Origin of the sequence: Streptomyces sp. WG7 (genome assembly GCF_049975785.1) — a bacterium.
Lineage (GTDB): Bacteria > Actinomycetota > Actinomycetes > Streptomycetales > Streptomycetaceae > Streptomyces.
Window position 1 is genome coordinate 221674 of the sequence record NZ_JBNGGE010000004.1, and the last position, 102430, is coordinate 324103.

Consider the following 102430-nt stretch of genomic DNA (forward strand, 5'->3'; position numbering starts at 1 on the left):
GCTCCGGACCGCGCGGCCCCGGGACGGCCTGTGACACCGCCCGGCCCGACACGAGGGGTGGGCTATGTTGACCTCCGTGGGAGACAAAGGAGGCGCACCCTTGCCATCGCCGCAGCAGGCACGCGCGCAGGCATCGGCGATCACCTCGGGACGGGTGACCCCGGGAACGGAGGCCTCCCCCACGTCCCTGCTCAGGACGCTGTTCGACCGGCCCCGCCTCTCCCCCGGACAGCGGCGCATCGCGCAGTACCTCATCGAACACCTCACCGAGGCGGCGTTCCTGTCGATCACCGACCTCGCGGACCGGGTGGGCGTGAGCCAGCCGTCGGTGACGCGGTTCGCCGCGGCGGTCGGCTTCAGCGGCTACCCGGCGCTGCGGGAGAGGCTCCAGTCGATCGCGCTGGGGACGCGCGGCACAGCCCCCGCCGAGGAGAACCGGGGCAACGAACTCCAGGCCGCCGTCGACGCCGAGATCGAGAACCTGGAGAACCTGCGGCGCGACTTCGCCGACGCCGACCGGGTGATCGACGTCGGCCGCGAACTGGCCGCGTCGGCGCCGCTGACCGTCCTCGGGCTGCGCATCTCCGTCTCCCTCGCCGAGTACTTCGCCTACGCCGCCCGCCGCGTCCACCCCGACGTGCGGCTGGTGACCCGGGGCGGCAGCGTCGCCTACGACGCCCTGCTCCAGTCCCGGGAGGCCGGCGGCACCTGGGTGCTGGCCTTCTCCATGCCCCGGCACGCCCACGAGACCCTGGGCGCGGTGCGGGTGGCACGCGGTGCCGGACTTAAAGTGGCACTGATCACCGACCTGGCGCTCGGTCCCGTCGTCGACGAGGCCGACGTCACCTTCGCGACCGGCACGGGGTCTCGGCTGGTCTTCGACTCCTACGCGGCGCCGGGCGTGATGTGCGCGGCGCTGCTCCAGGCCATGACCGACGCCGATCCCGAGCGGACGCAGGCCCGGCTGGAGGAGTACGAGCAGGTCGCCGACCAGCACCAGTTCTTCCTCCGGGACTGACCCGGCGCCGCTTTCCGGGGGCGGGCGGGGGCGACCGGCCGCGCGGAGGGGAATCATTCACGACGAAGCAGGCATGAATGTTTTCATACGGCTTGCAAAGCAGATGGCATATATAAATACTGCTCACGGAGCGCGACCCGGCCGCCCCGGAGCGCGTCCGCACCTGTTGCGAACATCCCCGGCCGTCGCCTCCTGCCCGTCCGGCCCACCGGGGGTGTTCCGTCGGGCATCGCCTGCTCGGGCGCCCGCGGCGGTCCCGGTCGGCCCTGGACCGCCCGCCCCTCGCCCCACCCCCACGACGCCGCACACCCGGAGGCGATGATCATGCCCCTGACGACCACGCGCATCAGCCCGGACTGGCCCTGCCAGGTCAAGACCCCCGGCAGCTACGACTGGGAGCGCTCGGCGGCCAAGTGGCTGCGCGAACTGGTGCCGGCTCGCTACGCCGGCTATCCGGCGCTGATCCGTCACCCCGTGCTGCTCGCCCGCCACGCGCAGCTCCAGGTCCAGCAGGAGATCCGGGTGGCGCGCACCGCTCTGCAGACCGCCCGGGCGGACCTGCCCCGGCTCGGCCTGCCCGAGTCGGTCATCGAGCACACCATCAAGCTGTACGCGGCGGAGGTCCTGCAGTTGCAGCACATCGCGCGCAGCGTGCGGGCGGTCACCGACGCGCTGGTCGAGCGGAGCCCCGCGGGGCGCTGAGTCCGCCCGCGCGGCCGGGGCCCAGGTCGGTGGCGACGGTTCACGCCGCCGACCGCCCGAGGCCGGGACTCTGTTCGTGGCCGGCGACACGGTCGGGCACGGTGTGGACGCCGTCGCGGCACGCCGAGCCGACGAAGCCGGCTTTCCGGAACCGCCGGCACCGACCTGGGAACCGGAGGCAGAGGAACACCGGGACGACGTGCGTCTCGGCATCCGGGCGCCGGCCGATCCGGCCGGGTCGTCGTGTGCGCGGGTCACTCCACCGGATGCCCGGGCCGGATGGTGAGGGCGTCGGCGAGCCGCAGCAGCGGTCCGCCGGACGCCTCGCGCCCGCCCCACTCGACGGGTTCGAGGACGTGGCCGACGTGGTCGCCCCCGACGACCCGGTCCACGACGCGGCCGACGAACCACGCCTCGGCGTCCTCCAGGACGGCCGCCCCGCCATGCCCCTCACGCCAGCGGACCTGCTGGAACTTGTCGGCCCGGTCGCCGGTCTGCCCGCCGAAGACCTCGGCCGTCCGGCGCCGGTCGCGGGCGAGCAGATGGACGGCCAGTACGTCGGCGGCCCGCGCCACCCGGAAGGTCCGGTTGACCTCGGAGAGCCACACGACGAACCGCACGGGTTCGATGGAGCACTGCGAGGAGAAGCCGACCAGGCAGCCCGCCCGTTCCCCGTCCGCCGCGGCCGTCACCACGCACATGTCCGGGTCGAGCCGCTCGAGAAACACGTTCATGCCGTCCAGGCTAGGCCTGCCCTCCGGGCGGGGTCATGCCGCGAGCAGACGCCGCAGGGCCGTCCGCAGGGCGGAGACGAAGGAGTTCCGGACCGCCTCGTCGAGGGCGTCCAGCGACAGGTAGGGGTTGAGGTCCTCCAGCTCGACCAGGAGCAGCTCACCGCCGGGCGCGCGGCAGGCGTCGACGCGCTGGATGCCGTGGTCGATGCCGTTCCACTCGATGAACCGCCGCGCGAACGCGAGGTCCTCCGGGGTGGCGTCGTACGGCTCCAGCCGCCAGCGCCGGTCGGGGTCCGGCGCGTACAGGGCGTACTGGAAGCCGTGGTCGACGAAGTAGAAGGAGACCTCGTAGGCGAAGTCGACGCGTGGCTGTACGAGGACGTCCCCGGCGTCGCCGAGCACCGTTTCCCGCAGGCGGTCCGCGGGCACGAACCGCAGGCCCGCCGAGTCCGCGCCGAGCCTGGGCTTGACGACGTACTCGTCCGCCGGGGGCAGCCGGTGCACGTCGTCCAGCCGGTCGACGGTGGGGATGACCGGGTGTCCGGCCTCGGCCAGGTCGAGGAGGTACTGCTTGCCGTTCATGTCCGCCCTGCCCGTGAGCTGGTTGTAGACACGGGTGCCGCGCTCGGCCGCGCGCTCGCGAAAGGCGTCGTAGGCAGCCTGATGGCCCAGCACGGGACCGCTGTTGCGTACGACGACGGCGTCGAAGGCGTCCATCAGCGCGGCGGCGTCCGCCGGATGGCACAGGGCCAGGTCGAAGTCCGCGCGCAGGCGGGAGGTCAGGAAGACGTCCTCGTCGCCGTAGCGCCGCCCGCGCGCCTCATAGGCCAGGTCGGTGACGTACAGGATGCGGGGGCGGGCGGGTGCCATGCGGGACTCCTCGGTGCTGACCGGAAATGATCGTATGCGACCGGTACGGCGAGGCGGCAGGGCACTCAGTTCCCTCCTTGCCCTGCACTGAGTGCCACAGGCGCCGATGAGCTGCTACGTTCCCCTGCATGAGCTCCAGCAGTGCGGCGACCCGCCGCGGGGACGGGACGGACGCGGCGGGTGCCCGGCCGCCGATGCGGGAGGCGCTCGTCGCGGCCGCCTTCCGGCTGTTCCTGGAGCGGGGCTACGAGCAGACGACCGTGGACGACATCGTCGCGCTCGCCGGTGTCGGACGGCGGTCGTTCTTCCGCTACTTCCCCTCCAAGGAGGACGTGGTCTTCCCCGACCACGAGCGCTGCCTGGCCGACATGACGGCCTTCCTGGCCGCTTCCCCCGAGGACGCCGACCCCGTGCGACGGGTCTGCGACGCGGCCCGGCTGGTGCTGCGCATGTACGCCGAGAACCCGGCCTTCTCGGTGCAGCGTTACCACCTCACGAAGAAGGTCCCCGGGCTGCGCGCGTACGAGTTGTCGGTGGTGTGGCGCTACGAACGCGCCCTCGCCGCGTACCTGCGCGGGCGCCTGGGCGGGCGGCCGGACGGGCTCCTGCGCGCCGACGTGATCGCGGCCGCCGTGGTCGCGGCGCACAACAACGCCCTGCGGTCCTGGCTGCGTTCACAGGGACGGGACGACGCCGGCGCCGCGGTGGACCACGCGCTGGCGTACGCGCAGTCCACGTTCGGCGGCCCTCCCGTCCCGCCGTCGGCCGAGGGGCCCGAGGACGTGGTGGTCGTGGTCGCGCGGCGCGGTACGCCCCTGTGGCAGGTCGTACGGGAGGTCGAGACCGCCCTCGCCCGCGACTGACGAGCGGCGCCGGCCACCGGCCGTCGGCCGCCGGCGGTCACGGCAGCACCGGCACCGCACCGCGGACGCAGAATTGGGGTACCGAGTGCCTTTACGAGTGGCACTCAGTGCCATACGCTGGGCGGCGTGCACGGTGGCACGACGAGCCGCGCACACGCGTGCCCGGTGACCGCGCACGCGGATTCCGGCCCGAGTGCAGGGAGTTGACAGCGTGTACCACCACTCAGGAAACGTCGCTCAGCAGGCAGCCGGCTCCGCGACGGGCGTGCTCGACCCCAGGGCCCCCGCTGCCCCGGACACCGAGGCCGTCTTCTTCCAGCGCTGCACCTGGTGCGGCACGGCCATGTACCACCGGGTGCTGTGCCCGGTCTGCCGCGGCAGCGACCTCCGGACGGAACGCAGCGACGGGACGGGCACGGTGCGCCACACCACGGTGGTGCACCGCAACACCCCCGCCGCACGCAACGTGTCCCTGATCGAGATGGCCGAGGGCTTCGTGCTGCGCGGCCGGGTCATGGGGCCGCTCATCGGCATCCACAGCGGCGACCGGGTGCGGCTGTCCACGGCCAAGGACCCGGTACGGGGCCAGCCCGTCTTCCAGCTGGTCGACGAACCGTACCGGGCCTGGACCTGAGCGCCGGCCGGTTGCTCCAGGCGTCAGCCGTCGGCTCAGCGGAGAGCCGCCGTTCAGGACGTGAGCGTGATCCGGATACCCAGGGTGCCGTCCAGACCCCGGCGCAGCCGGCTGCCGAACAGGGTGAGCCGGCCGACGACGCCGTACTTGCGGGCGATCAGCCGGCGGTAACGGCCGGTGGTGGCCGGGTCGCAGATCTCCGCGGTCGCCGGCACCTGGTCGCCGGTCGGGTTGCCGCGCAGGTCGCAGGGGCCGACCAGAACGTCGGCGCGGTTGCGGACGCGCTTGACCTTCCAGGAGTCGGCGGCCGTCCAGACGCCGAGCGAGTCCCCGTCCCGTACGACCCACACCGGTGTGGCGATCGGGGTGCCGTTCTTCCGGTACGTGGTGACCAGCAGGTACTTGCCGGAGCCCAGCCGGGCCAGTGACGCGTCGTCCATGGCCGGAAGTCTAGGCGCGCGCCCTGTCGGGCGGGGCCGCACGCCCCCCTTCAGGCCACAGCCGCCGCCATCCTCCGCACCGCCTCCGTGATCACCTCGGGCGAGGTCGCCAGGTTGAACCGTACGTGTCCCGCTCCGCCGGTACCGAAGGGGATGCCGGAGCTGAGGGCCACCCGGCCGCGGTGGAGGAAGACGTCCGCCGGGTCGTCGCCGAGGTCCAGCGCACGGCAGTCGAGCCAGGCCAGGTAGGTCGCCTCGCCCGGGCGGTGGACGACACCGGGGAGATGCTCGGCCAGCAGGCCGGTGAGCAGCCGCCGGTTCTCGTCGAGCCCGGCCAGCACGGCGTCCAGCCACGCGGCGCCGTCGCGCAGGGCGGCGGTGTGGGCGAGTACGCCGACGTGGCTCGGTCCGTGGCCGACCTCCTCGGGCATCCGCGCCAGGTCGGCGGCGGCGCCGGGGCCGGCGAGGGCGAGCGCCGCCTTGAGCCCGGCCAGGTTCCAGCCCTTGGACGCCGACATCAGCGCGAGACCGCGCTCGGCGCCGGGCACGCTCAGGTACGGCACGAACCGGGCCCCCGTGCCGACCACCGGCGCGTGGATCTCGTCGGCGACGACCCGGACGCCGTACCGCTCGGCGAGGGCGGCCACGGCGGACAGCTCGTCGGCGGTGTGCACGGTGCCGGTCGGGTTGTGCGGGCTGCACAGCAGGTAGGCGGCCCGCCCACCGTCGGCGACGGCCCGCCGGAACGCGTCCTCCAGCGCACCGGGGTCGATCCGCAGGTCCGCGCCGAGCGGAGCCTCGACGACGCGCCGGTCCAGGTGGGTCACGAACTGGTAGAACGGCGGGTACACCGGCGGGTTCACGACCACCGGGTCACCGGGCCCGGTGACCAGTTTGAGCATCTCGACGACGCCCAGCATCACGTCGGGCACGATCGCGGTGCGTTCCACGGCGAGGTCGTCCCACCCCCACCGCTTGCCGGCGAAGGCGGCCAGGGCCTCGGCGTAGGCGCTGCCGACCGGGTAACCGGTGTCGCCGAGTTCCATGGCGTCGGTGACGGCGCGCACCACGGGTTCGGCGAGCGGTACGTCCATCTCGGCCACCCACAGCGGCAGTACGTCCGCGGGGTGGGTGCGCCACTTCATGCTCGTCCGGCGGCGCAGCTGGTCCAGGGTGAGTGCCTGCAAGGGGTTCGGGTCACTGGGCTGGTCCTGCCGAATGCTGGTCATGGCCAACAAGATAGGGGGCGGCGGTGCGACCGGGAAACGGGACGACGGGCACGGACGGCGCCGACGGGGTCGGCCCGAACGGACGCGATGACGCCCCGTCCGCCGCGTCCGCGACCGGTCCGCCGGCCCGGTGAACGCGGGCGGGTCCTTCCCCGTACGGGAGGGGGGCGCTCGACGTCCGGAGGCCCCCGCGGTGGCGACACCGCGTGTCCGGGTTCGGGAGCACGCACATGAGGCACGCACGACGACACATCGTCCGGCGAACGGCACGGCTGGCGGCCGTATGCGGACTCCTGATCGGGGGGACTATGGTCACCCGGGCCGTGGCGGACGAGCCCCCCGCCGCGTCGGCCGCGCCGCACACAGCGGCGCGGACCGCAGCCGGTACCGGCGCCGGACTCGTGTCACGGCTGGGCACCTCCCGTACGGCGGGCCACTGGGTCGGCTCCGACGGGCGGCCGGTCGTCGCGGTCACCGACGAGCGCACGGCCGAGGAGGTGCGGCGGGCCGGTGCCGAGGCGAAGGTCGTTCGGCACAGCATGTCCGAGCTGAAGTCCGGCGCCTCGGCGCTGCGTTCGGCGCCCCGGGTGCCCGGGACGGCGTGGGCGCTCGACTACCGGTCGAACGAGGTGGTGGTACGGGGTGACAGCACGGTCTCCCGATCCGACTGGTCCCGGCTGACGGGTGTCGCGGAGGGCATCGGCGAGTTCGTCCGCATGGAGCGCACCGACGGCACGTTCACGACTCGCCTGAACGGGGCGGAGCCGATCCTGTCCACGGCGGGGCGCTGTTCGGCGGGCTTCAACGTGACCGACGGAACGAGGGACTTCATCCTGACCGCCGGCCACTGCGGGCCGACGGGGTCCGTCTGGTCCGGCGGCGGGGACGGCCGACAGGTCGGCAGAACGGTCGCCGGGAGTTTCCCCGGGGACGACTTCTCCCTGGTGGAGTACGCGGACGGGAAGGCCGGCGACGGCGCCGACGTGGTGGCGGTCGGTGGTGACCAGGGGGTGCGGATCACGGGTACGGGTGAACCGGCCGTAGGGCAGCGGGTGTTCCGCAGCGGCAGCACCAGCGGGCTGCGCGACGGGCGGGTGACGGCGCTCGACGCGACGGTGAACTATCCGGAGGGCACGGTCACCGGCCTCATCGAGACCGACGTGTGCGCCGAACCGGGGGACAGCGGGGGCCCGATGTTCTCCGAGGGCCTCGCCCTCGGCGTGACGTCGGGCGGCAGCGGCGACTGTGACAAGGGGGGCACGACGTTCTTCCAGCCGTTGCCGGAGGCCATGCGGTCGCTCGGCGTACGGCTGATCGTCTCCGCGAAGGAGGGGGCGGGGCCCGGAGCCGCGTCCTCGCCGCCGGCCGCCAACGGCGGCGGTGACACCGCGCCGGGGACCGCGGCACCGGGGGCGGTGGCGCCCGTGACGGGCGTCAACGGCTCGACACTGCTCTCCCGGCTCACCGACCGCCGGAACGTCGGTCCCGGCATGCTCGTCGTCGCGGGCAGCCTGGTCGCGCTGGTGGCCACCCGGTGGATCCGCGCGGAGCAGGACCGCAAAGCCTACCGACGGCACTACTCGACGACGTGGGGGTGAGCTGTGGTGCGGGGGAGGCAGGGCGTGGGCGGGCGAGGCGGCTGCGCGTCCGGACGCGCGGCGCACGGGGGCGGCCGGCTCGGCCCGCCGGAACGGCGACAGGACCTTCGCCGGCGCCGTCCGGTGACGGCCTCGGACGCAGCGGATGTACGCGGCTGCCCGGCCCTGTACCCACTTGGCGGCATCGGGCGGCCCGTCGGGCGTGGCCCGCCCGCCGCAGTCGCCACCGCGGCGGGCGGGCCGCGTGCCGGCCGCCCACGTGGTGGGCGGGGCCGACGTCCGGTTCGGTCGGTGACCGGCCGGGGCCGTCACCGCGCCGGTGGGACCGCCGCCGCGCGGGTCTCCCGGCCGGTGGGTCGTCCGGTGGTGCCGGGGACGTCGGCACAGCGGGCCGGCTCTCGCCGGATCCCACCGGGCCTCAGCCCAGTGTCAGCAGCACCGTGGCCGCCGCCGCACCGATCAGGCCCACGGACTGCCCGCGGCCGACCCGTTCGTGGAGGAGGGCGACGCCCAGGATCACGGGCAGTGCCGGGTGGAGGGAGGCCAGGACCACGGTGACCGACAGCGGCTGCCGCTGGGCGGCGAGGAGGTACAGGATCAGGCCGAGGGCGGCGCCGGCGCCGGTCAGCAGTGCCTCGGCGGCCCGGCGCGAGGGCGGCCGCAGGCGTCCGCGGTGCCGTGCGGCGGCGGGCAGCAGCAGGAGTACGGCGGCGACACGGCCTGCCGCCACGGGCCACAGGCCGCTTTCGGGGCCGGCCTGTCCGAGGGCGAGGTACCGGACGGCGACGCCCCCGCCGGCGAGCAGACCATCGGCGACGGCGTTGCCGGGGCCGGTGCCGCCCCCGGAGACCAGCCAGAGCGCGGGCGCGGTGACGACGATCCCCGCCCAGGCGACGGCGCCCGGGCGGTCCCCCAGGACGAGTACGCCGCACAGGTCGGAGAGCGCGACGCCTGTGACGGCGCTCACGGGCACCACGACGCTCATCGCGCCGCGGCTCAGGCCCCGGTTGGGGAAGTGCGTGGCGACGCCGCTGCCCACACCGGACAGGGCGCCCCACAGCAGGTCCGCGGGGCGGACGCCGGGTGCGGTCACGAGGAGGGCGGCCACGCAGGCGAGCGCGAGCCCGCCCGCCTGACCGAGAAAGGTGACGGCGGCGAAGTGGACGCGCCGGGAGAGCAGGCCGCCGGCGAAGTTCACGATGCCGTAGCAGACGGCCGAGGTCAGTGCGAGAAGGGCGCCCGTCCCGTGGGGTGCCCGGGGGCGGGGCTCCGATGCGCCGAGGAGTCAGGCGGCGGTCAGGCAGCCTTCGCGGGCTCCGGGGCCGCGGTGGCCCACTCCATGACGAGCCGCTGGTACTCCGCGCGCTGCTCGACGCTCAGTATCCCGCCCGACCGGAGCCACAGGGCCCGGATCTCCTCGTTGACCTCGGCAGCCGATCGCTCGGAGGAGGGTTCAACAGTGGTGGACATGCTGTGAAGCATACGGCGCCCGGCGTGAAGACGATGTGAGTAATGGCGAGCCAACCGGACATAACGGACCGTGTTACTGATCACGTCAATCGTCTCATCTGTCAAGGCCTACCGGCGAGTTCGTTCACACCATCTGTGTTCTGGCGCACATGGCACGCCTCTTCACACCTGCGCCGCTCCCAGTACCAGGACCTGGATCGCCAACACCGCGGCGCCGCGCGCCCAGTCGTGGAAGTCGGACACCCTGGTCTCCAGACCGACCGGCGCGGCCCGCGGATGCCGGTTGTCGCGGATGGTGTTCTCCACCACCTTTCCGGCCACGTCCATCAGGCCCACCCCCTCCCCCGCGAGCAGGATCTTCTGCGGCATCACGAAGTTGGCGACCTGCGCCACCAGGGCGCCCAGGGCCCGTCCGGCCTCCTCGACGACCCGGGCGGACACGGGCTCGCCGGCGGCGGCGGACGCGAGGATCTCCTCGTAGCCCAGGTCCCGGCCGGTGGCGGCCTGGACCTGGTAGCGGATGTTGGGGATGGTCAGCAGCGAGACGGCGCTGCCGCGCCGGCCGTCGGGGGTGAGCGGACCGTACGGGTCGAGGATCCAGTGGCGGCCGAAGCCGCGGTCCTCGTCCCCCGGGTAGGGCACCCGCTTGCCGCCCAGCACGAGCCCGTACCCGAGCCCGGCGCCGATGGTGAGGACGACGAACCGGTCCAGCCCGCGCCCCGCCCCGAACCAGGTCTCGGCCTCCACGAATGCGGCGGTGTCGTTCTCGACGACGACCGGCAGTCCTGTGCGCTCCTCGACGAGTCCGGCCAGCGGGACTCCCCGCCACCCGAGGAAGGGGGACTCGCCGACCACGGCCCGGCCCTCGACGAGTCCGCCGACGCCGATGCCGATGCCGGCGACCCGGGGACGGCCGCGGGACAGCTCCCCGGTCATCGCGGCCAGCAGGTCGGCGACCTCACCGGGCTCGTGCGTGGTGAGCGCACGGTCGTGGCGGGCGACGATCTCGCTCCTGAGGGTGGTGACGACGCCGTACACCGTGTCACCGGTGATCTTGAAGCCCAGGAAGTACCGGGAGTCGGTGACCACGTCGAGCGGCTGCGACGGACGCCCCGGACGCGCTCCCGCCGGCGCGCCCGCCTCGGGGACCTCGACCAGCAGCCGCGACTCGATGAGCGGCTTGGTCAGCCGGGTGAGGCTGCCCGGTGAGAGGCCCAGCCGCCGGGCGAGCTCGGTACGGGACAGCGGTCCGTGCACGAGCACCTCGATCGCCACGGAGCGTTCTCCGGGACTCAACGGCAGCCAGCTCTCGGCGCTTGTGGGCATGTGATCGAGCCCCACTTTCTTCCGGACCGGAAACAATGGAACCAGTCTAGGCAACTTTTCCTTTGAAAAGGATGTTCGTGCGACCTCTTGACGCATTGATTATTCCAGCCCAAAAGTAAATGGGATCGAGCCACCGCATGCGAGGGAGTCCGCCGATGACCATCGCCTCCAGCAGCCCCGGCGGGAATCGGGGTGACGGACGTCTCGCCGCGGTGTTCATCGCCCCGGCGCTCCTGGGCTTCGTGGTCTTCCTGCTCTGGCCGACGCTGCGCGGGATCTACCTGAGCTTCACCCGCTTCAACCTCCTGACCCCGGCCCGGTGGGTGGGCCTGGACAACTACGTGCGGATGGTCAACGACCCCATCTTCTGGGAGTCGATGCGGGTCACGGTCGTCTACGTGGTCATCAACATCGGAGTGCAGACGGTCTCGGCCCTGGCCATCGCCGTGCTCCTCCAGCGGCTGACCCAGTCGTCACTGCTGCGCGGGATCGTGCTCACGCCGTACCTGATGTCCAACGTCGTGGCCGGCATCGTCTGGCTGTGGATGCTGGACACCCAGCTCGGCATCGGCAACGAGATCGTCGCGGGGCTCGGTCTCGACCGCATCCCCTTCCTGGCCGACGAGACCTGGGCGGTCCCGACCATCGCGCTGATCAACGTGTGGCGCCACGTCGGCTACACCGCGCTGCTGCTGTTCGCGGGGCTCCAGGCCATCCCCGGCGACATGTACGAGGCCGCGAAGGTGGACGGCGCGAGCGAGTGGCGGATGTTCTGGCGGATCACGATGCCGCTGCTGCGGCCGGTCCTCGCGGTCGTCCTCATCATGACGGTGATCGGTTCGTTCCAGGTCTTCGACACGGTCGCCGTGACCACCGGGGGCGGACCGGCCAACGCCACCAACGTGCTCCAGTTCTACATCTACGGCGCCGCCTTCGGCCGCTTCCAGTTCGGGTACGCCTCGGCGATGTCGGTCGCCCTGCTGGTCGTGCTGAGCGCCATCACCTTCGTCCAGTACCGGCTCACCCGGGCCGGCCGGACCGACCTCGGCTGACGGAGAGGAGAACGGGATGACCGACACGACCTCCACGGCCGGCACGGCACCCGCGGACGACGCGGCCTCCGTGACCGGCACGGTCTCCGCGGCCGGCCCGCCGACGGCACGGCGCGGCAGGCGCGGGCGGCTCTCCCCCGGGCGGATCGCGGCCTGGGCGGTGATGGCCGCGATCGTCCTCGTCACCCTGCTGCCCTTCTACTGGATCCTGCGCACCGCGCTGTCCACCAACACCGGGCTGGCCGCCCACCCGGCGGACCCGCTGCCGGTCGACCCGACCACCAGTGGTTTCGAGCGGGCCCTGGGCCTGCAGTCCGCCGAGGAGGCGATCGCGCAGGGCGGCTCGGGCAGCGGACTGAGGTTCTGGCGGTACCTGCTCAATTCGGTGTTCGTCTCCACCCTGATCACCGTCTGCCAGATCCTCTTCTCCGCCATGGCCGCCTACGCCTTCGCCCGGCTGCGCTGGCGGGGCCGGGACACCGTGTTCGCCCTGTTCCTGGCCGGGCTGATGGTGCCGGCCATCTTCACCCTGCTGCCGAACTTCGTCCTCATCAAGGAACTCGGGCTGGTGGACTCCCTGCTGGGCATCGCTCTCCCGACGATGTTCATGACCCCGTTCGCGGTGTTCTTCCTGCGGCAGTTCTTCATGAACCTCCCCAGGGAGGTGGAGGAGGCCGCCCTGCTGGACGGCGCCGGGAAGGTGCGGGTCTTCTCCCGGGTGATGCTGCCGATGGCGGCGACGCCCGTGCTGACCCTGGCCGTGCTCACGTACATCACGTCCTGGAACGACTACTTCTGGCCGCTGATGGTCTCCTACAGCGACAGCTCGCGCGTACTCACCGTGGCACTGGCCGTCTTCCGCGCGCAGACCCCGACGACCGGCACCGACTGGTCCGGACTGATGGCGGCCACGCTCATCGCGGCACTCCCGATGCTGCTGCTCTTCGGTGTCTTCGCGCGCCGCATCGTCAGCACCATCAGCTTCACCGGCATCAAGTGAGGGGACGGACATGCGATTTCGTACGGCCGCCGCTCTGACCGGGGCGCTGGCGCTGTCCCTGGCGAGCGGCTGCGCCCGGGGCGGCGGCGCCGGATCGGCCGCGGACACGGTGACGTACTGGCTCTGGGACACCAACCAGCTCCCCGCGTACCAGGCGTGCGCGAAGGACTTCGAGAAGCGGAACCCCGGCCTGGACGTGAAGATCTCCCAGATGGGCTGGGACGACTACTGGACCAAGCTCACCGCGAGCTTCATCGCGGGCACCCAGCCCGACGTGTTCACCGACCACATCCAGAAGTTCGGCCAGTTCGCCGACCTGAAGGTGCTGGAGCCGCTGGACGACCTGGGCATCGAGGACTCCGCCTACCAGCCCGGTCTGGCCGCCAGCTGGCTCGGCGAGGACGGCCACCGCTACGGCGCCCCGAAGGACTGGGACACCGTCGCCCTCTTCTACAACGAGCGGATGGCGCAGGACGCCGGGCTGAGTGCCGAGGAGCTGAACGGCCTCTCCTGGAACCCCGTGGACGGCGGCACCTTCGAGAAGGCGATCGCGCGCCTGACCGTGGACGAGAAGGGCCGGCGCGGTGACCAGCCCGGCTTCGACAAGGACAACGTCGAGGTCTACGGCCTGGCCACCAACGGCGGCGGTGACGGTGACGGCCAGACCACCTGGAGCCACCTCGCCGCGTCCGCCGGCTGGACCTACACGGACAAGGAGCGGTGGGGCACCGAGTACCGGTACGACGACGACACGTTCCAGTCGGTCATCGAGTGGTACTTCGGGCTGGCCGACAAGGGCTACATGGCCCCCTTCACCGACTACTCCGTCTCCAACCAGGCCAACGCCCAGGTGGCCGCGGGCAGGGCGGCCACCGCCTTCGACGGAGCGTGGATGCTCTCGACGTACGCCGGTTTCGAGGGCGTCGACTTCGCCACCGCCGTCACGCCCGCCGGTCCGACCGGCAAGCGGGCCACGATGATGAACGGTCTCGCGGACTCCGTCACCAAGGACGCCCGCAACAAGCCGGGCGCCCTGAAGTGGGTGAAGTACCTGGCCTCCGAGGAGTGCCAGCGGACCGTGGGCGGCTACGGCATCGTCTTCCCGGCCACGCCCGACGGCACCGAGGCGGCCGTCGCGGCCTACGCGAAGAAGGGCATCGACGTGACGGCCTTCACCCGGCCGGTCGACGACGAGGAGGAGTTCCGGACCTTCTCCTACCCCATCACCAACTACGCCGCGGACGTGCAGGCACTCATGCGCCCCGCCATGCAGGACGTCTACGGCGGCGGAAAACCCGTCAGCAGCCTCGACGAGACCAATGACCAGATCAATCTGATCCTCGACCAGTGAAAGGCACATCATCCATGACGTTCTCCCTCGGCATCGTAGGTGCCGGCCAGTTCTCCGGCCAGTTCGCCAGGCTGTTCATGGCCCACCCGGGTGTGAGCGACGTGTACGTCACCGACCTGCTGCCGGAACGGGCCGAACGGCTCACCGCCGCCGAAGGCCTCACCGGCACCTTCCCGACCTACGAGGCGATGCTGGAGTCCCCGGCGGTCGACGCCGTCGCGGTCTTCACGCAGCGCTGGACCCACGGCCCGCTGGTGCTCCAGGGGCTGGGCGCGGGCAAGCACGTGTACTCGGCGGTCCCCATGGCGATCAGCACGCAGGAGATCGCGGAGATCATCGACGCGGTCAAGGCGACCGGACTGACGTACATGATGGGCGAGACCAGCCAGTACAACCCGGCGACCGTGCACGCCCGCAACCGGATCGCCGAGGGCGCCTTCGGACGGCTCTTCTACGCCGAGGGCGACTACGTCCACGACATGGACCTGGGTTTCTACGAGGCCTACCAGTACAGCGGCGGCGAGGGGTGGAAGGCCACCGCCAGCTATCCGCCGCTGCTGTACCCGACGCACTCGGTGGGCGGGGTGCTGGGCGCCTGGCAGACGCACGCGGTCAGCGTCTCGGCGCTCGGGGTGGTGGACGAGCGCGGGGACGGGGTCTTCGACCGGTCGGTCAGCCAGTTCGACAACGACGTCTCCAACGCGACGGCACTGTTCGAGGTGGCCGGCGGCGGGTCGTTCCGTACGAACGAGTTCCGGCGGGTCGGCTATCCCTCGCACATCCGGGAGTCCCGTTTCCGGTTCTTCGGAACCGAGGCGAGCATGGAGCAGCTCGCCACGGTGGCACTGTGGCAGGACAAGAACGGGGTGGAGGACATCAGCGAACTGCTGGAGCCCAAACCCACCACGTCCCCCGACGACCCGTCCCTCCAGCACGTCGCACCGGAGCTGCGGGCGGCCTTCACCTCGGGTTCGGCGCCGGTGCACGACCGGGCGCGGCTGCCACGGGCCTACGACCGGATGAGCAACGGGCACGAGGGCAGCCACCACTTCCTGGCGGACGACTTCGTGACCGCGGTCAACTCCCGGACGCTGCCGTCCGTGAACGCGTGGGTCGCCGCCCGCTACACCCTGCCGGGCATCGTCGCGCACGAGTCCGCGCGGCAGGGCGGTACCAGGCTGGAGATCCCGGACTTCGGGGACGCTCCCCAGCTGTGACGCGAAGGCGTGAGCCGGGTGCCCGGATCCGTCAGGTGCCCGGCTTGCGTCCGTACACGTGGACGTCGTCGCCCTTCCTCAGCAGCGACCAGTACTTCTTGGCGTCGGACTTGGTCATGTTGACGCAGCCGTGCGAGCCCGGCGGGCTCCACATGCTGACGCCGGCCGCGTGGAAGGCCTGGCCGCCGTCGAAGAACTGGCTGTAGGGCATCGGCACGTCGTAGATCGTCGAGTGGTGGTCGATGTTGCGCCAGTAGACCTTCTTCGGGCCGGTGCGGGTCTCGTGGCCGTTGCGGCCGGTGCGGACCGGTACCGGGCCGTACACGAGCTTCCTGCCGTCCTGGATCCAGCTCAGCTGGAGCGTGAGGTCGACGCAGGCGATACGGCCCTTGTTGACCGGGCACTTGCCCGACTTGTTGGGGTTCTTTCCGACGGCCTTCTGCTTCGTCATCAGGTCCATCACACCCCAGGTGACGGGGCCCGCGTAGCCGATGTTCGGCGTGATGCCGTGCTTGGTCTGGAAGGCGCGGATCGCCTTGCAGTCGGCGGTGGACTGTTTGCCGTCGGCCGGGCGGCCCAGGAACTTCTCCACCTTCTTCTGGTGCGGCCCCGTCTGCGTCGTACAGCTCGCCGCCTGGGCCGGTGCGGCGCCGAGCGCGAGCGTGAGCGGTGCCACCAGTGCGGTGACCCCGAGTGCGACGGCTCCCCGTCGGTGCATGTCCCCCATGGCTGGTCGGCCTTTCGCGTCGAAGCGGTGGATCGGACGGAGGGGGCCACCCGTGGTGCGCTCCCCCCTTGGGGGACCACCGCCCGGCCGCTTCGGTTGCCCGACCCGCCTGTACCGCGACGAAACGGTGACAAACGGCGCCGGTTGCCCCGGCCCGTCGAGCGGCCGTCAGTCCGTGCCGTCCCCTTCCCGGCACGCCTGCCGGAACCCGGTGTTGACCGCGGTGAGACCGCCGTCGACGACCAGCGTGGTGCCGGTGATCCAGGACGCGTCCCGCGAGGCGAGGAAGGCGACGGCTGCCGCGATGTCCTCGGGTTCGCCGACCCGCCCCAGCGGGTACAGCCGCCGGACCGCCGCCAACTCCGTGTCCCGGCCCTCCCAGGCCGTGGTGCGCACGGTGCCCGGCGTCACGAGGTTGACGCGGACACCGCGCGCGGCGGCGTGTCCGGCGAGGGTGCGGGTGAGGGAGGCGAGGCCCGCCTTGGCGGCGCTGTAGGCGTGGTTGCCGAAGTCCTGGACGCCGTTGACCGAGCCGACGCTGACGATCGCGCCGCGCCCGGAGGCCGCGAGGTGGGGCAGCGCGGCGCGGCAGCAGCGGTAGGCGCCGGTGAGGGTGACGTCGAGGTCGCGGGCCCAGACCTCGTCCGGCTCGTCCTCGAAGAGCGGGGCGTCGGGCGTGCAGGCGTAGGCGTTGTTGACCAGCACGTCGAGGGTGCCGAAGGTGTCCGCGGCGTGGGCGACGGCCGCCTCGACGGACGCCCGGTCGGTCACGTCGCAGGCGAACGCCTCGGCGGTGAGCCCCTGTTCCGTCAGCTCGCCCGCCGTCCGCCGCGCCGCGGCGAGGTCCACGTCGGTCAGCAGCACCCGCGCCCCCTCGCCCGCGAGCCGGCGTGCGGTGGCCGCGCCGATGCCCCGGGCCGCGCCCGTGACCAGTACTCCGTGGTCGGTGAAACGCCCTGTGTCCGTCATGGCCCGACGGTACTGCCGGAACGATCACTCGGGCAGGTAGCGTGCCTCCATGTCCGCGTTCCTGCAGCAACTCCCCGCGCTCATAGGTGTCGTCATCGGCGCGCTCGGCTCGTATCTCGCCGTGGTCCGCAGCGACCGGGCCCGGTTCCGCAGTGAGACCGCGGCCCGTTGGGAGGAGCGCAGGCTCGCGGTCTACGCCGACTACGCGCGGGCCCTCAAGACCTCCGTCACGCTGACGTACCGGATCGCCGCACACCTCGGCAACGACCCGCACCCGCACCCGCTGCCCCCGCGGGAGGCCGCGCCGGCCCAGGCCGAGGCCACCGTCGCCCGGGACCCCGCCGGGGAGGCCCTGCTCCTGCTGGGCAGCCGGGAGGTGGTGGAGAAGGCCCGGGTCTGGGTCGTGACGGTGCTGGAGATGGAGCGCTTCCTGCGCGAGGAACGGCGTGACCCGGACGCCTGGCAGGCCCTGCTGGAGCGGCAGCGCGCGGGACGTGAGGGCTACTACGCGGCCGTGCGGGAGGACCTGGCGCTGCCCCCGGGTCACGCGGCCCGCTGGCCGCTGCCACCCGGTCAGCGGTAACCGGTGACGTCGGCCGGCTTGTCCGCGTCCTGTACCTCGACGACGTAGCGCCAGGCGTCCGGGCGGCTGCCGTCGAGGTCCGTGAAGCCGTACTCCTTCGCGAGGCCGCCGCTGGAGAGGGATTGGCCGTTGAACCGCGCCACGTCCGGGTCACAAGCGAGGGCGGCGACGGCGCGGCCGACGTAGCGGGGCGTCTCGGAGATGGCGAAGTGCGGGACGCGGTCCAGGGCGTCGCGCCAGTTCTCCTCGCGTACGCCGAAGTGGTCGAGCATGATCTCCGAGCGCAGCCAGCCCGGGGTCAGCGCGACGGCGGTGGCGCCGCGCGGTCCGAGTTCGTGGCCGAGGGCGAAGGCCATGCGCAGGACCGACGACTTGGCGAGGTCGTAGAAGAAGGAGACGCGGTAGTGGTCGCGGTTGTAGTCGTCGGTGCCGTCGGTCACCTCGACGACCAGTCCGCCGGGGTGGCGCAGCAGCAGCGGCAGGGCGTGGTGGCTGGTGACGGCGTGGGTCTCGACCGCGAGCCGCAGGAGCCTGAGGCCGTTGTCCAGGTCGTGCTCCCAGACGGGGCCGTCCCATGCGAAGAGGTTCTCGCCGCCCCAGATGTCGTTGACCAGGACGTCCAGGCGGCCCTGTTCGCGGTCGACGCGGTCGACGAGCGTGGCGACCTGCGCCGGGTCGAGGTGGTCGGCGGGTACGGCGATGCCGTGGCCGCCGGCCTCGGTGACCAGGTCGGCGGTGTCCTCGATGGTCTCGGGACGGTCGTACTCCGAGCGCCGGGCGCGGGTGCTGCGGCCGGTGACGTAGACGGTGGCGCCGGCCGCGCCCAGTTCGACGGCGATGCCGCGTCCGGCGCCCCGGGTCGCCCCGGCGACCAGTGCGACCCTGCCCGTCAGCGGCTTCTCCCGTGATGCTTCCTGTGACGCTGCCATGTCCGGCTCCCGTTCCTCTTGCGCACGAGCGATGTCGTGATCGAGAGTGCCCTGGAAGCCGGACATCTTCTGTCACCTTTTACGTGTGTCAGTGCCCGCGCTTGATCCACTCGTCCAGGTGCGGGGCCTCGGCGCCGATGGTGGTCGGGTCGCCGTGGCCGGTGTGGACCTTCGTCTCGGGCGGGAGGACGAGCAGTCGGTCGCGGATCGAGTCGATGATGGTCGGGAAGTGGGAGTAGGAGCGGCCGGTGGCGCCGGGCCCTCCCTGGAAGAGGGTGTCGCCGCTGAAGAGGGCGCCGAGGCCCGGGTCGTACAGGCAGACCGCGCCGGGCGCGTGCCCGGGGGTGTGCAGGACGGTCAGGTCGGCACCGGCGGCCTCGATGACCTGGCCGTCGGTCAGCCAGGCGTCGGGGTCCCGGTCGGGGTGGGTCTGCCGCCACAGCGGCAGGTCGTCGCGGTGCAGCCAGACGACGGCGCCGGTGCGCTCGGCGAGGGCCGGCGCGGCGTTGACGTGGTCGTTGTGGGCGTGGGTGCACACGACGGCGGTGAGCCGGCGGTCCCCGACGGCCTCGACGATCGCGTCGACGTCGTGGGCGGCGTCGATGACGATCACCTCGTGGTCGTCGCCGACGAGCCAGACGTTGTTGTCGACGTCCCAGGTGCCGCCGTCGAGGCTGAACTGCCCGGAGGTGACGAGGCGTTCGATGCGGGCGGCCATCACAGCACCACCACCGAACGCAGCACGTCACCGGCGTGCATCCGCTCGAAGGCCTTCTCGACCTCGTCGAGCCGGATGGTCTCCGTGACGAACTTGCCCAGGTCCAGGCGGCCCTGGAGGTGGAGGTCGATGAGCATCGGGAAGTCGCGGGAGGGCAGGCAGTCGCCGTACCAGGACGACTTCAGGGAGCCGCCGCGGCCGAAGACGTCGAGGAGCGGCAGTTCCAGCTTCATCTCGGGTGTCGGTACGCCGACGAGGACGACGGTGCCGGCCAGGTCGCGGGCGTAGAAGGCCTGCCGGTAGGTCTCCGGGCGGCCGACGGCCTCGATGACGACGTCGGCGCCGAAGCCGCCGGTCAGTTCGCGGATCGCCTCGACGGGGTCGTTCTCGCGGGAGTTGACGGTGTGGGTGGCGCCCATGCCCCGGGCGGTCTCCAGCTTGCGGTCGTCGATGTCGACGGCGATGACCTTCGCCGCCCCGGCGAGGTGGGAACCGGCGATCGCCGCGTCGCCGACGCCACCGCAGCCGATGACGGCGACCGTGTCGCCGCGGCCGACGTTCCCGGTGTTGATCGCGGCGCCGATGCCGGCCATCACCCCGCAGCCCAGCAGGCCGGCCACCTGCGCGGAGACGGCCGGGTCGACCTTGGTGCACTGTCCGGCGGCGACCAGCGTCTTCTCGGCGAAGGCGCCGATGCCGAGGGCCGGGGAGAGCTCCTGGCCGGTAGAGGCGAGGGTCATCTTCTGCTCGGCGTTGTGGGTGTCGAAGCAGTACCAGGGCCGGCCGCGCAGACAGGCCCGGCACTTGCCGCACACCGCACGCCAGTTGAGGATCACGAAGTCGCCGGGGGCGACGTCGGTGACACCGGCGCCGACCGACTCGACCACACCCGCGGCCTCGTGGCCGAGCAGGAAGGGGAAGTCGTCGCTGATGCCGCCCTGCTTGTAGTGCAGGTCGGTGTGGCACACCCCGCAGGCCTGGATACTGACCACGGCCTCCCCCGGTCCGGGATCGGGCACGACGATCGTCTCGATCCGCACGGGCTCGTCCTTGCCCGGTGCGATCACGCCGCGTACTTCCTGCGCCATGGTCCTGACTCCTTGTTCGGCCGTTCAGCGTTCCCCCCGACCCTACGCGCAACCGATCGGCAAAGCGCAGGTGACAGGCGGTTCGGGGGTCCGCCGGTGCCCGCTCGCCCATCCGCGGGCTCCTCCGTACGGCCACGGCGTAGCCTGAGTCGTCCGCCCACCTGCCGAAGGAGTGCCGTGAGCACCGCAGAGACGGAGACCGGTCCCCCCGCTTGGCGACTGCTCCTGACATACGTACGGCCGCACCGCCGGGCCCTGCTCGTGGGCGCCCTGCTCTCGCTGGCCACGGGAGCCACCGGGCTGATGCTGCCGCTGGTGGCGCGGGAGCTGATCGACGACCTGTCGCACGACCGCACCATCACGGGCGCCCTGCTGGCCATGTCGGGCCTCGTGGTCGCCAACGCGGCGCTCGGCGGCCTCGGTTCCTACGTGCTGCGGCGCACCGCCGAGTCGGTGGTGCTCGGCGCGCGGCGCTCCCTGTCGTCGTATCTGCTGCGGCTGCGCATCACGGCCGTGGACCGCACCGAGCCCGGTGACCTGATGGCCCGGATCACCTCCGACACGACCCTGCTGCGCGAGGTCACCACCGACTCGCTCGTCGGTCTCGGCACCGGCGGGCTCACGCTGGCGGCGACCCTGGTGATGATGGGTGTGGTCGATCCGGTGCTCCTCGGGGTGACCCTGGCCGTGATCTTCGGGGCGGGTACGGTCCTGGGGCTGATCGTGCCGCGCATCAACCGGGCGAGCCGGCAGGCGCAGGACGCGGTGGGCGTGATGGGTGCCGCGCTGGAGCGGATCCTCGGCGCCTTGCGCACGGTGAAGGCGTCCGGCGCCGAGCCCCGGGAGGAACGGGTGCTGCACGAGGCCGCCGAGGAGTCGTGGCGGCAGAGTGTGCGCGCCGCCAAGTGGTCGGCCGCCGCGGGCAACACGGCCGGGCTGGCGATGCAGATCGCCTTCATCACGGTGCTCGCGGTGGGCGGGGCGCGGGTGGCCACCGAGGCGATCGACATCGGCACGCTGGTCGCGTTCCTGCTGTTCGTCTTCTATCTGATGGCGCCGATACAGCAGGTCGTCGGCGCGGTCACGCAGTATCAGACGGGCAAGGCGGCGCTCGCCCGTATCCAGGACGCCCTGCGCCTGCCCGCCGAGCCGCCCGCCCGGCCGGCCCCCCTGCCGTCCCCGGGCGCGGAACCGGCCGCGGTGGCCTTCCACGACGTCCGCTTCCGTTACGCCGACGACCTGCCGTACATCCACCACGGGGTGACCTTCGACGTGCCGGCCCGCGGCATGACGGCGTTCGTCGGCCCGTCCGGCGCGGGCAAGACCACCGTCTTCTCCCTCATCGAGCGGTTCTACGACCCCGTCTCCGGGGAGATCACGCTGGACGGCCGGAGCCTGGCGGACTGGGAACCGGCCTCGCTGCGGGCGGCGATCGGCTATGTGGAGCAGGACGCCCCTGTACTGTCCGGCTCGCTGCGGGACAACCTGCTGCTGGGCAACCCGGACGCGGACGACGGCGCCCTGGCCACGGTGGTGAAGACGACCCGCCTCGACGGTCTGGTCGCCCGGCTGCCGAACGGCCTGGACACGCTGGTCGGGCATCGCGGCACCAAGTTGTCGGGCGGTGAGCGTCAGCGGGTCGCCATCGCGCGGGCCCTGCTGCGGCGTCCCCGGCTGCTGCTGCTCGACGAGGCGACCTCGCAGCTGGACGCGGTCAACGAGGCGGCCCTGCGCGACACCGTGGCCGACGTGGCCCGCACGACCACGGTGCTGGTCGTCGCGCACCGGCTGTCCACGGTGACGATGGCCGAACGGATCGTGGTGATGGACGCGGGGCGCGTCCGGGCGGTCGGTACGCACCGTGAGCTGGTGACCGCCGATCCGCTGTACGCGGAGCTGGCGGCGACCCAGTTCCTCGCCACCGGCGGCTGAGCCACGCCGGACGCGCGTGGACGCGTGTGAGGGCCGCCCGGAGGCGGATGGTCCTCGACGGCGGCTGCGGTCCGGCCGTCGGCCGAGTGCGGGGCCGGCGCCGGACGACGGAGGAACACCGGGTCGGTGACATGCTGGAGCGGCGACGCTACGTCGTGTCGAGGCGTGCTCCGACCGGCGCCGGAGGCGAACACGGGCCGGACCGCACAGCTCACGTGTGAGGTCCGGTGGGCCCGGTCACGATTGCCGTGGGCGCCCCGACGGAGGAAGCTCGGAGGTGAGGGCCACGGCCGTCCGTTCCCCTCGGGTCGCGGCCTTCGAGGAGGTCGTCATGGGCACCACGGCAGGCTCCGGCTTCGACATCGAAGCACTGCGCCGGGGCATCGAAGGAGAGACGGCGGCACCGCTCGTGTCGCTGTACGCACAGGACGCGGAGGTGCGCCTCGTCGACCGGTACGACCAGCCCAGCCGCCCCAAGGTCCTGCACGGCCGGCAGGAGATCGCCGAGATGCTCGACGACGTGTACAGCCGTGACATGACGCACCGGCTGGAACGCTGCGTCGTCCAGGGCGACCACGCCGCGTTCACCGAGGAGTGCAGGTATCCGGACGGCGTGCGGGTCCTCGCCGAGTCGATGCTGTCGCTGCGGGACGGCAAGATCGTCGAGCAGACCACCATCCAGGCCTGGGACGAGTAGCCGGGGCGTGCTCTCCGAGGGCCGCGCGGCGAGTACGGTGCGCCGCGCCGGGGCCCGGGCCCCGGCGACGCACCGTACGCCGTACCGGGCGGGTCCGCCTACCGCCGCGGGAGCCGGTGCAGCTCGACGTCCCCGAGCCGGCCGTCGGCGACCGTCGCCGTCATGTAGGTGCAGTACGGCTGACGGCGCCGGTCGGTCGGCGACCCGGGGTTGAGCAGGCGCAGACCGGTGTCCGCGGTGGTGTCCCAGGGGATGTGGCTGTGCCCGAAGACCAGGACGTCGAGGTCGGGGAAACGGGCGGCGCAACGTGCCTCGCGGCCCTGGGCGGCGCCCGTCTCGTGGACGACTCCGAAGCGCAGGCCGCCCAGGTCGGCGTAGGCCACCTCCGGCAGCCGGGCGCGCAGACCGGTCCCGTCGTTGTTGCCGTACACCCCGACGAGTCTGCGGCTGCGGCCCTCCAGCAGGTCGAGGGTGGCCGTGTCCACCCAGTCCCCCGCGTGGAGGACGACGTCGGCGTGCGGGATTTCCGCCAGCAGCGGCGCGGGCAGTTCCTTCGCCCGCTTCGGCAGGTGGGTGTCGGACATGAGCAGCAGGCGCACGGATCCACCGTATGGGAAGGGGTCGGGGGGCTGGTCGGCCCGGACGCGCACCGCGCCGGCGTCGAGGCCGGCGCGTTGGGCATGTCTCCGTTGTCAGGGCTTGTCGTCAGTCCTCGCCCCTGACGATGTTCGTCTCCTGCCCGGCTTGCAGTGCGCGTGCGGCGGTGCCGTCCTCGACGGCCGGTATCGACGTGCGCACGGCGCCCCTGGCCCGCAGGCGGCGTGCTTTCGACCAACCCGTCTCCAGTCGACGGGCGACGGGTTTTTCGCTGGTGTCGGTGGTCACGGGCATCATCTTCCTTCTGCGTCCGGTGCCGTCGGCCTCCGGGTCCCCGGGCGTGACTCCGTGAAACCGGTGCGCGTGGACGCTACGGATTGGGCCGGGCCACACTGATGTCGCCGAGCGCCGACTCCGGGTCGCGCTCCATGGCCAGGTCGCCGAGGGAGACGATGCCGACGGGGCGGCCGTCGTCGACGACGGGGATCCGGCGTACGGCGTGGCCGCGCATCAGCTCGACGGCGTGGTTCAGCTCCTCGTCGGACCGTACGGTCACCATGTCGTCGCTGCACGCGTCGGCCACGGTGGTCTGTTCCGGGTCACCGCCCTCCGCGACCGACCGGATCACCAGGTCTCGGTCGGTCACCAGTCCGCGCAGTTCGCCGCCGTCCGTGACCAGGACGGCGCCGAGGTCCTGATCGCGCATGATGCGGGCCACCGCGGTGACGGAGGCCTGCGGCTCCACGGTCACCGGGTCGCCGGTCATGATGTCGCGGACGTACTGGGTCATGGCGTGGTCCCTCGTTTCTTCGCTCGCTCGTGGTGGGGCCGACCGGGTACCCGGCGCGGCGCCGCCGGCACCTCGTCGGCGGCGCGGATTCGCGCGGCGCCGCACCGGGAAACCGGTGTCGGTCGGCGGATCCAGCCCCGCGGTGCGGCGACGGGAGGCGACGCGGACCCGGGACCACGCGTGCGGGCGCGGATCCGGAGGTGCGGGAGGTACGGCGGTCCGGTCCTCCCGCCGGAGGGCCGGACCGCTCACCGCCGACCGGTCCGTCGAGGGCCGGTCGGTGGTTCGTGTGCCTGTGCCCGAGGTGTGCGGCGGTCGGATCAGCCCGTCGGACCGGATCCGTCCGCGCCGCCGAAGCCCGTACCGTCGCCGGCGTCCCCGGCACCGCCGTCTCCGGCACCGCCGTATCCACCGTCGGACTCGTCACCACCGCCGACGGCCTCGCCGCCCCCGGTCTCCGCCCCGCCCGCCCGGTCGTCGGCGCCGGCCGCCTCGCCGCCCAGGGTGGCGCCGACGGCCTCCAGGGCGGTGGTGACCGGCTGGAAGAAGGTCTCGCCGCCGACCGCGCAGTCGCCGCTGCCGCCGGAGGTCAGGCCTGTCGCGAGGCCGTCCTGGGTGAAGAGGGAACCGCCGCTGTCGCCGGGTTCGGCGCAGACGTCGGTCTGGATGAGGCCGGTGACCGTCCCCTCGGGGTAGTTGACGGTGGCGTCCAGGCCGAGGACCTGGCCGTCGGCCAGTCCGGTCGTACTGCCCATGCGGAAGACCCGCTGACCGACCGCCGCATCCGCTGCCCCGCTGATCCGGACGGTCTGGTCCCCGAGATCGACCTCGCTCGGCGCCTCGGTGGCGGGGTCGTCGTACGTGACGAGCGCGAAGTCTCCCGCGCCGGGGAAGACCGCCTGGTCCACGGTGGCGATCGGCTGTCCGCCCTGCGCGTCGGACCACCGGTCCTCCGCGACGCCGCAGTGTCCGGCCGTCAGGAAGGCGGGTGAGCCGTCGCCCGTGGTGACGTTGAAGCCGAGGGAGCAGCGCGCGCCACCGCCGAAGACGGCGTCACCGCCCGACGCGAAGGTCTTGAAGGTGCCCTCGGACTTCTTGATGGCCGCCATGCCGGGGCCGAGGCTCTCGACGGTGGACTCCAACCGCTCCCAGTCGGCGCCGGTGACGGTGGTGTCCGCGGTCACCAGGAGCTTGTTGGTGCGCGGGTCGATCGCCCACGAGGTGCCCGGGATGGTCGCCTCGGATTCCAGCGTCCGCGCGCCGGCCCTCAGCTCGCCCATGCTGTTGTCGACCTCGCGGACCTCCGCGCCCGCCTTCTTCGCCTCCACGACGACCTGGTTGTCGTCGCCGGGTACGACGTTGACGACGAGCCGCCGCTCACCGGCGTCGTAGTACGACCCGGCGAAGGCGTCGCCGAGCAGGCCCGCGAGCCGCTCGGCGAGATCCGACGCGTCCGCCGCCTTCAGGGTCCTCGGTGCCGCCGCGACGTCGTCCGAGGTGTCGCCGTCCTGCGAGGCGTTGGCGTTCGGCAGCAGGACGGCGGCCGCGCCGAGCGCCATCACACCGCCTGCCGCCATCGCGGCCCTCCGCTTCGGAATTCGCTTGTGACTCAACCTTCTCGACCTCCTGGGACGGGGTCCCTGCCACCGGTCCGGCGGCTGTTGGGGGCGCCTGGACGGCTGTTGGTACGCAGGGGCCGGACGGGCCGTTCAATCGAGCCGGGTCGACACCCTCCGCATTCGGCCGGAAACGTTCTGTTGCGACCGTGGGGCGGAATCCCTGCTTCAGTGAATCTGCACATCGAATGCCCAACCCGGTCACCCTCGTTGGAGGATCTGCACAAACCCGAAGTGCCCCGCACTCCTTTGGGGCGGGTGTGCCGGATTCGCCTCCGTACGGGCAAGGGGTCGCACGGGACGATGTCGCGCACCATGTGAAGAAGTCGCCGCGAAGGAGTGCGCGGACCTGCACCGTTGGGCACTTGGAAGACGGAAGTTCCCTGGTGGGAGGGGTGATTGATTGGAACCGCGGACCGGCCGCGTGCTTTGATCCATCGCACCGCGGGGGCCGCGGAGGGCTCCGGAAACGGGCGCCCGGCGCCCGCGGTCGCGGCCGTCATCTGTCCCCAGAGGGGGCCGCTCCCCCCTTGTGAAATGGCTATACGAAGGGAAGTTCCATCATGAACTCCACCCCCCAGGTTGAGACCGTCGAGATCTCCGACGCCGACCTCGACAACGTCTCCGGCGGCCTGTCCGTGAACGCCCTCGGCACCGTCACCGGCCTGGTGGACGGCATCGCCCCGGTCTCGGGCCTGCTCAACACGGCCGTCGGCACCGTCGAGGGTGTCACCGGCCTGAACACCGCCCCGGTCGCGGGCCTGGTCGCCGGTCTCTGATCGCGCCCTTGCGCCGCCGAGTCCCGGAGCCGCCCAGGCTCCGGGACTCGGCGGCCGTTCTTGCGCGACTCCCCTTGCGTGACGCCTCCTGCGTGACGCCTCCTCCGCGCCTCCTCCTCTTCCGCGGCTTCCTTTCCGCAGCCCCTCGTCCATGACTTTTCTTCCGTGACCTCCTCCACGGTGTCTTCCGTGGCTTCGCCGGAAAACCCTGGGATACGTCCGACGTGCAGTTCCGCCAACAAGCCCTCGCAAAACTCCAGTCACCGGAGGAGCTCGACCTTCCGGTGCGCTTCGCCCGCCCGCAGGGCTGGCTGGTGCTGTCCGTGACGGTGGTCGCGATGGCCGCCGCGTCCGTGTGGGCGGTGAGCGGCTCGGTGACCTCCACGGTCACCGCGCCCGCCATCCTCACGCACGGGCAGGGCAGTTACCTCCTGCAGAGCCCGGTCTCCGGCCAGGTCACCGCCGTGCTCGCACGCCAGGGCGAGCGGCTCGCCGCCGGCTCCCCCGTACTGAAGGTCCGCACCGCCGAGGGCGACACCACGGTCCGCACGGTCGACGCGGGCCGGGTCAGCGCGCTCGCCGCCACCGTCGGCCAGATCATCCGGACCGGCGCGAACGTCGCCTCCGTCGAGAAGGTCGCCCACACCGACGACCCGCTCTACGCCACCGTCTACGTCCCCGCCGAGAACGCCGCCGCCATTCCCGCGCACGCCTCCGTCGACCTGACCGTCCAGTCGGTGCCGACGCAGCAGTACGGCGTACTGCACGGGAAGGTGAAGTCGGTCGACCGCTCGGTGCAGTCGGCGCAGACGATCTCCGCGTTCCTCGGCGACAGCCAGCTCGGCGAGCAGTTCACCAAGGAGGGCAGGCCGGTGGCCGTGACGGTCCGGCTGGACACCTCGAAGTCCACGAAGAGCGGCTACGAGTGGTCGTCCGCGGACGGACCGCCGTTCGGCCTGACCTCCATGACCATGGCCACCGGCTCCATCCGGCTGGCCGACGAGCGTCCCGTCGATTGGCTGCTGCCGTGAGCACCGCACAGGAGACCCGGGGCAGACGCCGCGCCGCCCCGCCGAAGCGCAGGGTGCCGAAGAACCGGGCCAAGACCGTGCGCACACCCACCGTCCTCCAGATGGAGGCCGTGGAGTGCGGCGCCGCCTCGCTCGCGATGGTGCTCGGCCACTACGGACGGCACGTCCCGCTGGAGGAGCTGCGGATCGCCTGCGGCGTCTCCCGCGACGGCTCGCGCGCCAGCAACCTCCTCAAGGCGGCGCGCAGTTACGGCTTCACCGCCAAGGGCATGCAGATGGACCTGGCCGCCCTCGCCGAGGTGACGGCGCCGGCCATCCTGTTCTGGGAGTTCAACCACTACGTCGTCTACGACGGCATGGGGCGCCGCTTCGGCCGCCGCGGGGTGTTCATCAACGACCCGGGCAAGGGCCGCCGCTTCGTGTCGCTGGAGGACTTCGACGGTTCCTTCACCGGGGTCGTGCTGACCATGGAGCCCGGCGAGGACTTCGCCCGGGGCGGCCGCAAGCCCGGCGTCCTCGGCGCGATGCCGGCCCGGCTGCGCGGCACCGCCGGCACGCTGCCCGCCGCCGTGCTGGCGAGCCTGCTGCTGGTGGCGGTGGGCGCGGCCGTGCCCGCGCTGAGCCGCACCTACATCGACATGTTCCTCATCGGGGGGCGGACCTCGCTGCTCGGCGTGCTGTTCGCGTCGATGGCGGCGTGCGTGCTGCTCACGGTGGTGCTGACCTGGCTCCAGCAGGCGAACCTGCTGCACGGCCGCATCATCTCCTCCACTCTCTCCAGTGCCCGCTTCCTGCGCCACCTGCTGCGGCTGCCGGTGACGTTCTTCTCCCAGCGCAGCCCGGCCGACCTGGTGCAACGGCTGCAGTCCAACGACGCCGTCGCCGAGACACTCGCCCGCGACCTCGCCGCGGCGGGCGTCGACGCCATCGTGGTCGTCCTGTACGCCGTACTGCTGTACACGTACGATCCCCAGCTCACCTTCGTCGGCATCGGCGTGGCACTGCTCAACATCCTCGCGATGCGGATCGTCATCCGGCTGCGCGCCACCCGTACGGCGAAGCTGCGGGCGGACACCGCGCGGCTGACCAACACCGCGTACACCGGCCTCCAGCTGATCGAGACGATGAAGGCGACCGGCGGTGAGGACGGCTACTTCCGCACCTGGGCGGGGCAGCACGCCACCACCCTGGAGGAGCAGCAGCGGCTCGGGGTGCCGAGCGCTTGGCTGGGCGTGGTCGCGCCGACGCTGGCGACGCTCAACAGCGGGCTGATCCTGTGGATCGGCGGCATGCGGGCGGTCGAGGGGCACATCTCGGTCGGTCTGCTGGTCGCCTTCCAGGCGCTGGTGGTCCGTTTCACGGCCCCGCTGACCCGGCTGAACGGTGTCGCGGGCCGCATCCAGGACTTCGCGGCCGACGTGGCCCGGCTCAAGGACGTGGAGAACTTCCGGGCGGATCCGCTCTACGACCGGCCGGGCGGCGCCGGCGACTCCACCCGCCGGCTGCGCGGCCACGTGGAGCTGCAGAACATCTCCTTCGGCTACAACCCCCTCGACAAGCCCCTGCTCACCGGTTTCGACCTGACCGTAGGGCCGGGGCAGCAGGTGGCCCTGGTCGGCGGCTCCGGCAGCGGCAAGTCCACCGTGTCGCGGCTGATCTCGGGGCTGTACGCCCCGTGGGACGGTGTGATCCGCATCGACGGGCAGCGGCTCGAGGACATCCCTCGCGGGGCGCTGGCGTCCTCCGTCTCCTTCGTGGACCAGGACGTGTTCCTCTTCGAGGGCTCGGTCCGCGACAACGTGGCGCTGTGGGACCCGTCGGTCCCGGACGACGCCGTGGTGGAGGCGCTCGAGGACGCCGCCCTGTACGACGTCGTGATGCGCCGGCCGGGCGGCATCCACAGCGCGGTCGAACAGGACGGCCGGAACTTCTCCGGCGGTCAGCGCCAGCGCCTGGAGATCGCCCGGGCCCTGGTGCGCAGGCCCAGCATCCTCGTCCTGGACGAGGTGACCAGCGCCCTGGACGCGGAGACCGAACTGGTGGTCATGGACAACCTGCGCCGGCGCGGCTGTGCCTGCGTGGTGATCGCGCACCGGCTCAGCACCGTCCGGGACAGCGACGAGATCGTCGTGCTCCAGCACGGCACGGTCGTGGAGCGCGGACGGCACGAGGAACTGGTCGCGCACGGCGGCGCGTACGCGGCGCTGGTCAGGGAGCGGTGAGATGAGATCCGTGCACGAAGGACAGGGCGACCTCGTCCTCGGGGCGCTCGGCTCGCTGGGCAGCCGCGTCGACTGCGCCGGGTTCGGCCGCCTGGACCTGGAGGGCCCGCAGGTGCTGTGGCTGGTGGCGTCCGGCGCGGTGGACCTGTTCGCGGTGGACGCCGAGGAGCAGGGCCACTGGCACCACCTGGGCCGCCTGGAGGCGGGCTCGGTGCTGCTCGGTCCGGTCGCCGGGCCGCAGCACACGCTGGTCGCGCGTCCGCTGCGGGACTGCGTGGTGCACCGCATCGGACTGCGCGAGCTGTACCAGCCGGCGAGCACGCAGACCTGGTCGTACGACGAGTACGGCAACCCCCAGTACGTACCGCCGACGACGAGCCCGCTGGAGTACGCCCTCGCCCTCGGCGTCGGCCGCGGTCTGACCGTCCTCTTCCAGGCGCCGATGGCGACCGAGCGGGCGGCCGCCCCCACCGACGACGACGTGTTCTGGATGCAGGTCCCGCCGGGCAGCGTGCAGTACGGGGCGCTGTACGGCGACGAGGCGGCCGCCGACCTGCTGATGGACCCGGGGCTCTGGCAGAGCCTGGTCGACCAGCAGTACCGGCTGCTGACCACGCTGGACCGCTGGATCGAGCAGCTGGAACGCACCCACGAGACCCGTACCGCGGCCGGTATCAAGGCCGGCGAGGCGGTACGCGCCCGGGCCGACCGGACGCTGCTGGCCTCCATCGGCAAGCGGTCGGGGCAGCGCACCACATCCGCCGACGCCGACGCCACGTACGCGGCGTGCAGGCTGGTCGCCGGAGCCGCCGGCATCCCGCTCGCCGAGCCCGCCCGGAACGGGACGGAGAGCGACCGGCTCGACCCGGTGGAGCGGGTCGCCGTCGCCTCACGCGTACGTACCCGGACCGTACGGCTGGACGGCCGCTGGTGGCGGGACGACGTCGGGCCGCTGATCGGTCACCGGGCCCTGTCGGGCGCGCCCGTGGCGCTGCTGTGGCGGCGCGGCGGCTATGTGGCCGTCCATCCGTCGACCGGCCGGGAGACGCCGGTCGAGAAGGCGAACGCCGCGGAGTTCGAGCCGCGTGCGGTGATGTTCTACCGGCCGCTGCCCGAGCGCCGGCTCAGTCCGCTGCGGCTGCTGCGGTTCTGTATGCGGGGCACGCGTGGTGATCTGACCGGTCTGCTGCTCGCCGGGCTGGTGACGGTGGGGATCGGCGCGCTCGTGCCGATCGCCACCGGCAAGGTGCTCGGCGAGTTCGTGCCGAAGGCGCAGACCGGGCTGATCGCGCAGGTATGTCTCGCGGTGATGCTGAGCAGTGTCGTCGCGGCCGCCTTCATGCTGCTGCAGAACCTCACCATCCTGCGGCTGGAGGGGCGGGTGGAGGCGACCCTCCAGCCCGCGGTGTGGGACCGGCTGCTGCGGCTGCCGACGAAGTTCTTCACCGAGCGCTCCACCGGTGAGCTGGCCGGCGCGGCCATGGGCATCAGCGCGATCCGCAGACTGCTGGCGGGCGTCGGTCCGACGGTGGCCCAGTCGGTGACCGTCGGGGCGATGAACCTGGGACTGCTGCTCTGGTACAGCGTGCCCATGGCGTTCGCGGCGATCGGCATGCTGGTGGTCGTCGCCGCCGTGTTCCTGGGGCTGGGGCTGTGGCAGGTGCGCTGGCAGCGGCGGCTGGTCAAGCTCACCAACAAGCTGAACAACCAGGCGTTCCAGACGCTTCGCGGGCTCCCCAAGCTGCGGGTCGCGGCGGCCGAGAACTACGCGTACGCGGCGTGGGCGGAGCAGTTCGCGCGCAGCCGGGAACTCCAGCAGCGTGCGGGCCGGATCAAGAACCTGAACGCGGTGCTCGGCGCGGTGTACCTGCCGCTGTGCACCCTGCTGATGTTCATGCTCCTGGCCGGTCCGGCGCGCGGTTCGATGTCGGCGGCCGAGTTCCTCACCTTCAACGCCTCGGTGACGATGCTGCTGACCTCGGTCACCCAGCTGACCGGCGCGTTCGTGTCGGCGGTGGCCGCGCTGCCGCTGTTCGAGGAGATCAGGCCGGTCCTGGACGCCACGCCCGAGGTCCGCACGGCGAGCACCCGGCCGGGGCCGCTGTCCGGGGCGGTCGAGGCGCGGCGGCTGTCCTTCCGCTACACCGACGACGGACCGCTGGTCCTGGACGACGTGTCGTTCGAGGCGCGGCCGGGCGAGTTCGTGGCGGTCGTCGGTGCCAGCGGCTGCGGCAAGTCGACGCTGCTGAGGCTGCTCATCGGCTTCGACCGGCCGCTGTCGGGCAGCGTCCTGTACGACGGCCAGGACCTGGCCGCCCTCGACCAGTCCGCGGTGCGCCGGCAGTGCGGGGTGGTGCTCCAGCACGCGCAGCCGTTCAGCGGCTCGATCCTGGACGTGATCTGCGGCACCGAGCCGTACACGCCGGAGGAGGTGATGGCGGCGGCCGAGATGGCCGGGCTCGCGGAGGACATCAAGCGGATGCCGATGGGCCTGCACACGATCGTCTCCGGCAGTGGGGCGGTCTCCGGGGGCCAGCGGCAGCGGCTGATGATCGCGCAGGCGCTGATCCGCCGGCCGCGCATCCTCTTCTTCGACGAGGCGACCAGCGCCCTGGACAACGAGACGCAGCGCGCGGTGATCGAGTCCACCAAGGCCCTCGACGCCACCCGGATCGTCATCGCCCACCGCCTGTCCACGGTGCTCGACGCCGACCGCGTGATCGTGATGGAGGACGGCAGGGTCGCCCAGCAGGGCCCGCCCGCCGAGCTGCTCGCCGACACGGGCGGCCGGCTGCACGAACTGGTGCGACGGCAGCTGGCCTGACGGGCCGGAGTGCGGCCGGTACGCCCGGTTTCCGGCCGTACCGGCCCCGGGCCCGTTGGACCGGCGCCAAAATGGGTACCTGCGCCTTCATGCGTATCAGCGTGGTGGATGTGGGCTCGAAGACGGTCCGGCTCATGGTGGCGGACGCCGAGGGTGGGGTTCCGCTTCCGGTCCACACCGCGAAGTGGCGGCTGCGGCTGTCCGAGCAGGTCAAGCCCGGGGATCCGGTCCCCGAGGAGGCCGTGGAGCGGCTCGTGGAGGCGGTCACCGACGCGAACAGGACCGCGGCCCGCTGGGGAGCGGCCGACCCGCTGGCCTTCGCCACCGCCGTGGTGCGTGCCGCGCCCAACCGCCGGGAGGTGCTGCACACCGTCCGCGCCCGCACGGGCACCGCCCTGTGCACGCTGCCGGGCGAGGTGGAGGCGGAGCTGACGTTCCTCGGGGCCCGGCGCTGGATGGGCTGGCGGGCCGGACCCCTCGCCCTGCTCGACATAGGCGGCGGCTCCCTGGAGATCGCCTTCGGCCGCGGCCGGCTGCCCGACTTCGTGGCGTCGCTGCCGCTGGGGGCGGCACGGCTGACCCACGAGTTCCTCGCGGGCGGCGAGGAGGCACCGCCACCGGAGCAGGTGCGGGCGCTGCGCCGCAAGGTCCGCCATCAGCTGCGGGACGTCGCGGCGCGGATCCGCTGGGAGGGGCCGCGCACGGCGGCGGCCACCTCGCGGACCTTCCAGCAGCTCGGGCGGCTGTGCGGGGCCTCGCCGGGACGGCACGGGCCGTTCACGGAGCGGCAGCTGCGCTGCTCGGACCTGGGAGAGGCGATCGGCCGGCTGGCCGCCCTGTCCGCCGCCGAGCGGGCCCGGCTGCCCGGCATCTCCGCGCCGCGGGCGGCGCAGAGTCTGGCCGGGGCGGTGGTCGGGCACACCGCGATGAAGCTGACCGGGCTGGAAACGGTCACGCTCTGCCCCTGGGCGATCCGCGAGGGCATCCTGCTGCGCCACATCGAGGACGGCCCGTCCTGGTGGGCGGAGGTCGTCCGCCGCAACGACGAGGCGGCTACTCCGGCCCCCGTGCCCCTGCGTGTCGCGACCGCGCCCGGCTGACCCGCCACGTGGCAGGCGCCGCTCCCGCACCCGGGAGCACACGACCGAACGGTACGAGGAGAGAAGGAGACACCCGTGTCCCAGGACGACGAGCGCACCCACGAGCAGCCCGAGACGGCCATCGAGGAGGTCCTGCGCGAGATCAAGGAGTCCAGGCCCCGCGACGCGGAGTCCGACGAGGCCCGGCGCCGGGGAGAGGCGGGGGACGCCACCTCGCCGAACACCGGGGCCCAGCGGGACGCCGAGGGCGGGTGACGCGGGACCGCGCGCGGGCGGGGGTGCCGCCGCGGTGTGCGGGTACTCGCGACGCCATGGAGTACGACCGCGAAGGACCACAGTTGCCGACGGCCCGGGGCCCGCTCTCCGCGGCCGTCGGCGCGTACCTGCTCGGCACGGGCCCGCTGCCCGGCCCGGAGGCCGTCGCCGCCGCACCGGCGTACGGCGACGACCTGCAGCTCGCCCTGTACCAGTGCTACGAGCTGCACTACCGGGGCTTCGCCGGCGTGTCCGCCGACCTCGAGTGGGACCCGGACCTGCTGCGCGTGCGGGCCGCGCTGGAACACCGCTTCCTGTCCGCGCTACGGGCCGGCACCCGGGTCCACGACAGCGTGGACGAGGCGGTCGGGGCGCTGCTCGTCGAGCCGGTCGACGGGAAGGGCGTCAGCCACTTCCTGCGGGACGAGGGCGAGTTGTGGCATCTGCGCGAGTACGCGGCCCAGCGCTCCCTGTACCACCTGAAGGAGGCCGACCCGCACGCCTGGGTGCTGCCGCGGCTGTCCGGGCGGGCGAAGGCGGCGATGGCGGCGGTGGAGTTCGACGAGTACGGCGGCGGCCGTCCCGACCGGGTGCACGCCCGCCTGTTCGCCGACCTGATGACGGACCTGGGCCTGGACACGGCGTACGGGCGCCATCTCGACGCTGCCTCCGCCGAGTGCCTGGCCACGGTGAACATGATGTCCCTGTTCGGTCTGCACCGTGCCCTGCGCGGCGCCCTGGTGGGCCATTTCGCGGCGGTCGAGATCACCTCGTCGCCGGGTTCCCGGCGGCTCGCCGAGGCGATGCGCCGCACCGGCGCCGGACCCGCCGCCGAGCACTTCTACGACGAGCACGTCGAGGCCGACGCGGTGCACGAGCAGATCGTGCGCCATGAGGTGATCGACGGGCTGCTGGAGCAGGAACCGCACCTCGCGGCGGACGTCGCCTTCGGTATCGGCGCCACCGGGTACGTCGAGGACCGCTTCGGCGCCCGGCTGCTCGCCGACTGGCGGGCCGGCCGGTCGTCCCTGCGCACCCGGCTGCCCGACCCGCCCCGCGAACCCTCCGGGGCCGCCCATATTTCGTGACGGCCGGGGTACGTGGGAGCCGTGAATTTCATGGTGCTTCCGGGCGTCTACGCCCCTCAGGAGGACACCGCCCTGCTGGCCGGGGCGCTGTCCGACGAGTCGCTCCCACCGGACGCGGCCGTGCTCGACGTGGGGACCGGCTCGGGCGCCCTCGCCCTGGCGGCGGCACGGCGGGGCGGCCGGGTGACCGCGGTGGACGTGTCGTGGCGTGCGGTGTGCGCGGCCCGGGTGAACGCCGCGCGGGCCGGGCTGCGGATCCGCGTCCGGCACGGCAACCTCTTCACGCCCGTGCGCGGTGAGTCGTTCGACCTCGTGCTGGCCAATCCGCCGTACGTGCCGGCACCGGGCGGTGGCCGGCGGCCGCGCGGTGCGGCGCGGGCCTGGGACGCGGGCCACGACGGCCGGCTGGTCCTGGACCGGATCTGCCGGGAGGTCCCCGGCCTGCTGCGTCCGGGCGGTGTGCTGCTGCTGGTGCAGTCCGCGCTCAGCGATCCCGAACGGACCGTCGGGCTTCTGCGCGGGGCCGGTCTGAAGGCCGCGGTGACCCGGCGGCAGCGGATCGCGTTCGGTCCCGTGGTGCGCGGACGGGAGCGCTGGCTGCGCCAGCGCGGGCTGCTGTCCCTGGCCGAGAACGAGGAGGAACTGGTGGTCGTCCGTGCAGAACTCCCCGTCTGACCCCCCGCGTCCGTCCGGTCCCGCGGGCTCCCCGCGCCGGGTCAGGGTCCAGCGCCGGGGGCCGCTGCTGGTGGAGGGCCCCGTGGAGGTGGAGCTGGAGGACGGGACGACGGTGTCGTCCGACCGCTTCCGGGTCGCGTTGTGCACCTGTCGTCGCAGTCGGCGCTACCCCTGGTGCGACACCAGCCACCGGTCCAGGTCGTCCGGCACCGGTGACGGTGCCGGACCGGCGGTGAAGGACTGACCGCGCCGTGGTTCCGGTTCCGGGGAGGACGGCGGACGGCCCCACTCCGTCCGCCGCCCCCGGTGCGGGACCGCGGGTCCGTACGGCGGCGCTCGCACTCCCCAGTAGCGAGTCGCCGGTCACGCCGCACGGGTCAGGCGGTCCCGGTCCTTCAGAACGTGAAGACGCTCGCGCTGCCCGCGTTCTTCACGCACTCGTTGGCGAAGGTGCGCTCGTAGGAGAGGTGCCGGCCCTGCCAGACGCCGTCGACCGTGACGACGACGGGCGCGTACTCCCGGGTGCACAGCACGCCGGAGTCGGCCGTCAGCGCGTCGAAGTCGCCACCCGCGTCCCGCAGTTCCGCGCAGGCGAGGTCGGGGGCGGGGTGGGTACCGGAGGCCTTCGGGGCACAGGTCAGGGTGACCGCGCGTACGGGTGCGGCGGTGGCAGCGCTCTCTCCGTGTCCCACGGTCAGCACGAGGGCCGAGGGGGCGTGGAGCGACGCGGGGGCGGTGGCCGGGGAGGCGAGGGAGGCCCCGGCGAGGGGCCCGCAGACGGCGGTCGCCGTCAGGCCCAGAGTCGCTGCCCAGCGCGCGGTGTTCCGCATTGTGTGCATCCTTCCGCTCGATATGAGGGTGTCGCCGGCCCAGCTCGGTCGGTGCCGGAACGGCGAGCGCGAGTCTGCCGAGTCCGGCGCCGAAACTCATCTCGACCCCATGGATTTCGGTAACCTTGCGTATTGAATCAGTGGCGTGAAGTCACAGAATTCGAACGTTCCAAGTCCGGAACGGGGTGGTTCTTGATCGGTCATCGAGGCCCGAACTGGCCGAATGGCGTGATCCGCACGTTCGTCAATAGGCCTGAAACACCCCTGTAACAGATCCGTTCCCCCAGCGGCCGGCCTCGGCATGCTCACCGGTACGGGGCCGGCGGCGCGAGCTCGGCGACGCGAGGCGGGACCTGGGGACGGCGGGCAGCGCCGGTGGCGGCAGCACCGCGCGCCACCGGTGACCGCCGCTTCGTCACCCGCGGGTCCGTACCGGTCGCCCCACGCGGCGCGAGCCGCACATCCAGTGGCCCCGCGCCTCCGCGGGGACCCACCTCGCACCGGACCCCGCCCGGCGCCTCTCAGCTGCCCGGCAGCTCCACCCGCCGGGCGTCCGGGGCGCCGGTGCCCGCGACCGACAGGGCACCCTCCGCCGTCGGTACCGGCTCGGTCCGCCAACGCTGGCCGTCGGAGCCGTCACGCACCTTCACCACGAGGTCGGCGTCCGTGGTGACGGTGGTGACGGCGAGGGCGAGCCGCTGCTGCCGGCGCGGCACCAACTCTCCCTGTCCGGTCAGGTCGTAGCGCACGTCGTCGCCGCGCCCGGTGCCGTCGTCGGCGCAGGTACCGAGAACGACGACCCCGGCGTCCGCCTGCGAGTCCAGACACAGCCCCGGGTCGGCGACGCTGCGCAGCAGTCCGTCGTCCTCGTGGGTCCACTGCTGGGTCCACGCCCCGGAACACGCCGCCAGCCGGGCGCCCGTCCCCGCCTTCGGCTCTCCCCGGACGTCGAGGCAGAGGTCCGCGGCGACGTTGCGCAGCCGCGTGCGGTCCGCCGCCGCGGGGGGCCCGGCCGCACCGGGCGGTCTCGGACGGCTGGTCGCGGACGCCACGCCGTCGCCCCCGGCGGCGCTGGTGGAGGCGGCCGGATCGGCGCCACCGCCGTCGTACGACCACACGCTCACCACGAGCACGATCGCCGTCACCGCGGCCGAGGCCGCGCCGAACTGCCTGAGCACCGACCGGCCGGAGCGCGGCCGGCCCGGGGCCCGGCGTACAGGCACGGGAATCCGGGCCAGCAGCCCCGGGCGTCCGCCTCGGTGCCGGGCGGCGCCCTTGGCGAGGCCTCCCGGCGTCCCGCGCCCCGGACGGGAGTCGAGATAGCGCCGGGCCCCCCAGCCGAGTACCGCTTCGGCGATCAGGGGCCCCAGCCCGCCCTTGAAGTGGCCGAGTTGTTCGGCCGCGTACCGGCAGTGCCGGCAGTCCGTCAGATGCTCGCGGACATCCGGCAGCAGGGCGCCGCCGCGGCGAATCGGAACGTCGAGGAGGCGGCTGTGGAAGCGGCAGTCCTGGGTCGGCGCCAACTGGCCGTGGGCGTGCAGACAACCCTCGCGGAATTTCTCACGCGCTTGTTCGAGTGTGACCGACGCGGTGTCGGCATCCATGCCCAGCAGACCGGCCGGGACGCTTATGCCCTCACCCTCGACTTCCGTGTGCCACAGCAAACAACGGGCCGGTCCGGGAAGCGACGCGAATGCTCGCGCGGCCAGCACCCGGTTTTCCGGGGTCAGGGACTTCGCCGCCCGCACGGCGCGTCCGCCGGCGGGTTTGAGCAGCTGCGGGAGAACGCCGGATATCCCGTCGTCGGCGGACCACTGCCGAACCGTGTCCCGTACGGCCACCAGCAGCCACGGACGCAGTGCGGTGGCGGGCTCGCCCTGGGCGAGCCGGTCCAGCACCCGGCGCCAGGCGGCGGCGGTGACCATGGCGGCGACCTGGCCCGACGTGGCGAGGCAGAGGGTCGCGTAATCGTGGGCGGGCTGCCAGTGGCGCGCCATCAGCAGCGCGGCGGCCTGGGCGGCCGCGCCCTGGGGGCCGTCCCTCAGCCGCGCGGCCAGGAACTCGTCGGACTCCCCGGGATCCCCGCCGGACGGCGGGTACGCGGGTCGAGGAGGGTGGGGGGTGGGCACTGAGACGTTTCCTTCCCACGCACATGCGACTCAGAAGTTCCGGTCGCCGAAAAGCACCCTGATTGGCATATACCTTTTGAGTGCGGTGCGGAGAGCGTGAATTCGCCACAGCGAAATCGGGCCTGGTTCGTCCAGGCGCGTGCGAGACCCGGCCTTACCCCCCGCACGGGTGCTTCACTCTCGCACAAACCACTCATGGTCAACAAGGAGAACCGGCAACACGAGCCCTGTGTGAAAGAAGGTCGGATCACCCGGCAACTCGTGCGGCTCGCGGCGGCTTTCGCCTTTCTCCCCGCACCCCGTGTGAGACACGTGCACACGCCGGTGCGGGCGCGCACGCTCCCGGCGGGCACCCTGACGCGGTGGGCCGGCGGCGGCCCTCCGGGGTTTCAGATCTGCCAGGAACGCAGTCGGTCGGCGGCCCCGTAGACGTCGGCCCCGCCGGACATCAGGTCGCGCGCGAGGTCGACCAGGGCGCCGTAGGGCGGGTCGATGCCGACGCCGCTGGCGTACATGTAGGCCACGGCCGTCGCGCAGGCGAAGCGGGCGTTGGCCGAGGGCAGGGGCTTGAGGACGGCGAGGGTGTGCAGCAGGGCCGCGGCCCGCCAGGCGGGGTCGGAATTCACCCCCAGGCGGGGCGGGTCGACGCGGTGCCGGGCGACGGCGGCGACGAGCGCGGAGAAGTCGTTGATGGTGGGCTGCTCCGGCAGTACTTCCTCATGGCGCTGGAGCAGCCAGGGCACGTCGATGTGCAGGACCTCTGCCATGGGTCAGGCGGCCCGCCCCTCGCCTCCGAGGGGCGGTGGTTCGTCGTCGGGGAAGGCGGCCGCGAACTCGTCGGCGTGGGCCGAGAAGAACCGGCGGAAGGCCGCCGCCCCCTCCTGCAGCGCCCGGTGCCGGGCTATGTCGGCGGCGGCGGCCTCCCGCACGAGCGCCTTCATAGACGTACCGCGTTCCTTGGCGATCTGCCGCAGGTCCTCGAGCTCGCGGTCGCTGAACTCCACGTTCAGAGCTGGCATGCCTCCCACGGTACCGCGAGGGTACCGACTCGTAAATAGCCGCAGGTCAAAGCGGCATTGTGTGGGTACCGAGGGAGGCGGTCCCGGTGATCGTGCGGTCAGCCCTGGTCCGCCACGAAGGAGGCCATCCGGGCCAGTGCGGCGTTCCAGTTGATGGTGTGCTCGTTGGTCGACCAGGACTGGATGTCGTCGATGAAGCAGAACTGGGCGACGCAGCCCTGGAGTTTGCTCTGGGCGTAGGGGTCCTGGATGTGCGAGTTCGGTCCGCCGGACAGGGTGCCGTCGGGCGGGGCCGGCAGTGACGGGTCGAGCTGCTTGGCGTACCAGCGGCTGTGCTGGTTGTGCGCGTTGACCTCGCCGTAGCCGGTGACGTACGACATGTTCAGCGCGTTGCGGCCCAGGATGTAGTCCATGCTCTGGAGCGCGCCGTCACGGTACTTCGAGGCGCCGGTGATGTCGTAGGCGGTGGCGAGGACGACGGCGTTGTTGAGGATCTGGTGGCTGGAGCCCCAGTCGTAGACGTTGTCCTCGGGGGCGTAGGGCATGCCGTACGGATGCGCCTTGAGCGTGGCCAGGTACCGGTCGGCCCCCTGGACGACGGAGCGGCGGACCTTGTCCCGGCCGGGGAGCCGGTTCGGGACGGTCGCCAGGTCGAGCCGGGCGGCCGCCGCGGTGCGGGCCCAGTCGAAGCCGAGCGGGCCGAAGATGTCGGCGGTGTGGACCGGGGAGTTCAGGACGTACTCCTTGAAGTCCCGCTCCCCCGTCGTCAGGTACAGCTCGGCCGCCGCCCAGTAGAACTCGTCCTGGACCTGGCTGTCGGGGTAGGCGCCGCCGCCGATGCCGTCGCTCTCGTCGGCGAGCACGTCCGGGTGGGCCAGGGCCGCCTTCCACGCCGTGCGGGCCGCGTCGAGCGCCTTCGCGGCGAACTCCCGGTCGTAGGGGCGGTAAAGGCGGGCCGCCTGCGCCGCCGTGGCCGCCAGGTTGAGGGTCGCGGCGGTGGTCGGCGGGTGCAGTTCGCGCTTCTGCGGGTCGTCGCTGGGCAGCAGCGGCAGCCCGGTCCACGCCTCGTCGTGGATCTTGTGGTGGGCCATGCCGGCCAGCGGCTGCCCGTCCGGCACCTGCATCTTCAGCAGGAAGTCCAGCTCCCAGCGGACCTCGTCGAGGAGGTCCGGCACCTTGTTGCCGCTCTCGGGGATGTCGAGGGTGCCGTCGCCGAGCTTGGACGGCTCGCCCGTGCGGGCGTGCAGCGAGCGCTCGTAGGTGCTGAGCAGCTCCCAGGTGGAGATGCCGCCGTTGACGACGTACTTGCCGTGGTCGCCGGCGTCGTACCAGCCGCCGGCGACGTCGAGGGTGTAGTCGCACACGCCCGGCTGGCAGGGCACCTCGGTGTCACCCTGGTTGGGTGCCACGCCCACGTGTCCGGCGGGGCGGCCGTAGCCCGGGCGCAGCTCGTCGCTGACCGGGGTGCCGCTGCGCTGCGTGTAGTAGTACTTCGCGGAGTCGGTGCGCAGCTTCTCGTAGGCGGCGGTGCCGATGTCGAAGGGGCGGCTTGTCTCCCCGTCGGCGACCAGGGTGTAACCCTCGCCGCGCTTCTTGTGGCGGCCGAAGTCGATCGAGTGGACGTTCTGCCCGGAGGAGGCGTCGACGCCGCGTGGCTTGCTCCAGCCGTGGGCGACGACCCGGCCGTGGCCGTTCTTCAGCTGCCAGGGCAGGCGGGAGGTCGCGTCGGTGACCAGCGTGGCGTTCTTCGGGCCGGACGGCAGGTAGCCGACCTGGTTCACCCGGACCCGCGGCCCGGTGTCGGGCACGTACGGCTCGGGGGCCACACCGCCCAGCAGGGACACGTCGTCCACGCAGAACCGCCAGGCGTCGGGCGTGCCGCCGAGCTGGAAGCCGACCTGGCCCTGGGTGGTGTCGACGGGTGAGGTGAAGGTGTAGGAGTAGGTGTTGCCGGAGACGCTGAGCTGCGGGCTGACCTCGTGGTAGGTGTCGTACGGGGACACCGACAGGCCCACGATCGCCCGGACCACGTGGTCGGCGGGTGTGCCGGTCGCGGTGAAGGAGAACTTGTACGACTCCCCCGCGACGAGGGTGATGTCGTTCTGGCCGACGGCGGCGTCCCAGCGGTTGGCGGTGCCGCCGGGGGCGTCGGCGCACAGCCGGCCGTCGGACACGGCCGCGGTGACGTTGCTGCTCGTCCACCAGGAGTCGGTGCCGTTGTCGAAGGTGCCGTTCTTGACCTGCTCGGTCTCCTCGGCTCCGGCCGGGGCGGCGGGCAGCGCGGTGACGGCCGCCGCGAGGAGGGCCGTCAGGGAGACGAGGGCGGTTCTGCGTCGTGTCGGGCGTTGCGTCAGGCGTCTTGTCACGTCCGGGCTCCTCGGGGGAGGTACGGGTGGCGCGCTCGGATCACAGCGTATGGGAGCGCTCCCAAAAGCGGTCGCAGGACATGCTTGTGGGAGACATGACATTCCGTCAACGGTCCGGACGGGACTCGACGGGACTGGTTTCCCGTCCGGACCGTGTCGCCGGGACCTCAGGCGGCGGGCGCGTCCAGCCGGCTGATGCGGATCGCCCCCTCCACCTCGTCGGGGTGGCGGCTGGTCAGCGTGAGGCGGACGCGGGAGCCGCGCAGCGCGTCGAAGGTGACGACGGTGGGCGCGTCGGACTCGGCGGCCCAGTCGGTCCGCATCCCCTGAGCCGCTCGCCAGACGCGGCCGTCCCAGACGGCGACCTCGATCGCGGCGGGCAGACTGTGCGTGGCGTCCACGGTGAAGGAGACCTCGATCCGGTCGTAGGTGCGCCTGCGCCCGTGGTCGACCGAGACCCAGTCCTCGGCGCGGGCCCCGTCGAAGGCGGGCAACAGGGCGGTGGCCGCCTTGTGGAAGCCGTTGGACCATCCCGTCGCCGGGTCGCCGTCGAGCATGGCGGCCGGGAGCGTGTCGGGGCGGCCGGAGTAACTCGCGTCCGCGTGCGGGTGGTCCACGGGCGCGGGGTGCCCGGGCCGGAACTCCGGGGCGGGCGTGGTGGCGCGGGTCGCGGCCCGGCGGGCGCGGACGGTCGCCGTGTCCGTACGCAGCCCGTCCGCGCGGGCCGTCACCCGCACCGTGCCCGGCCGGGTGCCGGACCGCACGATGGCGAGGGCCTTGCCGTGGAAGGCGGTGCGGGTACTGGCCTGGTAGCGCTCGGCGCTCTCCTGGCGGCCGTTGTCGAGTCCGGCGAGGGAGCCGCCCGCGACCTCGAAGGAGATCAGATGCTCGGCACCGGGCACCACGACGCCGCGCCGGTCGACCACCTCGGCGGTCACGAAGACCAGGGAGCGGCCGTCGGCGGCGACGCTCTCGCGGTCCGGGGTGAGGCGCACGGCGTGCGGCGCCCCCGCGGTGCGCAGGACGTCGGTGGCGACCGCCCTGCCGTCCCGCCGGGCGACGGCCTTCAGCTCGCCCGCCTCGAAGGGCACCTTCCAGGTCAGGTGGAGCTTGCCCGCACTGCCGTTCGGGCTGGTGTAACTGCCGGGGTAGGGGCCGTCGGTGAAGGTCTTGTCGTCGCCGGTGGCCTCGGTGGTCTCCAGGTACGCCCGGCCGTCGACCGTCTTCTTGGTGTCGAACGTCCGGGTGCCGAGGGACTTCCCGTTCAGGAACAGCTCGACGGTGTCGACGTTGGCGTACGCCCAGACCTCGACGGTGTCGCCCTCGCGGTGGTTCCAGCCGGCCGGAAGCAGGTGGACCATCGGTTCGTCCGTCCACTGGCTCCGGAACAGGTGGTACATGTCCTTCGGGAAACCGGCGGTGTCGACCGCGCCGAAGAAGGACGCCTTGACCGGGAAGACGTCGTACGGCGTCGGTTCGCCGATGTAGTCGATGCCGGACCACAGGAACTGGCCGGCGAACCACTTCCGGTCCCGGTCCTTCTTGTGGCCGTACTCACCGCTCATGGTCCAGGAGGCGAGGTTGTTGTCGTAGGACGAGGTGGCCCGGCGTCCCGGGGTGTGGTTCTCGCCGGTGTTGAGGTGTTCCGGCTCCTGGTAGGTGCCCCGCGTGGAGGTCTCGGAGGACGACTCGGACTCGAAGAGGAAGAGGTGCGGGTAGGCCGCGTGCAGCTCGTCCACCGACTTGGCGGTGTTGTAGTTGAGGCCGAGTCCGTCCAGTTTGGCCAGCATCAGGTCGGCGGCGGAGCCCTTGGCGGGCATGCGCCGGTACTTGTCGGAGCCGATGACGAGCGGTCGGGTGTCGTCGGCGGCGCGGATGGCGTCGATGATCCGGTCGGCCATGGCGAGTCCGGCGGTGGAGGTGGAGTCGGGGACCTCGTTGCCGATGGACCACATGACGACGGCGGGCGAGTTGCGGGCCGCGAGCACCATCTCGGTGGCGTCCTTCTCGCCCCACTCGTCGAAGAACCGGCCGTAGTCGTAGCGGTTCTTGCCGGTGCGCCAGCAGTCGAAGGCCTCCACCAGCATGATGATGCCCATCTCCTCGCAGACCTCGATCATCTCGGGCGCGGGCGGGTTGTGGGAGGTGCGGAAGGCGTTGACGCCCATCGACTTCATGATGGTCATCTGGCGGCGGATCGCGTCGATGCTGACGGCGGCGCCGAGTGCGCCGAGGTCGTGGTGCAGGTCGACGCCCTTGATCTTGGCGTACCTGCCGTTGAGGTGGAAGCCCTCCTCGGGGTCGACGTGGAAGGTGCGGATGCCGAACGGGGTGCGGTAGGTGTCGACGGTCCGCCCGCCGACGCGCAGTTCGGTGTGGAGGGTGTAGCGGTGCGGGTCGGCGAAGTCCCACATCCGGGGGCGGGTGACCGTGAGTTCGTGGATCTCGCTCGTCCCGTCGGTGACGCCCGCCGTGGAGGCGGCGCGGGCGACCGTGCGTCCGCCGGCGTCCTTGACCGTCGACCTGATCTCGACCTCGCGCGCGGTGCCCGAGGCGTTCACGACGGACGTCTCCACCCGGACGACGGCGCGCTCGTCGCTCACCCGCGGCGTGGTGACGTACGTGCCCCAGCGCCGTACGTGCACCGGTTCGGTGACGACCAGGCGGGCCTCGCGGTAGATGCCGCTGCCGGAGTACCAGCGGCTGCTCGGCAGCCGGTTGCGCACCTGGACCGCGAGGACGTTCTCGGTGCGGCCGTCGGTGTGCACCAGGTCGGTCAGGTCGAGGGCGAAGCCGGTGTAGCCGTAGGGGTGGCGCCCGGCCTCCCGGCCGTTGCAGTGGACGACGGCGTCCATGTAGACACCGTCGAACTCGACCGAGATCCGCTTGCCGGCGACGGCGGGCGGCAGGGTGAAGGCGAGGCGGTACCAGCCGAGTCCGCCCGGCAGGAAGCCGGTACCGCTGGTCGTGCCGTGCTCGGTGGTGGGCGTCTGCTCGATGCTCCAGTCGTGCGGGACGGCGACCTCGCGCCACGCCGAGTCGTCGTGGGCGGGGTCGGCGGCGCCGGTCGAGTCCTCGACCGCTCCGTCGGGGTCGACCAGCCGAAAGCGCCAGCCGTCGCGCAGGGCTACGGTACTGCGGCCCGCACCGCTCCCCGCCGCGTCCGCGGCCCACGCCGACGGGGCTCCCAGCAGTGCCCCGGCCGCCGGCGTCGCGGCGGAGGCGATCAGAACCGATCTGCGTGTGACCGTCATGCCGGATCTCCCTCGTCAAGCTCATCAAGGCTCAGATGTACTCACAACTGATCGCGATCAAACAGATTCTGACGCTGTGCCACATGCGACCGTCAAGGGTACGGAAAGCTCTTTCTGTCCCGGGCGGCCCAGCCTTCGGGGGACCCGAGTGCCCGCGGAACCCTCACGGGCCCAGTGGTTCGGGTCCGCACGGAGCGCGGACGCACTAGGCTGGGGCCAGGTGACGCGCTGTTCACCGTGGGTGTGCGCAATGGAGTGGCGACGATGAGTCCGGTCAACCCGTTCGACGATGCCGCCACGGCCCGCGCAGTGATCGACGACTCGGGCACCCTGCGGGAGTGGAACGAGGGCGCCCGCCTGCTGCTGGGCCACCGGGCCGCGGACGTCGTGGGACGCCCCGCCGCGGAGCTGCTGGCCGACGGCGACGGCGACCCCCTCCCCGCCCCCGGCGACGAGCGCTGGAACGGCACCCTGGCGCTTCGGCACCGCGACGGACACACCGTGTCCGTGTGGGTGCTCGCTCACCACAGGCCGTCGCAGGGCGGCGGCCCGGGCACGTGGCTCGCCGTCGCCCCGCCGGCGCCCGGTCCCGACCGTCCGGACGACGCGCTGGTCAGAGCAGCCCTCACCCAGTCCCCCTGCGCCACGATGATCTTCGACGACCGGCTCCGGCTGCGCGGCATCAACGACGTCATGGCACAGCTCCTCGGTCTCCCCGCGGACCGCGTCCGCGGTCTGCGGCCCACCGACATCGGCAGCAAACGGCAGAACAGGGAACTCGAACAGCACATGCGGCAGGTACTCGCCACCGGCCGCCACCACGACATGCACACCCACCTCAAGGCCACCGGCGAGAGCCGCGCCCACGCGTGGCACGCCGCCATCGCGCCCCTCACCGACGCCGACGGACAGGTGCGCGGCGTCTGTGTGAGCGCCCACGACTTCACCGAGCAGCACCTCGCCAAGGAGCGGTTGCAACTGGTCAACGAGGCCAGCGTGCGCATCGGCACCACGCTCGACGTCACCCGCACCGCCCAGGAACTGGCGGACGTGTGCGTCCCCACGCTCGCCGACTTCGTGAGCGTCGACCTGCTGGACCCCCAGGAGCACGGCGGCGAGCCCGCCGCCGTGTCGGCACCGCCGGTGGGCCTGCGCCGCGCGGCCCACCAGTCGGTCAACCCGGGCTGCCCGGAGGCGGTGGCCGAACCGGGCCGACTGGACGTCTACCCGGCCGGCTCACCCCAGGCCGAGTGTCTGGTCGCGGGGCGCGCGATCGTGGCCGCGGTGCCCAGCGGCGACGACCTGGAACGGTGGCGGGAGTGGGATCCCGTACGCATCCGCCGGGTCGAGGAGTGCGGCATCCACTCCACGATGTCCGTACCGCTCCAGGCCCGCGGCACCACGCTCGGCGTCGCGGTCTTCACCCGGTTCCGGCGGCCCTACGCCTTCACGGACGACGACCGGCTGCTGGCCGAGGAGGTCACCGCCCGCGCCGCCGTCTGCATCGACAACGCCCGCCGCTACTCCCGGGAGCGCGAGACGACGCTGACCCTGCAGCGGAGCCTGCTCCCCCGCTGGCTGCCGCCGACCGCCGCGGTGGAGGCGGCCTCCCGCTACCTCCCGGCGGCCCGCTCGGGGGTCGGCGGCGACTGGTTCGACGTCATCCCGCTGTCCGGGATGCGGGTCGCCATGGTCGTCGGAAACGTCGTCGGCCACGGGATCCAGGCCTCGGCCACCATGGGCCGCCTGCGCACCGCCGTCCGCACCCTCGCCGACATCGACCTGACGCCCGACGAGCTGCTCACCCACCTCGACGACCTGGTCGTCCGGCTGTCCGAGGAGTCCGGCGACGACGGCGCCGGCGAGGTCGGCGCGACCTGCCTGTACGCGGTGTACGACCCGGTGTCGCGGCGTTGCACCCTGGCCCGTGCCGGGCATCCGGAGCCCGTGCTGGTGCCCCCGGACGGCCCGCCCCAGCAGGTCGAGCTCCCCTCCGGGCCGCCCTTGGGGGTGGGCGGGCTGCCGTTCGAGTCCGCCGAACTGGAACTGCGCGAGGGCAGCGTGCTGGCGTTCTACACCGACGGGCTGGTCGAGAGCCGCGACCGGGACGCCGACGCCGGCCGGGCGCTGCTGCGCGAGACCCTGGCGGCCGCCGCCGGCTCCCTGGACGCGACCGGCGACCGGGTGCTGCACGCCCTGCTCCCGCCCGGCGGCGCCGCCGACGACGCGGCCCTGCTGCTGGCCCGTACCCGGGGACTGCCCGCGGGCCAGGTCGCCACCTGGGACATCCCGGCCGATCCGTCGCTGGTCGCCCCCGTCCGCAAACAGGTCGTCGAGCAACTGTCCTCCTGGGCCCTGCTGGAGTCGTCCTTCACCGCCGAGCTGGTGGTGAGCGAACTGGTCACCAACGCCATCCGGTACGGCTCCTCGCCCATCCGGCTGCGGCTGATCCACGACACGGCCACGTTGATCTGCGAGGTCTCCGACACCAGCCACACCGCGCCGCATCTGCGCCGGGCCAAGACCTGGGACGAGGGCGGGCGGGGTCTGCTGCTGGTGGCCCAGCTCACCCAGCGCTGGGGCAGCCGGCACACGGCCGAGGGCAAGACGATCTGGGCTGAGCTGGGACTGCTCGACGCGGAGTGAGGCACGGCGGCACGCCCCCGCATCCGGACGTCGTTCGCCCCCCGTATCCGGACATCGAGTGCCCCTCGTTTCCCGCACCGTGCGGCGGGACACTCGAAGGCACAGGGCGTACGGTGCCGCCGCACGGGGCGGGCCGTGCGCGAGAAGCTGACGGGAGTGTGGAGAAGCGATGGCGAACACGTCCCCACCCGTACGCCGCACGGCCCTGCTCGCGGGCGCGGTCGCGCTCCTCGGCCTGCTGAACGCCTGCGGCAGCGAGAGCAGTACGTCGAGCGCCCCACAACCCACCAAGGCTCCCCGCACGACCAGCCCGGACGCCGGTGGCGGCATCCGCACCGCCCCGGCGGTCACCACCGCGCCCAGCGACACCGCGGGATCGGCCTCCGCCTCCGCGCGGACCGACGGCCGCTGCCACACCTCCGAGCTGCGCGCCGCCGTCGGCCGCGTCGACCCGGGGGCCGGGCAGCGGAACTTCCCGATCGTGCTGACCAACGCGTCCGAGCGCACGTGCACCCTGTACGGCTATCCGGGCGCCGCCTTCGTGGACGCGTCCGGTGCGCAGCTCGGCCCGGACCCCGAACGCGCGCCCGCCTCCCCCGAGACGGTCACGCTGACACCGGGCAGCAGCGCGTGGGCCGGGCTGTCGTTCTCCAGCCCGCAGATCAGCGGCGCCCGCACCGCGACTCCGGCGGCGCTGCTCGTCACCCCGCCGGACGAACGGACCCCGATCGAGGTCGAGTGGACGGCCGGAGAGGTACCGGTGGGCGGCAACGAGTCGTCGGTGTCCGTCACCGCCCTGGACGCCGGAACGGGTCCCTAGGCGCACGCGGAAGCGGGCCCCGGGCCCGTCCCGTCCGGGATCAGTGTCCGGCGATCGGATGCGGTGCGTAGGGCCGCTCCAGTTCCTCCGTCTCCTTCTCGCTGAGCGTCAGTTCGACCGCGGCCACGGCGTCCTCGATGTGCCGCGGCTTCGACGCACCGATGATCGGCGCGGTCACCGTGTCCTGGTGCAGCAGCCAGGCCAGGGCGACCCGGGCGCGCGGCACGCCCCGGTCGCCGGCGATGCGCGTGACGGCTTCGACCACGGCGCGGTCGCCGTCCTGGTAGAGCGTGCTGCCGAAGTCGTCGGTGGCGCTGCGCTCGGTGGCGGTGTCCCAGTCGCGGGTGAGCCGGCCGCGGGCGAGCGGGCTCCAGGGCAGCACCCCGACGCCCTGGTCCGCGCAGAGGGGCAGCATCTCGCGCTCCTCCTCGCGGTAGACGAGGTTGTAGTGGTTCTGCATGGAGACGAACTTCGTCCAGCCGTGCCGCTCGGCGGTGTACTGCATCTTGGAGAACTGCCAGGCATACATCGAGCTGGCTCCGATGTAGCGGACCTTGCCCGCCTTCACCAGGTCGTGCAGGGTTTCCATCGTCTCCTCGACCGGCGTGTGCGGGTCGAAACGGTGGATCTGGTAGAGGTCGACGTAGTCGGTGCCCAGGCGCCGCAGGCTGTGGTCGATCTCGGTCATGATCGCCTTGCGGGACAGCCCGCCCCCGTTGGGTCCCGGTCGCATCCGGCCGTGCACCTTGGTCGCGAGCACGATGTCGTCGCGGCGGGCGAAGTCGCGCAGGGCCTTGCCGACGATCTCCTCGCTGGTGCCGTCGGAGTAGACGTTGGCCGTGTCGAAGAAGGTGATGCCGGCCTCCAGCGCCTGCCGGATCAGCGGACGCGAGGCCTCCTCGTCGAGGGTCCACTCGTGCGTACCGCGATCGGGCACGCCGTAGGTCATGCAGCCCAGGCAGATCCGTGACACGTCCAGGCCCGTCGAACCGAGCTTCACGTACTGCATCGTTGCTGCTCCTGTCTTCGGGATCATCAGTACCAGTGGGGAGCGTACGTCTTCGTGCGGGCTCGAGGCCGGGGCGGGTCAGCGCCGTTCGAGCAGGTCCAGCGCCCGCTCCCAGCCGAACGCCGGGTGGCCGCCGTCCTCCCCCGCCTCCCCCGCGTAAGGGTCGCCGAAGCGCACGCCCATCCCGCGCAGCCGTGCCAGACTCTCCTGGTACGCGGGGTGGGAGGCCAGCGCGTCGGCCACGCAGGGCAGGACGGCGACGGGGACGCCGAGGCCGCAGGCCTCGCACAGCGTGGCCAGGGCGAGCGTGTCGGCCATGCCGGCGGCCCATTTGTTGACCGTGTTGAAGGTGGCGGGCGCGACCACGACGGCGTCCGGCGCCGGGAAGGGGCGCGGTTCGCCGGGGCGGCGCCAGGCCGACCGGATGGGGCGGCCGGTCTGCGCCTCGACGGCGGCGGTGTCGAAGAAGCCGCCCATGGCGACCGGGGTCGCGAAGACGCCGACCTCCCAGTCGCGTTCCTGCGCGGCGGTGACCAGCCTGCCGACGTCACCGGCCACGCCGGCGGCGCAGACGACGACGTAGAGGAAGGGTTTCTCGGGCTTCTCGCCGCTCCCGGGCTTCTCAGCGCTCTCGGGCTTGTCGCCGCTCTCGGGGTCCTCGGCGTTCTCGGGGTCCTCGGCGCTCTCGGGGTCCTCGGCGTTCCGGGCCTGTTCGCTCACCCCGGAACCCTACTGAACGGGCCGCGGACCGTGGATGCGGCGGTCCGACTCCTCGATGCGTACGTCGTTGATACTGGCCTCCCGCCGGGTCATCAGGCCGTGCTCGTCGAACTCCCAGAGCTCGTTGCCGTAAGAACGCCACCACTGGCCGTCGGCATCGCGGGACTCGTACTGGAAGCGGACGGCTATGCGGTTGCCGTCGAAGGCCCACAGGTCCTTGCGCAGCGCGTACTCGTGCTCGCGCGCCCACTTGGCGGTGAGGAACTCGACGATGGCGGCGCGGCCCGTGAGGAAGGTGTCGCGGTTGCGCCAGACCGAGTCCTCGGAGTAGGCGAGCGAGACCTTGTGCGGGTCCCGGGTGTTCCACGCGTCCTCGGCGGCCCGCACCTTCCGGGCGGCGGTTTCGCGGGTGAACGGCGGCAGGGGCGGTCGGGCGGGCGTCATGGCTGAACCTCCGTCGGCACGTGTGGAGAACGAGCGTTCTCCACACGGCTGCTACCGTAGGAGAACGCTCGTTCTCGCGTCAAGGAGCGCATCGAGACACACATCAGGGAAGAGGTCCCCATGGACAGTGAGGTCGCCCGCGAGCGGGCCCTGGACGCGGCGGAGAGGCTCTTCTACGGGCGGGGTGTCCAGGCCGTCGGCATGGACGACGTCCGCGGCGGCTCCGGCGTCTCGCTCAAACGCCTCTACCAGCTGTTCCCGGCCAAGGAGCAGTTGGTGCTGGCCTATCTGGAGCGGCGCGACGTGCGCTGGCGTGGGCAGTTGGCGCAGTACGTCGACCGGCACGAGGAGCCCGGCCCGCGGATCCTGGCCGTCTTCGACTGGCTCGGGCAGTGGTTCGCCGAGCCGGACTTCCGCGGCTGCGCCTGGATCAACGCGTACGGCGAACTGGGGGCCGCCTCTCCCCTGGTGGCGGACCGGGTACGGACGCACAAGGGGGCGTTCCGCGAGTACCTCGACGGCCTGGCGGCCGACGCGGGGTTGTCCGCCTCGGTGGGCGGACAGCTGTTCCTGCTGGCCGAGGGCGCCATGGTGACGGCGGGCGTCACCGGCGGTACGGCACCCGCGGGCCAGGCGCGTGAGGCCGCGCGGGTGCTGCTGGGCGCCGCCGGGGTGAACGTCTCGGCGACGGAGGCTCCCGGGGCCGGCCCACTGTCCGCGACACGCTGAGGGCGCCGACGGGCCGGCGGCCGGGGGGCGCGCAGCGGGCCGTAGGCGGCGGGGGGCGGCAGGGGCGGGTCCGGTCCTGCGGGAAGGCGACGGGTTCCGTCGCCTTCCCTGGCGTGCGGACGGTCGCGACCGTGCCGCGAAGCGCCCGGCGGTGCGATGAGATGCGGCGTAATGGCGCCGTCGGGTCGGGGCCGGCGGGCGGGATGGGGTAAGGATGGATCGTGCACCGGCCGGTGTCGCACCACGGTGCCGGTCAGCCGTACGACACGACGATGGGACGGATGCCATGCCTCTTGAGGGCGAGTACGAACCCAGCCCGACGCAGTGGGTGCGTGAACAGGTCGAGCTCTACGAGAGCTCGGGCGGCACGAAGGGCACGACGCTGATGGACACGGGTCTGCCCGTGATCGTGCTGACCACGCGAGGCGCACAGAGCGGAAAGCTCCGCAAGACGCCGCTGATGCGCGTCGAACACGAGGGCCGTTACGCCGTGGTCGCCTCCCTGGGCGGGGCGCCCAAGCACCCGGTCTGGTACCACAACGTCAAGGCCGATCCCCACGTGGAACTCCAGGACGGTCCGGTGAAGCGGGACATGACGGCCCGTGAGGTCACCGGCGTGGAGAAGGCCGAGTGGTGGGAGCGCGCCGTCGCCGCGTATCCGTCGTACGCCGATTACCAGAAGAAGACGGACCGAGAGATTCCGGTCTTCGTGCTGGAAGCGGCCGACGGAAGCTGAACCCGGCGGGCGGAAGTTCTCCGGATCCGCGTGCATGGCCCGGCGCCGGCCGGGAACACGTCGTTCAGGCCCCGCCGCGTTCCCCCGTCGCGGCGGGGCTTTCCGCTGTCTCCCGCGCGGGCCGGTCGGTGACGTCGAGGAAGATCTGCCGCGCCTCGGGAACGGTGCGCGCGATCGACCTCTTGATGCGCACGGCGACCTCCTCCACCCGCTCACTGTCCAGTCCCGGCACCAGGTCGACGCGGGCGGCCACCAAGGTCGAGTCGAGGCCCGTCTTCATCGTGAACAGCCCCTCGACGCTGTCTATCTCCGGCTGGGCCCGCAGCAGCGAGCGGATGCGGTCACCGGTCTCCGGGTCGGCGGCCTCGCCGATCAGCTGGTCGCGGGCCTCGCGGCCCAGGCGGTACGCCACGAACACGAGCAGCGCGCCGATCGCGAGCGAGGCGCAGGCCTCCCACACCACCTGTCCGGTGACCATGTGCAGGACCATCCCGGCCATGGCGAGGGTCACGCCGAGCACCGCGGTGCCGTCCTCTGCGACGACCGTGCGCAGGGCCGGGTCGCGCAGCCCGGTGGCCGGCCCGCCCTGGCCCCGTACCTGGTGCAGGGCCCGCAGCAGCGAGGCGCCCTCGGCGAGGAGGGCGACGGCGAGCACGACCAGTCCGGCCACGTAGCCGCCGAGCTCCTCCTGGGCGCCCGTGCGCAGGGCCTCGACACCCTGGAAGACGGAGAAGCAGCCGCCCATGACGAAGATGCCGACGGCGGCCAGGAGCGACCAGAAGAACCGCTCCTTGCCGTAGCCGAAGGGGTGCCTCCGGTCGGCGGGGCGACGGCTGCGGCGCAGCGCGGCGAGGAGGAAGACCTCGTTCATGCTGTCCGCCACCGAGTGCGCCGCCTCCGACAGCAGCGCGGGTGACCCCGCGACGAAACCGCCCACCGCCTTGGCGACGGCGATCACCAGGTTGGCCGCCAGGGCGACCAGCACGGTGACGCGCGTCCTGCGGTCGGCGTTTCGCCCGGTCTTCCGTCCGGCGGTCTGCCGTCCGGGGTCGCGGTCGGGTGTCCGGTTCTGCTTCTCTTCCGAGGCTGTCCCACTCACGAGGGGCCGAATGCCCCGGCCGGTGCGGCTCACACACCCCTTGTGGGTGGCCCACCCGTGCCGACGGCCGAAAACGGGGAACGTGTCCCCCAGGGCACACGAAAGACCGGGAGGCAGGCCCATGAGCGGTGACGGCGGAACGCCGGGCAACAGCGGCTACGGCAGGAAGGCGTTCAAGCGTTCCAGGAGCCACTTCGCGGACCGGATCACCGCGGACGGCCGGGACGGCTGGCCGGTGGCGCCCGGCCGGTACCGGCTGGTGGTGAGCCGGGCCTGTCCGTGGGCGAGCCGCGCTCTGGTCTCGCGGCGGCTGCTCGGCCTGGAGGACGCCCTGTCGCTGGCGGTCGCCGATCCCCTCCAGGACGACCGCAGCTGGCGCTTCACGCTGGACCCGGACGGCCGCGACCCCGTCCTGGGCATCCGCTATCTCAGCGAGGCCTACGACCGGCGCGAGACCGGCTACCCGGGCGGGGTGAGCGTGCCGGCGATCGTGGACGTACCCAGCGGGAAGCTGGTCACCAACGACTACCAGCAGATCACCCTGGACCTCGCGACCGAGTGGACATCCCTGCACCGGCCGGGCGCGCCCGACCTGTACCCCGACGCCCTGCGGGAAGAGATCGACGAGGTGATGGCGGACGTCTACGAGGACGTCAACAACGGTGTGTACCGGGCGGGCTTCGCGACCGGCCAGGAGGAGTACGAGGCGGCGTGCGCCGGGGTGTTCCGGCGCCTGGAGCAGCTGACGCCCCGGCTGGAGCGCCGGCGCTACCTGGTCGGCGACACGATCACCGAGGCGGACATCCGGCTGTTCACGACACTGGTCCGCTTCGACGCCGTCTACCACGGTCATTTCAAGTGCAACCGCTGGAAGCTCGCGGAGAATCCGGTGCTGTGGGGGTACGTCCGCGACCTGTTCCAGACGCCCGGCTTCGGCGACACCGTGGACTTCGACCACATCAAACGCCACTACTACCAGGTGCACACCGGCATCAACCCGACCGCCATCGTGCCCCTGGGGCCGGACCTGTCCGGCTGGCTCACGCCCCATCACCGGCAGGAGCTGGGCGGCCGGCCCTTCGGCGACGGGACACCGCCGGGTCCGGTCCGCGCCGACGAGACGGTTCCGGTGCGGGGCCGGCCCTGACCGCGGGACCGGGCCCCGCCGCGGATTCATTTACCGAACACGAGGAGATCCACGTGGCCAGGAAGAAGAAGCAGAAGCTCCCGCTCGCCTACAAGCCCGTCGGCTTCGCGCTGGGCTGGGTGGGCGGCGCGCTGGCCGGGATGGCGTTCCAGAAGACGTGGAAGGTGATCCGGCACGAGGACAACGCGCCCGACGCGCTGGACCCGGACCGCGGCTGGGGGGAGATTCTGCTCGCCGCCGCGATCCAGGGCGCCATCTTCGCCGCGGTGCGCAGCGCGGTGGACCGGACGGGCGCTAAGGTCATCGAACGCTCGACCGGTGTCTGGCCCGGCGGGATGGGCGGGCGGGACTGACCGCACCGTGCCCCGCCCCTCCCCCGTCGCCGACGGCACCCGGCAGACCGCCGCCAGGGCCTGTCCAGCCGTCCCCGTCGCCCGAGGGCGGGCCCTGCGGCGTCAGGTGAGCGCTCCCGGCGTGCCGACCCCTGGCCCTCGTACGGGAGGTACGTGGGCCGGGCGCCGATACGGCGGGAGCGCGTGCCCGGCGTCGCAGGGCGGGACTCGTCCGTCAGGCCCTAACCCTGCTTTGGTGCCGTCGGCGTGGTGCCGCCGCGCAGGGTGAAGGAGTGGCCCGCCGGATCGGAGAAGCCGCGCTCCTCGTACGGGCCGGCCGGGTCCTTCGCCTCCACCGGGCGGCCGCCGAGCCCCACGATCGCGCGCTCGGCCTCGTCCAGGTCCTCCACCACGAAATCCAGGTGGACCTGGAGGGAGTTCTCGGGGCGGGGCCAGCTCGGCGGGGTGGCGTTGGCGTCCCGTCGGAACGCCATGCGGAAGCCGCCGGGCCCCTCGATCCCGATCCGGTTGGCGGTCACGTCGGTCTCCTCCGCGCCCAGCAGCCCCTTGTAGAACTCGGCGAGCTTCTCGGGCTCGGCGCAGTCGAGCACCACGACGCCCGCGTTGACCAGTGCCATGTCTCCTCCGAAGGATTCCGGGCGCGGGACGGTCGTGCCCCGGGCCCTGTACCTTGCGGATATCCCGGCTCCGCCGAATCAGTCGGCCGGCAGCCAGCGGCCGTCGCGCATCAGCTCGCGCCCCTCCAGCTCGTTGGCCTCGCGCCACGCCTGAATCCGCTGCGGGTGGACACGGAAGTACAGGTAGGGCGTGGCGAGTCCGCGCGGGTCGAAGCCGGTCTTGGCCGCGAACAACTCGGCGTCCTGCTCGGACAGTTCGACGGGTTCCACGGTCTCGACGGTGCCCTCGACCATCACCACGTCACGGGTGGGTCCGATGCCGACGCGCGCCCTGCCGCTCGCCGCCAGGTTCCGGCCGGTGGGACTGGCGGCGGGGGTGGAGAACAGCAGGCAGGAGCCGTTCCAGAGGAAGGACAGGGGGACGAGGTACGGCACGCCGGACGCGCCGTCGGCCGTGGCCACCCAGGCGTCCTCGTCGTGCTCCAGGCGGTGCAGGGTGTCGTGCTTGCGCTGTTCCGCGCTGCGGGCGGGTGAACGGGTCATCGGTGGACGGCCTCCTGATGCGTCGTCATGCTCTTCGGCCCCGATGGTGCCATGCGGTGTGGGCAGTAACGAAGATCACGACCGGGCTGCCGTGTAGATCATTTAGGGTCGGGGCAGCCTCGTACTGCTCCTCGGTCCAACTTTCGGACCGGGAAGCCCGGTTCGAGTGTGCGGGTGGCCCGGTGACCGCCCGCCCGCAGGGCGGGGGGACTCTGCGTGCCGTCTCCCGAAAGGAAGCACATGTCTCAGGACGTCCGGTTCGACCTCCCCTTCGACACTCCCGTCAGCCCTCATCTCGCCCACGCCCGCGACCGTCATCTGCGCTGGGTCCGCGACCGGGGGCTGGTGCGCAGTCGGGCCGGGTTCGAGGAGTACCAGTCGTGGGACCTCGCCCAGGCCGCCGCCCGCACCTACCCCCATGCGTCGGCGGACGACATGGTCGTCCTGATGAACTGGTTCTCCCTCGCCTTCCTCTTCGACGACCAGTTCGACACCGGCCGGCCGGACCGCGCGGAACGCATAGCGGAGGTGGCGCGGGAACTCATCGCGACGCCGCTGCGGCCGGCGGGCACCGCGCCGCGGGTGGAGTGCCCCATCACCCTGGCCTGGGCGGAGGTCTGGGCCCACCTTTCGGATGGCATGTCCCTGACATGGAGGTCGCGGTTCGCCGCCTCCTGGGGTCGCTTCCTGGTGGCGCACTGCGAGGAGGTGGACCTGGCGGCCCGCGGCCGGGCGGGGACACTCGGACTCGACGAATACACCGTCTTCCGGCGCCGTACGGTGGGCATCCACCACAGTATCGACGCGGGCGAGCGCAGCCGCGGCTTCGAGGTGCCGGCCGCGGCGATGGCGCATCCGCTGATGGAGCGGATGCGGGATCTGGCCGCGGACACCATCGGGTTCATGAACGACATCCACTCCTTCGAGCGCGAGCGTCGCCGCGGGGACGGCCACAACCTCATCGCCGTCCTGCACCGGGAGCGCGGCTGCTCGTGGCAGGAGGCAGCCGACGAGGCGTACCGCATGACGACCGGCTGCCTCGACGAGTACGTCGCCCTCGAGGCGCGCGTACCGCTGATGTGCGACGAACTGGATCTGGACGCGGACGAGCGGGCCCGGGTGGCGATGGGCGTGGAGGCCATCCAGCACTGGATCAACGGCAACTACGAGTGGGCGCTGACCACCGGCCGGTACGCGGCGGCCAAGGAGGGCCCGGTGGCCACGGCCGAGCTGGCCGGGCGGGGATCGGTGGACGACCTGCTGACCGTGTGAGGCGCGTACGTGCCGCCCGGCCCGGGTGTCCGGCCGGGCGGCACGTACTCCGCACGACGCTAGACGGTGAACTCGACCGGCAGGCTGTCCAGCCGCGACTCCCAGGTGGAGGCGGTGGAGGTGAGTTCGGCCGGCGGCACGGCCAGGCGCAGCCCCGGCAGGCGGTGCAGCAGGACGTCGACGGCCGTCTCGATGATGGCCTGGCCGATGTTCTGCCCCGGGCACTCGTGGGGGCCCGCGCTGAAGGCGAGGTGCGAGGCGTTGCCCTGGACCGAGACGGCGGTGTCGGGGCGGATCTCGGGGTCGTGGTTGCCGGCCGCGAGGCCCAGCACGAGCAGGTCGCCCTCCTTGACCGGGCAGCCGCCGAGTTCCAGGTCGGCGGTGGCGAACCGGCCCGGCAGCACGGCGAGCGGCGGGGAGTTCCACATCACCTCCTCCACGAGCGTGGACAGGTTCAGCTGGCCGCTCACCAGGCCGGAGAGCCAGGAGGTGTCGGTGAGGAGGAGCTGGAGCGCCCGGGCCAGCAGGTTGCTGGTCGTGGTGTGGGCGGTGATCAGGACCAGGCGCAGGTGGTTGACGATCTCGTCCTCGTCGAGACCGGAGTGGTGCTCGATGAGGCCGGAGGCGAAGTCGGATCCGGGCTCCTGGCGCTTGCGCGCGGCGAGTTCGCCGAGGATGCCCATGATGCGCTCGTTGTGCGTGAGCGCGTCCGCACCGCCCTTGATCACCTGCTTGCTGGACTCGGCGAGGTTGCGTCCCTCCCGCTCGGCGAGTCCGAAGACGCGGGTGAGGACCAGCATGGGCAGGTACTCCGCGAAGTCGGCCACCAGGTCGGCACGGCCCGCGTCGGCGAAGGCGTCGATCTGCTTGTTGGCGAAGTGCGTGGCGTGCCGGCGGATGCCCCGGCCGGCCACGGCGTACAGGTTGTCGGTGACCGCCCCGCGCAGCCTGCGGTGCGGTTCGCCGTCCTGGGAGACGCAGTCGGGGCGCCAGCCCAGCATCTGTATCAGCGGGGACGTCTCCTCGACGCGGCCGTCCCGGAAGTCCCGCCAGATCCGGGAGTCGCGGCTGAACTGCAGGGGGTTGTCCAGGACCCGCCGGTTCTCCCGGTAGCCGAGGACCAGCCAGGCGGGGACGTCGCCCTCCAGCAGCACCGGTGCGACGCTGCCGTGCTCCTCGCGCAGCCGCGCGTAGATGTCGTGCGGGTCGGTCGCCGCCTCGGGGCCGTAGAGCCGGGTGACGTCCTCGCCGTGGGCGACGGGGCAGCCACCGGTGGCGCCGGACGGGGTCTGGTCGTCGTTCATCGGGGCTCCAGGGCGGCGGCCGAGCGGTCCTTCAGATGCCGTATGAGGGTGACGAGCACGTCGCGGCTGGCGGTGCGGTCGCGGGCGTCGAAGGCGACGACCGGCGTGTGCGGGGGGATGTCGAGGGCGTCCCGGATCTCCTCGACCGGGTAGTCGCGGGAGTCGGGGAAGACGTTGAGCGCGATGACGAAGGGGACCTTCTGCCGCTCCATCTCCTCGATCGCCCGGAAACTGGAGGCCAACCGCCGGGTGTCCACCAGGACGACCGCGCCGAGCGCGCCCTTGAACAGGCCGTTCCACAGGAACCAGAACCTCTCCTGGCCGGGGGTGCCGAACAGGTACAGCATCAGCGTGTCGTTGAGGCTGATCTTGCCGAAGTCCAGACTGACGGTGGTCTGCGTCTTGTCGGCGACGCCGACGAGGCGGTCGACGTCGGCGCTGGCCTGGGTGAGGGTCTCCTCGGTGGTCAGCGGCTTGATGTCGCTGACGGAGCGGACCATGGTGGTCTTGCCCGTCCCGAAGCCGCCGGCGATCATCACCTTGACCGAGCGGGTGTCCCCGGCCGTCGGTGACCCCGCTTGGTCAAAGCCTTTCAAGTCCACTGAGTACCTCCTCGAGGAGCGCGATGTCGGGCCCGTGGCCGGCGCCGTGCGCCGGGATGGGGTCACGGGCTTCGACGCGGCCTGCCTGGAGCAGGTCGGACAGCAGCACCGCGAGAATGTTGAAGGGCAGGTGGAGGTGGGCGCCGAGCTCGGCCACCGACAGCGGTTCCCGGCAGCGCCGGAGAATCTCCTCGTGCTCGTGCTGCATGCCCGGTAAGGGGGCGGCGCGGGAGACGACCAGGGTCGCCACGTCGAGGGTCGCCGCCGACCCGCCCGGCCCGCTGCGCCCTCCGGTGAGGACGTAGTAGCGCTCGAGACCGGACGGATCGGTCGGTCGGCGGGGAGCACTCATCCAGAGTGCTCGTCCTGGCGCGGCGTGGTGCCGAGGAGTTCACCCATCCGGCGGGCCAGGTCGCGCATCTGATGGCCGAGCAGGCCCTGGTCGAGGCCTTCGCGGGCGAGGACGCCGAGATACGTCTCCAGGCCCGCCCGGACGACGAAGAGGTGTCCGCCGTCCACTTCGATCATCGCGAGGCGGAGTTGGCCCGCGTGCTGCGGGAACTGCTCGGCGACCGGCTGGGCCAGCGCCTGCAGTCCGGCCACCACGGCGGCGAAACGGTCCACGTCGTCGGGGTCTTCGGCGCCGTAGGAGGTGATGGCCTTGCCGTCGCTGGAGGCCACGAGGGCGAAGCGGATCTCCTGGATGCTCTCCACAAGGTCGCGGAGCGCCCAGCTCACGTCGGTTCCCTGGTGCGTCATGGGGACTAGTCGCTCTCTTCAGTGCGGTGCTCGGTGGACGCGCCACCGGTGGTCGTGTCAAGGGCGTCGGCGGCCTTCGGCGGGGACGCGCCGGTCCCGGTGCCGGGGTCACGTCCGGCGGTGGCGAAGGCCGCGAGACCGGCGAAGGAGGCGTCCGGCGGTACGGCGGCCCGGTCGGCCGGGCCGGTCCGGTCGGTGTACGCGGCGGGCCCGGGGGCCGGGGCCTGTCCGGCGGCCGGTTCGGCGCGCCTGCTCCGGCGCCGGGGCAGTCCGCCCGGAGTGGTCTCCACGGTACCGGCGTCACCGTCGGCGGGGGCGGGAACGGTGGCCGGTGCGGGACCCGGGTCCGGGGCCGCGGTGGCGGGTGGTGCCGTGGTGGCCGGCGGGGCCTCCGGCGCGACAGTGGCCGTCGCGGCCGCCGGCAGCGGACTGAAGTACTTGTGCGGTACAACGACAACGACAGACGTACCCAGCCACGGCGAGTCGGCGAAGGTGACGCGGATGCCGTAGCGGCGGGCGAGTGCGCCGACGACGCGGAGGCCGATGTTGGCGTCCTCCGAGATGCCGCCGAGCCCCGGGCCTGGCGAGGTGCCCGCGAGGGCGTGTTCGGCCTCGCGCTTCTTCTCCTCGCTCAGGCCCTTGCCGGAGTCCTGGATCTCGATGCCGACGCCGTTGGGCACCTCCTTGCCGGAGACGACCACCGGCTCGGTGGGCGGCGAGTAGCGCGCGGCGTTGTCCAGCAGGTGTGCGAAGACCAGCGTGAGGTGGTCGACCAGGCCGCCGTCGACACCGAGCTCGGGCAGATGGCGCAGCTGGACGCGGTGGAAGTCCTTGATCCGGCCGATGCCGCCGCGCATCACGCTCAGCAGGCGCTGCGGCTCCTGCCACTGCCGGCCCGGGCGGTCGGACCCGCCGAGCACGCCGATGCTGGCGGCGAGGCAGTCGGCGGGGCCGATGGCCTGGTCGAGTTCCATCAGGCCCCGGGCGACGGCCGGCAGCCGTCCGTGCTCGCCCTGCATCTCGTGCAGGCGGCCACGGAGTTTGCTGGTCAGGACGTGGATGCGGTTGCCCACACCGATGACGGCCTGTTCGGCGGAGGTCGAGCGGTCGAACTCGGCCTCGACGCCGATCAGCGCGGTCCTGAGGACCTTGCGCAGTTCGGCCTGGAGGTCGGCTCCGACCTTCGCGCACTGCTCGACGGTCGGCAGGATGTCGTCGATGGCGTCACCGGCGCGCAGTCTGCGCATCGCGTCGGGCAGCTGCTCGTCGGCGAGGCGGGAGACCGCGGCCAGCTGGTGGCTCAGCCGCTCCTGCCAGGCCTCGGTCTGCTCGGTGAAGCGTGTCTCGTACGTCGTGGCCTGCTCGGCCAACCGGTCCTCGTAGGCCCGGGAGTGTTCCGTCAGCCGGGCCTCGTAGGTCTGTGCCTGCTCGGTGAGCTGTGCGTCCAGCGCGGCGCGCTCGGCGGAGAACGTGCGCTCCAGGCCGGCCGCGTGCTGCTGCCACTGCCGGGAGTGCTCGGCCTGCGCGGCGCGGTGGCCTTCCTCGGCCCGGCGCAGCTGTGCCCGGGTGCGCAGGAGGAGGCGTACGCACACGGTGCCGGCCGCCGTCGCCACCACACCGGCGACAGCCGCGGTTATTCGCTCCGAGCTCATGAACGTGGCGGCTGCCGTCCCGCCTCCCAGACCCAGTGGCATCAGCCACCAGCTGTACCAGGCGACAGGGGCCCGCGCCGCCGGTGGCGGAGTGGCGAGTTCCATCTGCATCCTTCGAGCAAAACGATCGAACAGGGGGGGTGTGCAAGGGGACCGCACTCATGAGTACGCGCCGCGAGTCGACCCGTCGCGATCGCGTCAACTCGCAGCACCGATCAGGAGCTTATCGGTTGTGAACCCTGAAAGATCAATTTCGCGGCCCAGCGGAAGTGAGGATTCCGTCACGCTCCGCCAGGGGCCGCTCGGGGTCGCCCGGTCGACAAATCCCTTTGCCCGGCAGGCAAGTTGAGCACCGGCTCATACGCCCGTCCGGTTCTGCCGGAGGGGCCGTGGCACGGCGGACCCGGGGCGTGGCGCCGGCCGGGGTGTGCGGATGCCGACGGATCGGCGCCCCGCTCCTCCGGGTGCCTTCCGGCCCGGGGAGTGACACGATTTCGTCGGAGGTCGCGGATCGTGCCGTGGAAGCCCTCCCCGAGTTGCGAGGTTCACGATGAACAGCATGCGTGCCATCAGCCAGGACGCCCTCGGCGGTCCCGAGGTCCTGAAGGAGGTGCGGCGGCAGCGCCCCGAGCCGCGCCCGAACGAGGTACTGGTACGGGTGCGGGCCGCCGGGGTGAACCCGACCGACTGGAAGCACCGGGCGAACGGCGGCTTCCTCGGTGAGCCGCCGTTCGTCCTGGGCTGGGACGTCTCGGGCGTGGTCGAGGCGGTGGGAATCGGCGTGGCCGCGTTCCGTCCCGGTGACGAGGTCTTCGGCATGCTCTCCTACCCGTTCGGCCACGGCTCCCACGCGGAGTACGTCACCGCTCCCGCGCGCACCTTCACGCACAAGCCGTCCGCGATCGACCACGTCCAGGCGGGCGCGCTCCCCCTGGTCTCGCTGACGGCGTGGCAGGCGCTGGTGGAGCGTGCGGAGGTCCTGCCGGGGCAGCGGGTGCTGATCCACGCGGCGGCCGGCGGTGTGGGCCACGTGGCGGTACAGATCGCCAAGGCGCGGGGCGCCCACGTGATCGGCACCGCCAGCGCGGGCAAGCACGGGTTCCTGCGCTCCCTCGGGGCGGACGAGACCGTGGACTACCGGGAGACGGACTTCGCCGAGGTCGTGAAGGACGTCGACGTGGTACTGGACACGATCGGCGGCGACACGTCCCTGCGCTCGCTGCGCGTGCTGCGCCCCGGCGGGGTGGTGGTGTCGATCCTGCCGGTCGGGTCGGACGAGTTCTACGAGGAGGCCGAGCGGCTCGGCGTGCGCGCGGTGCGGATGCTCGTGGACGCCGACCGGGCCGACATGCGGGAGATCGCCGGCCTGGTCGAGTCGGGGAAGCTGCGGGCCACGATCGAGCGGACGTTCCCGCTGGCCGACGCGGCCGAGGCGCACGCGCTCGGCGAGACCGGCCGCACCACGGGCAAGCTCGTCCTCGTGGTCGACTGATCACCCACCAGCCGGTTGCCGATCGGGTGATCGGGTGATCGGCTGACCGGCAACCGGCCGACGGGCCCGGCCGGCCGGTCCGGCCGATCCGGCCGTGAGATGTCCGCTCCGGCCGTGAGATGTCCGCTCCGGCTGTGAGATGTCCGCTCCGGCTGTGAGATTTCAATGACATATGTCAATCGAACATGCTCAAATTTGCTCGTTCCGGGTAACTTCCCGAGCAGCATGGATAGTTGGCCCCCCGATCCGGTTGGAGGCAAGGTCGCCGTGCGGCAGGAACCCGCGTCGCCCACCTGGCATCTGCGCGTGCGCCACGACCGGGGGCACACGGTGCTGGAGTTCCGGGGCGAGATCGACATCGCGTCGGCCGGGGAGATCGTCCCCCACCTGGACCGGGAGACGGGGCGTCCCGGCGCCCCGGTCGTGCTCGACCTGAGCGGGATCGAGTTCTTCGACTGCTCCGGGCTGCGGCTGCTGTACCGGGCCCGGAGCCAGGTGCTCGACCGAGGCGGGCAGGTGCACCTGGTGTGCGCCCACCCGCTGACCCTACGCATGCTGCGGATCACCGGCCTGGCACGGCTTCTGCCCCCGCGGCCGACCCTGGAGGACGTGCTCGGCGTCAGCGGGCCGGCGGGGCGTCGAACAGGGCACTGACCGACTCCCCGTCATGGATGCGGCGCACTGCCTCGGCGAGCGCGGGGGCGATGGACAGGACCCGCAGCTTCTCCGTGTGGTCGCCGGCCGGCACCGGCACGGTGTTGGTGCACACGATCTCCAGCACGTCCGGCTGCTCGCTGAGCCGCCCCAGCGCACCGGCCGCGAACAACCCGTGCGTACAGGCGACCCGGATCGTGCGCGGCCCCGCCTCCCTCAGCCGGTCCAGGAGTTCCAGCACGGTGCTGCCCTTGGCGATCTCGTCGTCGAGCACGATGACGTCGCGCCCGGCGACGTCCCCGATCACGGCGCTGATGCTGACCCGGTCGTCGGCGTACCGCTGTTTGGCGCCGGCCGCGACCCGGGCGCCGAGCATCCGGGCGAACGCCGCGGCCTCCTTGGCGTTGCCCAGGTCCGGCGAGACGACCGTGGTGCGGGACAGGTCGTACTGCCGGAAGTGCGAGGCCAGTTCGCGCAGCGCGTGCAGATGGTCGACCGGGACCGAGAAGAAGCCGTGCACCTGCGGCGCGTGCAGGGTCATGGCGAGCACCCGGCTCGCGCCCGCCGCCACCAGCAGGTCCGCCACCAGGCGCCCGCCCAGCGAGATGCGCGGCGCGTCCTTCTTGTCGGAGCGCGCGTAGGAGTAGTGCGGCATGACCACGGTGATGCGGCCGGCCGACGCCCCGCGGGCCGCGTCGCACATCATCAGCAGCTCGACGAGATGCTCCTGCACCGGCTTGACCAGCGGCTGGACCAGGAAGACGTCCCGCTCCCGGCAGTTGGCCCTCAGCTGCACCTCCAGGCAGTCGTTGGCGAACCTGCTGACCCGGGCGGGGCTGAGGGGCACGCCCAGATGCGCGCAGACCTCCTCGGCCAGCTCGGGATGGGCACTACCGCTGAACACGGCGATGTCTCGCACGGACCGCTCCTGGGGTGATCCTGTCCGGCCGGATCCTCAGCTTACGGAAATCCGGTTGCCACGGGCCCGGGAGGTGACGCCATGATGGTGCCGTCCGTGTTGCCTCAGGTCAGGATCACTCGCATGCGCCGACTCCTCGACATCACCCAGTGCCCCTTCCGGCCCACGGTTGACGAGGACTCGACCCCGCATGCAGACTCCGCACACCCTGAACACCCTGAACATCGGCATTCTGGCCCACGTCGACGCCGGTAAGACCAGCCTCACCGAACGGCTCCTGTTCGACCACGGCGCCATCGACCGGCTCGGCAGCGTCGACGCCGGTGACACCCGGACGGACGACGGCGAGATCGAGCGCCGCCGCGGCATCACCATCCGCTCCGCCGTCGCCGCCTTCACCATCGGCTCCACCCAGGTCAACCTGATCGACACCCCGGGGCACTCCGACTTCGTCGCCGAGGTCGAGCGCGCCCTGGAGGTCCTCGACGGCGCGGTGCTGCTGCTGTCCGCCGTGGAGGGCGTACAGGCGCGGACCCGGATCCTGATGCGCACCCTGCGGCGGCTGCGGTTGCCCACGCTCGTCTTCGTCAACAAGATCGACCGGGCCGGGGCACGCACCGAAGCCCTGCTCGCCGACGTCCGGCGTCTGCTGACGCCGCACGTCGTGCCGCTGACGGAGGTGGCGGGCGCCGGCACCGCGCACGCCCGGGTCACGCGCCGCGCACCGGACGAGCGGACCGCCGAGGCTCTCGCCGAGGTCGACCCGGACATCCTCGCGGCACTGGTGGACGGCCCCGCGCCGACCGCCGGGAAACTCGCCGCGGCGCTCGCCGCCCGCACCGCCGACGGCTCGTTCCACCCGCTGTACCACGGCTCCGCACTCGGCGGCCAAGGCGTCGCAGAACTGGTGACGGACCTGGTGCGGCTGGTCCCGCCCGCCTCGCCCCGGGCGTCGGGCGGCGCGGCACCGCGCGGCACGGTCTTCGCCGTACGTCCCGGACCGGGCGGCGAGCGGACGGCGTACCTGCGCCTGTACGACGGTGAGGTACGCCCGCGCCAGCGGCTGACGTTCCTGCGGCGCGAGTCCGACGGCCGGACCACCGAGGTCCCCGTCCGGGTCACGCGCCTGGCCGTGGTCGGCGGGGCCGGGACGCTCACCGCCGGGAACATCGCCGCGCTCGGCGTTCCCGGCGGCCTGCGCGTCGGCGACCGGCTCGGCGGCCTGACCGACCGCGCCCCGCAGTTCGCGCCGCCGACCCTTCAGACCCTGGTCCGCGCCCGGCGCCCCGGGCAGGCGGCGCCGCTGCGCTCCGCCCTGCTCACGCTGGCCGACCAGGACCCGCTGCTGCACGCCCGCCCGGAGGCGTCCGGCGCCACCGCCCTGCTCCTGTACGGCGAGGTCCAGATGGAGGTGCTCGCGGCGACGCTGGCCGAGGACTTCGGCATCGAGGCGGAGTTCGCGCCGGGCCGCGTGCGGTTCCTGGAGCGTCCGGCCGGGGTCGGCGAGGCGGTGGAGGAGATGCCGTGGCTCGACCGCACCCGGTACTGGGCGACGATCGGGCTGCGCGTGGAACCGGGGCCGCGCGGCTCGGGTGGCGTGTTCAGCTACGAGACGGAGCTGGGCGCGCTACCCCGTGCCTTCCACCAGGCGGTCGAGGAGACCGTGCACGCCACCCTGCTGACCGGCCTGAACGGTGCCGCGGTCACGGACTACCGGGTCACGCTGATCCGTTCCGGTTTCAGCTCGCCGGTCAGCACCGCCGCCGACTTCCGCGGACTGACCCCGATCGTGCTGCGCCGGGCCCTGCGGCGGGCGGGGACCCGGCTCTACGAGCCGTACCACTCCTTCGAGGCGGAGGTCCCGGCGGACGCGCTGGCGCCGGTGACGGCCCAGCTGGCCGCGCTGGGCGCCGACTTCACCGGCACGACGGGCGGCGCCCCTGGCTGGCTGATCACCGGTGAGCTGCCGGCCCGGCGGGTGCGGGAGGCCGAGCTGCGCCTGCCGGGGCTGACCCGCGGGGAGGCGGTCTGGTCGTCCCGTCCGTCGGCGGACCGGCCGCTGAAGCCGTCCCACTGAGCGGCCGAACGCGCCCCCGCGCCCCCCATCCTCCTTGCCGGGCGCCAACTTCGCTGTCTGGCAAGGGAGATGGGGGGCATCCGGAAAGCAGGAAGGAGGGCCGCCGCCATGACGACTCCCGTCAGGAAGCTCCCCCGGCGCCTGCCCGGCTGGGCGAAGGCGCTGAGTGCGTTCTTGCTGGTCCTGGTCGTGCTGTTCGCGGGATTCCGGCTGAGCCTCGTACCGGGGCTGAAGGACGTGTTCGGCAGCGAGACCCACGACCGCTCGGGCCCCGCGCTGCTGGAGTCAGTCCAGGACATCAGCCGCTACGAGGCCGCATCCGGCAGCTTCCAGGTCGTCGTGGACCTGGAGAAGGACGCGAAGTTCCTGCCGGACGCGGTCCGGGGCACCCGCACCCTGTACGTCGGCGCGGGCACCGTCGACGCCTACGTCGACCTCGGGAAGGTGGGCGAGGACGACGTGACGGTCGACGGCGACCGCACCGCGGCCACGCTCCGGCTGCCGCACGCCGCGCTCGGCGAGCCGGCCCTCGACCCCGAGCGCTCCTACGCCGTGTCCAAGCAGCGCGGGCTCCTCGACCGCCTCGGCGACCTGTTCTCGGACAACCCGAACGGCGAACAGGCCGTGCAGAAGCTCGCGGCCCGGCACATCGCCGACGCCGCGAAGGACAGCGAGCTGAAGGCGCGCGCGGAGAGCAACACCACGGCGATGCTCAAGGGCCTGCTGCACTCCCTCGGCTTCGAGAAGGTACGGGTGACCTACGGGTCCTGACGGGCGGGAACCACACCGCATCCCCGCCGTGTCCGCGGGTAACCGCCTCAGCACACGGGGAGCTCGACGACTGGAGGACCTGATGGCTCGTGCCGCCTCACGGCCGCGTTCCCTGTTGCGCCCCCGTGCCGCCAAGGCCGAGGACGCCGACCGGCGCGAACGGCGCCCGCTCGCCCTCCCGTTGCGCCTGCTGGCGATGGCGTGCGCGTTCGTCTTCATGGTGGCGTTCGCGGTGGTGCTGGCGCGACTGACACTGCACCCTTCCCCCGCCTCGGAGGCGCTGACCCACACCAACATGCGTCCCGGCAGCTCGCTGCGGGCCTACCTGGACCAGCCGGCGCTGCGGGACGCCGTGAAGCAGATCGGCGGCAACCTGCTGCTGGGCGTGCCGTTCGGCGTGCTGGTGCCGCTCGTCGCCCCGCGCACGCGGGGGCTGCTGAGGGTGCTGCTGCTGACGGCCGTGGTGATGCTGCTGGTGGAGTTCGCACAGGGCGCCCTGGTCACCGGGCGGGCCTTCGACGTCGACGACGTCATCCTCAACACCACGGGCGCGCTGGCCGGTTACCTGCTCCTGGGCCGGCGGATGAGCCGCGCGGTGCACGCGCGCCGGCCCCGCGACTGAGAGGGGAAAACTGGTCCGTACCAAGGTATTGACCACCTCTTGCCTCAGCCCTTGAATCAAGAGGCATCGCCCTTACCCCCCACCTCGGTCGGCGCTCCCGTCCCCGGGACGCCGTACGGAAGGGAGAGCCGTGGCCCGTCCACGCCTGCTCCGCAGATGCCTCCTCGCCGCCGCCCTGTCCGCCGGGCTGGCCGCCTCCCTCGTGACCGGACCCGCGCAGGCGGAACCGGATGCCGCCCGGGCCGCCGACGCCTCGGCCGCCGCCGTGACGTTCTCGGACACCTTCGACGGGCCGGCCGGCGCGGCCGTCGACTCCTCGAAGTGGCAGATCGAGACCGGCGACAACGTCAACAACCACGAGCGGCAGTACTACACCTCCGGCAACAAGAACGCGGCCCTGGACGGCCAGGGGCACCTGGTCATCACCGCCCGCAAGGAGAACCCGGCCAACCACCAGTGCTGGTACGGCACCTGCCAGTACACCTCCGCCCGGCTCAACACCTCCGGGAAGTTCACGGCGCAGTACGGGCATGTCGAGGCCCGGATGAAGGTGCCGCGCGGGCAGGGCATGTGGCCCGCTTTCTGGATGCTCGGCACCCCGGTGAACTGGCCGGACTCCGGCGAGATCGACATCATGGAGAACGTCGGTTTCGAGCCGTCCACCGTGCACGGCACCCTCCACGGCCCCGGCTACTCCGGCTCGGGCGGCATCGGCGCCGGCTACACCCTGCCGAACGGCCAGGCCTTCGCGGACGGCTTCCACACCTTCGCCGTCGACTGGGCGCCCGACTCGATCACCTGGTCGGTGGACGGCAACGTCTACCAGCGGCGCACCCCGGCCGACCTGGGCGGCAAGCAGTGGGTGTTCAACAAGCCGTACTTCCTGATCCTCAACCTCGCGGTCGGCGGCTACTGGCCCGGCGACCCGGACGCCTCCACGGTCTTCCCGCAGACGCTGGTGGTCGACCACGTCTCGGTGACGACGAGCGACTCGGGGACGGGCGGCCCCATCCGCGGCCTGGCCGGCAAGTGCGTGGACGTCGCCGCGGCGAACTCCGCCAACGGCACCCCCGTACAACTCTACGACTGCAACGGCACCGCGGCCCAGCGGTGGACGGTGGGTTCCGACGGCACGATCCGGGCGCTGGGCAAGTGCCTGGACGTGAACGCCGGCGCCACGGCGGACGGCACGGTCGTCCAGTTGTGGGACTGCAACGGCAGCGCGGCCCAGCGGTGGGTCGTCACCGGGGCGCGCGACATCGTCAATCCGCAGGCCGACAAGTGCCTCGACGCCACCGGCAACAGCTCGGCCAACGGCACCCGGCTGCAGATCTGGACCTGCACGGGCGGCGCCAATCAGAAGTGGACGGTGGGCTGAGACCTCGGACCGGCGTCAGCGCAGCGTCCAGGTGAACTTGTCGCCGCCCACCCAGCGGACCACGTCCGGGTCGTCCAGGTCGTGGACCGTGATACCGAAGGCGGCGGCGGCCTCCAGTACGTCGGTGACCGCCTTGGCCTCGCCGACCACCTGGCCGTCGATCTCCACGATCCGGAACGGCGGAGTGCCCGGCTGCACCCGGAGCACGAGAATCCGCGGACTGCCGATGTGCGGGGTGTCGATTTCGGTCATGCATCGAGGGTAGGCCGCAACCCGCGGTAGTGGCCGGGCGAGCGGACCACCGGGCGGAACGGTCTCTCAGGGCCGCCGCCAGTCGTCGCCCCTCAGATGGGATCCGGCCATCGGGCCCATCCGGAGCATGCCGCCGTCCACGCTCCAGGACGCGCCCGTGACGTACGAGGCGTCGGGGCCGGCGAGGAAGGCGATCACCGCGGCCACCTCGCGGGCGTCGCCGGGCCGGCCCAGAGGCACGCCGGGGCGGCGCTCGGTGTGCGGGTCGGTGTCCTCCTGACCGGTCATGGGCGTGGCGATCTCGCCGGGCGCGACCGCGTTGACGGTGATGCCGTACTCGGCCAGCTCGATCGCCATGACCTGGGTGAGCAGGCCGAGGCCGCCCTTGGCCGCGCAGTACGGGGCCGCGCCCACCCGGGGCTGGTGCTCGTGGACGGAGGTCACGTTGACGATCCGGCCGCCCCCGCCCTGCTCGATCATGCGCCGGGCCGCCTTCTGCCCGCACAGGAACGGGCCGGCGAGGTCCACGTCGAGGACGCGCCGCAGATCGTCCAGTCCCAGGTCGAGGAAGGGCGTGGCGGTACCGGTGCCGGCGTTGTTGACCAGCACGTCGACGCGGCCGAGCCGCTCGCACAGCCCGTCGACGGTGTCCGCGGCCTCGGGCAGCCGGGTCAGGTCCACCCGGGCGGTCTCGGCCCGGCGGCCCAGCGCGCGTACCTCTTCGACGGTCCGTTCGGCGCCCTCCTCGTCGGTGTGCCAGGTGATGCCGACGTCCATGCCCGCCTCGGCCAGGCGTACGGCGGTGGCCCGGCCGATGCCGGAGTCGGCACCGGTGATGACGGCCACTTCGGCGTCGGACGGGCTGGGACTGGACATGACGGCCTCCTCTTCGGCGCTCTTCGGCTCTGCGCCCCGCGTCACGGCCCGGCGGCCGGCGGTGGGGCGGGGCGTCGCAGTACCCGGGAGCGGCACGGACAAACCGCCCGGCCCGTGGTGCGGTCCCGGGAGCGCTGGGGAACCCTGGACGTGCCGGAGGAGGAGGTGGCGATGGAGCCCGTAGAGACGCTGGAGCGCATCGCGTTCCTTCTGGAGCGGTCCCAGGCGCCGACGTACCGCGTCCGGGCCTTCCGCACCGCGGCCCGGGTGCTGGGCGGACTGCCGGCCGCCGAGCTGCGCGAGCGGGCCGGCTCGCTGGAATCGCTGAAGGGCGTCGGACCCAAGACGGCGCAGGTGGCGCGCGAGGCGCTGGCCGGGCAGGTGCCCGGATACCTGGAGAAGCTGGAGGGCGAGGCGGACACGCCGCTCGCCGAGGGCGGTGAACGGCTGCGGGAGCTGCTGCGCGGCGACTGCCATCTCCACTCCGACTGGTCCGACGGCGGCAGCCCGATCGAGGAGATGGGCCGGGCCGCGGCGGCGCTCGGGCACGAGTGGGCGGCGCTGACCGACCACTCGCCGCGGCTGACGGTGGCACGCGGTCTGTCGCCCGAGCGGCTGCGCGAGCAGCTGGACGTGGTGGCGGAGCTCAACGGGACCTGGGCGCCGTTCCGGCTGCTGACCGGCATCGAGTGCGACATCCTCGACGACGGCTCGCTGGATCAGGAGCCGGAGCTGCTGGAGCGGCTGGACGTCGTCGTGGTGTCGGTCCACTCCAAGCTGCGGATGGACGCCCGCGCGATGACCCGCCGCATGGTGCGGGCCGTACGCGATCCGCACGCGGACGTCCTGGGCCACTGCACCGGGCGGCTGCTGACCGGGCGGGGGCGGCCGGAGTCGCAGTTCGACGCCGACGAGGTGTTCGCCGCCTGCGCGGAGTCCGGCACCGCCGTGGAGATCAACAGCCGGCCCGAGCGGCTCGACCCGCCGCGCCGGCTGCTGCGCCGGGCCGTGGACGCCGGGGTGCTGTTCTCCGTCGACACCGACGCCCACGCGCCCGGCCAGCTGGACTGGCAGATCCACGGGTGCGCGCGGGCCGAGGAGTGCGGGGTGCCCGCGGAGCGGGTGGTCACCACGTGGCCGCTGGACGACCTGCTCGCCTGGACCGGTCAGGGCCGCGTTCCGTCCGGAGTGGCGGGCCGCTGACGTGGTACCCGCCGGGCCATCCACGGACCACGAAAGGAACAGTGCATGGAACGGGCGGCCGTGTTCGACGTCGACGGAACCCTCGTCGACACCAATCACCTGCATGTGACGACCTGGTGGGAGGCGTTCCGGCAGGCCGGGCACCAGGTGCCGATGCATGCCGTCCACCGGGCGGTGGGCCTCGCCTCCACCGACCTCATCGGGCACCTGCTGGGCGCGGACCGGGACACGGATCAGGACGCTCAGCTGAGCGCCGCACACAAGGCGCTGTACGGGCAGTACTTCGACCGCCTGCCGGCGCTGCCGGACGCCGGGGAACTGCTGCGCCGCCTGGCCGGCGACGGCTGGAAGGTGGTCCTCGCCACCTCCGCGGGCGGCCCGGAGCTGGACGCGCTGCGGCGGGCGATCGACGCGGACGACGCGATCGCCGCCACCGCGAGCGCCGACGACGTCGACGCGGGCAAGCCGGCGCCCGAGCCGGTGGAGCACGCCCTGGAACTGGCCGGGGTACCGGCCGAGCGGGCGGTCTTCGTCGGTGACACCGTCTGGGACATGCGCGCGGGCAGCCGGGCCGGGGTGCGCTGCGTCGCGGTGCTCTGCGGCGGCCTGCCCCGCGCCGACCTGGAGGAGGCGGGCGCGGACGCGGTCTACGCCGACCCGGCCGACCTGCTGGCCTCCCTGAAACAGAGCCCGTTCGCATGAGCCGCCGTGCCGTACCTCACACCGGGGGACGCCGGCCGGTCACGCGGATACCCGGCGCCGTATGACCGCTGTGACGAGTACGGTCCGGGAGGTGCTCCGGGGACGACGGCCGGTGACCGCGGTGTGGCGGGAGGCGTGTGCCGTCGGGCGCTCCGTCCGGGCCGCCTGGCAGGGGCCGGGGCGGGAACGCGACCTGGCCGTGCAGTCGTTGAAGGCCGCGGGCGCGGCGCTGATCGCCTGGGCCATCGCGGGCGTCTGGCTGAACGATCCGATGGCGCTGATGGCCCCCTGGGTCGCGCTGGTCCTCGTACAGGCCACGGTCTACAGCTCGGTGCGGCAGGCCGGGCAGCAGTTCACGGCGATCTGCGCCGGGGCGCTGATGGCGTCGGCGGCGCAGGCGATCACCAACGACATCACCGCGGCGCTGGCGCTGTCCCTGCCGGTGCTGATGCTGATCGCGAACTGGTCCCGCTTCGGGCAGCAGGGCGTCTACACGGCCACCACCGCGGTGTTCGTCCTGGCCTCCGGCACGGCGGTGTCCGCCTCCGCGGTCGGGCACCGGGTGGGGCAGGCGGCGCTCGGCGCGGTCATCGGCGTAGCGGTCAACGCCTTCGTGCTGCCACCGATCCACTTGAGGGACGTCAACGAGAACCTCGCGGCGCTGGCCCGGGAGGCGGGCGACGTCCTGCACTCCGTCGCGGCCGATCTGCGGGAGACCGAGTGGGACGCGCAGAGTGCGGCCGGCTGGACGAGCGGCGCCGCGCGGCTGCAGCGGCGGCTGGAGGCCCTGGAGTCGGCCCGGGCCTGGAGCCGGGAGAGCCTTCGCCTCACCTCCGGCCCACTGCGCAAGCTGCACCGCGCGCCCACCTCCGTCCCGCCCGAGGACGAGGACCAGCGGTGGAGTCACGTCACCGGCAACATCACGGCGCTGACCCGGACGCTGGCGGTGGCGGCCGACGAGCATCGGACGCCCGCCCCGCCCGAGGGCCCGGTACTGGACCTGTACGCGCGGCTGCTGAAGCTGATCGGCGACTCCTGTCACACCGAGTCCGGCCGTCTGCTCGGCGAAACCGCCCCGCCCCGCCCGGAGGAGGCGACGGAGGAGACCGAGGCGACGATGGAGGAACTGCACCGGCTGTTGCAGGAGGGGCTGCGGGAGCACGCCGGGCAGGAAGCCGCGCGGACGGCGGTCCTCGGCACACTGCTGCTGCAGGCCGAGAACCTGTGGGCCGAGATCGTGCCCGAGCCCCAGCAGCAGTGACACACATCACCCCAAAACACGACAGACGGATGGAACACCGGCAGGGCCTTCCCCGTTGAAGAGGGCGTGGGTACGGACGGGACAGTGTCCCCGGGCCTCACCTATTGCCCACAGGGACGATCGTTCGGCTGAAGCCCTGTGGAGCCTTTCGCCGAGAGGCGACCGCCGTCCGTATCCACCTCGTACCGCCCCGATCGTGATCCCCCCGTCACGGTCGGGGCTTCTCCTTGCGTGCCTCCCCGGCGGGGCGGGTACCCGGTGACCTCCGTACGGCAGGCGGCCGAGAGGAGCGCAAGGTGAGCAGCGCAACGGGCAGCAGGATCGTGGTCACGGGGGCCACCGGCAACGTGGGCACCAGCGTGGTGCGGCTCCTGTCGGAGGATCCGGGGGTCGCGTCCGTGCTGGGGCTGGCCCGGCGGATTCCCCCGTGGTCGCCCCCGAAGACGGAGTGGGCCGCGGTCGATCTGGCCTCGGAGCGGGCCGACCTTACCGGCCACTTCGCCGGCGCCGACGCCGTGGTGCATCTGGCCTGGGCGTTCCAGCCGACGCACGACCCGGCGACGACCTGGCGCACGAACGTACTCGGCTCCATCCGGGTCTTCGAGGCGGTGGCCGCCGCCGGGGTGCCGGCACTGGTGCACGCCTCGTCGGTCGGCGCGTACTCGCCGGGACCGAAGGATCACGCGGTGGACGAGTCCTGGCCGACGCACGGCTGGCCGGACGCCGCGTACTGCCGGGAGAAGGCCTATCTGGAACGCGCCCTGGACACCTTCGAACGGGACCACCCGGGGATCCGGGTGGTCCGGATGCGGCCGGCCTTCCTCTTCAAGCGGGAGTCGGCGAGCGAGCAGCGCCGGATCTTCGGCGGCAGGTTCCTGCCGGGCCCGATGGCGCGTCCGGAGCTCCTGCCCTTCCTGCCGGACATTCCCGGCCTGCGGGTCCAGGCCCTGCACACCGACGACGGGGCGAACGCGTACCGGCTGGCGGCACGTTCGAAGGACGCCCGGGGTCCGTTCAACCTCGCGGCCGAGCCGCCGGTCGACGCCGGGTTGCTCGGCGAGATGATCGGCGTGCGACCGGTGCGGCTGCCCCGCACCGCGGCCCGCTCGGCGATCGCCGCCGCGTGGGGGCTGCGTCTGCTGCCCGCCTCCCCGCACCTGTTCGACGCGGTGCTCCGGCTGCCGCTCATGGACTGTACGCGGGCGCGGGCCGAACTGGGCTGGCGCCCGGAGCATACGGCCACGGAGGTACTAAAGGAGTTCCTGCGGGGCCTTCAGCAGGGCGCGGGCGCGGCTACGGAACCGCTGCGGGGGCGCAAGGTCGGCTGAGCGCCGCGGGGCAGGCGTGGGGCGGGCGGATCGCCGGCGCCCGCCCGCCCCACGCCTGCCCCGTCAGCGTCAGCCCGTTGGTCCGAGCCGCCGAGTCGTCGGCGGCGCGGTGCGGAGCCACCGGCGCGGACCGGGGCATGCCCACCCCGGCCCTGCTCCGCGCCCGCGAACACGGCCGGGCCCGCTGGCCCCACGACGAACTGCCGGTGTGCCGTCAGCCAGATCTCAGCCGCCTCGGCCCGTCAGCCGCCTCGGCCCGTCGGCCCGTCAGCCGGAGGACTCGTCGGGCACCGGGTGCTCGGGGTGTACGGCGCCCGAGTGCGGTGCGCCCTGCCGGCCCGTCCCCGCTTCGTCCGTGTCGGGCACGTCGTCGGCGGGCCCGTCCGGCGGTTCCGCCCCGTCGTCACCGGTGCCGCCATCGGCTTCGCCGTCCTGGTCGTCCTCGGGGCGCTGGCCCTGTTCGAGCTGCTCGCGCGTGGGCGCCGCGGCCTCCCACGGGTCGTCGCCGGTGCCGGCCTGCTGGTCGGGCATGTCCCGCGGAACGGGGGCACCGTTCTCGCCCGGTCCTTCGAGGCGGTGGTCGGTCACGGCGCACTCCCTTTCCGCGGTCCTCCTGGTCGTCCGGGCGACTTCGGGTACCTCCGCGGGGACCGGCGAAACCTCGGTGCGGCGCCCGCCGGCGGACGGCAGGATCGCGGCTTGGTCCACGCCGTGAACTCGCGCTCGCCAAAATCCACTGGCACCGCCTCCCCACGCCTATCTACGCTAGGTGAAAACCTAGGGCTCCTAGGTTCGGCACTGTCGAACGTCGATACACAAGTGGAGTTTCTCCCATGAGGGCACTCACCGAGCAGGACATCCGCGGCTCCTTCATCAACTGCTCGAAGGGCGAGGCCAAGCGCCTGGCCGTCCCCCGCGATCTCGGCGAGCGCCCCTGGGCCGATCTCGACTTCCTGGGCTGGCGGGATCCCGGGGCGCCCGACCGCAGCTACCTGGTCACCGACCACGGCGAGCGCCTCGTCGGAGTGGCCCTGCGGTTCCAGCCGGCTCAGCGCGGCTTCTTCCAGCGCAGCATGTGCGCGCTGTGCCTGACCACCCATCCCCGGGGCGGGGTGGCGCTGATGACCGCACGCAAGGCCGGCCCGGCCGGCCGCGAGGGCAATTCGGTCGGCCTGTACATGTGCACCGACCTCGCCTGCCCCCTGTACCTGCGGGGCAAGAAGGTGCCGGAGGGCGGTGCCCGCTTCGAGGAGAGCCTCACCCTGGAGGAACAGATCACCCGGACCCTGGGGAACCTGTCCGCCTTCCTCGCCAAGGTGACCGCCTGACGTTCACGGATGGCCGCCGGTGTACGGCGCGTGAGAACCACTCCTGCCCCCTTTGTCCGGCTACCGTCCTGTCCGGATACGTTCGAGGCGCCCGGGGAAGGGAACAGCCCGAGGATGCAGGATGTACGTGAGAGTGCGGCGGCGGCCCTGCGGCGGGTGAAGTGGCTCAGGGACCCCATGGTCGTGCAGGCGCTGCGATCCGCCGCCGCGGCCTCGATCGCCTATGTCATCGCGGTGCGGCTGACCCCCGACAAGTCGGCGGCGCCGCTCACCGCGCCGCTCACCGCGCTGCTGGTCGTCCAGGTCACCCTGTACGCCACGCTCAAGATGAGTTTCCGCCGCGTGAACGCCGTGGTGGCCGGTGTCCTGGTCGCCATCGCCTTCAGCCAGTTGGTCGGGCTGAGCTGGTGGAGCCTGGCGCTGGTGATCGTGGCGGCGCTGGGCGTGGGGCACCTCGTGCGGGCGCACGAGTTCGTGGCCGAGGTGGCGATCAGCGCGATGCTGGTGCTCGGCGTGACCTCGCACGGCAGCCTGGCATGGGCCCGGGTGGTGGAGACCCTGATCGGGGCGATCGTCGGGCTGGCCTTCAACCTGATCCTCGCCCCTCCGGTGTGGGTGGAGCAGGCCGGCGAGTCCATCGAGGGGCTGGCCCGGCGGGTGCGGCAGCTGATGCTGCGCATGGGTGAGGAGGCCGCCGACAGCACGCCGTTCCACGAGGCGGCGGCCCGGCTGCACGAGGCCCGCCGCCTCGACCACGACATCGGTGAGGTGGACGAGGACCTCCGCCAGGCCGAGGACAGCCTGCGCCTCAATCCCCGGGTACGCGAGGGACTGCTCCACCGGGTGGTGCTGCGCACCGGTCTGGACACCCTGGAGATCTGCACGGTGGTGATGCGGGTCCTCGCGCGCACCTTCACCGACCTCGCGAAGGAACGTGAACCCGAGCCCCTGTTCCCGCCGGAGACAGGCGCCACCATCCAGCAGCTGCTGTCCGAGATCGCCGACGCCGTGGTCAGCTTCGCGGTCCTGGTCACCACCAGCGTCAGCGAGAACGCCGAGTCCGCCGAGGAACGCCTCTCCACCGAGCTGCGGCAGGCCGCGGTCACCCGGGACAAGCTGGCCCGGCTGCTCCTGACGGAGGTACAGCGCAGCCCCCTGCACTGGCAGTTGCACGGCGCGGTGCTGACCGAGGTCAACCGCATCATCGACGAGATGGACACCGAGCACCGCTCTCGCCGGCTCCTGGAGGAGCTGGACCACCACACGCGCGAGCTGCGCGAACGCATGCCGCGGCTGACCCGGCTCCGGGACCGGGTACGGGCCCTGCTCCGGAAGCGGAACCGCAGCGCCGCCGGACGTCGTTCCAAGTGAGGAGCGGTGAGGGGCGGCCGGCAGATCCCCGCACCGGAAGACGGGAAGAGGAGGCGTACGGATGAGCGACACGAGCGTGCGGATCGACGGGAACAGGCTGCTGCTGCCGGGCGGTGCGGCGGTGCGCTTCATCCGCACCCTGCGGCTGCCCGAGACGGGCACCCACCCGCTGCCGCCGGGGCTCGGCGAGTTCCCCGTCCGCCGGGTCTCCGACTACGCCGACACCGTGCCCGAGGCCTGGCGGGCGCGCGGCGGCGTGATGCTGCCGGTCTACCTGCGCGAGGCCATGTGGCTGAGTTTCGCCGGCACGAAGGAGCCCGCGGCGCTCCAGGTCGGGGTGGGCAAGGTGTGCGCGGTCTCGGGCAAGCCCTGGAGCGACCGGCTGACCCGGGACCCGCAGAACTACGTGGTGCTCCCCCGTCAGCCCTGGCTGGACGGCATCAACTCCGGGACGGGCACGGTCCGCCAGTTCGTCGCGGTGCCGCTCGGCATGGGGGCGACCGTCGAGGGCCAGATCACCGGCGAGGAGGTCTGGGGCGGCGTCCAGTTGCAGGCCTTCCCGCTGGGCGAGGCGGAGCTGGCCCGCTGGCGCGAGGAGGAACGGCGCCGGGCCGAATCGGCACGCGGGGCCGCCCGGTCGGGCGGCGCCTTCGGGGCCGCGATGCCGATGTCGGCCCCGGCCGCCCCGGGCTCGGCCCCGGCCCGCTCCGGCGTGGCCCGGGCCCGGTCCGCGCCGGCGATGGGACTCGGTGTCGGAGGGTCCATGCGACAGGAGGTCTACCGCGACGAAAGGCCGCTGACGGACTGGGCCGAGCGGCCCGCGGGCCGGGTCTTCGTGCACCTGGTCACGCCGCCGGAGTGGCTGCGCATCACCGGCGAGACGCCACCGCCGTCACCCGTGGACCGGGCCGCGTACACGCAGGCCGGACTGCCCTGGTACGACTACTACGACCAGGACGCCCTCGACCTCGCACCCACCGGTCCGCTCCAGGGCGTCAAGCCGGTCGGGGACTGGATCGGGGACGACCACGAGCCGTGGCAGGCGCCCGCACAGCAGCAGGTCCGGCCGCTCAAGGACGCACCTGGCGCACCGGTGGAGGACGGGGACTGGTAGGCACGGGGGCCCGGTGGTCGGCGACGGCGACGGCGAAAGTCGGGCATCGGACGGCGGGAAGAGCCGTTCGCCTCAGCCTTCGTGTCAGCCTTCGCCGTCCGTACGCTGCCGTTGCAGGGCCCGGGGGCAGGAGGCGGCGCCCGCCTGCGCCAGGAGCACGTGCATCCGCTCCGTGAGCTGCGCGATGTCGTCGGCCGGCGCGTGGAAGGGAAGCCGTACGTCGCCGTGGTCGCGGGCACGCTCGATGCGCAGCGTCAGTCCGTGCCGGTCGACGGCGAGCGGCCGCACCCGGACCGCGCCGTGCAGACTGTCGGCGTCGACGAGCCGGGTCAGACGCTCCACCGCGTCGCCGTGGCAGTCGGCGAGGTGGGTCAGCAGCCGGGCCTCGGCCAGGGCCAGCGGATCGGGTCCGGCGGAGGCGAACTCCTCGAGGCCGACCACCACCGCACCGGAGGGCTGCCGCAGCACCACGCGCGTGGGCGTGAACGCCAAGTGGCCGTCCTCCGGGGCGAACCGGCCCGCGAGCCAGAGCCGGGCCCTGATCCGGCCCCGCACCGGGACGGGCGCCACGTCGGCGAACTCCAGCACGGCGGACGGCTCTCCGCGCGGCGCGCAGATCGCCGCCGCGAGCAGGGCGCTGTCCTCGGCCACATGCAGGAGCACCCGGCCGTCGTCGGACACGGTGTGCGCGCCGACGAACTCCTCGCGGCCGCCTTCCGCGGTCACCGCGCAGGACCAGGCGGCGGCGAGTACGGAGCGGGCCTGCTCCGCCGCGGCAGGCGCGGCCGTCCAGGTGTGGCTGTCGCCCATCCCCAACCTCCGTCGTCAATTCGGTGGGCAATTCATTAGGTAAGGCTCACCTAACCTATAGGAGATCGGAGTGTGCGCCAACCTGGACACGTGATTCTTTGCGAGACCTTTCAGCGCGCCCGAGGGCGCATTTCAGCGGCCTGTGCGCGCGTTCCGGAGTGCAACGGGGGCGCTCACGGCGCGAGGGCGCCCGGCAGGGCCCGTGCGCACAGGTCGCGCACCCGCTCCCGGACCGGCTCGGGACCCCGCGGCCACTGCACGCGCCCCGGAGGTGTGCGGGCCGGACGCCGGGCGGTTCGACCCGGACCGCTTCGACGCCGAGGCCGTACGGTCGCGTGCCCCGCACACCTGCAAGCCGTTCGGAACGGGCGCGCGGGCGTGCGTCGGGCGGCAGTTCACGCCGCACGAGGCGACGCTCAAGCACCGCTCGCGGTCGCCACGCGGTTCCGCCCGGTCCGTCCGGACCACCGGGCCCGGTCAGGCCTCCAGTGCGGAAAGGTCCAGGCGGGCCAGGCGCTCGGGGTCGGACAGGATGTACAGGCCGGTGACGAGTCCGTCGGCGACGGTGACGTAGGTGACGGACTGCGGGCGTCCCCCGGACACGGCGACCGTGCCGACCGCGCCGTTGACCAGCACGACGCGGGCGAGCCCGGCAAGATGACGGAAGTGGAACGCCCCGGTGGCGACCGTCCGCGCCCCCCGCACCACCTTCGACGCCGCCACGCCGCTCGCCAACGCGCCCGCGTCGGCTCGCAGCACCACGTCCGGGTGGAGGACGGACACCAGCGCCTCGAAGTCGCCGGCGCGGCTCGCGGCCAGAAAGGCCTCGACCGCCCGGCGCTGCCGGCCGAGGTCGGGTTCGGCGGTGGGGGTGGCGTCGCGCACGCGGCGCCGGGCCCGGCTGGCCAGTTGCCGGGTGGCTGCCGGGCTGCGCTCGACGACCCGCGCGATGTCGTCGAAAGGCACGGCGAACATGTCGTGCAGGACGAACGCCAGCCGCTCGGCCGGCTCCAGGGTCTCCAGCACGACCAGCAACGCGATGCCCACCGAGTCGGTGTGCAGCACCTCCTGCTCGGGGTCGGCCTGCGGCAGGGCCCGCACCACGGGGTCCGGCACGAAGGTGTCGAAGCCCTCGGTCATCGGCTCCTCGCGGCGCGCGGTGCGTGAGCGCAGCAGGTCCAGGCAGATCCGGCCGGTCACCGTGGTCAGCCAGGCGCCCAGGTTGTCGATGCCGTCCCCGCCGGAGCGGTCGAGCCGCAGCCAGGCCTCCTGCACGGCGTCCTCGGCCTCGGCAAGCGAGCCGAGCATGCGGTAGGCCACCGCCTCGAGCTGCCCGCGGTGCTCCTCGAACCGCTCCGCCAGACGCTGCTGCCCCCGCACGTCCCGCTCCACCAGACGCTGCTGCCCCCGCACGTCCCGCTCCCCCGCCATGTCGCTACCGCCCGAAGACTTCGAAGGTCACCGCCGGTTTCCCGCCGAACCGCTCCCCGGCGGCCTCGGCGAACCCGACGAGGAATCCGCGCACATACGTCTCCGGGTCCTCGTCGGTCAGCCCCTCGATGTACGTGCGGTGGGCGAGCAGGGAGCGGACGGCACGCTCCAGCCCCGGGGTGGCGTCCACGGCGTGCGTGGGCGAGGAGGAACCGGCGACGGCGACCCAGCGCACGCCGTCCCAGGGTTCGAGGCCCTGCTCGGTCAGCTCCGGGAAGATCCACCGGTTGCCGGCGTCGCCCGCCGCGTCGAGCGTGGCGCGGCCGACGGCGACGTGGTCCGGGGTGTTCCAGGCGACGCCGTCCCAGGTGTCCCGGTGGTTGAGCGTGATGACGAGCTCGGGCCGGTGCCGGCGGATCGCGGCGGCGATGTCGCGGCGCAGGGCGGTGCCGTACTCGATGACGCCGTCCCGGTGGTCGAGGAACTCCACCTCGCTCACCCCGACGACGGCCGCGCTCGCCCGCTGCTCCCGCTCCCGCAACGGGCCGCACTCGGCGGGCGCCAGGGTGTCGATACCCGCCTCGCCCCGGGTGGCGAGGACATAGGCGACCTCGCGGCCCTCGTCGGTCCAGGCCGCGACAGCCGCCGAGCAGCCGTACTCCAGGTCGTCCGGGTGGGCGACGACGGCCAGGGCGCGCCGCCAGTCGCCGGGCATGGGCTCCAGCTGCGTGATCGTCGGCTCGGTCATGTCCGCACACTAACGCGAGCCGCCGACATCCCGCCGCCTGTTTCAAGCGTCGCCGTTCAGGCCTCGTCGCGGGCGAGCGCGAGCAGGCGGTCCAGGACGCGCGGGCCCCCGGCCCGTACGCCGTCGTGCTCGAACTCGTCGGTGACCCAGGTGCGCAGGCCGCGGATCGCGCGGGCGGTGGTCAGCGCGTGGCCGGTGTCGACGTACATGTCGTCGTGGTAGACGGCCGCGGCGGCCGGCACCTCGTTGGCGGCGAGCCGGGCGGGGTCGTACAGGGGGGTCCAGTCGGTGCGGGCGGCGAGCAGCTCGGCGGTCTCGCGCAGCGGGCGCAGGGCCGGGTCGCAGTCGAACATCCACGGGTGGATGGACTCGCCGGTGAACATCAGCGGTTCGTCGCCGGCGAGGGCCTTGGCGGCGTCGAAGCGCGGGAACTCGGCACGGACGCGCTCGGCCGACCAGTTGGTGGGACGCGCGTCCTGGGCGTAGATGGCCTCGTGGACGAGGGCGTAGAGCGGGTGGCCGGCGTACGACAGCAGGCCCTGCGCCTGCTCCTGGAACGCGTCGGACAGCTCGTGGCCCCGCGGGGTGCGGACGAAGGCGTCCTCCAGGAGGTAGTGCAGGCGGTGGCTGCCCTCGCCGCCGCCGAGGAGGATGCCGAGCGACTGGAATGCCTCGACGGTGAGCCGGTAGCCGTTCGGCAGGACCACGTCGTGGGTGAGCAGGTGGTCGGCGATGCGGCGGGCGCGCTCGACGTCCTGCGGGTAGCGGGCGTAGTGCGCGGCGACCTTGCGCTCGATGCGGGGGTAGGCGGCCCGGTAGACGTCGTCGGCGTGGGCGTCCAGGGAGGGCAGGCCGCCGGTGATCAGGGCGGTGTTCAGGCCCTCCGGAGCGAGCGACAGGTAGGCGACGGTGCAGAAGCCGCCGAAGCTCTGGCCGAGGACGGTCCAGGGGGCGCCGCCGGTGACCTGGGGTCGGATGGCCTCGCAGTCGCGGACGATGGCGTCGGCGCGGAAGTGGGTGAGGTGGTCGGCCTGCTCGGCGGGGCCGCCGCGCAGCGGGAGCGTCTGGCGGTTGGCGGGCGTGGAGGCGCCGGTGCCGCGCTGGTCGAGGAGGAGGACGCGGTGCTCCTTCAGGGCGCGGCCGAGCCAGGCGGGACGGCCGATGAAGCGGTTCGCGCCGAAGCCGGGGCCGCCCTGGAGGTAGACCAGCCACGGCAGGTCCTGGTGTGCCTTGTCGCTCGCGACGACCTCGCGCGCGTACAGCTCGATCGTCTCCCCGGAGGGGTTCGCGTGGTCGAGGGGCACGGTGAAGCGGCGGTCGGTGAGGACGACGCCGGGCTGGCGGTAGCTGACGCTCAACGGGGCTCCCGGGACGGAGGGACCGTACGGACGGACCGTACGGGTGGATCTTTCGGCCGTGTCCCAGTTCAGCACATGGTTCTGCGGCCGCCGACCCCCGGGATCACGAAATCGTACTGAATGACGGGTCAGCGGGCGGCGAGGCTGGAGCGCCGCACCACCAGTTCGGGCTGGAGCACGACCCGCCGGTGCGGGTGGACCCGGTCCGAGCCCGCCAGTTCCGTCTCCTCCAGGAGCAGCTCGGCGGCCATGGCGCCCATGGTGACGGCGGGCTGGCGCACGGAGGTGAGCGGGACGGCCGCGGCGGCGGCGAACTCGATGTCGTCGTAGCCGACGATCGCGAGGTCGTCGGGAACGCCGACCCCGGCGGCGTACATGGCCTGCAGGACGCCGAGGGCGAGCAGGTCGTTGGCGCAGAAGACGGCGGTGGGCCGGTCCGCGAGGCCGAGGAGGCGGGCGCCGGCGTCCCGGCCCGCGGCGACGTCGAGCCGCTCGGTGGGCAGTTCGCGCAGCGCGCCGGGGCCGAGTCCGGCCTCGGCGAGCGCCTGCAGGGCGCCGGTACGGCGGTCGTGCACCTGGTTGAGGCCGGGTGGGCCGCTGACGTAGGCGATGGAGCGGTGCCCGGCGTCCACCAGGTGGCGCACGGCCAGGGCGCCGCCGGCGACGTCATCGACGGAGACCGAGCACTCGGTGGTGCCCTCGGCGACGCGGTCGACCAGTACGAAGGGGATGTGGTGGCGACGGAAGCCCTCGATGTTGCGGCCGGTGGCGTCGGCCGGGGTCAGCAGGACGCCCCGGACCCGCTGCTCGGCGAAGAGGGAGAGGTACTCGGCCTCCTCCCCCGGGTTCTGGGCGCTGTTGCAGACCATCACGCCGAGCCCGGCGTCGCGCGCGGCCCGCTCGGCGCCGCGGGCGACGTCGACGAAGAAGGGGTTGCCCATGTCCAGGACGAGCAGCCCCATGATCCGGCTGCGGCCCGCGCGCAGCTGGCGCGCGGACTCGCTGCGGACGTAGCCGAGCCGGTCGATCGCGGACAGCACGCGTGCGCGGGTCTCGGTCGCGACGGTGTCGGGGCGGTTGATGACGTTGGAGACCGTGCCCACGGATACTCCGGCGGCGCGGGCGACGTCCTTGATTCCCACCGAATGGGCCATCGGGCAGGGACCTCCAGGGTCGGGCTGGGAAGCGCGTGCGCCAGGGACGCGGGGCGGCGGGGAGACCTTCACATTACCCGCGCCGCCCGGGGAGGACGTCCGTCAGGCGGGCAGCCGGAAGTCGACGACGTGGAGCGCCGAGGGCGTGGTGTCGCGGGACCTCTCCTGGTACATCACCGACAGCACGCCGTCCCGCGCGATACGCGTCTCGTCGATCAGGACCTCGCCGAAGGCGTTCAGTCCGGCACCGTCGTACAGGAGCCGCCAGTCGGTGTACCCGGACTCCTCGGAGGCACCGGCGATCCTGCCGTAGGGGAAGACCGCGTAGGCGTTGTCGTGCCGGTCCAGGAAGAGCCGGGTGCGCTGGCTGGAGTTCAGCGGGACCGGTATCTCGGTCTTGCGCCAGGTGCCGGAGGCGTCCTTGCGGAGGTGGAAGGCGCGGCCGTGCGCGGTGCGGTCGGCGACGTAGTCGGTGGTGCACTGGCCGAAGCGGCCCGGGACGTAGGAGATGATCGCGTGCGGCCGGCCGGCGGAGTCGGTGTACTGGCTCTCCTGGTTCATCAGGGAGTGGTCGGGGTTCAGCGGGTCCACCACCAGGCCGCGGTCGTTGACGGAGACCTTGTCGGTGCCGCCGGTGGTGCCGACGACCTGGCCGGCGTCGTTGCGCCAGGTGCGGCCCCGGTCGTCGGAGTGGACGTAGCCGGTGTCGTGGTTGGTGATGCCGCCGCCGGAGCACATCACGGCGCTGTTCTGCTCGCGCCAGGTGAAGAAGGCGTGCAGGCGGCCCCTGCGGTCGTAGTCGATGCCGTGCAGGTACATGTTGCGGGCGGTCGAGGAGCCGTGCTCGCCGCGGTAGGTGCCGGTGGAGCTCGACCACTCCCCCAGCGCGGTCCACCGGCGGCCGTCGTACTCGGCGAGCCCGTTGCGGCCGTCGCCGGAGACACCGGCACGGTAGCTGAGCTGGAGCCGGCCCTCGGGGGTGGCGACGAACTGGGGATAGGTGAACCGCGGGGTGAGGGTGAGCCCGTCGAGCGTGGACTGCGGGGCGCCGAAGCGGTTCGCGGTCCAGCTCAGCCCGGTGGGGTCGTCGAGGAGTCCGGCGACGGACTTGACGTAGGTGAAGCCGTCGCTGTGGGAGTCCATGTTGAGGTGCAGGCGCCCGTCGGTCCGCGAGACGCCCATGGAGATCACGTTGTGGGAGTCGTCGTACCGCAGGGTGTGGCCCACCTTCACGGTCTGCCAGGTGCCCGACCCGAGGGCGCGGCGGGCGACGACGGCGTTGCGGTCGGCGGTGTACCAGGCGGCGTACTGGTGGCCCTTGTGGGTGAGGAGTCCGTTCTTCTGGAAGGAGTTGTTGTTGACCAGGCCGTCGTACGACACGAAGTAGATCGCCCGGCTGTCGAGCGTGGTGCGGCCGGCGGGGGTGACCGACGGGCCGGGGGCGGTGGCGGCGCGCGCGGTGCCACCGGTCGTCAGGACGGGGACGGCGAGGGCGCCGGTGAGGAAGGTACGTCGTCGCATCACGAGGGGGACTCCGTTCTCGGACGAGCCTCAAGTGGGTCTCAGGCGAGGTGGAACACTTCGGTGAGCGGTTTCATCGCCTCGTCGGGGCGGGCCCCGTCGAGGGACTCGAAGAGGGGCCCCATCTCCGCCTGCCAGCGGGCGTTGACGTCGGTGGCCGCCATGCCGGCCTGGGCCGCCGCGAAGTCCTCCGTCTCCAGGTAGCCGACGAGCAGCCCGTCGTCGCGCAGGAAGAGCGAGTAGTTGTGCCAGCCGGTGGCGGAGAGTGCCTCGCACATCTCCGGCCACACGGCCGCGTGGCGTTCGCGGTACTCGGCGATCCGGTCCTGGCGGACCTTGAGCAGGAAACAGACGCGCTGCATGAAGTGCCGCTCCCGGGCTAGAAGTTGAACTGGTCGATGTTCTTCGCGTTGAACACGGTCGGCTTGCCGAGGTTGATCACGCCGTCCTTGCCGATGGTGTACTCGCCCATGGCGCCGGCCTGGAAGGTCTCGCCCTCCTTGCCGGTGATCTGTCCGGAGGCCAGCGCGACGGCGGTGCGCGCGGCCAGTTCGCCGAGCCTGGCCGGGTCCCACAGCTCGAACGCCTCGACGGTGCCGTTCTTGACGTACTTGCGCATGTCGTTGGGGGTGCCGAGGCCGGTCAGCTTGACCTTGCCCTTGTACTTGGAGCCGGACAGGTACTGGGCGGCGGCCTTGATGCCGACGGTGGTCGGGGAGATGATCCCCTTCAGGTTCGGGTGCTCCTGGAGCAGGCCCTGGGTCTGCTGGAAGGACTGCTGGGCGTCGTCGTTCCCGTAGGCGACCTCGACCAGCTCGACGTCCTTGTACTTCGGGTCCTTCAGCTCGTCCTTCATGATCTCGATCCAGGCGTTCTGGTTCGTCGCCGTCTGCGCGGCGGACAGGATCGCGATCTCGCCCTTGTAGCCGATCTGCTCGGCGAGCAGCTGCACCTCGGTACGGCCGAGGTCGTCGGCGGACGCCTGGGAGATGAAGGCGTTGCGGCACTCCGGCTTGGTGTCGGAGTCGTAGGTGACGACCTTGATGCCGTTCTTCATGGCCTGCTTGAGCGCGGTGCACAGGGCGCCCGGGTCCTGCGCGGAGACGGCCATCGCGTCGACCTGCTGCTGGGTGAGGGTGTTGACGTAGGAGACCTGGCCGGCGGTGTCGGTGGCGCTGGAGGGGCCGACCTCCTTGTAGCTGGAACCGAGTTCCTGCAGGGCCTCCTCGCCGCCCTTGTCGGCGACGGTGAAGTAGGGGTTGTTGACCTGCTTGGGCAGGAAGCCGACGGTCAGGCCCTTCTTGGTCTCGGCGTTCGGGTCGGCCTTGCCCGCGGTGGCGGCCGCGCCGCCCTCGTTCTCGACGTCCTCCTTGGTGGTGCCACCGCAGGCGGTGGCGGCCAGGGCGAGGGAGGTGACGGCGGCGAGGGCCGCGCAGGTGCGGCGGATCGACGACTTGCGCATGGTGGGGTCCTTACGAGGGTGGGCGGAGCCGGTTACGGGGAGGGCGTGGGCGCCTTGGACGGGGGCGCCGATGCCGCCCTGCGTCCGGCCCTCGCGACGGAGATCTGCCGTGCGACCCGGGGGCCGAGCACGGAGACGACGAGCAGGACGCCGGTGACGACGATCTGCGACTGGGCGGAGACGTCCTGGAGGCTCATCACGTTCTGCAACGCCCCGAGCAGGAACACTCCGGCGATCGCGCCGCCGAGCGTGCCCTTGCCGCCGTCGAAGTCGATGCCGCCGAGCAACACGGCGGCGACGACGGAGAGTTCGAGGCCGGTGGCGTTGTCGTAGCGGGCGCTGGCGTAGTGCAGGGCCCAGAAGACGCCGGTGAGGGCGGACATCAGGCCGGTCAGGGTGAACAGGATCAGCTTCTGCCGCCTGACCCGGATGCCGGCGAAGCGCGCCGCCTCCTCGCCGGCGCCGATGGCGAACAGCGACCGGCCGAACGGCGTGGCGTGCAGGGCGACCACGGCGATGGCGAGCAGCACGAGGAACGGCAGGAAGGCGTACGGGACGAAGGTGTCGCCGATGCGTCCGGCCGCGAAGTCCAGGTACTGGGAGGGGAAGTCGGTCACCGCGTCGGAGCCGAGCACGATCTGCGCGATGCCCCGGTAGGCGGCCATCGTGCCGATGGTGACGGCGAGGGAGGGCAGGCCGAGCCGGGTGACCAGCAACCCGTTGACCAGACCGCACACGACACCGAGCAGCAGGCAGATCGGGATGATCGTCTCGATGGCCATGCCCTGGTTCCACAGGGCGCCCATCACCGCGCCGGACAGGCCCGCGGTGGAGGCGACCGACAGGTCGATCTCGCCGGAGACCACCAGCAGGGTCATCGGGAGGGCGATGAGCGCGATGGGAAGGGTGTTGCCGATCAGGAAGGACAGGTTCAGGGAGTTGCCGAAGCCGTCGACGAAGCCGAAGGAGAGGAGGAGGACGACGAGGAGGAGCGCGCCCACGGCTCCGTCCCACCTCGAGGAGGCGGACCGGCGGACGGCGCGCATCAGGGAGCGGTCAGCCATGGCGGGCGTTCCTCTTCTTCAAGGCGGTGGCCACCCGCAGCGCGACGATCCGGTCGACGGCGATGGCGAGGATGAGCAGGATGCCGTTGATGGCCAGCACCCACACGGAGCTGACGCCGAGGGCGGGCAGCACGCTGTTGATCGAGGTCAGCAGCAGCGCGCCGAGGGCGGCGCCGTAGACGCTGCCGGAGCCGCCGGTGAAGACGACGCCGCCGACGACGACGGCGCTGACGACGGTCAGTTCGTAGCCGGTGCCGGTGCCGGAGTCGACGTTGCCGAACCGGGCCAGGTACAGGGCTCCGGCGAGTCCGGCGAGGGCGCCGCAGAAGGTGTACGCGGTGAGGATGCGCCCGCGGACCGGGATGCCGGCCAGCCGGGCGGCCTCCGGGTTGGAGCCGAGCGCGTACAGCTCGCGTCCGCTGCCGAAGTGCTTGAGGTAGTACGCGGTGGCGACGAGCACGGCGAGGGCGATCATCGCCAGCCACGGCACCGCGCTCAGGCCGCCGGAGCCGAACTCGACGAAGCCGCCGGGCAGGTCGGCCGCGGTGATCTGGCGGGAGCCGACCCAGATGGAGTCGATGCCGCGGATGATGTAGAGGGTGCCGAGGGTGACGACCAGCGCGGGCACCTGGCCGAGGCTGACCAGCAGACCGTTGAGCAGGCCGAAGCCGACGCCCATCAGCACCGCGAGGAACACGGCCACGACGGAGTTGCCGCCGCCCTGGAGGTACGTACCGGCGGCGAAGGCGCTGATGCCGAGGGTGGAGCCGACCGAGAGGTCGACGTTGCGGGTGATGACGACCAGGGACTGGCCGGTGGCGACCAGGACCAGGATGGTCGCGTTCAGCAGCAGGTCCTTGATGCCCTGTTCGGACAGGAACTCGCTGTTGCCGGCCTGGGTGACGGCGATCATCACCAGGAAGACGAGCAGGATGGCCAGTTCCCGCATCCTGAAGACGCGGTCGACGAGCCGGGTGGCACCGGCCCCGGGCGCGTCGGCGACGGGGGCCTGGTCGGGTGCGGTGACCGTCATGCGGCGGCCCTCCCGGTGACGTGCGGGGTCCCGAGAGCGGCGCTCCTGGCGGCGGTCGTGCGACGGCCTCCCCCGTGACGTGCGGTGGTCACGCGGGCGGCACTCCTGGTGGCGGTCATGTGACGGCCCTCCCCCTGACGTGCACAGGGCACGCGGGCGGCACTCCCGGCGGCGTTCATGCGGCGGCCCTCCCCGTGGCTGCGGCCATCACGGTCTCCTCGGTGGCGTCGGTGCGGGGGATCTCCGCGGTCAGACGGCCCTCGTGCATCACCAGGACGCGGTCGGCCATCCCGAGGACCTCCGGCAGGTCGGAGGAGATCATCAGGACGGCCACACCGTCGGCGGCCAGCGCGCTCAGCAGCCGGTGCACCTCGGCCTTGGTGCCGACGTCGATGCCGCGGGTCGGCTCGTCGACGATCAGCACCTTGGGGCCGGTGGCCAGCCACTTGGCCAGGACGACCTTCTGCTGGTTGCCGCCGGAGAGGGTGGAGACGGTGTCGGCGATGCGGGCGTACTTCACCTGGAGTCTGACCGCCCAGTCGAGGGAGCGGCTGCGTTCGGCACCGCGGTCCACCAGCCCGGCCTTCACGGTCGTGCGCAGCCCGGTGAGGCCGATGTTGCGCTCGATGGACATGTCCATCACCAGGCCCTGGGCGCGCCGGTCCTCGGGGACGAGGGCGAGTCCGGCGGCCATCGCCGTGGACGGGGCGCCGTTGACGAGGAGCTTGCCGTCGACCTCCACCTCCCCGGCGTCCCACCGGTCGACGCCGAACACGGCGCGGGCGACCTCGGTGCGTCCGGCGCCGACCAGTCCGGCGAGGCCGACGATCTCACCGCGCCGCACGTCGAAGGAGACGTCGGTGAAGACGCCCTCCCGGGTCAGCCGGCGCACGCTGAGGGCGACCTCGCCGGGGCGGACCTCCTGCTTGGGGTAGAGCTCGTCGAGGTCGCGGCCGACCATGCGGCGGACCAGGTCGTCCTCGGTCATGCCGTCCAGCGGCTCACTGGCGATCCAGGCCCCGTCGCGCAGGGTGGTGACCCGCGCGCAGATCTCGAAGATCTCCTCCAGACGGTGCGAGATGAACAGCAGGGCGGCGCCCTGGTCACGCAGGGTGCGCACGACGCCGAACAGGCGGGCCACCTCGCTGCCGGTGAGGGCGGCGGTCGGCTCGTCCATGATCAGGACGCGGGCGTCGAAGGAGAGGGCCTTGGCGATCTCCACGATCTGCTGGTCCGCTATGGACAGGCCGCGCGCGGGACGGTCGGGGTCGAGTTCGACGCCGAGCCGCCGCATCAGGCCGGCGGTGGCGGCGTGGGTCGCCTTGTGGTCGATGCGGCCGAGGGCGCGCCGGGGCTGCCGGCCCATGAAGATGTTCTCGGCGATCGACAGGTCCGGGAAGAGGGTCGGCTCCTGGTAGATCACGGCGATGCCCGCGTCGCGGGCGTCACCGGGACCGTGGAAGACCACCGGCGCACCGTCGAGCAGCACCTGGCCGGCGTCCGGCCGGTGCACTCCGGCGAGCGTCTTGATGAGGGTCGACTTGCCGGCACCGTTCTCACCTGCGAGGGCGTGCACCTCGCCGGGGAACAGTTCCAGGCAGACGTCCCGCAGGGCGCGGACCGCGCCGAAGGACTTGGAGACGTCCCTGAGCGCCAGAACCGGGGCCGTACCCGTGTCGGACGGGTGGGTCATGAGGGCTCCTCGACGACGCCGGGCGGGACGGCCCTCACGGCGCCGTGAAAGGTTTCAACTGGGTTGCCGGGACGTTAGGCAGGCAGGGCATGTCACGTCAATGGGGCGGGATCGAAAAAGTTTCGATAATCGAAGGTCACGACGGAGTCACGAAGGGGTGGCTTGAGCAGAAGGGTTGACACCCCTTCGGGCGGCTCATAGCTTCGCGTACTGAATCGTTTCACACATGGTCGTACTCAAGGTGGGTTGCGACCCGATGTCACAGGAGCGCCGAAGTGACCGAGCTCGCCGCGGTGAAGGCCGCGCTCAAGACCCAGGCAGTCGAGACTCCGTCGTGGGCGTACGGGAACTCGGGCACCCGGTTCAAGGTGTTCGCCCAACCGGGCGTGCCGCGCGATCCGTTCGAGAAACTGGACGACGCGGCGAAGGTGCATGAGTTCACCGGCGTGGCCCCGACCGTCGCCCTGCACATCCCGTGGGACAAGGTCGACGACTACTCCGCGCTGGCGGCGCACGCCGAGGACCGGGGCGTACGGATCGGCGCGATCAACTCCAACACCTTCCAGGACGACGACTACAGGCTGGGCAGCGTCTGCCACCCCGACGCGGCGGTGCGCAGGAAGGCCGTCGACCACCTGCTGGAGTGCGTCGACATCATGGACGCCACCGGGTCGCGGGACCTGAAGCTGTGGTTCGCCGACGGTACGAACTATCCCGGGCAGGACGACGTACGGTCCCGGCAGGACCGGCTGGCCGAAGGGCTGGCGGAGGTGTACGGGCGGCTCGGTGAGGGGCAGCGGATGCTGCTGGAGTACAAGCTCTTCGAGCCGGCGTTCTACACGACGGACGTGCCGGACTGGGGCACGGCGTACGCCCACTGTCTGAAGCTGGGCGAGAAGGCGCAGGTCGTGGTGGACACGGGACATCACGCGCCGGGCACGAACATCGAGTTCATCGTGGCGACGCTGCTGCGGGAGGGAAAGCTCGGCGGGTTCGACTTCAACTCGCGGTTCTACGCGGACGACGACCTGATGGTCGGGGCCGCCGACCCGTTCCAGTTGTTCCGGATCATGTACGAGGTGGTGCGCGGGGGCGGGTTCACCTCCGACGTGGCGTTCATGCTCGACCAGTGCCACAACATCGAGGCGAAGATCCCCGCGATCATCCGGTCGGTGATGAACGTGCAGGAGGCCACGGCCAAGGCCTTGCTGGTCGACGCGGAGGCGCTGTCCGCCGCACAGGCTTCGGGGGACGTGCTGGAGGCCAACGCCGTGCTGATGGACGCGTACGACACGGACGTGCGGCCGCTGCTTCGTGAGGTGCGTCGGGAGACGGGGTTGGACCCCGAGCCTCTCAAGGCGTACGCGGCGTCCGGGTACGGCGAGAAGGTTGTCGCCGAGCGCGTCGGTGGTCAGCAGGCCGGGTGGGGGGCGTGAGCGTCTGCCGGGTTCTGTGATTCGCGGGCTGCGGGCCGGGTGTGGCTGGTCGCGCAGTTCCCCGCGCCCCTTTCCGGGGCGCTGTCTCCCACCCTCGTTGAAAAGGACTGTCAGACATGGGTAACCACCCCTCGGCCGACGCCCTCCTCGCCCGTTCCCACCGGCTCGGCGCCGATCCCCGCAACACCAACTACGCCGGCGGCAACGCGTCCGCCAAGGGCACCGCCACCGACCCCGTCACCGGTGGTGACGTCGAGCTGATGTGGGTCAAGGGCTCCGGCGGCGACCTGGGCACCCTCACGGAGGCGGGGCTGGCCGTGTTGCGGCTGGACCGGATGCGGGCGCTCAAGGACGTCTACCCGGGCGTCGAGCGCGAGGACGAGATGGTCGCCGCCTTCGACTACTGCCTGCACGGCAAGGGCGGGGCGGCGCCCTCGATCGACACGGCGATGCACGGACTCGTCGAGGCCGCGCACGTCGACCACCTCCACCCCGATTCCGGGATCGCGCTGGCCTGTGCGGCGGACGGCGAGAAGCTGACCGCCGAGTGCTTCGGCGACACGGTGGTGTGGGTGCCGTGGCGGCGGCCCGGATTCCAGCTGGGGCTGGACATCGCGGCGGTGAAGGAGGCCAACCCGCGGGCCGTCGGGTGCGTGCTCGGCGGGCACGGCATCACCGCGTGGGGCGACACCTCCGAGGAGTGCGAGCGCAACTCGCTGCACATCATCCGCACCGCCGAGGCCTTCCTCGCCGAGCGCGGGCGGCCGGAGCCGTTCGGCGCGGTCCTGGACGGGTACGAGGCGCTCCCCGAGGCCGAGCGGCGGGAGCGCGCCGCGGCGCTGGCACCGTACGTCCGTGGCCTCGCCTCGCAGGACCGGCCGCAGGTCGGGCACTTCACCGACACCGACGTGGTGCTCGACTTCCTCGCGCGGGCCGAGCATCCGCGGCTCGCCGCGCTCGGCACCTCCTGCCCCGACCACTTCCTGCGCACCAAGGTGCGGCCCCTGGTCCTGGACCTGCCGCCGACCGCGCCCCTGGACGAGGCGGTCACCCGGCTGAAGGAGCTGCACGCCGCCTACCGCGAGGAGTACGCCGCCTACTACCACCGGCACGCCGAGCCCGGCTCCCCCGCGATGCGCGGCGCCGACCCGGCGATCGTGCTGGTGCCGGGCGTGGGCATGTTCAGCTTCGGCAAGGACAAGCAGACCGCCCGGGTCGCCGGCGAGTTCTACGTCAACGCGATCAACGTGATGCGCGGGGCGGAGGCGGTCTCGGCGTACGCGCCGATCGAGGAGTCGGAGAAGTTCCGCATCGAGTACTGGGCGCTGGAGGAGGCCAAGCTCCGGCGGATGCCGCAGCCCAAGCCGCTGGCGACGCGTGTCGCGCTCGTCACCGGCGCGGGCAGCGGCATCGGGAAGGCCATCGCGCGGCGGCTGGCCGCCGAGGGCGCGTGCGTGGTCGTGGCCGACCTGAACGCCGAGAACGCGGCGCGGGTGGCCGAGGAACTGGGCGGGGCGGACAAGGCCGTCGCGGTGACCGTCGACGTCACGTCCGAGGAGCAGATCGCCGAGGCCTTCCGGGCGACCGTCCTCGCCTTCGGCGGGGTCGACCTGGTGGTCAACAACGCGGGCATCTCCATCTCCAAGCCGCTGCTGGAGACCTCCGTCAAGGACTGGGACCTCCAGCACGACATCATGGCCCGCGGCTCCTTCCTCGTCTCGCGCGAGGCGGCCCGGGTGATGACGGCGCAGGAGATGGGCGGCGACATCGTGTACATCGCCTCGAAGAACGCCGTGTTCGCCGGCCCGAACAACATCGCCTACTCCGCCACCAAGGCCGACCAGGCCCACCAGGTACGGCTGCTCGCCGCCGAGCTGGGCGAGCACGGCATCCGTGTGAACGGAGTCAACCCGGACGGTGTGGTGCGCGGTTCGGGGATCTTCGCGGGCGGCTGGGGTGCCGAGCGGGCCGCCGTGTACGGGGTGCCGGAGGAGAAGCTGGGCGAGTTCTACGCGCAGCGGACGCTGCTCAAGCGCGAGGTGCTGCCCGAGCACGTCGCGAACGCCGTGTTCGCGCTGACCGGCGGCGACCTGACCCACACCACCGGACTGCACGTCCCGGTCGACGCCGGCGTCGCCGCCGCGTTCCTGCGATGAGCGCAGCCGTGGACGTCAAGTCGTACGCCGCGGTCGACCTCGGCGCGTCCAGCGGGCGCGTCATGGTCGGCCGCGTCGACCCGGACCGCCTGGAACTGGCCGAGACGCACCGCTTCCCCAACCGGCCGGTCCGTACGCCCGAGGGGCTGCGCTGGGACGTCCTGGCGCTGTACGCCGGTGTCCTGGACGGGCTTCGCGCGGCGGGCCGGGTGGACTCGGTCGGCGTCGACAGCTGGGCCGTCGACCACGGCCTGCTGGACGCCGACGGGGCGCTGCTGGGCAACCCCGTGCACTACCGCGACGCCCGCACCGAGGGCGTCGCGGAGAAGGTGTGGGCCACGCTGCCCGCCGGGGAGCTGTACGCGGCGACCGGGTTGCAGTACGCCCCCTTCAACACCCTGTACCAGCTCGTCGCGGCCCGTGGTACGGCCCAGTTCGCCCAGGCGCGGCGGCTGTTGCTGATACCGGACCTGCTGACCTACTGGCTGACCGGCGAGCAGGGCACGGAACTGACCAACGCATCCACCACCCAGCTCATCGACCCCCGCACCCGCGACTGGGCGCACGACGTCGCGGACCGGCTCGGGATCGACCTCGGCCTGTTCGCACCGCTGCGCCGGCCCGGCGATCCGGCGGGCGTGCTGCGGCCGGCGGTGCTGGAGGAGACGGGACTGGCCGGGCCGGTGCCGGTGACGGCGGTCGGTTCGCACGACACCGCGTCCGCGGTGGCCGCCGTCCCGGCCTCGGGCGAACGCTTCGCGTACATCTGCACCGGCACCTGGTCGCTGGCCGGTCTGGAGCTGACCGCTCCGGTGCTGACGGAGGAGAGCCGCGCCGCCAACTTCACCAACGAACTGGGGCTGGACGGCACGGTCCGGTACCTGCGCAACATCATGGGGCTGTGGCTGCTCCAGGAGTGCGTACGGGCCTGGGGTGAGCCGGACCTGGGCGGGCTGCTGCTCGCGGCGGCCCGGGTACCGGCGCTGCGGTCGGTGGTGGACGCGGGTGACGCGGCGTTCCTCGCGCCGGGACGGATGCCGGAGCGGATCGCCGAGGCGTGCCGCGCCTCGGGGCAGCCGGTGCCCGGGACGCCAGCCGAGGTGACCCGCTGCATCCTCGACTCGCTGGCACTGGCCCACCGCAGGGCCGTCGAGGACGCCCAGCGGCTCGCCGGGCACCCGGTCGACGTCGTGCACGTCGTCGGCGGCGGCACCCGCAACGCGCTGCTGTGCCAGCTGACCGCCGACGCCTGCGGGCTGCCGGTGGTGGCGGGGCCGACGGAGGCCGCGGCCCTCGGCAACGTCCTCGTGCAGGCCCGCGCCGACGGGCTGGTCGGCGACCTCGCCGGGATGCGCCGACTGCTGGTGCGCACCCAGTCGTTGACCCGGTACGAGCCGCGCGGCGGCACGGCGCGCTGGCGGGCGGCCGAGGCCCGACTCGCCGACCGGTGAACGGGGTCTGCCCCGGCCCCGGTATGCCGACTACCCTGCGTTTCATCCGATGATCAAGATGTTCGAGCCGACCGATCACAAGGAGCCGCGATGCGTGTCGCCCTGTTCCTGACCTGCGTCAACGACACGCTCTATCCGGAGACCGGCCGTGCCGTGGTGAAGCTGCTGACCCGACTGGGCGTCGAGGTCGACTTCCCGATGGCCCAGACCTGCTGCGGGCAGGCGCACTACAACACCGGTTACCGGCACGAGGCGGAGCCGCTGGCCCGGCACTTCTCGGAGGTCTTCGAGGACTACGAGGCGATCGTGACGCCCTCCGGCTCGTGCGGCGCGATGGTGCGGGAGCTGTATCCGCGCATGGGCGAGCGGGCGCGGGCGGAGGGGCGCGGGGACACGCTCGCGGCCACCCTGGCGCCGGTGGTGCCGAAGACGTACGAGCTGACGGAGTTCCTGGTGGACGTGCTGGGGGTGACGGACGTGGGGGCGTACTACCCGCACACCGTCACCTACCACCCGACCTGCCACGGGCTGCGGAGCCTCGGCCTCGGCGACCGGCCCCGGCGACTGCTGGAGGCGGTGAAGGGGCTGGAGCTGGTCGAGTTGCCGGGCGCCGAGGAGTGCTGCGGCTTCGGCGGCACCTTCGCCGTGAAGAACTCCGACGTGTCGGCGGCGATGGGCGCGGACAAGGTGCGCAACGCCGAGTCCACCGGCGCCGATGTGCTGTGCGCGGCCGACAACTCCTGCCTGATGCACATCGGCGGGACCATGACGCGGCTGCGGACGGGCATGCGGCCGGTGCACATCGCGGAGATCCTGGCGGGCACGGAGCGGGAGGCGGCCGTATGAGCGGGACGTATCTGGGGATGCCGGCCTTTCCGGAGGCCGCGCGTACGGCCGTGCGCAATCCGACGCTGCGCGGGAATCTGCGTCACGCCACGCACACGATCCGGGACAAGCGGGCCCGCGCGGTCGCGGAGCTGGACGACTGGGCGGCGCTGCGCGAGGCCGGGAAGCGGATCAAGGACCACACGCTGCGTCACCTCGACCGGTACCTGGTGCAGGTGGAGGAGACGGTCACGGCGGCCGGCGGGACCGTGCACTGGGCCACCGATGCCCAGGAGGCCAACACGATCGTCACCCGGCTGGTGCGGGAGACGGGCGAGCACGAGGTCGTCAAGGTCAAGTCGATGGCGACGCAGGAGATCGGTCTCAACGAGGCCCTCGAGGCGGAGGGCATTCACGCCTACGAGACGGATCTCGCCGAGCTGATCGTGCAGTTGGGCAAGGACCGGCCCTCGCACATCCTGGTGCCGGCGATCCACCGCAACCGCGGCGAGATCCGGGACATCTTCCGCTCCGAGATGAGTGAGTGGGGCCGCCCGGCGCCCGAGGGCCTCACCGACACGCCCGCCGAGCTCGCGGAGGCGGCCCGGCTGCACCTGCGGGAGAAGTTCCTGCGGGCCAAGGTCGGCGTCTCCGGCGCCAACTTCGTGGTCGCCGAGACCGGCACCCTCGTGGTCGTGGAGTCCGAGGGCAACGGACGGATGTGCCTGACCCTGCCCGAGACGCTGATCTCGGTCGTCGGCATCGAGAAGATCGTGCCGGCCTGGCGGGACCTGGAGGTCTTCCTGCAGACCCTCCCCCGCTCCTCGACGGCCGAGCGCATGAACCCGTACACGTCCATGTGGACGGGCACCACCGACGAGGACGGTCCGCGGACCTTCCACCTGGTCCTGCTGGACAACGGCCGCACCGACACCCTCGCCGACGAGGTCGGCCGCCAGGCGCTGCGCTGCATCCGCTGCTCGGCGTGCCTGAACGTCTGCCCGGTGTACGAGCGGGCCGGCGGGCACGCCTACGGCTCGGTGTACCCGGGGCCGATCGGCGCCATCCTCAGCCCGCAACTGCGGGGTACGGGCAGCGAGATCGACGCCTCCCTGCCGTACGCGTCGTCGCTGTGCGGTGCCTGCTACGAGGTGTGCCCGGTCGCCATCGACATTCCCGAGGTGCTGGTGCACCTGCGGGAGCGGGTGGTGCAGGGCGGGCCGGCCGTGCGGCAGGGCAACAGGGTCGTCCTGAAACCGGCGAAGGGGCACGCCGCCGAGCGGGCGGCGATGCGCGCGGCTCAGTGGGCGTTCACGCGTCCGGGCGCGCTGCGGGCCGGTCAGCGACTGGCGTCGCGCACCCGCCGCCTCCATCCGCGCACCCTTCCGGGACCGGGCCGGGCGTGGACCGGCAGCCGGGACCTTCCGGAGGTGCCCGCGGAGCCGTTCCGGGACTGGTGGCAGCGCACGCACGGCGGAAGGGACGGGGCGAAGTGAGCAGCAGGGAACGCATCCTGGGCCGCGTGCGGCGCGCCCTCGCGGACGTACCGCACGACGACCCGGCGTACGAGCGGGCCGTCCCGCGGGACTATCTGCGCGAGCACGGGCAGCGGACCGTCGCCGAGACGGTGGAGTTGCTCGCCGAGAACCTGGCGGACTACCGGGCGGTCGTGCACCGGTGCACGGACGAGCAGTTGCCCGAGCTGCTGGCGCGGCTCCTGGCCGCACACGGCTCGCGGAGCGTGGTGGTACCGCCCGGCTTGCCGCCGGGCTGGCTGGGGGCCGCCGACGCGACCCGCGTACCTGACAGGGCGGCGAGCACCCCGCACGAACTCGACCGGGTGGACAGCGTGGTCACAGGGTGTGCCGTCGCCGTCGCCGAGACCGGCACGATCGTGCTGGACGGCTCCCCCGACCAGGGCCGCCGCCGCATCACCCTCGTCCCCGACCACCACATCTGCGTCGTACGGGTGCCGGACCAGGTGGTCTCCGCCGTGCCCGAGGCCCTCGAACGCCTCGATCCGGCACGCCCGTCGACCTGGATCTCGGGTCCGTCGGCGACCAGTGACATCGAGCTGGACCGGGTCGAGGGGGTGCACGGTCCGCGCACCCTGGAGGTGGTGCTGGTGGGCGGGTGAGCGAAGGGGCCGGCCGGCCCCTTCCAGGACCACCGCCACCGCCGGGTCGAGCGTGCCCGCCACGATCCGGCGCCGCCGCGGCGACGGGCGGAAGACCTGACCGAGGCGGTCCAGCGAGGAACGGTCCACGGCCTCCAGGTCGTCGGCGTCCTCCTCCGGGAGTCCGGCGGCCCGCGAGCCCCGTCCCGATCCGGCGCGACGGCTCGGGGTCCCCGTCGACGCCGTCGTCACCCACGAGCCGCCCGGCCATGGCGGACATCCTGACGCATACGGGGCCGGGGTGTCACTGAGTACACCCCCCGATACGGGTTCTGCGCCCAGTGTGGCCCGGCCCCGGGCTCCGTAGCGTCGTCGGCGAGGCACCGCACAGGGCGTGCCGACGGAAGGTGATGACGATGTTTCGCACCGGCGCACGAGGCGACCACGACCAGGGCCCCGCCCTCGAGGCGCTCCGGCTCGTCAAGGTGACCAGGACCTACGGCACCGCCGAGAACGCGGTGACCGCGCTGGACGGGGTCACCCTGAGCCTGGGCCGGGGCACGTTCACCGCGGTGATGGGACCGTCGGGCTCGGGCAAGTCCACGCTGCTGCAGTGCGCGGCGGGTCTCGACCGGCCGGACGGCGGCATCGTGTGCGTGGACGGCACCGAGCTGACGGGCGGCGGCGAGGCGGAGCTGACGAGGTTCCGGCGCGGCCGGGTCGGGTTCGTGTTCCAGCAGTACAACCTGCTGGAGACGCTGACGGTCGCGCAGAACACGGTGCTGCCCCTCAAGCTCGCCGGGCGCCGCGTCGACCGGAGGCGGGCCCGGGAGATCCTGACCGCGGTCGGCCTCGGGGACCGGCTCGGGCACCGTCCCGACCAGCTCTCCGGCGGTCAGCGGCAGCGGGTGGCGATCGCCCGTGCCCTGGTCACCGAACCCCGGGTGATCTTCGCGGACGAGCCGACGGGCGCGCTGGACACGCGCAGCGCGCGGCAGGTGATGCTGCTGTTGCGGGAGGCGGTGCGGGTGCACGGGCGGACCGTGGTGATGGTGACGCACGACCCGGTCGCCGCCTCGTACGCCGACTCGGTCGTCTTCCTCGCCGACGGACGACTGGCGGGGCGGATGGACGCCCCGACCCCGGACGCGGTCGCGGAGCGGCTGGCGCACCTGGGCGACGACGTGCCGGCGGGGGTGTGAGCGATGTTCGTACTGGCCCTGCGGTCGGTCCGGCGCCGCCCCGGACGGTTCCTCGCGACGCTGCTGTCCGCCTTCCTGGGGGCGGCGGTCGTCATGATGTTCCACTCCATGCACGACACGGCCGGGCAGGACGGGGTGGACCCGGTCAGCTCGGAGACGCTGGGTACGGCGGCGGGCGTCGTGGGCGGTTACGGGACCCTGCTGGTGTTCTTCGCGGTGGCCTCGACGCTGACGGTCAACGTGCGTCAGCGGGCCGCCGAGCTGGAGCTGTTGCGCTGCTCGGGGGCGACCCCGGCGCAGATCGGGCGGATGGTCGTGGGTGAGGCGGTGGCCGTGGCGCTGGTGGGCGCGGCGCTGGCGACCGGTCCGGCGATGCTCGGCGGGCGGGCGCTGCTGGGGATGTTCCAGGACGGCGGCCAGGTGGCGCGGTCGGTCGAGTACTCCTTCGGTCCGATCGCGCTGATGAGCGGCATGGGGATCACGCTGCTCGCGTCGGCGGGCGCCGCGTTCCTGGCGGTGCGGCGGGTGGCGCGGGGCAGCCGGGAACGGGCCGGGGCCAAGCGGTTCCTGGTGTACGCCGCGCTGGTCACCGGCGCCGCGGGGGCCTGCGCCACCTTCCTGTTCTCGGCGACGGACGAGGCGCTGATGGCGCCGCCGGCCTATGGGGCGATCCTGCTGTCGGTGGGCTTCGCGCTGCTGTCGCCGCGGCTGCTGCGGGGCGTGCTCGCCCGGCTGCCGCTGAGCGGCGCGAGGGGCTGGCTGGCCGTGCGCAACCTGCGTGAGCGGGCCGATCACCTCGCGGGGATCCTGGTGTCGCTGATCCTGTTCACGGCGGTGTCGACGGCGACGCTCACCATGCAGGCGGTGGAGAGCGACGCGGTGAAGGCCTCCGGTCTGGTCAAGTCGGTCGACGCCAAGAACCTGGAGACGCTCAACCTCACGGTGGTGGGCATCATCGCGGTGTTCGTCTGCGTGATGCTGGTCAACTCGCTGTACGCGGCGACGACGTACCGCTCCCGTGAGTTCGGGCAGCAGCGGCTGGCGGGGGCTACGCCCGGGCAGGTGCTGGGCGTGGTCGGCGTCGAAGGGGTGATCCTGACGGTCACGGGGGTGTTCTTCGGCACGGTGGCGGCGCTGGCCGGGGTCGTGCCGTTCACCGTCGTGCGGACCGACGCGGTGCTGCCGGACCGGTTCCTCGGCGTGTGGCTCGCGATGGTGGCCGTGTCGGCGGCGGTGACGCTGGGCACCGGTCTGGGCACGGCCCGGCGGGTGCTGCGTACGCCGGCGGTCGGGGCGGTAGCGCCGGCGGCGTGACGCTCTGGCGGGTGGGAGGGGGGGGGGGGGGCGGCCGGCGCCCCCCCCCCCCCCCGGGGCGGGGGGGGGGGGCGCCCCCCCCGGGGGGGGGGGACCCCCCGGCCGACCCCCCCCCCAAGAGGGGGCCCCCCCCA

General features: G+C 72.6%; 97 protein-coding genes and 2 pseudogenes. 50 read left to right on the forward strand and 49 right to left on the reverse strand.

The window, feature by feature from the left end:
- Positions 1-100: 100 nt before the first annotated feature.
- Positions 101-1018: a MurR/RpiR family transcriptional regulator gene (locus ACP4J0_RS06980; RefSeq protein ID WP_426597726.1), complete on the forward strand. Its 918-nt coding sequence runs from the start codon at positions 101-103 to the stop codon at positions 1016-1018.
- A gap of 318 nt (positions 1019-1336) precedes the next feature.
- Positions 1337-1720 carry a hypothetical protein gene (locus ACP4J0_RS06985; protein WP_426519014.1) on the forward strand — a complete coding sequence of 128 codons (384 nt, stop codon included), beginning with the start codon at positions 1337-1339 and terminating at the stop codon, positions 1718-1720.
- A 254-nt stretch (positions 1721-1974) separates the two neighbouring features.
- On the opposite strand, the gene ACP4J0_RS06990 is transcribed toward ACP4J0_RS06985, so the two are convergent.
- Together ACP4J0_RS06990 and ACP4J0_RS06995 are read right to left on the reverse strand one after the other, a co-directional pair.
- A complete protein-coding gene (locus ACP4J0_RS06990; RefSeq protein ID WP_426597816.1) occupies positions 1975-2463 on the reverse strand; it encodes a flavin reductase family protein in 489 nt (162 codons plus the stop codon).
- Positions 2464-2487: 24 nt separating this feature from the next.
- Positions 2488-3324 carry a hypothetical protein gene (locus tag ACP4J0_RS06995; protein WP_426597727.1) on the reverse strand — a complete coding sequence of 279 codons (837 nt, stop codon included), beginning with the start codon at positions 3322-3324 and terminating at the stop codon, positions 2488-2490.
- A gap of 128 nt (positions 3325-3452) precedes the next feature.
- Between ACP4J0_RS06995 and ACP4J0_RS07000 the strand changes: the two genes are divergently transcribed.
- Positions 3453-4187: a TetR family transcriptional regulator gene (locus tag ACP4J0_RS07000; protein WP_426597728.1), complete on the forward strand. Its 735-nt coding sequence runs from the start codon at positions 3453-3455 to the stop codon at positions 4185-4187.
- A gap of 211 nt (positions 4188-4398) precedes the next feature.
- The gene (locus ACP4J0_RS07005) at positions 4399-4821 is read left to right on the forward strand and encodes a Zn-ribbon domain-containing OB-fold protein (protein ID WP_426597729.1); all 423 of its coding nucleotides are present in this window, start codon (positions 4399-4401) and stop codon (positions 4819-4821) included.
- A 53-nt stretch (positions 4822-4874) separates the two neighbouring features.
- Here ACP4J0_RS07005 and ACP4J0_RS07010 read toward each other — a convergent pair whose 3' ends face one another.
- Both ACP4J0_RS07010 and ACP4J0_RS07015 read right to left on the reverse strand, forming a co-directional pair.
- The gene (locus tag ACP4J0_RS07010; protein WP_426597730.1) at positions 4875-5261 is read right to left on the reverse strand and encodes a PPOX class F420-dependent oxidoreductase; all 387 of its coding nucleotides are present in this window, start codon (positions 5259-5261) and stop codon (positions 4875-4877) included.
- A 50-nt stretch (positions 5262-5311) separates the two neighbouring features.
- Positions 5312-6490 carry a MalY/PatB family protein gene (locus tag ACP4J0_RS07015; RefSeq protein WP_426597731.1) on the reverse strand — a complete coding sequence of 393 codons (1179 nt, stop codon included), beginning with the start codon at positions 6488-6490 and terminating at the stop codon, positions 5312-5314.
- A gap of 230 nt (positions 6491-6720) precedes the next feature.
- On the opposite strand from ACP4J0_RS07015, the gene ACP4J0_RS07020 reads away from it, so the two are divergent.
- Positions 6721-8088, forward strand: coding sequence for a S1 family peptidase (locus ACP4J0_RS07020; protein WP_426597732.1), 1368 nt, complete (start codon positions 6721-6723; stop codon positions 8086-8088).
- 418 nt (positions 8089-8506) lie between these two features.
- Here the strand turns inward: ACP4J0_RS07020 and ACP4J0_RS07025 are convergent, their stop codons facing one another.
- The 4 genes and pseudogenes from ACP4J0_RS07025 to ACP4J0_RS07040 all read right to left on the reverse strand — a co-directional run bounded on the left by ACP4J0_RS07025 (position 8507) and on the right by ACP4J0_RS07040 (position 10884).
- A complete protein-coding gene (locus ACP4J0_RS07025) occupies positions 8507-8818 on the reverse strand; it encodes an EamA family transporter (protein ID WP_426597817.1) in 312 nt (103 codons plus the stop codon).
- Between the two features lie 126 nt (positions 8819-8944).
- A pseudogene (locus ACP4J0_RS07030) lies at positions 8945-9319 on the reverse strand (EamA family transporter); the annotation flags it as partial.
- A gap of 65 nt (positions 9320-9384) precedes the next feature.
- Complete coding sequence (locus ACP4J0_RS07035) at positions 9385-9570, reverse strand: hypothetical protein (protein ID WP_426597733.1); 186 nt, start codon at positions 9568-9570, stop codon at positions 9385-9387.
- Between the two features lie 150 nt (positions 9571-9720).
- The gene (locus tag ACP4J0_RS07040; protein ID WP_426597734.1) at positions 9721-10884 is read right to left on the reverse strand and encodes an ROK family transcriptional regulator; all 1164 of its coding nucleotides are present in this window, start codon (positions 10882-10884) and stop codon (positions 9721-9723) included.
- A 155-nt stretch (positions 10885-11039) separates the two neighbouring features.
- Between ACP4J0_RS07040 and ACP4J0_RS07045 the strand changes: the two genes are divergently transcribed.
- The 4 genes from ACP4J0_RS07045 to ACP4J0_RS07060 are packed head-to-tail and all read left to right on the forward strand — an operon-like array spanning position 11040 to position 15504.
- Entirely contained in the window at positions 11040-11936 is an 897-nt protein-coding gene (locus tag ACP4J0_RS07045; protein WP_426597735.1) for a carbohydrate ABC transporter permease, read from the forward strand.
- Positions 11937-11952: 16 nt separating this feature from the next.
- Positions 11953-12936, forward strand: a complete 984-nt coding sequence (locus ACP4J0_RS07050; RefSeq protein ID WP_426597736.1) for a carbohydrate ABC transporter permease — start codon at positions 11953-11955, stop codon at positions 12934-12936.
- A gap of 10 nt (positions 12937-12946) precedes the next feature.
- Positions 12947-14287, forward strand: coding sequence for an ABC transporter substrate-binding protein (locus ACP4J0_RS07055; protein WP_426597737.1), 1341 nt, complete (start codon positions 12947-12949; stop codon positions 14285-14287).
- A gap of 14 nt (positions 14288-14301) precedes the next feature.
- Positions 14302-15504 carry a Gfo/Idh/MocA family protein gene (locus tag ACP4J0_RS07060; protein WP_426597738.1) on the forward strand — a complete coding sequence of 401 codons (1203 nt, stop codon included), beginning with the start codon at positions 14302-14304 and terminating at the stop codon, positions 15502-15504.
- 31 nt (positions 15505-15535) lie between these two features.
- On the opposite strand, the gene ACP4J0_RS07065 is transcribed toward ACP4J0_RS07060, so the two are convergent.
- Together ACP4J0_RS07065 and ACP4J0_RS07070 are read right to left on the reverse strand one after the other, a co-directional pair.
- Complete coding sequence (locus ACP4J0_RS07065; protein WP_426557347.1) at positions 15536-16231, reverse strand: L,D-transpeptidase family protein; 696 nt, start codon at positions 16229-16231, stop codon at positions 15536-15538.
- Positions 16232-16399: 168 nt separating this feature from the next.
- Positions 16400-17200, reverse strand: coding sequence for an SDR family NAD(P)-dependent oxidoreductase (locus ACP4J0_RS07070; RefSeq protein ID WP_426597739.1), 801 nt, complete (start codon positions 17198-17200; stop codon positions 16400-16402).
- A gap of 49 nt (positions 17201-17249) precedes the next feature.
- Between ACP4J0_RS07070 and ACP4J0_RS07075 the strand changes: the two genes are divergently transcribed.
- Positions 17250-17783 carry a hypothetical protein gene (locus ACP4J0_RS07075; protein WP_426597740.1) on the forward strand — a complete coding sequence of 178 codons (534 nt, stop codon included), beginning with the start codon at positions 17250-17252 and terminating at the stop codon, positions 17781-17783.
- Here ACP4J0_RS07075 and ACP4J0_RS07080 read toward each other — a convergent pair.
- From ACP4J0_RS07080 to ACP4J0_RS07090, 3 genes are all read right to left on the reverse strand, one after another.
- The gene (locus tag ACP4J0_RS07080) at positions 17774-18712 is read right to left on the reverse strand and encodes an SDR family oxidoreductase (RefSeq protein WP_426597741.1); all 939 of its coding nucleotides are present in this window, start codon (positions 18710-18712) and stop codon (positions 17774-17776) included. The two genes, ACP4J0_RS07075 and ACP4J0_RS07080, sit on opposite strands and share 10 nt — an antisense overlap.
- A gap of 88 nt (positions 18713-18800) precedes the next feature.
- Positions 18801-19430, reverse strand: a complete 630-nt coding sequence (locus ACP4J0_RS07085; RefSeq protein WP_426597742.1) for an MBL fold metallo-hydrolase — start codon at positions 19428-19430, stop codon at positions 18801-18803.
- Positions 19430-20518, reverse strand: coding sequence for an S-(hydroxymethyl)mycothiol dehydrogenase (locus ACP4J0_RS07090; protein ID WP_426597743.1), 1089 nt, complete (start codon positions 20516-20518; stop codon positions 19430-19432). The genes ACP4J0_RS07085 and ACP4J0_RS07090 overlap by 1 nt, the downstream gene beginning before the upstream one ends.
- Before the next feature lie 177 nt (positions 20519-20695).
- Here ACP4J0_RS07090 and ACP4J0_RS07095 point away from each other — a divergent pair, with 177 nt between their 5' ends.
- Positions 20696-22450, forward strand: coding sequence for an ABC transporter ATP-binding protein (locus tag ACP4J0_RS07095; RefSeq protein ID WP_426597744.1), 1755 nt, complete (start codon positions 20696-20698; stop codon positions 22448-22450).
- A 331-nt stretch (positions 22451-22781) separates the two neighbouring features.
- Positions 22782-23147, forward strand: a complete 366-nt coding sequence (locus ACP4J0_RS07100; protein WP_426597745.1) for a nuclear transport factor 2 family protein — start codon at positions 22782-22784, stop codon at positions 23145-23147.
- Between the two features lie 98 nt (positions 23148-23245).
- Here the strand turns inward: ACP4J0_RS07100 and ACP4J0_RS07105 are convergent, their stop codons facing one another.
- From ACP4J0_RS07105 to ACP4J0_RS07120, 4 genes are all read right to left on the reverse strand, one after another.
- On the reverse strand, positions 23246-23746 hold the full coding sequence (locus ACP4J0_RS07105) for a metallophosphoesterase family protein (RefSeq protein ID WP_426597746.1): 501 nt from the start codon (positions 23744-23746) through the stop codon (positions 23246-23248).
- A 106-nt stretch (positions 23747-23852) separates the two neighbouring features.
- On the reverse strand, positions 23853-24032 hold the full coding sequence (locus ACP4J0_RS07110; protein ID WP_426597747.1) for a hypothetical protein: 180 nt from the start codon (positions 24030-24032) through the stop codon (positions 23853-23855).
- 82 nt (positions 24033-24114) lie between these two features.
- The gene (locus ACP4J0_RS07115; protein WP_426597748.1) at positions 24115-24534 is read right to left on the reverse strand and encodes a CBS domain-containing protein; all 420 of its coding nucleotides are present in this window, start codon (positions 24532-24534) and stop codon (positions 24115-24117) included.
- A gap of 320 nt (positions 24535-24854) precedes the next feature.
- Positions 24855-26147 (reverse strand): S1 family peptidase, encoded by a 1293-nt coding sequence (locus ACP4J0_RS07120; RefSeq protein ID WP_426597749.1) that lies wholly within the window; start codon positions 26145-26147, stop codon positions 24855-24857.
- A gap of 566 nt (positions 26148-26713) precedes the next feature.
- Here ACP4J0_RS07120 and ACP4J0_RS07125 point away from each other — a divergent pair.
- The 9 genes from ACP4J0_RS07125 to ACP4J0_RS07165 all read left to right on the forward strand — a co-directional run bounded on the left by ACP4J0_RS07125 (position 26714) and on the right by ACP4J0_RS07165 (position 36368).
- A complete protein-coding gene (locus ACP4J0_RS07125) occupies positions 26714-26929 on the forward strand; it encodes a type A2 lantipeptide (RefSeq protein WP_426597750.1) in 216 nt (71 codons plus the stop codon).
- 224 nt (positions 26930-27153) lie between these two features.
- Positions 27154-27960 (forward strand): HlyD family efflux transporter periplasmic adaptor subunit, encoded by an 807-nt coding sequence (locus ACP4J0_RS07130; RefSeq protein WP_426597751.1) that lies wholly within the window; start codon positions 27154-27156, stop codon positions 27958-27960.
- Positions 27957-30182, forward strand: a complete 2226-nt coding sequence (locus tag ACP4J0_RS07135; protein WP_426597752.1) for an NHLP family bacteriocin export ABC transporter peptidase/permease/ATPase subunit — start codon at positions 27957-27959, stop codon at positions 30180-30182. The genes ACP4J0_RS07130 and ACP4J0_RS07135 overlap by 4 nt, the downstream gene beginning before the upstream one ends.
- Before the next feature lies 1 nt (position 30183).
- Complete coding sequence (locus tag ACP4J0_RS07140; protein WP_426597753.1) at positions 30184-33006, forward strand: NHLP bacteriocin export ABC transporter permease/ATPase subunit; 2823 nt, start codon at positions 30184-30186, stop codon at positions 33004-33006.
- 89 nt (positions 33007-33095) lie between these two features.
- Positions 33096-34106, forward strand: a complete 1011-nt coding sequence (locus tag ACP4J0_RS07145; protein ID WP_426597754.1) for a Ppx/GppA family phosphatase — start codon at positions 33096-33098, stop codon at positions 34104-34106.
- Positions 34107-34181: 75 nt separating this feature from the next.
- Positions 34182-34361, forward strand: coding sequence for a hypothetical protein (locus ACP4J0_RS07150; RefSeq protein ID WP_426597755.1), 180 nt, complete (start codon positions 34182-34184; stop codon positions 34359-34361).
- 56 nt (positions 34362-34417) lie between these two features.
- On the forward strand, positions 34418-35449 hold the full coding sequence (locus tag ACP4J0_RS07155; protein WP_426597756.1) for an iron-containing redox enzyme family protein: 1032 nt from the start codon (positions 34418-34420) through the stop codon (positions 35447-35449).
- A 30-nt stretch (positions 35450-35479) separates the two neighbouring features.
- Positions 35480-36124 carry a HemK2/MTQ2 family protein methyltransferase gene (locus tag ACP4J0_RS07160; RefSeq protein ID WP_426597757.1) on the forward strand — a complete coding sequence of 215 codons (645 nt, stop codon included), beginning with the start codon at positions 35480-35482 and terminating at the stop codon, positions 36122-36124.
- A complete protein-coding gene (locus ACP4J0_RS07165) occupies positions 36105-36368 on the forward strand; it encodes a CDGSH iron-sulfur domain-containing protein (RefSeq protein ID WP_426519078.1) in 264 nt (87 codons plus the stop codon). Before ACP4J0_RS07160 ends, ACP4J0_RS07165 begins: the two co-directional genes overlap by 20 nt.
- Before the next feature lie 151 nt (positions 36369-36519).
- Here the strand turns inward: ACP4J0_RS07165 and ACP4J0_RS07170 are convergent, their stop codons facing one another.
- The 6 genes from ACP4J0_RS07170 to ACP4J0_RS07195 form a co-directional block, all read right to left on the reverse strand.
- Positions 36520-36954: a protease inhibitor gene (locus ACP4J0_RS07170; RefSeq protein WP_426597758.1), complete on the reverse strand. Its 435-nt coding sequence runs from the start codon at positions 36952-36954 to the stop codon at positions 36520-36522.
- A 521-nt stretch (positions 36955-37475) separates the two neighbouring features.
- Entirely contained in the window at positions 37476-39083 is a 1608-nt protein-coding gene (locus ACP4J0_RS07175) for a ricin-type beta-trefoil lectin domain protein (protein ID WP_426597759.1), read from the reverse strand.
- A gap of 389 nt (positions 39084-39472) precedes the next feature.
- Positions 39473-39850, reverse strand: a complete 378-nt coding sequence (locus tag ACP4J0_RS07180) for a toxin Doc (RefSeq protein WP_426597760.1) — start codon at positions 39848-39850, stop codon at positions 39473-39475.
- 3 nt (positions 39851-39853) lie between these two features.
- On the reverse strand, positions 39854-40102 hold the full coding sequence (locus ACP4J0_RS07185) for a hypothetical protein (RefSeq protein ID WP_426519086.1): 249 nt from the start codon (positions 40100-40102) through the stop codon (positions 39854-39856).
- A gap of 98 nt (positions 40103-40200) precedes the next feature.
- Positions 40201-42456, reverse strand: coding sequence for a glycoside hydrolase family 9 protein (locus ACP4J0_RS07190; protein WP_426597818.1), 2256 nt, complete (start codon positions 42454-42456; stop codon positions 40201-40203).
- 179 nt (positions 42457-42635) lie between these two features.
- Positions 42636-45722: a glycoside hydrolase family 2 TIM barrel-domain containing protein gene (locus ACP4J0_RS07195; protein ID WP_426597761.1), complete on the reverse strand. Its 3087-nt coding sequence runs from the start codon at positions 45720-45722 to the stop codon at positions 42636-42638.
- A 264-nt stretch (positions 45723-45986) separates the two neighbouring features.
- Here ACP4J0_RS07195 and ACP4J0_RS07200 point away from each other — a divergent pair, with 264 nt between their 5' ends.
- Positions 45987-48368: a SpoIIE family protein phosphatase gene (locus ACP4J0_RS07200; protein ID WP_426597762.1), complete on the forward strand. Its 2382-nt coding sequence runs from the start codon at positions 45987-45989 to the stop codon at positions 48366-48368.
- Positions 48369-48537: 169 nt separating this feature from the next.
- On the forward strand, positions 48538-49188 hold the full coding sequence (locus ACP4J0_RS07205; protein ID WP_426597763.1) for a DUF4232 domain-containing protein: 651 nt from the start codon (positions 48538-48540) through the stop codon (positions 49186-49188).
- A 40-nt stretch (positions 49189-49228) separates the two neighbouring features.
- On the opposite strand, the gene ACP4J0_RS07210 is transcribed toward ACP4J0_RS07205, so the two are convergent.
- The 3 genes from ACP4J0_RS07210 to ACP4J0_RS07220 all read right to left on the reverse strand — a co-directional run bounded on the left by ACP4J0_RS07210 (position 49229) and on the right by ACP4J0_RS07220 (position 51361).
- Complete coding sequence (locus ACP4J0_RS07210) at positions 49229-50197, reverse strand: aldo/keto reductase (RefSeq protein WP_426597764.1); 969 nt, start codon at positions 50195-50197, stop codon at positions 49229-49231.
- A 78-nt stretch (positions 50198-50275) separates the two neighbouring features.
- Positions 50276-50755 (reverse strand): flavoprotein, encoded by a 480-nt coding sequence (locus tag ACP4J0_RS07215; protein WP_426597819.1) that lies wholly within the window; start codon positions 50753-50755, stop codon positions 50276-50278.
- A gap of 171 nt (positions 50756-50926) precedes the next feature.
- Positions 50927-51361 carry a nuclear transport factor 2 family protein gene (locus ACP4J0_RS07220; RefSeq protein ID WP_426597765.1) on the reverse strand — a complete coding sequence of 145 codons (435 nt, stop codon included), beginning with the start codon at positions 51359-51361 and terminating at the stop codon, positions 50927-50929.
- Between the two features lie 120 nt (positions 51362-51481).
- Between ACP4J0_RS07220 and ACP4J0_RS07225 the strand changes: the two genes are divergently transcribed.
- Both ACP4J0_RS07225 and ACP4J0_RS07230 read left to right on the forward strand, forming a co-directional pair.
- Complete coding sequence (locus tag ACP4J0_RS07225) at positions 51482-52090, forward strand: TetR/AcrR family transcriptional regulator (RefSeq protein ID WP_426597766.1); 609 nt, start codon at positions 51482-51484, stop codon at positions 52088-52090.
- Positions 52091-52376: 286 nt separating this feature from the next.
- Positions 52377-52826, forward strand: a complete 450-nt coding sequence (locus tag ACP4J0_RS07230; protein ID WP_426597767.1) for a nitroreductase family deazaflavin-dependent oxidoreductase — start codon at positions 52377-52379, stop codon at positions 52824-52826.
- 64 nt (positions 52827-52890) lie between these two features.
- On the opposite strand, the gene ACP4J0_RS07235 is transcribed toward ACP4J0_RS07230, so the two are convergent.
- On the reverse strand, positions 52891-53811 hold the full coding sequence (locus ACP4J0_RS07235; RefSeq protein WP_426597820.1) for a cation diffusion facilitator family transporter: 921 nt from the start codon (positions 53809-53811) through the stop codon (positions 52891-52893).
- A gap of 235 nt (positions 53812-54046) precedes the next feature.
- On the opposite strand from ACP4J0_RS07235, the gene ACP4J0_RS07240 reads away from it, so the two are divergent.
- The gene (locus ACP4J0_RS07240; protein WP_426597768.1) at positions 54047-55072 is read left to right on the forward strand and encodes a glutathione S-transferase family protein; all 1026 of its coding nucleotides are present in this window, start codon (positions 54047-54049) and stop codon (positions 55070-55072) included.
- 53 nt (positions 55073-55125) lie between these two features.
- A complete protein-coding gene (locus tag ACP4J0_RS07245; RefSeq protein WP_426597769.1) occupies positions 55126-55425 on the forward strand; it encodes a DUF4235 domain-containing protein in 300 nt (99 codons plus the stop codon).
- 221 nt (positions 55426-55646) lie between these two features.
- On the opposite strand, the gene ACP4J0_RS07250 is transcribed toward ACP4J0_RS07245, so the two are convergent.
- Both ACP4J0_RS07250 and ACP4J0_RS07255 read right to left on the reverse strand, forming a co-directional pair.
- Positions 55647-56042: a VOC family protein gene (locus tag ACP4J0_RS07250; protein WP_426597770.1), complete on the reverse strand. Its 396-nt coding sequence runs from the start codon at positions 56040-56042 to the stop codon at positions 55647-55649.
- A gap of 78 nt (positions 56043-56120) precedes the next feature.
- Positions 56121-56585, reverse strand: coding sequence for a pyridoxamine 5'-phosphate oxidase family protein (locus ACP4J0_RS07255; protein ID WP_426597771.1), 465 nt, complete (start codon positions 56583-56585; stop codon positions 56121-56123).
- A 240-nt stretch (positions 56586-56825) separates the two neighbouring features.
- Here ACP4J0_RS07255 and ACP4J0_RS07260 point away from each other — a divergent pair, with 240 nt between their 5' ends.
- The gene (locus tag ACP4J0_RS07260; protein ID WP_426597772.1) at positions 56826-57857 is read left to right on the forward strand and encodes a 7-epi-alpha-eudesmol synthase; all 1032 of its coding nucleotides are present in this window, start codon (positions 56826-56828) and stop codon (positions 57855-57857) included.
- Between the two features lie 59 nt (positions 57858-57916).
- Here ACP4J0_RS07260 and ACP4J0_RS07265 read toward each other — a convergent pair whose 3' ends face one another.
- Genes ACP4J0_RS07265 through ACP4J0_RS07285 form a run of 5 tightly spaced genes read right to left on the reverse strand, consistent with a single transcriptional unit; the run spans position 57917 to position 62279 of the window.
- A complete protein-coding gene (locus ACP4J0_RS07265; RefSeq protein WP_426597773.1) occupies positions 57917-59161 on the reverse strand; it encodes a cytochrome P450 in 1245 nt (414 codons plus the stop codon).
- Positions 59158-59763: a GTP-binding protein gene (locus tag ACP4J0_RS07270; RefSeq protein ID WP_426597774.1), complete on the reverse strand. Its 606-nt coding sequence runs from the start codon at positions 59761-59763 to the stop codon at positions 59158-59160. Before ACP4J0_RS07270 ends, ACP4J0_RS07265 begins: the two co-directional genes overlap by 4 nt.
- Entirely contained in the window at positions 59744-60115 is a 372-nt protein-coding gene (locus ACP4J0_RS07275) for a DUF742 domain-containing protein (protein ID WP_426597775.1), read from the reverse strand. The genes ACP4J0_RS07270 and ACP4J0_RS07275 overlap by 20 nt, the downstream gene beginning before the upstream one ends.
- A complete protein-coding gene (locus tag ACP4J0_RS07280; RefSeq protein WP_310869658.1) occupies positions 60112-60522 on the reverse strand; it encodes a roadblock/LC7 domain-containing protein in 411 nt (136 codons plus the stop codon). The genes ACP4J0_RS07275 and ACP4J0_RS07280 overlap by 4 nt, the downstream gene beginning before the upstream one ends.
- Positions 60523-60527: 5 nt before the next feature.
- Complete coding sequence (locus ACP4J0_RS07285; RefSeq protein WP_426597776.1) at positions 60528-62279, reverse strand: ATP-binding protein; 1752 nt, start codon at positions 62277-62279, stop codon at positions 60528-60530.
- Positions 62280-62724: 445 nt separating this feature from the next.
- On the opposite strand from ACP4J0_RS07285, the gene ACP4J0_RS07290 reads away from it, so the two are divergent.
- Together ACP4J0_RS07290 and ACP4J0_RS07295 are read left to right on the forward strand one after the other, a co-directional pair.
- Positions 62725-63666, forward strand: a complete 942-nt coding sequence (locus tag ACP4J0_RS07290; RefSeq protein WP_426597777.1) for an NADP-dependent oxidoreductase — start codon at positions 62725-62727, stop codon at positions 63664-63666.
- A 267-nt stretch (positions 63667-63933) separates the two neighbouring features.
- Complete coding sequence (locus ACP4J0_RS07295) at positions 63934-64320, forward strand: anti-sigma factor antagonist (protein WP_426597821.1); 387 nt, start codon at positions 63934-63936, stop codon at positions 64318-64320.
- Here ACP4J0_RS07295 and ACP4J0_RS07300 read toward each other — a convergent pair.
- Positions 64286-65239: a ribose-phosphate diphosphokinase gene (locus tag ACP4J0_RS07300; protein WP_426597778.1), complete on the reverse strand. Its 954-nt coding sequence runs from the start codon at positions 65237-65239 to the stop codon at positions 64286-64288. The genes ACP4J0_RS07295 and ACP4J0_RS07300 overlap by 35 nt on opposite strands.
- Before the next feature lie 208 nt (positions 65240-65447).
- Between ACP4J0_RS07300 and otr(A) the strand changes: the two genes are divergently transcribed.
- The 4 genes from otr(A) (at position 65448) to ACP4J0_RS07320 (ending at position 70087) form a co-directional block, all read left to right on the forward strand.
- Entirely contained in the window at positions 65448-67316 is a 1869-nt protein-coding gene (otr(A), locus tag ACP4J0_RS07305) for a tetracycline resistance ribosomal protection protein Otr(A) (RefSeq protein ID WP_426597822.1), read from the forward strand.
- A gap of 108 nt (positions 67317-67424) precedes the next feature.
- Complete coding sequence (locus ACP4J0_RS07310; RefSeq protein WP_426597779.1) at positions 67425-68087, forward strand: DUF4230 domain-containing protein; 663 nt, start codon at positions 67425-67427, stop codon at positions 68085-68087.
- 82 nt (positions 68088-68169) lie between these two features.
- Positions 68170-68709: a VanZ family protein gene (locus ACP4J0_RS07315; protein WP_426597780.1), complete on the forward strand. Its 540-nt coding sequence runs from the start codon at positions 68170-68172 to the stop codon at positions 68707-68709.
- Positions 68710-68839: 130 nt separating this feature from the next.
- Positions 68840-70087: a ricin-type beta-trefoil lectin domain protein gene (locus tag ACP4J0_RS07320; RefSeq protein WP_426597781.1), complete on the forward strand. Its 1248-nt coding sequence runs from the start codon at positions 68840-68842 to the stop codon at positions 70085-70087.
- A gap of 15 nt (positions 70088-70102) precedes the next feature.
- On the opposite strand, the gene ACP4J0_RS07325 is transcribed toward ACP4J0_RS07320, so the two are convergent.
- Together ACP4J0_RS07325 and ACP4J0_RS07330 are read right to left on the reverse strand one after the other, a co-directional pair.
- Positions 70103-70339, reverse strand: coding sequence for a hypothetical protein (locus ACP4J0_RS07325; RefSeq protein ID WP_426519133.1), 237 nt, complete (start codon positions 70337-70339; stop codon positions 70103-70105).
- A 66-nt stretch (positions 70340-70405) separates the two neighbouring features.
- Complete coding sequence (locus ACP4J0_RS07330) at positions 70406-71215, reverse strand: SDR family oxidoreductase (protein WP_426597782.1); 810 nt, start codon at positions 71213-71215, stop codon at positions 70406-70408.
- 171 nt (positions 71216-71386) lie between these two features.
- Between ACP4J0_RS07330 and ACP4J0_RS07335 the strand changes: the two genes are divergently transcribed.
- From ACP4J0_RS07335 to ACP4J0_RS07350, 4 genes are all read left to right on the forward strand, one after another.
- On the forward strand, positions 71387-72418 hold the full coding sequence (locus ACP4J0_RS07335; protein WP_426597783.1) for a PHP domain-containing protein: 1032 nt from the start codon (positions 71387-71389) through the stop codon (positions 72416-72418).
- A gap of 45 nt (positions 72419-72463) precedes the next feature.
- Positions 72464-73120: an HAD family hydrolase gene (locus tag ACP4J0_RS07340; protein WP_426597784.1), complete on the forward strand. Its 657-nt coding sequence runs from the start codon at positions 72464-72466 to the stop codon at positions 73118-73120.
- A 61-nt stretch (positions 73121-73181) separates the two neighbouring features.
- Complete coding sequence (locus tag ACP4J0_RS07345; RefSeq protein WP_426597785.1) at positions 73182-74381, forward strand: FUSC family protein; 1200 nt, start codon at positions 73182-73184, stop codon at positions 74379-74381.
- Between the two features lie 296 nt (positions 74382-74677).
- Positions 74678-75709, forward strand: a complete 1032-nt coding sequence (locus ACP4J0_RS07350) for an SDR family oxidoreductase (protein WP_426597786.1) — start codon at positions 74678-74680, stop codon at positions 75707-75709.
- Positions 75710-75976: 267 nt separating this feature from the next.
- Here the strand turns inward: ACP4J0_RS07350 and ACP4J0_RS07355 are convergent, their stop codons facing one another.
- On the reverse strand, positions 75977-76297 hold the full coding sequence (locus tag ACP4J0_RS07355) for a hypothetical protein (protein WP_426597787.1): 321 nt from the start codon (positions 76295-76297) through the stop codon (positions 75977-75979).
- 245 nt (positions 76298-76542) lie between these two features.
- On the opposite strand from ACP4J0_RS07355, the gene ACP4J0_RS07360 reads away from it, so the two are divergent.
- The 3 genes from ACP4J0_RS07360 (at position 76543) to ACP4J0_RS07370 (ending at position 79522) form a co-directional block, all read left to right on the forward strand.
- Positions 76543-77037: an FBP domain-containing protein gene (locus ACP4J0_RS07360; protein WP_426597788.1), complete on the forward strand. Its 495-nt coding sequence runs from the start codon at positions 76543-76545 to the stop codon at positions 77035-77037.
- 114 nt (positions 77038-77151) lie between these two features.
- Entirely contained in the window at positions 77152-78408 is a 1257-nt protein-coding gene (locus tag ACP4J0_RS07365; protein WP_426597789.1) for an FUSC family protein, read from the forward strand.
- Between the two features lie 61 nt (positions 78409-78469).
- Positions 78470-79522, forward strand: coding sequence for a hypothetical protein (locus tag ACP4J0_RS07370; protein WP_426597790.1), 1053 nt, complete (start codon positions 78470-78472; stop codon positions 79520-79522).
- A gap of 84 nt (positions 79523-79606) precedes the next feature.
- Here the strand turns inward: ACP4J0_RS07370 and ACP4J0_RS07375 are convergent, their stop codons facing one another.
- The gene (locus ACP4J0_RS07375) at positions 79607-80332 is read right to left on the reverse strand and encodes a DUF2470 domain-containing protein (protein WP_426597791.1); all 726 of its coding nucleotides are present in this window, start codon (positions 80330-80332) and stop codon (positions 79607-79609) included.
- A 259-nt stretch (positions 80333-80591) separates the two neighbouring features.
- Between ACP4J0_RS07375 and ACP4J0_RS07380 the strand changes: the two are divergent.
- A pseudogene (locus ACP4J0_RS07380) lies at positions 80592-80750 on the forward strand (cytochrome P450); the annotation flags it as partial.
- 59 nt (positions 80751-80809) lie between these two features.
- On the opposite strand, the gene sigJ reads toward ACP4J0_RS07380, so the two are convergent.
- The 10 genes from sigJ to ACP4J0_RS07430 all read right to left on the reverse strand — a co-directional run bounded on the left by sigJ (position 80810) and on the right by ACP4J0_RS07430 (position 91796).
- Positions 80810-81763: an RNA polymerase sigma factor SigJ gene (gene sigJ / locus ACP4J0_RS07385; protein WP_426597792.1), complete on the reverse strand. Its 954-nt coding sequence runs from the start codon at positions 81761-81763 to the stop codon at positions 80810-80812.
- A 4-nt stretch (positions 81764-81767) separates the two neighbouring features.
- Positions 81768-82511, reverse strand: a complete 744-nt coding sequence (locus tag ACP4J0_RS07390; protein ID WP_426597793.1) for a PIG-L deacetylase family protein — start codon at positions 82509-82511, stop codon at positions 81768-81770.
- Between the two features lie 56 nt (positions 82512-82567).
- Complete coding sequence (locus ACP4J0_RS07395) at positions 82568-83869, reverse strand: alpha/beta fold hydrolase (RefSeq protein ID WP_426597794.1); 1302 nt, start codon at positions 83867-83869, stop codon at positions 82568-82570.
- Between the two features lie 128 nt (positions 83870-83997).
- Positions 83998-85023 carry a LacI family DNA-binding transcriptional regulator gene (locus tag ACP4J0_RS07400; protein WP_426519163.1) on the reverse strand — a complete coding sequence of 342 codons (1026 nt, stop codon included), beginning with the start codon at positions 85021-85023 and terminating at the stop codon, positions 83998-84000.
- 102 nt (positions 85024-85125) lie between these two features.
- Entirely contained in the window at positions 85126-86544 is a 1419-nt protein-coding gene (locus ACP4J0_RS07405) for a BNR repeat-containing protein (RefSeq protein ID WP_426597795.1), read from the reverse strand.
- 41 nt (positions 86545-86585) lie between these two features.
- Positions 86586-86906, reverse strand: a complete 321-nt coding sequence (locus ACP4J0_RS07410) for an L-rhamnose mutarotase (RefSeq protein WP_426597796.1) — start codon at positions 86904-86906, stop codon at positions 86586-86588.
- A gap of 17 nt (positions 86907-86923) precedes the next feature.
- Positions 86924-88006 carry a rhamnose ABC transporter substrate-binding protein gene (gene rhaS / locus ACP4J0_RS07415; protein WP_426597797.1) on the reverse strand — a complete coding sequence of 361 codons (1083 nt, stop codon included), beginning with the start codon at positions 88004-88006 and terminating at the stop codon, positions 86924-86926.
- A gap of 32 nt (positions 88007-88038) precedes the next feature.
- Positions 88039-89070 carry an ABC transporter permease gene (locus ACP4J0_RS07420; protein ID WP_426597798.1) on the reverse strand — a complete coding sequence of 344 codons (1032 nt, stop codon included), beginning with the start codon at positions 89068-89070 and terminating at the stop codon, positions 88039-88041.
- On the reverse strand, positions 89063-90103 hold the full coding sequence (locus tag ACP4J0_RS07425) for an ABC transporter permease (RefSeq protein WP_426597799.1): 1041 nt from the start codon (positions 90101-90103) through the stop codon (positions 89063-89065). The genes ACP4J0_RS07420 and ACP4J0_RS07425 overlap by 8 nt, the downstream gene beginning before the upstream one ends.
- A gap of 175 nt (positions 90104-90278) precedes the next feature.
- Positions 90279-91796 carry a sugar ABC transporter ATP-binding protein gene (locus ACP4J0_RS07430; protein ID WP_426597800.1) on the reverse strand — a complete coding sequence of 506 codons (1518 nt, stop codon included), beginning with the start codon at positions 91794-91796 and terminating at the stop codon, positions 90279-90281.
- A 275-nt stretch (positions 91797-92071) separates the two neighbouring features.
- On the opposite strand from ACP4J0_RS07430, the gene rhaI reads away from it, so the two are divergent.
- The 8 genes from rhaI to ACP4J0_RS07470 all read left to right on the forward strand — a co-directional run bounded on the left by rhaI (position 92072) and on the right by ACP4J0_RS07470 (position 102296).
- Complete coding sequence (rhaI, locus tag ACP4J0_RS07435) at positions 92072-93232, forward strand: L-rhamnose isomerase (RefSeq protein ID WP_426597801.1); 1161 nt, start codon at positions 92072-92074, stop codon at positions 93230-93232.
- A gap of 116 nt (positions 93233-93348) precedes the next feature.
- The gene (locus tag ACP4J0_RS07440; RefSeq protein ID WP_426597802.1) at positions 93349-95388 is read left to right on the forward strand and encodes a bifunctional aldolase/short-chain dehydrogenase; all 2040 of its coding nucleotides are present in this window, start codon (positions 93349-93351) and stop codon (positions 95386-95388) included.
- Positions 95385-96839: a rhamnulokinase gene (locus ACP4J0_RS07445; protein ID WP_426597803.1), complete on the forward strand. Its 1455-nt coding sequence runs from the start codon at positions 95385-95387 to the stop codon at positions 96837-96839. Before ACP4J0_RS07440 ends, ACP4J0_RS07445 begins: the two co-directional genes overlap by 4 nt.
- A gap of 90 nt (positions 96840-96929) precedes the next feature.
- A complete protein-coding gene (locus ACP4J0_RS07450) occupies positions 96930-97685 on the forward strand; it encodes a (Fe-S)-binding protein (RefSeq protein ID WP_426597804.1) in 756 nt (251 codons plus the stop codon).
- A complete protein-coding gene (locus ACP4J0_RS07455; RefSeq protein ID WP_426597805.1) occupies positions 97682-99160 on the forward strand; it encodes a lactate utilization protein B in 1479 nt (492 codons plus the stop codon). The genes ACP4J0_RS07450 and ACP4J0_RS07455 overlap by 4 nt, the downstream gene beginning before the upstream one ends.
- A complete protein-coding gene (locus ACP4J0_RS07460; RefSeq protein ID WP_426597806.1) occupies positions 99157-99801 on the forward strand; it encodes a LutC/YkgG family protein in 645 nt (214 codons plus the stop codon). The genes ACP4J0_RS07455 and ACP4J0_RS07460 overlap by 4 nt, the downstream gene beginning before the upstream one ends.
- Before the next feature lie 395 nt (positions 99802-100196).
- The gene (locus ACP4J0_RS07465) at positions 100197-100982 is read left to right on the forward strand and encodes an ABC transporter ATP-binding protein (RefSeq protein WP_426597807.1); all 786 of its coding nucleotides are present in this window, start codon (positions 100197-100199) and stop codon (positions 100980-100982) included.
- A 3-nt stretch (positions 100983-100985) separates the two neighbouring features.
- Positions 100986-102296, forward strand: a complete 1311-nt coding sequence (locus tag ACP4J0_RS07470; RefSeq protein WP_426597808.1) for an FtsX-like permease family protein — start codon at positions 100986-100988, stop codon at positions 102294-102296.
- The last annotated feature ends 134 nt before the right edge of the window (positions 102297-102430 follow it).

Bases quoted from the DNA above. Each gene is read 5' to 3' on its own strand.
- ACP4J0_RS07260 (WP_426597772.1), top strand. From the start codon at position 56,826: ATGTCTCAGGACGTCCGGTTCGACCTCCCCTTCGACACTCCCGTCAGC.
- ACP4J0_RS07285 (WP_426597776.1), bottom strand. From the start codon at position 62,279: ATGGAACTCGCCACTCCGCCACCGGCGGCGCGGGCCCCTGTCGCCTGG.
- ACP4J0_RS07080 (WP_426597741.1), bottom strand. From the start codon at position 18,712: ATGGCAGCGTCACAGGAAGCATCACGGGAGAAGCCGCTGACGGGCAGG.
- ACP4J0_RS07430 (WP_426597800.1), bottom strand. From the start codon at position 91,796: ATGACCCACCCGTCCGACACGGGTACGGCCCCGGTTCTGGCGCTCAGG.
- ACP4J0_RS07125 (WP_426597750.1), top strand. From the start codon at position 26,714: ATGAACTCCACCCCCCAGGTTGAGACCGTCGAGATCTCCGACGCCGAC.
- ACP4J0_RS07290 (WP_426597777.1), top strand. From the start codon at position 62,725: ATGAACAGCATGCGTGCCATCAGCCAGGACGCCCTCGGCGGTCCCGAG.
- ACP4J0_RS07360 (WP_426597788.1), top strand. From the start codon at position 76,543: ATGAGGGCACTCACCGAGCAGGACATCCGCGGCTCCTTCATCAACTGC.
- ACP4J0_RS07160 (WP_426597757.1), top strand. From the start codon at position 35,480: ATGGTGCTTCCGGGCGTCTACGCCCCTCAGGAGGACACCGCCCTGCTG.
- ACP4J0_RS07335 (WP_426597783.1), top strand. From the start codon at position 71,387: ATGGAGCCCGTAGAGACGCTGGAGCGCATCGCGTTCCTTCTGGAGCGG.
- ACP4J0_RS07255 (WP_426597771.1), bottom strand. From the start codon at position 56,585: ATGACCCGTTCACCCGCCCGCAGCGCGGAACAGCGCAAGCACGACACC.
- ACP4J0_RS07310 (WP_426597779.1), top strand. From the start codon at position 67,425: ATGACGACTCCCGTCAGGAAGCTCCCCCGGCGCCTGCCCGGCTGGGCG.
- ACP4J0_RS07250 (WP_426597770.1), bottom strand. From the start codon at position 56,042: ATGGCACTGGTCAACGCGGGCGTCGTGGTGCTCGACTGCGCCGAGCCC.
- ACP4J0_RS07100 (WP_426597745.1), top strand. From the start codon at position 22,782: ATGGGCACCACGGCAGGCTCCGGCTTCGACATCGAAGCACTGCGCCGG.
- ACP4J0_RS06995 (WP_426597727.1), bottom strand. From the start codon at position 3,324: ATGGCACCCGCCCGCCCCCGCATCCTGTACGTCACCGACCTGGCCTAT.
- ACP4J0_RS07145 (WP_426597754.1), top strand. From the start codon at position 33,096: ATGCGTATCAGCGTGGTGGATGTGGGCTCGAAGACGGTCCGGCTCATG.
- ACP4J0_RS07060 (WP_426597738.1), top strand. From the start codon at position 14,302: ATGACGTTCTCCCTCGGCATCGTAGGTGCCGGCCAGTTCTCCGGCCAG.
- ACP4J0_RS07185 (WP_426519086.1), bottom strand. From the start codon at position 40,102: ATGCCAGCTCTGAACGTGGAGTTCAGCGACCGCGAGCTCGAGGACCTG.
- ACP4J0_RS07200 (WP_426597762.1), top strand. From the start codon at position 45,987: ATGAGTCCGGTCAACCCGTTCGACGATGCCGCCACGGCCCGCGCAGTG.
- ACP4J0_RS07420 (WP_426597798.1), bottom strand. From the start codon at position 89,070: ATGGCTGACCGCTCCCTGATGCGCGCCGTCCGCCGGTCCGCCTCCTCG.
- ACP4J0_RS07090 (WP_426597743.1), bottom strand. From the start codon at position 20,518: ATGGCGCAGGAAGTACGCGGCGTGATCGCACCGGGCAAGGACGAGCCC.
- ACP4J0_RS07045 (WP_426597735.1), top strand. From the start codon at position 11,040: ATGACCATCGCCTCCAGCAGCCCCGGCGGGAATCGGGGTGACGGACGT.
- ACP4J0_RS07035 (WP_426597733.1), bottom strand. From the start codon at position 9,570: ATGCTTCACAGCATGTCCACCACTGTTGAACCCTCCTCCGAGCGATCG.
- ACP4J0_RS07055 (WP_426597737.1), top strand. From the start codon at position 12,947: ATGCGATTTCGTACGGCCGCCGCTCTGACCGGGGCGCTGGCGCTGTCC.
- ACP4J0_RS07370 (WP_426597790.1), top strand. From the start codon at position 78,470: ATGAGCGACACGAGCGTGCGGATCGACGGGAACAGGCTGCTGCTGCCG.
- ACP4J0_RS07220 (WP_426597765.1), bottom strand. From the start codon at position 51,361: ATGACGCCCGCCCGACCGCCCCTGCCGCCGTTCACCCGCGAAACCGCC.
- ACP4J0_RS07455 (WP_426597805.1), top strand. From the start codon at position 97,682: ATGAGCGGGACGTATCTGGGGATGCCGGCCTTTCCGGAGGCCGCGCGT.
- ACP4J0_RS07140 (WP_426597753.1), top strand. From the start codon at position 30,184: ATGAGATCCGTGCACGAAGGACAGGGCGACCTCGTCCTCGGGGCGCTC.
- ACP4J0_RS07390 (WP_426597793.1), bottom strand. From the start codon at position 82,511: ATGACCGAGCCGACGATCACGCAGCTGGAGCCCATGCCCGGCGACTGG.
- ACP4J0_RS07340 (WP_426597784.1), top strand. From the start codon at position 72,464: ATGGAACGGGCGGCCGTGTTCGACGTCGACGGAACCCTCGTCGACACC.
- ACP4J0_RS07265 (WP_426597773.1), bottom strand. From the start codon at position 59,161: ATGAACGACGACCAGACCCCGTCCGGCGCCACCGGTGGCTGCCCCGTC.
- ACP4J0_RS07050 (WP_426597736.1), top strand. From the start codon at position 11,953: ATGACCGACACGACCTCCACGGCCGGCACGGCACCCGCGGACGACGCG.
- ACP4J0_RS07210 (WP_426597764.1), bottom strand. From the start codon at position 50,197: ATGCAGTACGTGAAGCTCGGTTCGACGGGCCTGGACGTGTCACGGATC.
- ACP4J0_RS07205 (WP_426597763.1), top strand. From the start codon at position 48,538: ATGGCGAACACGTCCCCACCCGTACGCCGCACGGCCCTGCTCGCGGGC.
- ACP4J0_RS07240 (WP_426597768.1), top strand. From the start codon at position 54,047: ATGAGCGGTGACGGCGGAACGCCGGGCAACAGCGGCTACGGCAGGAAG.
- ACP4J0_RS06985 (WP_426519014.1), top strand. From the start codon at position 1,337: ATGATCATGCCCCTGACGACCACGCGCATCAGCCCGGACTGGCCCTGC.
- ACP4J0_RS07465 (WP_426597807.1), top strand. From the start codon at position 100,197: ATGTTTCGCACCGGCGCACGAGGCGACCACGACCAGGGCCCCGCCCTC.
- ACP4J0_RS07405 (WP_426597795.1), bottom strand. From the start codon at position 86,544: ATGCGACGACGTACCTTCCTCACCGGCGCCCTCGCCGTCCCCGTCCTG.
- ACP4J0_RS07445 (WP_426597803.1), top strand. From the start codon at position 95,385: ATGAGCGCAGCCGTGGACGTCAAGTCGTACGCCGCGGTCGACCTCGGC.
- ACP4J0_RS07410 (WP_426597796.1), bottom strand. From the start codon at position 86,906: ATGCAGCGCGTCTGTTTCCTGCTCAAGGTCCGCCAGGACCGGATCGCC.
- ACP4J0_RS07155 (WP_426597756.1), top strand. From the start codon at position 34,418: ATGGAGTACGACCGCGAAGGACCACAGTTGCCGACGGCCCGGGGCCCG.
- ACP4J0_RS07075 (WP_426597740.1), top strand. From the start codon at position 17,250: ATGTCCGCGTTCCTGCAGCAACTCCCCGCGCTCATAGGTGTCGTCATC.
- ACP4J0_RS07230 (WP_426597767.1), top strand. From the start codon at position 52,377: ATGCCTCTTGAGGGCGAGTACGAACCCAGCCCGACGCAGTGGGTGCGT.
- ACP4J0_RS07170 (WP_426597758.1), bottom strand. From the start codon at position 36,954: ATGCGGAACACCGCGCGCTGGGCAGCGACTCTGGGCCTGACGGCGACC.
- ACP4J0_RS07345 (WP_426597785.1), top strand. From the start codon at position 73,182: ATGACCGCTGTGACGAGTACGGTCCGGGAGGTGCTCCGGGGACGACGG.
- ACP4J0_RS07195 (WP_426597761.1), bottom strand. From the start codon at position 45,722: ATGACGGTCACACGCAGATCGGTTCTGATCGCCTCCGCCGCGACGCCG.
- ACP4J0_RS07010 (WP_426597730.1), bottom strand. From the start codon at position 5,261: ATGGACGACGCGTCACTGGCCCGGCTGGGCTCCGGCAAGTACCTGCTG.
- ACP4J0_RS07425 (WP_426597799.1), bottom strand. From the start codon at position 90,103: ATGACGGTCACCGCACCCGACCAGGCCCCCGTCGCCGACGCGCCCGGG.
- ACP4J0_RS07180 (WP_426597760.1), bottom strand. From the start codon at position 39,850: ATGGCAGAGGTCCTGCACATCGACGTGCCCTGGCTGCTCCAGCGCCAT.
- ACP4J0_RS07015 (WP_426597731.1), bottom strand. From the start codon at position 6,490: ATGACCAGCATTCGGCAGGACCAGCCCAGTGACCCGAACCCCTTGCAG.
- ACP4J0_RS07325 (WP_426519133.1), bottom strand. From the start codon at position 70,339: ATGACCGAAATCGACACCCCGCACATCGGCAGTCCGCGGATTCTCGTG.
- rhaS (WP_426597797.1), bottom strand. From the start codon at position 88,006: ATGCGCAAGTCGTCGATCCGCCGCACCTGCGCGGCCCTCGCCGCCGTC.
- ACP4J0_RS07115 (WP_426597748.1), bottom strand. From the start codon at position 24,534: ATGACCCAGTACGTCCGCGACATCATGACCGGCGACCCGGTGACCGTG.
- ACP4J0_RS07225 (WP_426597766.1), top strand. From the start codon at position 51,482: ATGGACAGTGAGGTCGCCCGCGAGCGGGCCCTGGACGCGGCGGAGAGG.
- sigJ (WP_426597792.1), bottom strand. From the start codon at position 81,763: ATGGCGGGGGAGCGGGACGTGCGGGGGCAGCAGCGTCTGGTGGAGCGG.
- ACP4J0_RS07400 (WP_426519163.1), bottom strand. From the start codon at position 85,023: ATGGCCCATTCGGTGGGAATCAAGGACGTCGCCCGCGCCGCCGGAGTA.
- ACP4J0_RS07040 (WP_426597734.1), bottom strand. From the start codon at position 10,884: ATGCCCACAAGCGCCGAGAGCTGGCTGCCGTTGAGTCCCGGAGAACGC.
- ACP4J0_RS07450 (WP_426597804.1), top strand. From the start codon at position 96,930: ATGCGTGTCGCCCTGTTCCTGACCTGCGTCAACGACACGCTCTATCCG.
- ACP4J0_RS07280 (WP_310869658.1), bottom strand. From the start codon at position 60,522: ATGACGCACCAGGGAACCGACGTGAGCTGGGCGCTCCGCGACCTTGTG.
- ACP4J0_RS07000 (WP_426597728.1), top strand. From the start codon at position 3,453: ATGAGCTCCAGCAGTGCGGCGACCCGCCGCGGGGACGGGACGGACGCG.
- ACP4J0_RS07315 (WP_426597780.1), top strand. From the start codon at position 68,170: ATGGCTCGTGCCGCCTCACGGCCGCGTTCCCTGTTGCGCCCCCGTGCC.
- ACP4J0_RS07020 (WP_426597732.1), top strand. From the start codon at position 6,721: ATGAGGCACGCACGACGACACATCGTCCGGCGAACGGCACGGCTGGCG.
- ACP4J0_RS07085 (WP_426597742.1), bottom strand. From the start codon at position 19,430: ATGGCCGCCCGCATCGAACGCCTCGTCACCTCCGGGCAGTTCAGCCTC.
- ACP4J0_RS07440 (WP_426597802.1), top strand. From the start codon at position 93,349: ATGGGTAACCACCCCTCGGCCGACGCCCTCCTCGCCCGTTCCCACCGG.
- ACP4J0_RS07470 (WP_426597808.1), top strand. From the start codon at position 100,986: ATGTTCGTACTGGCCCTGCGGTCGGTCCGGCGCCGCCCCGGACGGTTC.
- ACP4J0_RS07070 (WP_426597739.1), bottom strand. From the start codon at position 17,200: ATGACGGACACAGGGCGTTTCACCGACCACGGAGTACTGGTCACGGGC.
- ACP4J0_RS07365 (WP_426597789.1), top strand. From the start codon at position 77,152: ATGCAGGATGTACGTGAGAGTGCGGCGGCGGCCCTGCGGCGGGTGAAG.
- ACP4J0_RS07275 (WP_426597775.1), bottom strand. From the start codon at position 60,115: ATGAGTGCTCCCCGCCGACCGACCGATCCGTCCGGTCTCGAGCGCTAC.
- ACP4J0_RS07330 (WP_426597782.1), bottom strand. From the start codon at position 71,215: ATGTCCAGTCCCAGCCCGTCCGACGCCGAAGTGGCCGTCATCACCGGT.
- ACP4J0_RS07065 (WP_426557347.1), bottom strand. From the start codon at position 16,231: ATGGGGGACATGCACCGACGGGGAGCCGTCGCACTCGGGGTCACCGCA.
- ACP4J0_RS07375 (WP_426597791.1), bottom strand. From the start codon at position 80,332: ATGGGCGACAGCCACACCTGGACGGCCGCGCCTGCCGCGGCGGAGCAG.